This window comes from Pseudomonas sp. MYb118, from assembly GCF_040947875.1.
Lineage (GTDB): Bacteria > Pseudomonadota > Gammaproteobacteria > Pseudomonadales > Pseudomonadaceae > Aquipseudomonas.
In genome coordinates this window covers 2,732,921-2,846,787 of sequence record NZ_JBFRXN010000002.1, presented here as the reverse complement: position 1 = coordinate 2,846,787, position 113,867 = coordinate 2,732,921, and the positions used below count along the sequence as shown (strand labels likewise).

102 protein-coding genes, 1 tRNA gene and 5 pseudogenes (2 of these 108 running past the window's edge) are annotated in these 113,867 nt (G+C 60.6%); 45 read left to right on the top strand and 63 right to left on the bottom strand.

The window, feature by feature from the left end:
• The 5 genes from iscU to trmJ form a co-directional block, all read right to left on the bottom strand.
• Window positions 1–74: the beginning of a Fe-S cluster assembly scaffold IscU gene (gene iscU, locus ABVN20_RS18825; RefSeq protein WP_003443374.1), read on the bottom strand. The gene continues 313 nt to the left of window position 1, outside the view; only the first 74 of its 387 coding nucleotides appear in the window; the start codon lies at window positions 72–74; its stop codon lies beyond the left edge, outside the window.
• 82 nt (window positions 75–156) lie between these two features.
• The gene (locus ABVN20_RS18820; protein WP_368557199.1) at window positions 157–1,371 is read right to left on the bottom strand and encodes an IscS subfamily cysteine desulfurase; all 1,215 of its coding nucleotides are present in this window, start codon (window positions 1,369–1,371) and stop codon (window positions 157–159) included.
• Between the two features lie 51 nt (window positions 1,372–1,422).
• Window positions 1,423–1,914 (bottom strand): Fe-S cluster assembly transcriptional regulator IscR, encoded by a 492-nt coding sequence (iscR, locus tag ABVN20_RS18815; protein WP_192302621.1) that lies wholly within the window; start codon window positions 1,912–1,914, stop codon window positions 1,423–1,425.
• 299 nt (window positions 1,915–2,213) lie between these two features.
• Window positions 2,214–2,993 (bottom strand): serine O-acetyltransferase, encoded by a 780-nt coding sequence (cysE, locus tag ABVN20_RS18810; RefSeq protein WP_368557198.1) that lies wholly within the window; start codon window positions 2,991–2,993, stop codon window positions 2,214–2,216.
• Between the two features lie 3 nt (window positions 2,994–2,996).
• Window positions 2,997–3,767, bottom strand: coding sequence for a tRNA (cytosine(32)/uridine(32)-2'-O)-methyltransferase TrmJ (gene trmJ, locus ABVN20_RS18805; RefSeq protein ID WP_368557197.1), 771 nt, complete (start codon window positions 3,765–3,767; stop codon window positions 2,997–2,999).
• Between the two features lie 146 nt (window positions 3,768–3,913).
• Between trmJ and suhB the strand changes: the two genes are divergently transcribed.
• A complete protein-coding gene (gene suhB / locus ABVN20_RS18800; RefSeq protein ID WP_007941397.1) occupies window positions 3,914–4,732 on the top strand; it encodes an inositol-phosphate phosphatase in 819 nt (272 codons plus the stop codon).
• Between the two features lie 376 nt (window positions 4,733–5,108).
• Here the strand turns inward: suhB and ABVN20_RS18795 are convergent, their stop codons facing one another.
• The 6 genes from ABVN20_RS18795 to queA all read right to left on the bottom strand — a co-directional run bounded on the left by ABVN20_RS18795 (window position 5,109) and on the right by queA (window position 11,195).
• Window positions 5,109–5,657: a glycine zipper 2TM domain-containing protein gene (locus ABVN20_RS18795; protein ID WP_368557196.1), complete on the bottom strand. Its 549-nt coding sequence runs from the start codon at window positions 5,655–5,657 to the stop codon at window positions 5,109–5,111.
• A gap of 120 nt (window positions 5,658–5,777) precedes the next feature.
• Window positions 5,778–6,692, bottom strand: a complete 915-nt coding sequence (gene secF, locus ABVN20_RS18790; protein ID WP_368557195.1) for a protein translocase subunit SecF — start codon at window positions 6,690–6,692, stop codon at window positions 5,778–5,780.
• Between the two features lie 9 nt (window positions 6,693–6,701).
• Complete coding sequence (gene secD, locus ABVN20_RS18785) at window positions 6,702–8,570, bottom strand: protein translocase subunit SecD (RefSeq protein WP_368557194.1); 1,869 nt, start codon at window positions 8,568–8,570, stop codon at window positions 6,702–6,704.
• Window positions 8,571–8,633: 63 nt separating this feature from the next.
• Window positions 8,634–8,972, bottom strand: coding sequence for a preprotein translocase subunit YajC (gene yajC / locus ABVN20_RS18780; RefSeq protein WP_007916913.1), 339 nt, complete (start codon window positions 8,970–8,972; stop codon window positions 8,634–8,636).
• A gap of 43 nt (window positions 8,973–9,015) precedes the next feature.
• The gene (tgt, locus tag ABVN20_RS18775) at window positions 9,016–10,131 is read right to left on the bottom strand and encodes a tRNA guanosine(34) transglycosylase Tgt (protein ID WP_019651852.1); all 1,116 of its coding nucleotides are present in this window, start codon (window positions 10,129–10,131) and stop codon (window positions 9,016–9,018) included.
• 14 nt (window positions 10,132–10,145) lie between these two features.
• Window positions 10,146–11,195: a tRNA preQ1(34) S-adenosylmethionine ribosyltransferase-isomerase QueA gene (gene queA / locus ABVN20_RS18770; protein ID WP_368557193.1), complete on the bottom strand. Its 1,050-nt coding sequence runs from the start codon at window positions 11,193–11,195 to the stop codon at window positions 10,146–10,148.
• A 107-nt stretch (window positions 11,196–11,302) separates the two neighbouring features.
• On the opposite strand from queA, the gene ABVN20_RS18765 reads away from it, so the two are divergent.
• Window positions 11,303–11,387 (top strand) — tRNA-Leu (locus ABVN20_RS18765).
• Between the two features lie 1,033 nt (window positions 11,388–12,420).
• On the opposite strand, the gene ABVN20_RS18760 is transcribed toward ABVN20_RS18765, so the two are convergent.
• The 6 genes from ABVN20_RS18760 to ABVN20_RS18735 all read right to left on the bottom strand — a co-directional run bounded on the left by ABVN20_RS18760 (window position 12,421) and on the right by ABVN20_RS18735 (window position 18,507).
• Window positions 12,421–13,155: an FRG domain-containing protein gene (locus ABVN20_RS18760; RefSeq protein ID WP_368557192.1), complete on the bottom strand. Its 735-nt coding sequence runs from the start codon at window positions 13,153–13,155 to the stop codon at window positions 12,421–12,423.
• Window positions 13,156–13,232: 77 nt separating this feature from the next.
• A complete protein-coding gene (locus tag ABVN20_RS18755) occupies window positions 13,233–13,892 on the bottom strand; it encodes a DCL family protein (protein ID WP_368557191.1) in 660 nt (219 codons plus the stop codon).
• Window positions 13,893–14,027: 135 nt separating this feature from the next.
• Complete coding sequence (locus ABVN20_RS18750; protein WP_368557190.1) at window positions 14,028–16,193, bottom strand: DEAD/DEAH box helicase; 2,166 nt, start codon at window positions 16,191–16,193, stop codon at window positions 14,028–14,030.
• Entirely contained in the window at window positions 16,190–17,056 is an 867-nt protein-coding gene (locus ABVN20_RS18745; protein WP_368557189.1) for a DUF1837 domain-containing protein, read from the bottom strand. The genes ABVN20_RS18750 and ABVN20_RS18745 overlap by 4 nt, the downstream gene beginning before the upstream one ends.
• 480 nt (window positions 17,057–17,536) lie before the next feature.
• Window positions 17,537–17,959 (bottom strand): NUDIX domain-containing protein, encoded by a 423-nt coding sequence (locus ABVN20_RS18740; RefSeq protein WP_368557188.1) that lies wholly within the window; start codon window positions 17,957–17,959, stop codon window positions 17,537–17,539.
• A 128-nt stretch (window positions 17,960–18,087) separates the two neighbouring features.
• Complete coding sequence (locus tag ABVN20_RS18735; protein WP_368557187.1) at window positions 18,088–18,507, bottom strand: hypothetical protein; 420 nt, start codon at window positions 18,505–18,507, stop codon at window positions 18,088–18,090.
• 616 nt (window positions 18,508–19,123) lie between these two features.
• On the opposite strand from ABVN20_RS18735, the gene ABVN20_RS18730 reads away from it, so the two are divergent.
• Window positions 19,124–19,438: a DUF3077 domain-containing protein gene (locus ABVN20_RS18730; protein WP_368557186.1), complete on the top strand. Its 315-nt coding sequence runs from the start codon at window positions 19,124–19,126 to the stop codon at window positions 19,436–19,438.
• Window positions 19,439–19,605: 167 nt separating this feature from the next.
• Here ABVN20_RS18730 and ABVN20_RS18725 read toward each other — a convergent pair whose 3' ends face one another.
• The gene (locus ABVN20_RS18725; RefSeq protein WP_368557185.1) at window positions 19,606–20,952 is read right to left on the bottom strand and encodes an MFS transporter; all 1,347 of its coding nucleotides are present in this window, start codon (window positions 20,950–20,952) and stop codon (window positions 19,606–19,608) included.
• A 223-nt stretch (window positions 20,953–21,175) separates the two neighbouring features.
• Here ABVN20_RS18725 and ABVN20_RS18720 point away from each other — a divergent pair, with 223 nt between their 5' ends.
• From ABVN20_RS18720 to ABVN20_RS18700, 5 genes and pseudogenes are all read left to right on the top strand, one after another.
• On the top strand, window positions 21,176–21,505 hold the full coding sequence (locus ABVN20_RS18720) for a hypothetical protein (RefSeq protein ID WP_368557184.1): 330 nt from the start codon (window positions 21,176–21,178) through the stop codon (window positions 21,503–21,505).
• Between the two features lie 611 nt (window positions 21,506–22,116).
• Entirely contained in the window at window positions 22,117–22,593 is a 477-nt protein-coding gene (locus ABVN20_RS18715; RefSeq protein WP_368557183.1) for a formate dehydrogenase subunit gamma, read from the top strand.
• Entirely contained in the window at window positions 22,593–24,152 is a 1,560-nt protein-coding gene (locus ABVN20_RS18710; RefSeq protein WP_368557182.1) for a formate dehydrogenase beta subunit, read from the top strand. Before ABVN20_RS18715 ends, ABVN20_RS18710 begins: the two co-directional genes overlap by 1 nt.
• Window positions 24,149–27,036, top strand: a pseudogene (fdhF, locus tag ABVN20_RS18705) (formate dehydrogenase subunit alpha). The gene ABVN20_RS18710 and the pseudogene fdhF overlap by 4 nt, the downstream one beginning before the upstream one ends.
• A complete protein-coding gene (locus ABVN20_RS18700) occupies window positions 27,033–27,254 on the top strand; it encodes a formate dehydrogenase subunit delta (protein ID WP_368557181.1) in 222 nt (73 codons plus the stop codon). Before fdhF ends, ABVN20_RS18700 begins: the two are co-directional and overlap by 4 nt.
• Before the next feature lie 281 nt (window positions 27,255–27,535).
• Here ABVN20_RS18700 and ABVN20_RS18695 read toward each other — a convergent pair.
• From ABVN20_RS18695 to ABVN20_RS18685, 3 genes and pseudogenes are all read right to left on the bottom strand, one after another.
• A pseudogene (locus ABVN20_RS18695) lies at window positions 27,536–27,873 on the bottom strand (potassium channel family protein).
• Complete coding sequence (locus tag ABVN20_RS18690; RefSeq protein WP_368557180.1) at window positions 27,870–29,282, bottom strand: ATP-binding protein; 1,413 nt, start codon at window positions 29,280–29,282, stop codon at window positions 27,870–27,872. The pseudogene ABVN20_RS18695 and the gene ABVN20_RS18690 overlap by 4 nt, the downstream one beginning before the upstream one ends.
• Complete coding sequence (locus tag ABVN20_RS18685) at window positions 29,279–29,989, bottom strand: response regulator (protein WP_368557179.1); 711 nt, start codon at window positions 29,987–29,989, stop codon at window positions 29,279–29,281. Before ABVN20_RS18685 ends, ABVN20_RS18690 begins: the two co-directional genes overlap by 4 nt.
• A gap of 168 nt (window positions 29,990–30,157) precedes the next feature.
• Here ABVN20_RS18685 and ABVN20_RS18680 point away from each other — a divergent pair, with 168 nt between their 5' ends.
• The 5 genes and pseudogenes from ABVN20_RS18680 (at window position 30,158) to ABVN20_RS18660 (ending at window position 34,257) form a co-directional block, all read left to right on the top strand.
• The gene (locus tag ABVN20_RS18680; RefSeq protein WP_368557178.1) at window positions 30,158–30,967 is read left to right on the top strand and encodes a VacJ family lipoprotein; all 810 of its coding nucleotides are present in this window, start codon (window positions 30,158–30,160) and stop codon (window positions 30,965–30,967) included.
• Window positions 30,957–31,169 (top strand): annotated as a pseudogene (locus ABVN20_RS18675) (hypothetical protein); the annotation flags it as partial. The gene ABVN20_RS18680 and the pseudogene ABVN20_RS18675, both read left to right, overlap by 11 nt.
• Window positions 31,170–31,287: 118 nt before the next feature.
• On the top strand, window positions 31,288–33,207 hold the full coding sequence (locus tag ABVN20_RS18670) for an alkaline phosphatase D family protein (protein WP_368557177.1): 1,920 nt from the start codon (window positions 31,288–31,290) through the stop codon (window positions 33,205–33,207).
• Window positions 33,208–33,751: 544 nt separating this feature from the next.
• Window positions 33,752–34,006, top strand: coding sequence for a type II toxin-antitoxin system prevent-host-death family antitoxin (locus ABVN20_RS18665; protein ID WP_134096615.1), 255 nt, complete (start codon window positions 33,752–33,754; stop codon window positions 34,004–34,006).
• Window positions 34,003–34,257: a Txe/YoeB family addiction module toxin gene (locus ABVN20_RS18660; protein WP_368557176.1), complete on the top strand. Its 255-nt coding sequence runs from the start codon at window positions 34,003–34,005 to the stop codon at window positions 34,255–34,257. The genes ABVN20_RS18665 and ABVN20_RS18660 overlap by 4 nt, the downstream gene beginning before the upstream one ends.
• Window positions 34,258–34,260: 3 nt before the next feature.
• Here ABVN20_RS18660 and ABVN20_RS18655 read toward each other — a convergent pair whose 3' ends face one another.
• Window positions 34,261–35,436, bottom strand: a complete 1,176-nt coding sequence (locus ABVN20_RS18655; protein WP_368557175.1) for an aspartate aminotransferase family protein — start codon at window positions 35,434–35,436, stop codon at window positions 34,261–34,263.
• 102 nt (window positions 35,437–35,538) lie between these two features.
• Between ABVN20_RS18655 and ABVN20_RS18650 the strand changes: the two are divergent.
• Window positions 35,539–36,444 (top strand): annotated as a pseudogene (locus tag ABVN20_RS18650) (LysR family transcriptional regulator).
• A 64-nt stretch (window positions 36,445–36,508) separates the two neighbouring features.
• Window positions 36,509–37,522, top strand: coding sequence for a diguanylate cyclase (locus tag ABVN20_RS18645; RefSeq protein ID WP_368557174.1), 1,014 nt, complete (start codon window positions 36,509–36,511; stop codon window positions 37,520–37,522).
• 9 nt (window positions 37,523–37,531) lie between these two features.
• Here the strand turns inward: ABVN20_RS18645 and msrA are convergent, their stop codons facing one another.
• From msrA to msrB, 3 genes are read right to left on the bottom strand one after another with little or no spacing between them, the layout of a single operon-like run.
• On the bottom strand, window positions 37,532–38,239 hold the full coding sequence (gene msrA / locus ABVN20_RS18640; protein WP_368557173.1) for a peptide-methionine (S)-S-oxide reductase MsrA: 708 nt from the start codon (window positions 38,237–38,239) through the stop codon (window positions 37,532–37,534).
• 31 nt (window positions 38,240–38,270) lie between these two features.
• The gene (locus ABVN20_RS18635; protein ID WP_368557172.1) at window positions 38,271–40,046 is read right to left on the bottom strand and encodes a cytochrome c biogenesis protein DipZ; all 1,776 of its coding nucleotides are present in this window, start codon (window positions 40,044–40,046) and stop codon (window positions 38,271–38,273) included.
• 36 nt (window positions 40,047–40,082) lie between these two features.
• Window positions 40,083–40,595 carry a peptide-methionine (R)-S-oxide reductase MsrB gene (gene msrB, locus ABVN20_RS18630; RefSeq protein ID WP_368557171.1) on the bottom strand — a complete coding sequence of 171 codons (513 nt, stop codon included), beginning with the start codon at window positions 40,593–40,595 and terminating at the stop codon, window positions 40,083–40,085.
• A 151-nt stretch (window positions 40,596–40,746) separates the two neighbouring features.
• On the opposite strand from msrB, the gene ABVN20_RS18625 reads away from it, so the two are divergent.
• The 4 genes from ABVN20_RS18625 (at window position 40,747) to ABVN20_RS18610 (ending at window position 45,729) form a co-directional block, all read left to right on the top strand.
• A complete protein-coding gene (locus ABVN20_RS18625; RefSeq protein WP_368557170.1) occupies window positions 40,747–41,463 on the top strand; it encodes a response regulator transcription factor in 717 nt (238 codons plus the stop codon).
• Window positions 41,460–42,974 (top strand): ATP-binding protein, encoded by a 1,515-nt coding sequence (locus tag ABVN20_RS18620; RefSeq protein WP_368557169.1) that lies wholly within the window; start codon window positions 41,460–41,462, stop codon window positions 42,972–42,974. The genes ABVN20_RS18625 and ABVN20_RS18620 overlap by 4 nt, the downstream gene beginning before the upstream one ends.
• Window positions 42,975–43,383: 409 nt before the next feature.
• Complete coding sequence (locus ABVN20_RS18615) at window positions 43,384–44,088, top strand: hypothetical protein (protein ID WP_368557168.1); 705 nt, start codon at window positions 43,384–43,386, stop codon at window positions 44,086–44,088.
• 213 nt (window positions 44,089–44,301) lie between these two features.
• On the top strand, window positions 44,302–45,729 hold the full coding sequence (locus ABVN20_RS18610; protein WP_368557167.1) for a PLP-dependent aminotransferase family protein: 1,428 nt from the start codon (window positions 44,302–44,304) through the stop codon (window positions 45,727–45,729).
• Window positions 45,730–45,837: 108 nt separating this feature from the next.
• On the opposite strand, the gene ABVN20_RS18605 is transcribed toward ABVN20_RS18610, so the two are convergent.
• The 10 genes from ABVN20_RS18605 to ABVN20_RS18560 form a co-directional block, all read right to left on the bottom strand.
• Window positions 45,838–46,641 carry an N-acyl homoserine lactonase family protein gene (locus ABVN20_RS18605; protein WP_368557166.1) on the bottom strand — a complete coding sequence of 268 codons (804 nt, stop codon included), beginning with the start codon at window positions 46,639–46,641 and terminating at the stop codon, window positions 45,838–45,840.
• 13 nt (window positions 46,642–46,654) lie between these two features.
• Window positions 46,655–47,614 (bottom strand): diiron oxygenase, encoded by a 960-nt coding sequence (locus tag ABVN20_RS18600; RefSeq protein ID WP_368557165.1) that lies wholly within the window; start codon window positions 47,612–47,614, stop codon window positions 46,655–46,657.
• Between the two features lie 67 nt (window positions 47,615–47,681).
• Entirely contained in the window at window positions 47,682–48,440 is a 759-nt protein-coding gene (locus tag ABVN20_RS18595) for a TauD/TfdA family dioxygenase (protein ID WP_368557164.1), read from the bottom strand.
• A 21-nt stretch (window positions 48,441–48,461) separates the two neighbouring features.
• Window positions 48,462–49,334 (bottom strand): branched-chain amino acid aminotransferase, encoded by an 873-nt coding sequence (locus tag ABVN20_RS18590; protein ID WP_368557163.1) that lies wholly within the window; start codon window positions 49,332–49,334, stop codon window positions 48,462–48,464.
• A gap of 24 nt (window positions 49,335–49,358) precedes the next feature.
• Complete coding sequence (locus tag ABVN20_RS18585; protein WP_368557162.1) at window positions 49,359–50,699, bottom strand: KamA family radical SAM protein; 1,341 nt, start codon at window positions 50,697–50,699, stop codon at window positions 49,359–49,361.
• Window positions 50,700–50,731: 32 nt separating this feature from the next.
• Entirely contained in the window at window positions 50,732–51,379 is a 648-nt protein-coding gene (gene yfcF / locus ABVN20_RS18580) for a glutathione transferase (protein WP_368557161.1), read from the bottom strand.
• Window positions 51,380–51,568: 189 nt separating this feature from the next.
• Complete coding sequence (locus ABVN20_RS18575; protein WP_368557160.1) at window positions 51,569–52,036, bottom strand: cupin domain-containing protein; 468 nt, start codon at window positions 52,034–52,036, stop codon at window positions 51,569–51,571.
• An 82-nt stretch (window positions 52,037–52,118) separates the two neighbouring features.
• Window positions 52,119–52,613, bottom strand: coding sequence for a RidA family protein (locus ABVN20_RS18570; RefSeq protein ID WP_368557727.1), 495 nt, complete (start codon window positions 52,611–52,613; stop codon window positions 52,119–52,121).
• 55 nt (window positions 52,614–52,668) lie between these two features.
• On the bottom strand, window positions 52,669–53,949 hold the full coding sequence (locus ABVN20_RS18565; protein ID WP_368557159.1) for an acetyl-CoA carboxylase biotin carboxylase subunit family protein: 1,281 nt from the start codon (window positions 53,947–53,949) through the stop codon (window positions 52,669–52,671).
• A gap of 42 nt (window positions 53,950–53,991) precedes the next feature.
• Window positions 53,992–55,092 (bottom strand): hypothetical protein, encoded by a 1,101-nt coding sequence (locus tag ABVN20_RS18560; RefSeq protein ID WP_368557158.1) that lies wholly within the window; start codon window positions 55,090–55,092, stop codon window positions 53,992–53,994.
• 148 nt (window positions 55,093–55,240) lie between these two features.
• Between ABVN20_RS18560 and ABVN20_RS18555 the strand changes: the two genes are divergently transcribed.
• Entirely contained in the window at window positions 55,241–56,650 is a 1,410-nt protein-coding gene (locus tag ABVN20_RS18555) for a PLP-dependent aminotransferase family protein (RefSeq protein ID WP_368557157.1), read from the top strand.
• 75 nt (window positions 56,651–56,725) lie between these two features.
• On the opposite strand, the gene ABVN20_RS18550 is transcribed toward ABVN20_RS18555, so the two are convergent.
• The 14 genes from ABVN20_RS18550 to ABVN20_RS18485 form a co-directional block, all read right to left on the bottom strand.
• Entirely contained in the window at window positions 56,726–57,040 is a 315-nt protein-coding gene (locus tag ABVN20_RS18550; RefSeq protein WP_368557156.1) for a helix-turn-helix domain-containing protein, read from the bottom strand.
• Window positions 57,037–57,381 carry a toxin gene (locus ABVN20_RS18545; RefSeq protein ID WP_368557726.1) on the bottom strand — a complete coding sequence of 115 codons (345 nt, stop codon included), beginning with the start codon at window positions 57,379–57,381 and terminating at the stop codon, window positions 57,037–57,039. The genes ABVN20_RS18550 and ABVN20_RS18545 overlap by 4 nt, the downstream gene beginning before the upstream one ends.
• 221 nt (window positions 57,382–57,602) lie before the next feature.
• Window positions 57,603–58,490: a heme o synthase gene (cyoE, locus tag ABVN20_RS18540; RefSeq protein WP_368557155.1), complete on the bottom strand. Its 888-nt coding sequence runs from the start codon at window positions 58,488–58,490 to the stop codon at window positions 57,603–57,605.
• A gap of 11 nt (window positions 58,491–58,501) precedes the next feature.
• Window positions 58,502–58,843, bottom strand: a complete 342-nt coding sequence (gene cyoD, locus ABVN20_RS18535; RefSeq protein WP_368557154.1) for a cytochrome o ubiquinol oxidase subunit IV — start codon at window positions 58,841–58,843, stop codon at window positions 58,502–58,504.
• The gene (locus tag ABVN20_RS18530; RefSeq protein ID WP_368557153.1) at window positions 58,844–59,470 is read right to left on the bottom strand and encodes a cytochrome o ubiquinol oxidase subunit III; all 627 of its coding nucleotides are present in this window, start codon (window positions 59,468–59,470) and stop codon (window positions 58,844–58,846) included.
• A 3-nt stretch (window positions 59,471–59,473) separates the two neighbouring features.
• Window positions 59,474–61,504, bottom strand: a complete 2,031-nt coding sequence (cyoB, locus tag ABVN20_RS18525; protein ID WP_368557152.1) for a cytochrome o ubiquinol oxidase subunit I — start codon at window positions 61,502–61,504, stop codon at window positions 59,474–59,476.
• A 3-nt stretch (window positions 61,505–61,507) separates the two neighbouring features.
• Complete coding sequence (gene cyoA / locus ABVN20_RS18520; RefSeq protein WP_368557151.1) at window positions 61,508–62,440, bottom strand: ubiquinol oxidase subunit II; 933 nt, start codon at window positions 62,438–62,440, stop codon at window positions 61,508–61,510.
• Between the two features lie 815 nt (window positions 62,441–63,255).
• Window positions 63,256–63,765, bottom strand: coding sequence for a disulfide bond formation protein B (locus ABVN20_RS18515; RefSeq protein ID WP_368557150.1), 510 nt, complete (start codon window positions 63,763–63,765; stop codon window positions 63,256–63,258).
• Between the two features lie 270 nt (window positions 63,766–64,035).
• A complete protein-coding gene (locus ABVN20_RS18510) occupies window positions 64,036–64,812 on the bottom strand; it encodes an ABC transporter substrate-binding protein (RefSeq protein WP_368557149.1) in 777 nt (258 codons plus the stop codon).
• 371 nt (window positions 64,813–65,183) lie between these two features.
• Entirely contained in the window at window positions 65,184–65,636 is a 453-nt protein-coding gene (moaE, locus tag ABVN20_RS18505; protein ID WP_368557148.1) for a molybdopterin synthase catalytic subunit MoaE, read from the bottom strand.
• A gap of 3 nt (window positions 65,637–65,639) precedes the next feature.
• A complete protein-coding gene (moaD, locus tag ABVN20_RS18500) occupies window positions 65,640–65,882 on the bottom strand; it encodes a molybdopterin converting factor subunit 1 (RefSeq protein WP_368557147.1) in 243 nt (80 codons plus the stop codon).
• Window positions 65,879–66,352: a cyclic pyranopterin monophosphate synthase MoaC gene (gene moaC, locus ABVN20_RS18495; RefSeq protein WP_368557146.1), complete on the bottom strand. Its 474-nt coding sequence runs from the start codon at window positions 66,350–66,352 to the stop codon at window positions 65,879–65,881. The genes moaD and moaC overlap by 4 nt, the downstream gene beginning before the upstream one ends.
• 155 nt (window positions 66,353–66,507) lie before the next feature.
• Window positions 66,508–67,902 carry a PhoH family protein gene (locus tag ABVN20_RS18490; RefSeq protein ID WP_368557145.1) on the bottom strand — a complete coding sequence of 465 codons (1,395 nt, stop codon included), beginning with the start codon at window positions 67,900–67,902 and terminating at the stop codon, window positions 66,508–66,510.
• A 337-nt stretch (window positions 67,903–68,239) separates the two neighbouring features.
• On the bottom strand, window positions 68,240–69,364 hold the full coding sequence (locus ABVN20_RS18485) for a polysaccharide deacetylase family protein (protein WP_368557144.1): 1,125 nt from the start codon (window positions 69,362–69,364) through the stop codon (window positions 68,240–68,242).
• 278 nt (window positions 69,365–69,642) lie between these two features.
• Between ABVN20_RS18485 and yaaA the strand changes: the two genes are divergently transcribed.
• From yaaA to ABVN20_RS18405, 16 genes are all read left to right on the top strand, one after another.
• On the top strand, window positions 69,643–70,422 hold the full coding sequence (gene yaaA, locus ABVN20_RS18480; RefSeq protein ID WP_368557143.1) for a peroxide stress protein YaaA: 780 nt from the start codon (window positions 69,643–69,645) through the stop codon (window positions 70,420–70,422).
• An 813-nt stretch (window positions 70,423–71,235) separates the two neighbouring features.
• Window positions 71,236–72,552, top strand: a complete 1,317-nt coding sequence (locus ABVN20_RS18475) for a nucleotide sugar dehydrogenase (protein WP_368557142.1) — start codon at window positions 71,236–71,238, stop codon at window positions 72,550–72,552.
• 141 nt (window positions 72,553–72,693) lie between these two features.
• On the top strand, window positions 72,694–74,175 hold the full coding sequence (alg8, locus tag ABVN20_RS18470; RefSeq protein ID WP_368557141.1) for a mannuronan synthase: 1,482 nt from the start codon (window positions 72,694–72,696) through the stop codon (window positions 74,173–74,175).
• A gap of 35 nt (window positions 74,176–74,210) precedes the next feature.
• Complete coding sequence (locus ABVN20_RS18465; protein ID WP_368557140.1) at window positions 74,211–75,380, top strand: PilZ domain-containing protein; 1,170 nt, start codon at window positions 74,211–74,213, stop codon at window positions 75,378–75,380.
• 18 nt (window positions 75,381–75,398) lie between these two features.
• Window positions 75,399–76,916, top strand: a complete 1,518-nt coding sequence (gene algK / locus ABVN20_RS18460) for an alginate biosynthesis TPR repeat lipoprotein AlgK (protein WP_368557139.1) — start codon at window positions 75,399–75,401, stop codon at window positions 76,914–76,916.
• Window positions 76,913–78,400, top strand: coding sequence for an alginate export family protein (locus ABVN20_RS18455; RefSeq protein WP_368557138.1), 1,488 nt, complete (start codon window positions 76,913–76,915; stop codon window positions 78,398–78,400). The genes algK and ABVN20_RS18455 overlap by 4 nt, the downstream gene beginning before the upstream one ends.
• Window positions 78,401–78,426: 26 nt before the next feature.
• Complete coding sequence (gene algG / locus ABVN20_RS18450; RefSeq protein ID WP_368557137.1) at window positions 78,427–80,001, top strand: mannuronan 5-epimerase AlgG; 1,575 nt, start codon at window positions 78,427–78,429, stop codon at window positions 79,999–80,001.
• Window positions 80,002–80,011: 10 nt separating this feature from the next.
• Window positions 80,012–81,460 (top strand): alginate O-acetyltransferase, encoded by a 1,449-nt coding sequence (locus ABVN20_RS18445; protein ID WP_368557136.1) that lies wholly within the window; start codon window positions 80,012–80,014, stop codon window positions 81,458–81,460.
• An 8-nt stretch (window positions 81,461–81,468) separates the two neighbouring features.
• Complete coding sequence (locus tag ABVN20_RS18440) at window positions 81,469–82,590, top strand: mannuronate-specific alginate lyase (protein WP_368557135.1); 1,122 nt, start codon at window positions 81,469–81,471, stop codon at window positions 82,588–82,590.
• A gap of 205 nt (window positions 82,591–82,795) precedes the next feature.
• Window positions 82,796–84,361 carry an MBOAT family protein gene (locus ABVN20_RS18435; protein WP_368557134.1) on the top strand — a complete coding sequence of 522 codons (1,566 nt, stop codon included), beginning with the start codon at window positions 82,796–82,798 and terminating at the stop codon, window positions 84,359–84,361.
• A gap of 11 nt (window positions 84,362–84,372) precedes the next feature.
• Window positions 84,373–85,548 (top strand): alginate O-acetyltransferase, encoded by a 1,176-nt coding sequence (locus ABVN20_RS18430; RefSeq protein ID WP_368557133.1) that lies wholly within the window; start codon window positions 84,373–84,375, stop codon window positions 85,546–85,548.
• A gap of 15 nt (window positions 85,549–85,563) precedes the next feature.
• Complete coding sequence (locus ABVN20_RS18425) at window positions 85,564–86,232, top strand: alginate O-acetyltransferase AlgF (protein WP_368557132.1); 669 nt, start codon at window positions 85,564–85,566, stop codon at window positions 86,230–86,232.
• A 186-nt stretch (window positions 86,233–86,418) separates the two neighbouring features.
• Window positions 86,419–87,870 (top strand): mannose-1-phosphate guanylyltransferase/mannose-6-phosphate isomerase, encoded by a 1,452-nt coding sequence (locus tag ABVN20_RS18420; protein ID WP_368557131.1) that lies wholly within the window; start codon window positions 86,419–86,421, stop codon window positions 87,868–87,870.
• Between the two features lie 268 nt (window positions 87,871–88,138).
• Complete coding sequence (locus tag ABVN20_RS18415) at window positions 88,139–88,603, top strand: multidrug transporter (protein WP_368557130.1); 465 nt, start codon at window positions 88,139–88,141, stop codon at window positions 88,601–88,603.
• A gap of 31 nt (window positions 88,604–88,634) precedes the next feature.
• The gene (locus tag ABVN20_RS18410; protein ID WP_368557129.1) at window positions 88,635–89,459 is read left to right on the top strand and encodes an SDR family oxidoreductase; all 825 of its coding nucleotides are present in this window, start codon (window positions 88,635–88,637) and stop codon (window positions 89,457–89,459) included.
• Window positions 89,460–89,604: 145 nt separating this feature from the next.
• Window positions 89,605–89,994, top strand: coding sequence for a DUF4440 domain-containing protein (locus ABVN20_RS18405; RefSeq protein ID WP_368557128.1), 390 nt, complete (start codon window positions 89,605–89,607; stop codon window positions 89,992–89,994).
• Window positions 89,995–89,997: 3 nt separating this feature from the next.
• Here ABVN20_RS18405 and ABVN20_RS18400 read toward each other — a convergent pair whose 3' ends face one another.
• From ABVN20_RS18400 to ABVN20_RS18385, 4 genes are all read right to left on the bottom strand, one after another.
• Window positions 89,998–90,849: an efflux RND transporter periplasmic adaptor subunit gene (locus ABVN20_RS18400; protein ID WP_368557127.1), complete on the bottom strand. Its 852-nt coding sequence runs from the start codon at window positions 90,847–90,849 to the stop codon at window positions 89,998–90,000.
• A gap of 7 nt (window positions 90,850–90,856) precedes the next feature.
• Window positions 90,857–91,057 (bottom strand): DUF1656 domain-containing protein, encoded by a 201-nt coding sequence (locus ABVN20_RS18395; RefSeq protein ID WP_368557126.1) that lies wholly within the window; start codon window positions 91,055–91,057, stop codon window positions 90,857–90,859.
• Window positions 91,047–93,239 (bottom strand): FUSC family protein, encoded by a 2,193-nt coding sequence (locus tag ABVN20_RS18390; protein ID WP_368557125.1) that lies wholly within the window; start codon window positions 93,237–93,239, stop codon window positions 91,047–91,049. Before ABVN20_RS18390 ends, ABVN20_RS18395 begins: the two co-directional genes overlap by 11 nt.
• A 186-nt stretch (window positions 93,240–93,425) precedes the next feature.
• The gene (locus ABVN20_RS18385) at window positions 93,426–94,928 is read right to left on the bottom strand and encodes an efflux transporter outer membrane subunit (RefSeq protein ID WP_368557124.1); all 1,503 of its coding nucleotides are present in this window, start codon (window positions 94,926–94,928) and stop codon (window positions 93,426–93,428) included.
• Window positions 94,929–95,111: 183 nt separating this feature from the next.
• On the opposite strand from ABVN20_RS18385, the gene ABVN20_RS18380 reads away from it, so the two are divergent.
• From ABVN20_RS18380 to ABVN20_RS18370, 3 genes are all read left to right on the top strand, one after another.
• Window positions 95,112–96,080: a LysR family transcriptional regulator gene (locus tag ABVN20_RS18380; RefSeq protein ID WP_368557123.1), complete on the top strand. Its 969-nt coding sequence runs from the start codon at window positions 95,112–95,114 to the stop codon at window positions 96,078–96,080.
• A 359-nt stretch (window positions 96,081–96,439) separates the two neighbouring features.
• On the top strand, window positions 96,440–96,886 hold the full coding sequence (locus tag ABVN20_RS18375) for a hypothetical protein (RefSeq protein ID WP_368557122.1): 447 nt from the start codon (window positions 96,440–96,442) through the stop codon (window positions 96,884–96,886).
• A 108-nt stretch (window positions 96,887–96,994) separates the two neighbouring features.
• Window positions 96,995–97,981 carry a 2-hydroxyacid dehydrogenase gene (locus tag ABVN20_RS18370; protein WP_368557121.1) on the top strand — a complete coding sequence of 329 codons (987 nt, stop codon included), beginning with the start codon at window positions 96,995–96,997 and terminating at the stop codon, window positions 97,979–97,981.
• A 39-nt stretch (window positions 97,982–98,020) separates the two neighbouring features.
• Here the strand turns inward: ABVN20_RS18370 and ABVN20_RS18365 are convergent, their stop codons facing one another.
• Complete coding sequence (locus ABVN20_RS18365; RefSeq protein ID WP_368557120.1) at window positions 98,021–98,923, bottom strand: DMT family transporter; 903 nt, start codon at window positions 98,921–98,923, stop codon at window positions 98,021–98,023.
• 136 nt (window positions 98,924–99,059) lie between these two features.
• Between ABVN20_RS18365 and ABVN20_RS18360 the strand changes: the two genes are divergently transcribed.
• Window positions 99,060–99,935, top strand: coding sequence for a helix-turn-helix domain-containing protein (locus tag ABVN20_RS18360; protein ID WP_368557119.1), 876 nt, complete (start codon window positions 99,060–99,062; stop codon window positions 99,933–99,935).
• Window positions 99,936–99,981: 46 nt separating this feature from the next.
• On the opposite strand, the gene ABVN20_RS18355 is transcribed toward ABVN20_RS18360, so the two are convergent.
• The 6 genes from ABVN20_RS18355 to ABVN20_RS18330 all read right to left on the bottom strand — a co-directional run bounded on the left by ABVN20_RS18355 (window position 99,982) and on the right by ABVN20_RS18330 (window position 106,319).
• Entirely contained in the window at window positions 99,982–102,405 is a 2,424-nt protein-coding gene (locus tag ABVN20_RS18355) for a TonB-dependent siderophore receptor (RefSeq protein WP_368557118.1), read from the bottom strand.
• 154 nt (window positions 102,406–102,559) lie between these two features.
• On the bottom strand, window positions 102,560–103,546 hold the full coding sequence (locus ABVN20_RS18350; RefSeq protein WP_368557117.1) for a FecR domain-containing protein: 987 nt from the start codon (window positions 103,544–103,546) through the stop codon (window positions 102,560–102,562).
• Window positions 103,543–104,106, bottom strand: a complete 564-nt coding sequence (locus tag ABVN20_RS18345) for an RNA polymerase sigma factor (protein WP_368557116.1) — start codon at window positions 104,104–104,106, stop codon at window positions 103,543–103,545. The genes ABVN20_RS18350 and ABVN20_RS18345 overlap by 4 nt, the downstream gene beginning before the upstream one ends.
• A 6-nt stretch (window positions 104,107–104,112) precedes the next feature.
• The gene (locus ABVN20_RS18340) at window positions 104,113–104,436 is read right to left on the bottom strand and encodes a DUF3325 domain-containing protein (protein WP_368557115.1); all 324 of its coding nucleotides are present in this window, start codon (window positions 104,434–104,436) and stop codon (window positions 104,113–104,115) included.
• Window positions 104,437–106,017, bottom strand: coding sequence for a PepSY-associated TM helix domain-containing protein (locus ABVN20_RS18335; protein ID WP_368557114.1), 1,581 nt, complete (start codon window positions 106,015–106,017; stop codon window positions 104,437–104,439). It abuts the gene before it with no gap.
• Window positions 106,014–106,319: a DUF3649 domain-containing protein gene (locus ABVN20_RS18330; protein ID WP_368557113.1), complete on the bottom strand. Its 306-nt coding sequence runs from the start codon at window positions 106,317–106,319 to the stop codon at window positions 106,014–106,016. The genes ABVN20_RS18335 and ABVN20_RS18330 overlap by 4 nt, the downstream gene beginning before the upstream one ends.
• Window positions 106,320–106,507: 188 nt before the next feature.
• Here ABVN20_RS18330 and ABVN20_RS18325 point away from each other — a divergent pair, with 188 nt between their 5' ends.
• From ABVN20_RS18325 to fecA, 3 genes are all read left to right on the top strand, one after another.
• Entirely contained in the window at window positions 106,508–106,996 is a 489-nt protein-coding gene (locus ABVN20_RS18325; RefSeq protein WP_368557725.1) for a sigma-70 family RNA polymerase sigma factor, read from the top strand.
• Window positions 106,993–107,931, top strand: coding sequence for a FecR domain-containing protein (locus ABVN20_RS18320; protein ID WP_368557112.1), 939 nt, complete (start codon window positions 106,993–106,995; stop codon window positions 107,929–107,931). Before ABVN20_RS18325 ends, ABVN20_RS18320 begins: the two co-directional genes overlap by 4 nt.
• A 101-nt stretch (window positions 107,932–108,032) precedes the next feature.
• A complete protein-coding gene (gene fecA, locus ABVN20_RS18315; protein ID WP_368557111.1) occupies window positions 108,033–110,366 on the top strand; it encodes a TonB-dependent Fe(3+) dicitrate receptor FecA in 2,334 nt (777 codons plus the stop codon).
• A 76-nt stretch (window positions 110,367–110,442) separates the two neighbouring features.
• Here fecA and ABVN20_RS18310 read toward each other — a convergent pair whose 3' ends face one another.
• On the bottom strand, window positions 110,443–110,847 hold the full coding sequence (locus ABVN20_RS18310; RefSeq protein ID WP_368557110.1) for an HPF/RaiA family ribosome-associated protein: 405 nt from the start codon (window positions 110,845–110,847) through the stop codon (window positions 110,443–110,445).
• A gap of 507 nt (window positions 110,848–111,354) precedes the next feature.
• On the opposite strand from ABVN20_RS18310, the gene ABVN20_RS18305 reads away from it, so the two are divergent.
• Window positions 111,355–111,672 (top strand): DUF3509 domain-containing protein, encoded by a 318-nt coding sequence (locus ABVN20_RS18305; RefSeq protein WP_368557109.1) that lies wholly within the window; start codon window positions 111,355–111,357, stop codon window positions 111,670–111,672.
• On the opposite strand, the gene ABVN20_RS18300 is transcribed toward ABVN20_RS18305, so the two are convergent.
• Window positions 111,669–112,169 (bottom strand): phosphate-starvation-inducible protein PsiE, encoded by a 501-nt coding sequence (locus tag ABVN20_RS18300; protein WP_368557108.1) that lies wholly within the window; start codon window positions 112,167–112,169, stop codon window positions 111,669–111,671. The genes ABVN20_RS18305 and ABVN20_RS18300 overlap by 4 nt on opposite strands.
• Before the next feature lie 311 nt (window positions 112,170–112,480).
• On the opposite strand from ABVN20_RS18300, the pseudogene ABVN20_RS18295 reads away from it, so the two are divergent.
• Window positions 112,481–112,720 (top strand): annotated as a pseudogene (locus tag ABVN20_RS18295) (YebG family protein); the annotation flags it as partial.
• Between the two features lie 178 nt (window positions 112,721–112,898).
• Here ABVN20_RS18295 and ABVN20_RS18290 read toward each other — a convergent pair.
• Window positions 112,899–113,867, bottom strand: the 3' portion of a protein-coding gene (locus ABVN20_RS18290; protein ID WP_368557107.1) for a Glu/Leu/Phe/Val dehydrogenase dimerization domain-containing protein. 51 nt of this gene lie beyond the right edge of the window; only the last 969 of its 1,020 coding nucleotides appear in the window; its start codon lies off the right edge, out of view — the gene reads right to left on this strand; it ends in the stop codon at window positions 112,899–112,901.

The following is a 113,867-nucleotide window of genomic DNA, read 5'->3' as shown; positions in this document are numbered from 1 at the left end:
GGGTCTTCGGCGTCCATCTTGCCGACGTTACGCGGGTTTTCGTAGTGGTCGATGACCTTTTCGCTGTAAGCCATGATACTTATTCCTCACTCATCAGAGAGTCGCTCTTTGGGCCCCGCTACATCAGTCGCGGGGCTGGTTCGCGGCGACTTGAAATCAGTGTGCCGCCCACTCGATTTTCGAAATGTCGACACCGTCTTTATACATGTCCCACAGCGGCGACAGGGCGCGCAGCTTGGTAACAGCCTCGCAGACCTTCTGCGCGGCGTAGTCGATCTCTTCTTCGGTGGTGAAACGGCCGAAGGTGAAGCGGATCGAGCTGTGTGCCAGTTCGTCGTTGCGGCCCAGGGCACGCAGTACGTACGAAGGCTCCAGGGACGCCGAGGTGCAGGCCGAACCGGACGAAACCGCCAGATCTTTCAGCGCCATGATCAGCGACTCGCCTTCAACGTAGTTGAAGCTCAGGTTCAGGTTGTGCGGAACGCGCGAGGTCAGGCTGCCGTTGACGTACAGCTCTTCCAGGCCTTCGACCTGCTTGAAGAAACGGTCGCTCAGGGCCTTGATCCGTACGTTCTCGGCGGCCATGTCTTCCTTGGCCACACGGAATGCTTCACCCATGCCGACGATCTGGTGGGTCGCCAGGGTGCCCGAACGCATGCCGCGCTCGTGACCGCCGCCGTGCATGGTCGCTTCGATGCGCACGCGTGGCTTGCGGCTCACGTACAGCGCGCCGATGCCTTTAGGGCCGTAAGTCTTGTGCGCCGAGAACGACATCATGTCGACTTTCAGCTTCTGCAGGTCGATCTCGACCTTGCCGGTGGACTGAGCGGCGTCGACGTGGAACAGGATGCCCTTGGAACGGGTCAGCTCGCCGATGGCGGCGATGTCGTTGACGGTGCCGATCTCGTTGTTCACGTGCATGATCGAAACCAGGATGGTGTCGTCGCGCAGGGCGGCTTCGACCATGGCCGGGGTGATCAGGCCGTCTTCGCCTGGCTCGATGTAGGTGACTTCGAAGCCTTCACGCTCCAGTTGGCGCATGGTGTCCAGGACAGCCTTGTGCTCGATCTTGGAGGTGATCAGGTGCTTGCCCTTGGTGTGGTAGAAATGTGCCGCACCCTTGATTGCCAGGTTGTCGGACTCGGTGGCACCGGAGGTCCAGACGATTTCACGCGGGTCGGCGTTGACCAGGTCAGCCACCTGGCGACGGGCGTTTTCCACCGACTCTTCGGCTTTCCAGCCGAACACGTGGGAGCGGGACGCCGGGTTACCGAAGTTCCCGTCGACCAGCAGGCATTCACTCATCTTTTGCGCAACACGCGGATCAACCGGGGTGGTCGCGGAGTAATCAAGGTAAATCGGCAATTTCATGGACTGTCTCCTAAATCAGGCTGGCTGGCACGCCGTTAGCTCTAATGGCTGTCATTCGACGGCGGACGCTTCAATCTTGTCCAGGCGTGGCGCCTTGCTGTTGCAACGGCGTTGGTCCTGACGCATGGCTACTTCTTGTACCTCACGGCGAGTGACAAGATCAGCCAAGCTGATACCGCTCAGAAATTCGTGAATCTGCAGGCTCAGGTCGCACCACAGGTGGTGAGTCAGGCAGGTGTCGCCGGAATGGCAATCGCCCTGGCCCTGGCACTTGGTGGCATCTACCGATTCGTTGACCGCATCGATCACCTGGGCGACCTGGATGCCCTGCATATCGCGGGACAGTTGGTAGCCGCCGCCTGGACCGCGGACGCTGGAGACCAGATTGCTGCGGCGCAATTTGGCGAAAAGCTGTTCGAGGTAGGACAGGGAGATGCCTTGGCGCTCGGAGATATCGGCCAGGGACACGGGCCCGTGCTGCGCGTGCAACGCCAGGTCAAGCATGGCGGTCACGGCGTATCGGCCTTTTGTAGTCAGTCGCATGGACAATTACCACGGAGTTTCGGAATTGAGGCGAGTATGCGATTCCCGAGTATTTAAGTCAACTATAAGACCTAGTACTTTAGTCAGGTTTACCCGCAAAAGAGCGCGCGAATGATAGCAAAGGGTGGGGGTGTACGGCCAGTTATCCTTTTCCCGCCCCCTGCCCCGCCGGGCGCAAATGCCGGCTGACATCGAAACCTGTAGGAGCGAGCTTGCTCGCGATGAGGCCAGCACATCCACCATACTGGGTGCCTGACACACCGCATCGCGAGCAAGCTCGCTCCTACAGGACCAGGGTGTCAGCTTGCCTGGGTTTGGTCCTTGTCTTTTACGCAGGCGAAGTCTTCTTCGCGCAGTTCAGGCAGGTCTTTCGCACAATAGTTGCTGCCCAGCTCGGTCAGCGCGCCGCACATACCCTCCAGGCGCCCATCGACCGCTTGCAGGTGATCAAGCAGTTGGTTGATGGCACGCGCCACCGGGTCAGGCATGTCTTCGCCGCCGACGCCGTAGGCATCGAAGCCGATCTTCTCGGCCATGGCCTTGCGCTTGGCGTCCTGCGCTTCGTCGGGCTTGACGATGATCCGCCCCGGAATGCCGACCACGGTCGCCCCCGGCGGTACCGCCTTGGTCACCACGGCATTGGAGCCGACCTTGGCGCCGGCGCCCACGGTGAACGGACCCAGCACCTTGGCGCCCGCACCCACCACCACGCCGTCTTCCAGGGTCGGGTGACGCTTGCCCTTGTTCCAGCTGGTGCCGCCCAGGGTCACACCCTGGTAGATCGTCACGTCGTCGCCGATTTCGGCGGTTTCACCGATGACGATGCCCATGCCGTGGTCAATGAAGAAGCGCCGACCGACCTTGGCCCCCGGGTGAATCTCTATCCCGGTGAGGAAACGGCCGAAGTTCGACACCAGGCGCGCCAGCCATTTGAGGTCCGCACGCCAGAGGATCGCCGACAAACGGTGAATCCAGATGGCATGCATGCCCGGGTAGCAGGTCAGGACTTCAAAAGCGTTACGCGCCGCCGGGTCACGATGGAAAACACTCTGGATATCTTCACGCAAACGCTCGAACATCTTTCAATCCTTCCGCTTCAGAAGCTCGCCACGGGCCGCTTTTTGGGTTTCCGTGAGGATGCCACGCAATATATTCATTTCCGCCCGGCTGACCGAGCTGCGTCCGTACAACCGACGCAGGCGCGCCATCAAGTGCCGTGGTTTTTCAGGATCGAGGAACTCGATGGCCACCAGGGTCTGCTCCAGGTGCTCATAGAATCGTTCCAGCTCATCCATGGTCGCAAGCTCCGTGCTTTTGACCGATGCCACTTCTTCCTTTTCAACCTTGCTCGGCTGCCCTTGGGCAGCGAGAAAGGCCATGCGCACTTCATAGCTCAACACCTGCACCGCCGCCCCCAGGTTCAGCGAACTGAACTCGGGGTCGGATGGGATGTGCACGTGATAATGACATCGCTGCAGCTCTTCATTGGTCAGGCCGGAATCTTCACGACCGAAGACCAGGGCAATTTCTGCGCCCTGCCCGGCTTCCTCGACCACTTTCGTCCCGCACTCGCGAGGGTCAAGCAATGGCCAGGGGATGCGACGGTCGCGGGCGCTGGTGCCGAGCACCAGGTTGCAGCCGACCAGGGCATCTTCCAAGGTGGCGACGACTTGCGCTTTTTCAAGGATATCGTTGGCGCCGGAGGCACGGGCGTCGGCCTCGTGATGCGGGAACACCCGTGGATCAACCAGCACCAGCCGCGACAGGCCCATGTTTTTCATGGCTCGCGCAGTCCCGCCGATATTGCCTGGATGACTGGTATTGACCAGTACGACACGAATGTTTTGCAGCAAGGGAGGCGCTCTCGAACACAGAATGGGGGACCGGAATCTTACAGATCATCCTACCGTTAAGCCATGAAAGCGATTACCGACCTTCACCTGTAGAAAGTTTCTGATAGAATGCCCGGCTTTCTTTAACAACCTTAGGTGACACATCCATGCAGCCCATGCTGAATATCGCGCTGCGCGCCGCCCGCAGCGCCAGTGAACTGATCTTCCGCTCCATCGAGCGCCTGGATACCATCAAGGTCGACGAAAAAGACGCCAAGGACTACGTGTCCGAGGTGGATCGTGCCGCCGAACAGAAAATCATCGACGCCCTGCGCAAGGCGTACCCGAACCACTCGATCATGGGTGAAGAGACCGGCCTGCACGCTGGCACCGGGATCGAGGGTGAAGAATACCTGTGGATCATCGATCCACTGGACGGCACCACCAACTTCCTGCGCGGCATTCCTCATTTTGCTGTCAGCATCGCCTGCAAATACCGTGGTCGCCTGGAACACGCCGTGGTCCTGGATCCGGTTCGCCAGGAAGAATTCACCGCCAGCCGTGGCCGTGGCGCCCAACTGAACGGCCGTCGCCTGCGCGTCAGCGGCCGCACCAGCCTGGACGGCGCTCTGCTGGGCACCGGTTTCCCGTTCCGTGACGACCAGATGGACAACCTCGACAACTACCTGGGCATGTTCCGCGCCCTGGTAGGCCAGACCGCCGGCATCCGCCGCGCAGGTTCGGCGAGCCTGGACCTGGCCTACGTGGCCGCTGGCCGTTTCGACGCCTTCTGGGAGTCGGGCCTGTCCGAGTGGGACATGGCAGCAGGCGCCCTGCTGATTCAGGAAGCCGGCGGCCTGGTGAGCGACTTCACCGGCGGTCACGACTTCCTGGAAAAAGGCCACGTCGTTGCCGGCAACACCAAATGCTTCAAGGCCGTCCTGACCGCCATCCAGCCGCACCTGCCGGCTTCGCTGAAGCGCTAAGCGTTCGGCGACACAAAAAAGCACCCTTCGGGGTGCTTTTTTTATGCCCCCAAATCCCCACACCCCTCCCCTGTAGGAGCGAGCTTGCTCCGGGCGGCGTTCCGACGATAGCGGCCCAGACACCGCAGGGCACCAGATTCCCAGCGTCATCGTTGACGACCATCGCGAGCAAGCTCGCTCCTACAGGGACGGCGAAAACCTTGTGGGAGCGAGCCTGCTCGCGATAGCGGTGTATCAGCCAAAGCAGATGTTGAATGTTTTACCACATCGCGAGCAGGCTCGCTCCCACAAGGGCCAATGCCTGCAATATCCAAATCGCGGGCACAAAAAAAGGGGCACCCCAATGGAGTGCCCCTTTTTCATCCAACCCTGAGCCTTACTGCCCCGGCTGCGCCTGCGACAGGATCAGCTTGCCTTCCTTGTCCACAGGGATCTGGTTCCCCGGATCGCGATCCATGCGCACCTTGCCTTCCTTGCCGTCCAGCGAGTAACGCACGTCGTAACCCACGACCTTGTCGCTGATGTCATTCACAGTGTTACAGCGAGTCTGGGTGGTGGTGTAGGTGTCACGCTCCTGCATGCCCTCCTGCACCTTGTTACCGGCGTAGCCGCCACCGACCGCACCAGCCACGGTGGCGATCTTCTTGCCGGTGCCGCCGCCGATCTGGTTGCCCAAGAGGCCGCCAGCCAGGGCACCGACCACCGTACCGGCGATCTGGTGTTGATCTTTGACCGGCGCCTGCCGGGTGACCGTCACGTCCTTGCACACTTCACGTGGAGTCTTGATTTGTGTCTTGACCGGTTCAACGGCCAGTACTTGCGCAAACTCAGGGCCGCTTTTAACCAGGCTGTAGGTAGCAACAGCACCCCCGGCAGTGACACCGACAGCACCCAATACCGCACCAACCAGCAACGACTTGTTCACATGAACCTCCTGACCATCACATGCGGGACATGCCCGCGCTTCTCCCAGCCTTGGAGCACAAAAAAAGGCGCGAGTTCAACTCGCGCCTTTTTTGGACTACACCGCTGACGGAAATTTCAGTCAGGGACGGTCGTCAACTTCCTTCTCGCTGGTCGTCGGCGGAATCAGGTCTTCAGAGCTCAGATTCAGCCAGATCAGCACCACGTTGGCGATGTAGATCGACGAGTAGGTACCCGCCAATACACCCACCAGCAGCGCCAGGGAGAAGCCGTACAGGTTGTCGCCGCCGAAGAACAGCAGTGCAGCGATCGCCAGCAAGGTCGACACCGAAGTCGCGATGGTGCGCAGCAGGGTCTGCGTGGTCGAGATGTTGATGTTCTCGATCAGGCTGGCCTTGCGCAGTACGCGGAAGTTCTCACGAACCCGGTCGAATACCACGATGGTGTCGTTGAGCGAGTAACCGATGATCGCCAGTACCGCCGCCAGCACCGTCAGGTCGAAGGTGATCTGGAAGAACGACAGGATACCGATGGTCACGATCACGTCGTGGATCAGCGACACGATGGCGCCGACAGCGAATTTCCACTGAAAGCGGAACGCCAGGTAGATCAGGATGCCGCCCAGCGCCATCAGCATGCCGAGGCCACCCTGGTCACGCAGCTCTTCACCCACCTGCGGGCCCACGAACTCGACGCGCTTGACGGTTGCCGGGTTGTCGCCGCCAACCTTCTGCAGCGCTTCCGCTACCTGATGGCCCAGCTGCGGGTCTTCACCCGGCATGCGCACCAGCAAGTCGGTGGTCGCACCGAAGTTCTGCACCACGGCTTCGTGATAGCCGGACGAAACCAGCTGCTCACGCACCTTGGAAACATCGGCCGGACGCTCGTAGGTCAGCTCGATGAGCGTACCGCCGGTGAAGTCCAGGCCCCAGTTCATGCCCTTGTGCCAGCAACTGAACAACGCCAGCAGGGTGAGAAACACTGTGACGCCGAACGCAACGTTGCGGACGCCCATGAAGTTGATAGTACGTAACATGGCAGCCCCTTAAATCCACAACTTCTTGAAGTCACGACCGCCGAAGATCAAGTTGACCATCGCGCGGGTGACCATGATGGCCGTGAACATCGAAGTCAAAACCCCGAGGGACATGGTGACCGCGAAGCCCTTGACCGGCCCGGTACCCATGGCGAACAGGATCCCGCCCACCAGCAAGGTGGTCAGGTTGGCGTCGAGAATCGCCGTGAACGCACGGCTGAAACCTTCGTTGATTGCCCGCTGGATGGTCATGCCCGCCGCGATCTCTTCACGAATCCGCGAGAAGATCAGTACGTTGGCGTCGACCGCCATACCCATGGTCAAGACGATACCGGCGATACCTGGCAGGGTCAGCGTGGCACCCAGCAACGACATCAGGGCCAGCAGCAGCACCATGTTCACCGCCAGTGCGACGGTGGCGATGATGCCGAAGAAGCGGTAGATGGCGATGATGAACAGCGACACGAACAGCATGCCCCACAGGGACGCGTCGATACCCTTGGTGATGTTGTCGGCACCCAGGCTCGGGCCAATGGTGCGCTCTTCAGCGAAGTACATCGGCGCTGCCAGACCACCGGCACGCAGCAGCAGCGCCAGTTCGGACGATTCGCCCTGGCCGTTCAGGCCGGTGATACGGAACTGCGCACCCAGCGGCGACTGGATGGTCGCCAGGCTGATGATTTTCTTCTCTTCCTTGAAGCTCTGCACCGCGACGTCTTTTTCGACGCCATCGACCACTTGCTTGGTGTAAGTGGTGACCGGACGCTGCTCGATGAAGATCACCGCCATGCTGCGACCGACGTTGGAGCGGGTCGCGCGGCTCATCAGCTCGCCACCGTGGCCATCCAGGCGGATGTTCACTTCTGGTGTGCCGTGCTCACCGAAGCCAGCCTTGGCGTCAGTCACCTGGTCACCGGTGATGATCAGGCCACGCTCGATCTGCGCTGGCGGACGCTTGCCTTCACGGAATTCAAAGGTTTCGGAAGTGGCTTTCGAAGCACCCGGCTCTGCGGCCAGACGGAACTCCAGGTTGGCCGTCTTGCCGAGGATACGCTTGGCTTCTGCAGTGTCCTGCACGCCCGGCAGCTCAACCACGATGCGATTGGCACCCTGACGCTGGACGATCGGCTCGGCAACACCCAGCTCGTTGACGCGGTTACGCACCGTGGTCAAGTTCTGCTTGATGGAGTATTCGCGGATTTCCGCCAGCTTGGCCGGGGTCATCGCCAGACGCAGTACCGCCTGACCATTGAGGTCGGCCGGCACGATGTCGAAATCGGTAAAGCTCTTGCGAATCAGCGCACGGGCCTGTTCGCGGGAAGCTTCGTCAGCAAAGCCCAGCTGAATGGCACCATTGAGTTGCGGCAGGCTGCGATAACGCAGTTTCTCTTTACGCAACAGGCTCTTGACGTCGCCTTCGTAGACTTTCAGGCGCGCATCGAGGGCTTTGTCCATGTCCACTTCGAGCAGGAAGTGCACACCACCGGACAAGTCCAGACCCAGCTTCATCGGGTGCGCGCCCAGGCTGCGCAGCCATTGCGGGGTGGTTTGTGCCAGGTTCAGCGCGACGACGTAGTCATCACCCAACGCCTTGCGCACGACATCCTTGGCTGGCAACTGGTCTTCAGCCTTGACCAGGCGAATCAAGCCGCCCTTACCACCGGCTGTCAGCGAAGTCGCCTTGACCGCCATCCCGGATTCCTTGAGCGCAGCGCTCACGCGATCCAGGTCGCCCTGATTGACCTGCAACGCCGTGCTGGCGCCGCTGATCTGAATGGCCGGGTCATCAGGATAAAGATTGGGAGCGGAATAAATCAGACCGATCGCCAGCACCGCCAGGATCAGAATGTATTTCCACAGAGGGTATTTGTTCAGCATCACGCCGCCCGTTTAGAACGCGGGGCGCCTTGCGCGCCCCGTCGATTGAGTAGAAGTTGGAACTTAGATCGCTTTCAGCGTGCCCTTCGGCAGGGTGGCGGCGATTGCGCCTTTCTGGAACTTCATTTCCACGGTGTCGGAAACTTCCAGAACCACGAAATCGTCGGCCACTTTGGTGATCTTGCCGGCGATGCCGCCAGTGGTCACGACTTCGTCACCCTTTTGCAGGCTGCTCAGCAGGTTCTTCTGCTCTTTGGCGCGCTTGGCCTGTGGACGCCAGATCATCAGGTAGAAGATGACCAGGAAACCGACCAGGAAAATCCACTCAAAACCGCCACCCATTGGGCCGGCAGCAGCCGGTGCAGCAGCGTCAGCCATGGCATTCGAGATAAAAAAGCTCATTTAGCACTCCAGTTGCAAATGTTGAATCTTGGGGTCAGAAAACTCAGTCCAAAGGCGGAACGGGTAGCCCGCGTTTGGCGTAGAAGGCATCGACAAAGGCGGCCAATGTACCCTGTTGAATAGCCTCGCGCAAACCAGCCATAAGCACTTGATAATGGCGCAAGTTATGGATGGTATTGAGCATGCTCCCCAGCATTTCGCCGCACTTGTCCAGGTGATGCAGATAAGCGCGGGAGAAGTTCTGGCAGGTATAGCAATCGCAGGTCGGATCGAGCGGCGAATCATCATGGCGATGGAACGCGTTACGGATCTTCAGCACGCCAGTATCAATGAACAGATGCCCATTGCGGGCATTACGGGTTGGCATCACGCAATCGAACATGTCCACACCGCGGCGCACACCCTCAACCAGATCTTCCGGTTTGCCAACGCCCATAAGGTAACGAGGTTTGTCAGCGGGCATCTGCCCCGGCAGATAATCCAGCACCTTGATCATTTCATGCTTGGGCTCGCCCACCGACAGACCGCCGATGGCCAGGCCGTCGAAGCCGATCTTGTCGAGGCCTTCGAGCGAGCGCATGCGCAGGTCCTGGTGCATGCCACCCTGGACGATGCCGAACAGCGCCGCGGTGTTGTCGCCATGGGCGTTCTTCGAGCGCTGGGCCCAACGCAGCGACAATTCCATGGACACGCGAGCGACGTCTTCGTCGGCCGGGTACGGCGTGCATTCGTCAAAAATCATCACGATGTCGGAGCCCAGGTCGCGCTGGACCTGCATCGACTCTTCCGGGCCCATGAACACCTTGGCGCCGTCGACCGGGGAGGCGAAAGTCACGCCCTCCTCCTTGATCTTGCGCATGGCGCCCAGGCTGAACACCTGGAAACCACCGGAGTCGGTCAGAATCGGGCCTTTCCACTGCATGAAATCGTGCAGGTCGCCGTGTTTCTTGATCACTTCGGTGCCCGGACGCAGCCACAGGTGGAAGGTGTTGCCCAGGATGATCTCAGCGCCAGTGGCCACGATATCGCGCGGCAGCATGCCCTTGACCGTGCCGTAGGTGCCGACCGGCATGAAGGCCGGGGTCTCGACGGTGCCACGGGGGAAGGTCAGGCGACCACGACGCGCCTTGCCGTCGGTGGCCAGCAACTCAAACGACATACGACTTTGGCGACTCATTCTTTGTCCTCGGGGCCACGTGGTGCGGGGTTACGGGTGATAAACATCGCATCACCGTAGCTGAAAAAGCGGTATTGGTGCTCGACGGCGGCTTTATAGGCGGCCATCGCTTCCGGATAACCGGCAAACGCCGAAACCAGCATCAACAGCGTGGATTCGGGCAAATGGAAATTGGTCACCAGGGCATCGACCACATGAAACGGCCGGCCGGGGAAGATGAAGATGTCGGTGTCGCCACTGAACGGCTTGAGCACGCCATCGCGCGCGGCGCTTTCCAGGGAACGCACGCTGGTGGTCCCCACTGCCACCACCCGCCCGCCGCGAGCGCGACAGGCTGCCACGGCATCCACCACGTCCTGGCCGACTTCCAGCCATTCGGTGTGCATGTGATGGTCTTCGAGTTTCTCGACCCGCACCGGCTGAAACGTCCCCGCCCCCACGTGCAAGGTCACGAACGCCGTCTCGACGCCCTTGGCGGCAATCGCCTCCATCAGCGGCTGATCAAAATGCAGCCCTGCCGTCGGCGCCGCCACCGCGCCCAGGCGCTCGGCGTACACCGTCTGATAACGCTCGCGGTCCGAGCCTTCGTCCGGGCGGTCTATATAAGGAGGCAGCGGCATGTGCCCGACACGGTCGAGCAGCGGCAACACGTCTTCGGCGAACTCCAGCTCGAACAACGCATCATGCCGCGCCACCATCTCGGCTTCGCCACCGCCGTCGATGAGAATCTTCGAACCCGGCTTGGGCGACTTGCTGGAACGCACATGGGCCAGCACGCGATGCGAATCGAGCACCCGCTCCACCAGAATCTCCAGCTTGCCACCGGAAGCCTTCTGGCCAAACAGCCGCGCCGGAATCACCCGGGTATTGTTGAACACCATCAAATCGCCCGGGCGCAAATGCTCAAGCAAATCAGTGAATTGACGATGTGCCAGGGCACCGCTGACCCCGTCGAGGGTCAACAGCCGGCTGTTGCGACGCTCCGCCAGCGGATGGCGGGCAATCAGCGAATCGGGAAGCTCAAAAGTAAAGTCGGAAACACGCATGATGGGGTTCGTCTAGCAGGGCCGGGAAGTCTAGCGGAATTACGCAAAATTCTCCATGTACCTGATTGACCAGCGGTATTCACCTCTCTATACTTCGCCGCCATTGAGCCCTGATGGCGGAATTGGTAGACGCGGCGGATTCAAAATCCGTTTTCGAAAGGAGTGGGAGTTCGAGTCTCCCTCGGGGCACCATATAGCAGTAGACGAAAGCCGTTACCGGGCTTTCGGAATGAAGAAACCGGCCTTTTGAGCCGGTTTTTTTGTGTCTGGAAATCGGCTTTTACCTGGGGTTTACGCCGTTTCATCAATCTCCATGCGCGCCAGCAACCAGTCCTGGTAGTCCGCTACGCTGTTGGTCGACACTCCGCCATTCGTAGCATTGATGGTTTTGCCATAGAGGCGCCCGATTCCCATCAAGTGCTTTAGGCCGTTCAATATGTGCGAAGCATTGCTCTTGTTGAGGGACTGCACATCCGGCAATTCGACAGCGTTGTTCTGGCCATCGAACGTCGCCCTGCGCAGGTTAGTTTGAAAACTTTGTGTCTGCTTCTAAACCGAGCTCAGTATCAAAAGAAAGCTTAATCGACCTTTGCTTGGGTTTCCAACATAGTGTTGCCGACTTCAAACCGGGTGGCGGTTGCCGTGCCATTTTGCAGAGACCTTTTGAGCTCGTTGATATCGTTTGGCGAGGTAAGTTGCTTACGATAACTTTGCCGTTGCTATGTGGGTGTTGAGCGGTTAGGTAAAAGGTCGGCCAATCGACTGGCGCACTTGATTGCTGAAGTACTGGAATATGGAGAGGCGGTTAGAGTCATGGATTCGCCGCCAGAGTCAAGACTTCACTGAAAGCTGAATACACCCACTTCCGCACTTAGAAAACAAGAGGATAAATTCGAGAAATAACACACCTAAATTACGACCGTGAATTATTATCCCAGGTTACATTTCTCGCATCGACTTTTTCTAATTACTCCGCTAAACAAAATAAGTTCCCCACCACCATGAAACAGGGGATGGCGATTAGAAATGCACCAACCTATTCGGAATTAAAGGCTAAAGAAATAAATAACGAGATCAGGCCTACACCGAATGCACGCCGTGCGAATTTATATCGACCTAAAGTTTCTTTAATTCTGAACACTGGTAAGCGGCATACTCCCTGCCACGGCCATTACACGGAATCCTTTATCATCAACAACTTGACAGCCCTACAAAAGCCCAGCAACTAACTCTGTCGCTCTAAAAACATGCTCTGCAAATAACCCGCCACCCCATCAAGATCAGGATAAATAGATGCCTGATGTACACCAAACAACCTCAATTCTCGCCGTATCTCCTCCCGCGCAGCACAAGGGATTCTATACTTCCGAACTGCGCGACTTTTAAGCCTTTCATTAAGTGGCTCATGAGGATCGGGCTGTATCGTGAACAGACCAGACTGAGCCCTAATTCTATGCGTAACATGAGGTGGTTTAAAGACGCCAACATATTTATGCGCTAGCGGATTCCGAACAATACTTGTATCTATAAATGCAGATTTTATTGTAAGGAAATAGAATGCTGCATCGCCTTGATATGCCGAAATCGTCACCTGCTCTCTCTTGAGATCCACGTTGCCCATTGGCTCCGCAACTGCAAAATAAAGCGCCACTAATGGATTAGTTGACCAATCTAATAACCGCGTAGGTAAGCCGTGATGCTGGGCTAACGCGAGCCACTCCCACTCGCTCGATGGTATAGATTCCACCAAGCCAATAGCTTGATTTTTGAACCGATCAAAAATTGTCTTTTCGTCATAGTAGGCCAGCGGCAGCAGCGACCGTCCAACCCTCCCCACTTTAGGGATCAATGAATAATAATCACGCCCTTCCCCGCGAAAAAAATACCTTTCATCAGGCGTTATCCCTCGAACAATTGCGCGAAAATCATCAAAAGAATTTATTTCGCCTGAAAATCTCAACTTACACTCCTTCCGTGCGCACACGACAACACAAGCTTAATTTAACAATCTAGCACACTGAATGCACAGACCAATTTCTAAGCAAAAACTGGAATTTCGTAACGTTTAAAAACTTGAAGTTTTGCCACAGACGAGTGGTAACTAACAAAATTATCGGCCATGACAGGATCTACAAAGATGGTCGAGTACTGCATATCACCCGATTTAGAAAGAAGAGACTCTGACATCACAATCCTGTTAATCTCAATAAAATTTTCAACAATATCTCTGAACCTAGGATCAGTATGCCGATAGTCAGAAGTAGTAAAGGTCGTTGACACTCCAGTTTTAAAACAAGGAATTTCGCCTCCCGCCGATTCAAATGCAAGTTTCTTTTGAGCAGAAACGGTACTCGCGATAGATCTCTGACAAGCTTCATAGAAACGCGCCTTCAAACTAGGCGCAGAGGCTCTGACACAAGCTTTGTAGGAAAAATCCGTCTTGGAACCGTCAACTCTATGCACGTGAAAACAGCTAGATGGGTGATCCGCTGAGCGATCGCGATAAATCCCAAGGGCTCCGCATCCAATTTTTGATTCAGATTCAGGGTGCCTCTGAAGGAGCTCGTAGACATACTCCTCATCTGTACTTTCTAAGTATTCTCCATCTTCATATCGGTCAAGAATTGCCTTAAAAAACACATCCGCGTCACCCTGCTTTTTAAAAGAAATACTTGGCAACACAACCGGCTTAGACACTCCCATCTCTCACCTCAAAAATCCAGAAATTAAGAATAAAAAACTTCAAATGAAAGCACTGAAAATTTATGTCTAACCATTATAAATCCCACACCCAGACAACCAAAATTTTACCCTTCAGAAATCATAAGCCCATCATATTCTATTTTTTACCGATCTAATGTTTGACCCAATGCCCTCTTGAAAATCCTCAATGACACGCTTTTCAAAAACCCCGTCAGCGTAACCGCCCAATTCTCTATCCTTCAATGTATTTACTACAAACTCAAGACCATCATCTTTTGAAAACACACGACCATTCATAAGTTTTTCAGATATTTCTGTCGGAAGCCCGTACTCCTCAAGTGTAGAAAACGAACTAGGTTGAAATAAGTGCTCAATTAATGCAGCGAACGCAGTGTAATTCGCCCCTTTAAGACCTCGCTTATTCAAGACAACATTTAAAACCTCATTCAAGGCAATCAGATACTTCGGATAGTTGAAAGATGCCCAACCACGAAGGAAGGCAAGAACATTCTCTACAGCATCATCAGGTGAAGTACCAAATTTGATCTGGCTGTTTATCATTTCTTTTCGAAACCGAGGAACACTTCTAAGAGCGTACAGCCTCCAGACATACATAGTCATCATTGAAGATGAGCGCATTGAGCTCTGCCGAGCAACACTACCCCCACCCAGTTGCTTCCATATAATTTCTGAGGTAGCCTTTATATCATCATATTGAGGCCTACTCGACCAGACCAACTTTTGTAACTCTCTAACATCTAAACCATACAAAAAATTTGCCGTTTCCAGCAAATACTCAGGCTCCACACCTGACAACTTTCTTAAAATAGCCAGCGGCAGCAAATCCTGCTTAGTGAATAATTCAAGTTTACTAAGCAACCCAGCCGGAACGATCTCACCCGGAATATTAATCAGTATGCTACCCGGAGTAGTATTCGTCGGATTAAATGACGGTATATCTACAAATGGCAAATCTTCCTCAGGAGGAGAATCGAAACAATAAACACTTCCTACAAAGTGCTTAAACATCCGTCCCGAGCGCCCTTTGATATTATTGAAGGTAAAAAAATCTAAAGGTTTTCTATTCAGAACCCCGTCATAAACCACGACATTTTTCGCAGCCGTATTTACTCCCTCAATCAATGTAGAAGTACAGAGAAGCATCTTCAACTTCCCCTCTTCAAAAGCCCTGATCATAAATCGACCCAACGATCTTGGAAGCCTACCATGATGTATCCCTATCCCATGCTGCAATGCAACCGAAACCAACCATTCATCATGATAGTGTTGTGACGTCCATTTCGCAGCTTCAAGCAACTCTTCATCTTCAGAAACTCCCACAGTCCTAATTTGCAAGTACTTACTTAATAATTTTCTAGTACTTGCAGGAGACTGACAATAAACTAAAGTCTGCCCAGTCAGACGGTCTAAAAGCGCCGCGAATGCCTCCTCTCTATAAGGTTCCTTGCTTATGACATTCAGTTCCACTGCAACAGTCTGAAAATCTTCAACACAAAATGTACATCTCAACCGTTCTTTAACGACTTCAGGTATAGATCTAATCGAAGGGCCGAGCATATAAAACTGAGCGCCAGTTTTAACGAGTTTTAACAGTGCCTGGTTGAGGAGTGTCGCTCTATCACCCTCGCCAGAAATCGACAATTTGTAAAATTCGTCAATTGCAAAAAAATCAACACTAGGTATTTGCGCCTCAATGGCCAAATAACGTTCCTGAGTCAAAACAAAAATATTTCGCTCGCCTACGGCTTGGTTTCCCGTAGTGATAATATTGTATCGACCACCGAACCTTGACATTCGACGGCGAGTCTCCTCAACTAAGGCCAATGTAGGTAAAATCAATACAATATTTGAAAAGTCTTTCTCGGATATAACTACGTCGATGAGCAAACTTTTCCCAAACGACGTAGGAGCGCTTAGAATAATTGATTCACCACCTATAAGCCGCCTTAGAATTCTACTCTGCGAACTGTGAAGTACATACTTTTCCATCTCCCTTTCTGCTCGGTTACTTGCATGAATAATAGCGCTACGCAATGATAACCCCTCAAGATCTGAGGCATAGGGATACAGTCCGACCTGCATGGCTAATTCATCGACAATATTCTGATATTCAATCTCCAACAACTCTCGCTTTTCAAGTGCTCTGATTACAAACTCACGCCCCAGTTCCAAATCTCTAGAGCAAACCGTGGATATCACTGAAAGCATTTTGAACGGCTTATTTACCCATTCATCCTCTCTCAACTCTTTCCGCATAGCTTGATTATCCATCATATCTGCAATGCCTTTAGACGTTTATCTAGAGCCGAAACCAGTTCTTTCTTTTCTTTTAATGGAATGAGAATCACATGAACAGTGATCGGTAAAGCCGTGGAGAACCTCGCTAGGTATTGCTCATTTAGCTTACTTCGCATAGAGGTATAAGCTTCAGCTACTTCATTCTGGATGTTTTTCTCATACTCCTTGTCAGCCCCACCTTCGCTCACAACTTTGCTATCATAAGTTAAGAGAACCGGGATACAAGCCCGCTCAAACACCTTATCCAGAGACGTATTTTCATGCAGTAGCTCTTTAAGTTCAGTTGCCTCAGGCCACTGGGGGTCTATCTTATTCCTAATTAAAATAAATTCAGATTTAAGATAGTCCGTCTCTAAATGCTCTATTATTTCCTTGGAAACATCATATATTGCCTTAGAAACAGTATTATAGAACTTAGTCTCCCCTACCCAGAGCTCCAAACCACTTTCTTTTTTTACAACATGAACAGCATCAAAGCCCTTGACAGTTTCATTCACTGAGCTTTTGTAATAAATTTTATTAATTGCCGGCAAAGTCTGATAAACCTGTCGTATTGCTATATGCAGCAAAACTTCACCAAACTCACCACGAGAACCATACTTTGCCGTATCATAAACTATTTTTGCTGCTCTTTTTATCAATCGCAACGCGTTATGATGACCTATTTCATTTATTTCAGAGTAGCTCAGCGCAAACTCGGGCAGCCACTCAATCACATGATCGGCGAATTGGTCACTTCTCCACTCCCCTCTTTCAAACCCCGCACAAAGTGCAAGATCATCGCCAACATCAGCTGAACGATGAAAAACAATGCTCAAAAAATTATCGGGGTGCTTCATGGCAACACACTCCTCCTTGAAACTTCACCTTAATCTAAATTTTATATGCCTAGAGATTGAAAAACCTAAATTATAGTTTTCCGTTCGAGTTATAAGCATTCCCGAGAATTCGTTACGCGTACTATTTTCGACAATTTCAATATCTAGAAGTACGTCAATACAGGCTAAGAGGGGGTAAGCACGCATGCCGTCTTCCTTCACGAAATGCAAATGGAACTCATAGATCAACACCGATAAAAGCGCTCCACCATGAAGCTACTATTTTGCCATCTCGCCGTCCACTACACATCATCATCCTTTAGTATGATTTCGACTTATGGGCGCATGACGCTGAAAATTTTGAGGTTTTTTATGTGGTTACCTTCGGCGCGGGATGTTAGACGGAGTCGCAGCCTCACGTCCTAGCTCTAGGCTTTTGCAATGAACAAATCGGCCAGTTGGGCCGGCTTTTTGCGTCCGATTTTTTATTCAGTTTTCCATTCAATCTCGATGAAAATCATCAGCAATGGAAGACCTGAGAAAACTCAAAGCATCCTTGAAAACCTGATGCCATTTTTCAGTAGGCTCACTCATCAGTGGATGCCAAAAAAACCTGAATTCATGGCCTCCATCATCGTTGGCAAAATGCACCCAAGTATCGGGAAGGTCTAGGGCAACATGGCATTCATGAAATGCCCACGTGTGCCCCGTTTCCATGGCACGCCACTCACCCAAATTTCTCAATACCTCGGATTGAATCCCAGCTTCTTCCATGAGCTCTCGCACGGCAGCCATGTCGGTTGACTCACCGGGCCCCACACTGCCTTTGACCAGTTGCAGGCCGGCTAACGGGTGCTCAAACGCCAGGACTTCCAGAGTTTCACGAGAACGCAGAATCACAGGACAGGCTATATCTGCCGCCATGTCGTCACACCTTTTCCTGTTTGAATTGACCCAAGGCCAGTCCGGGCGCTTAGTGAAAGCGAACTGACAACGAAACTGAAGGCTCGAAAGCGTCCGTTTACTTTGATGATTGGCTTCTGCCTCGGGGCTTACGCCGTTTCATCCACCCCCATACGAGCCAACAACCAGTCTTTATAGTCCGCTACGTCGTTAGTCGACAGACCGCCATTCGTAGCGTTGACGGTTTTGCCATCCAAACGCCCGATGTCCATCAGGTGTTTTAGGCCACTCAGTATGTGCGACGCATCGCTCTTGCTGAGGGACTGCACATCCGGGAATTCGACGGAATTGTTCTGGTCATCGAACGTTGCCCAGCTTGGATTCGCCTGATGGTGTTTTATCAGCTGTTTTAAATCTATCTCGTCCTGGACGAATCGCTGATCGAGCTTTGCCTGGATTTCCGGGGTCGCGTTGTCGAGCACGAATCGGGCGGTCTTTACTGTGCCGTTTTCCAGTGACTTTCTGAACTCTTTGACGTAGTCCAGCATGGGGAGGTTGCTTCCGATCATTTTGCCGCTCCTTTGTGGTTAATGAGCGGTTGAGCAAAAGGCAGGCCAATTGGTTTGAGCGCTGTTTTGCGGGGTGTTTGCTGATTAGCTGGGGGGTTAGGTGCAGCGATTTGCCGGCAGAGGCAAAGTGTTGCCACCTGACAGAGGTTTGTTTCAATGGTTTTCGTGATATACACCCGCATGCCTACAGAAGTGCTGTTGTGCCTTGATTCCTCTGAGTTTTTCCGGCGAAGGGCTGATTTATCACCCGTAATGCTGACGGTTGCGGGAAAGCCTTCCGGGCGATAACCTCCTTACGTCGCTGCCAATTCAGCGGCCGGGCTTGGTAACCCGAGGTAAATCACTGCGCAACAGTGCTCTGCGTTCGCAGGCGCTTTTTTTCGCCTGCGATCTGCGTTATGGCGGCTGTGCGTGGGACGTCTTCGGACGTGCCGGTTTCCTTGATTTCCCGGTTTACCAACCTGCGCACAGCTGCCACCCATTCGCTTGGTAACGAATTGTGGCGGCTCTTGAAATTAAGGAGCTTCACTATGTGCAGTACAAATCCGTCTGTAATCTGGCTCTCCCGTCCACGTTCCACCCTCCCCCACCACCCCTGCATCTGCGGAGGTGTCCAATGACCGAGCAACCCGAACTCAAAACCATCGGTTTGACCCCGGCCATTTACTCTACCGGTTCTGACGATCCGCTGTTCCATGTCACTCGCGGTGTGCCGCTCGTGGATGCGTTGAGCATGGCCTCTGATTTTCTGTTTCTCGCCAAGGCGCTGAGCAAGGATGCGGCTTATGCGCGGGATTTGGATTATCACGCCTGGGCTGCGCATTACCTGACGTCGATGAGTAAGGCGTTGGTGGATGATGCGGTGAAGGTGTTGGAGTGGGATCGGGGGGCTGCGGCTAAGCGGGCGGCTGAGACAGAGGCTGCGGGTTAAGGCTGGTGTTGGGCTGTGGGGGTGGGTTTGGTTGGTGACGGTGGCATGTCTGGGTATTGGCGTTATCGTTGAAGACCATCGCCAGCAAGCTCGCTCCTACAGGGAGAGGGGGTAACAGAGAAACCGGCTTGTTGGCCGGTTTTTCTGGGTTTGGCTTTTTCTATTTTTTACGCGTTTCTCGCCGGCGCACCTAAGACCGCGCCCTTCTCTTCCGTCGCCACCTCGTGCAGGGAAATTCGCGACGTCTCCGGCAACGCCAATCCACCAGCCAGTGCCAACAACGAAATCGCAATGAGGTAGAACGCCGGTGACAGGTTGCTGCCGGTGGTGGTGATCAGCCAGGTGGCGACCAATGGCGCGGTGCCGCCGAAGATTGTGTAGGCCATGTTGTAGGTGATCGCCGAGGCGGTGTAGCGGGTGCGGGTCGGGAAGACTTCCGACAGCAGGGCGGCCGTGACCACGCCGCACAGGACGGCGCCGATCGCCAGCAGCATCACGCCGACGATGGAGGCGACGAACGAGCCGGAGCTGGCCATCAGGAACGACGGATACACGACCACAATCAGCAGGATGCAGGCGGTGGCCACGGTTTTTCGCCGGCCAACCCGGTCTGAATATAGCCCGGCCAGTGGGCAGATTGCCGCGGCGAACAGCAAGGCGATCAGCGACACCAGCAACGCGGTGGCGCGGCTCAGGCCGCCGGCGACTTGCCGGTAGGTGGCGAAGTAGGTGGTGAACATGTAGAACGACAGCGCCGTGAGCGACACGAACGCGCCCAGGTAGCAAATGGCGGCGCCGTGGTTGCGCAGGGTTTCCTTGAGCGGGGAATGTGCCACGGCGTGTTCTTCGGTCACGGCCTGGAAGGCAGGCGTCTCATCGAGCTTCCAGCGCAGGTAGAGGCCTACCAGCCCCAGCGGCGCGGCGATCAGGAACGGCAGGCGCCAGCCCCAACTGCCCATGGCTTCCGCCGACAGCGATGCCTCCAGTGCATAGGCCACCACCGCCGCCGCGGCGAAGGCGGAAAACGTCGACACCGGAATGAAGCTGCCGTACCAGGCGCGTTTGTCGCTCGGCGCGTGCTCCATTAAATAAGCACAGGCCCCCGCGTACTCGCCCCCGGCGGAAAAACCCTGGGCGCAACGGATCAGTGATAGCAGGATCGGCGCCATGACCCCAATCGCGGCGTAGGTGGGCAGCAGGCCGATCAGCGTCGTCGCGCCGGCCATCAACAGGATCGTCATCGCCAGGGTGCGCTTGCGACCGATCTTGTCACCCAACATGCCGAAGAACAGCCCGCCCAAGGGCCGAAAGGCAAACGCCACGGCGAACACGGCAAACGTCTTGAGCAAGGCGGCACTGGCGTCGCCACTGGGAAAAAACTGCTGGGCGATGGTCGTGGCCAGGAAGCCATAGACTGCGAAGTCGAACCACTCGACGAAATTGCCGATCCCGGCGGCCACGATCACCCTTCTCAACGTCTGCGGGCTGACCTGCTCTGTCGTTACGCTCGTCATGCTGCACCTCGCCAATTCGTCCATTAGCGACCGATTATCGGGGTAGCCATGGGCGCGGTTCGGCTCAGATATGTCGTCGACGTAGTCAGTAGCGACCTGTTATGGGCGAGAAAGGCCGGTTTTGGGGTTTTCAGTGGTTGTGGATAACCCAGTGCCGGGTTTTATCCACAGCGGTACAATCGCGCGCCCAAACCTCGCTGGACCATTTCACAAGGATTCGCCCATGGAATCGCAGCTGGAAACCGTCGCCCTCTTCTCCCTGAAACTGGCTTATGAGTCGGAAGACCAGAGCCCGATTTTGCGGGATGATTTGGTGATGGGGGATTACCAGCGGGATGTGTTTGAGCTGTTGGTGAAGCGTGGGGATGTGGCGGGGATTCAGGTGAAGGTGGGGGAATGTGTGGGGTTGGCGATGGCGGCTGTGGGTGGGGTGGAGAAGCCTTTGGGGCGGGAGTTGCAGCGGTTGGCTACGGAGTTTGCCGATGGCAAAACCATGGAACACCTGGGTGCGCCGCTAGTTGCTCTTAAGGCTTATCTGAAAGACATCGTGTGAAAATCGCTGGTGTGTGGACGGGCCTGAGTAGGTCGGTTGCGCGTTGGTGATCGGTGGAGAGTCTGGATTGCCGCGTTATCGTTGACGGTTTATCGCGAGTAAGCTCGCTCCTACAGAGGGCGGTCGTGCGGGGTGTCTGGTTTTCAGCGTGATCGTTGAAGTCCATCGCGAGCAGGCTCGCTCCCACGGAGGGTGCGAGCTAATTTGTTTCAAGACTTTTTGACGGATGCGTCTGCACCGTAAATTTGCGGGCCCTTCTGAGCCTGTTTTGCCCCTCTAGCCCTTGCTATACATCCCTCATCGACAAGCCCTGTGGGCATTGGATCGGTGGGGGAACGCCCTGGGCTACTCTCATCTAGACTCAATGGATAGTCGTAGACAGAACTGAACACGTCGCTTTGGTGCAGGTAAACCCATGGCGCCGTGGCAATCTGCCTTTTATGCCCTTTGGAGGCGCGGCGAAGACCGTGTCGGGCACAACAAGATGCCCTTTAGGGTGCCCTGGCCGACGGCCTGAAGATGCCGCGAATCGTGACGTGGCGAGTGCCGCAGCCGACACTTTCGGACAACCGACAACCCGCTGGTATGTCCGTGACCGTGAGGATTGCTGTATGCCTGATGAGAGTTTGCACCTGTCCGTGGTCAACAGCCTGCTGGAGCGCCATGCGGGCTCTGCGGGTGCGCTGTTGCCGATCCTGCATGATATCCAGGAGCGCATCGGGTACATCCCGGATGCCGCTGTCCCCGAAATTGCCCACGCGCTGAACCAGAGCCAGGCCGAGGTGCGCGGGGTGATCAGTTTCTACCATGATTTTCGCACCGCACCGCCGGCGCGGCACATTCTGCGTTTGTGCCGTGCCGAGTCGTGCCAGAGCCGCGGCGCCGAGCAGTTGGCGGCGCAGTTGCGCGAACGCCTGCAACTGGACGATCACGGCAGCAGCGCCGATGGTCGGATCAGTTTGCGCCCGGTGTATTGCCTGGGCGCCTGTGCCTGTTCGCCGGCCCTGGAGCTGGATGGCCGGGTGCATGCGCGGCTCAGTGCGCAGCGGCTGGATGCGCTGCTGGATAGCTGCCGGGAGGACGCGTGATGCCCACTCTCTATTTGCCGGCCGACTCACTGGCCCGCGCCGTGGGTGCCGATGAGGTGTCGACGGCGCTGATCACCCAGGCCACCGAACGCAATCTGCCGCTGGAACTGCAACGCACCAGCTCCCGGGGTTTGTACTGGCTGGAGCCACTGCTGGAAGTAGACAGCCCGCAAGGTCGGCTCGGCTTCGGGCCGTTGACCGCCGACGATGTGCCGTCGGTGCTCGATGCCCTGCAAAACCCTTCTTCCAGCCATCCGCTGGCCCTGGGGCTGGTGGAGGAGTTGCCTTACCTGAAGACGCAACAGCGTTTGCTGTTCGCCCGCGCCGGCATTACCCGGCCGTTGTCGCTGGACGATTACCGATCCCACGGCGGTTTCGAAGGCCTGAAAAGGTCCGTCGAGCTGGGCGGTGAGCAAACCGCGACGGCGGTGTTCGATTCCGGGCTGCGTGGTCGCGGTGGCGCGGCGTTTCCGGCGGGGATCAAGTGGCGCACGGTGCGCAGCACCCAGGCCGAGCAGAAGTACATCGTGTGCAACGCCGACGAAGGCGACTCCGGCACCTTTGCCGACCGCATGCTGATGGAAGGCGACCCGTTCCTGCTGATCGAAGGCATGGCGATTGCCGGCCTCTGCGTCGGCGCGACCTATGGCTACATTTATGTGCGTTCGGAATACCCGGATGCGATAGCGGTGTTGCGTCAGGCCATCAACCTGGCGCGGGCTGCCGGTTACCTGGGCGCGAATGTCGCTGGCAGCGGGCAGACCTTCGATATGGAAGTGCGTGTCGGCGCCGGCGCCTACATCTGCGGCGAGGAAACCGCGCTGCTGGACTCCCTCGAGGGCAAGCGCGGCTACGTGCGCGCCAAGCCGCCGATTCCGGCACTCAAGGGCCTGTTCGGCCTGCCGACCCTGGTGCACAACGTGCTGACGCTGGCGTCGGTGCCGCTGATCCTGGCCAAGGGTGCGCCGTTCTATCGCGATTACGGCATGGGCCGTTCGCTGGGCACCATGCCGTTCCAACTGGCGGGCAACATTCGCCATGGCGGCCTGGTGGAACGCGCCTTTGGCCTGACCCTGCGCGAGCTGGTGGAAGACTACGGCGGTGGCACCGCCAGTGGCCGGCCGCTGAAGGCCGCGCAGGTCGGTGGCCCGCTGGGCGCCTGGGTGCCGCCGGGGCAATTCGATACGCCGCTGGACTATGAAGCGTTCGCCGCCATGGGCGCGATGCTCGGCCACGGTGGCGTGGTGGTGGCGGACGACAGCCTCGACATGGCGCATATGGCGCGCTTCGCCTTGCAGTTCTGCGCCGAGGAATCCTGCGGCAAGTGCACGCCCTGCCGGATCGGCTCGACCCGTGGTGTCGAGGTCATCGACCGCCTGCTGGCGGCCAAGGACCAGAGCGGTCGCGATGAGCAGGCGATCATCCTCAAGGACCTGTGCGACACCCTGCAATACGGTTCCCTGTGCGCATTGGGCGGCATGACTTCCTATCCGGTGGCCAGCGCCCTCAAGTATTTCCCTGCCGACTTCGGTCTGCAAACCTCGGAGGCCGAGCAATGATCACTCTCTTCGACCCGAAAACCGATATCGACCTGGGCACGCCCGCCCGTGATAGCCAGGTGCAAATCACCCTGAACATCGACGGCCGCAGCATCAGCGTGCCCGAAGGCACCTCGGTGATGCGCGCCGCCGCGCTGATGGGCACCACCATTCCAAAACTCTGCGCCACGGACAGCCTGGAAGCCTTCGGCTCCTGCCGCATGTGCCTGGTGGAGATCGACGGCATGCGCGGTTACCCGGCGTCGTGCACCACGCCGGTCACCGAAGGCATGACCGTGCACACCCAGACGCCCAAGCTGGCCACGCTGCGCCGCAACGTCATGGAGCTGTACATCTCCGATCACCCGCTCGATTGCCTGACCTGCTCGGCCAACGGCAACTGCGAGCTGCAAACCGTCGCCGGCCAGGTGGGCCTGCGCGAGGTGCGTTACGGCTACGAAGGTGAGAACCACCTGGCCGACGTGAAAGATACGTCCAACCCGTATTTCGACTACGACCCGAGCAAGTGCATCGTCTGCAACCGCTGCGTGCGCGCCTGCGAGGAAACCCAGGGCACCTTTGCCCTGACCGTTACCGGGCGCGGTTTCGACTCGCGGATCTCGGCGGCCGGTGGCGAAGACTTCCTCGATTCCGAATGCGTGTCCTGCGGCGCCTGCGTGCAGGCCTGCCCGACCGCCACGCTGATGGAAAAAAGCGTGGTGAAAATGGGCCAGCCGGAACGCGCGGTGATCACCACCTGTGCCTATTGCGGCGTGGGCTGCTCGTTCCGCGCCGAAATGAAGGGCGATCAACTGGTGCGCATGGTCCCGGACAAGAACGGCCAGGCCAACCACGGCCACTCCTGCGTCAAGGGCCGTTTTGCCTGGGGTTACGCCACCCACCCCGATCGCATCACCAAGCCGATGATCCGCAAGCACATCAGCGATCCATGGCAGGAAGTCAGCTGGGATGAGGCGGTGACCTACGCCGCCAGCGAATTCCGTCGTTTGCAGCAAAAGTACGGCCGCGATTCCATCGGCGGCATCACTTCCAGCCGCTGCACCAACGAAGAAACCTACCTGGTGCAGAAGCTGGTGCGCGCCGCGTTCGGCAACAACAACGTCGACACCTGCGCGCGGGTCTGCCACTCGCCCACCGGTTATGGCTTGAAACAAACCCTGGGCGAGTCCGCCGGTACCCAGAGCTTCGATTCGGTGATGAAGGCCGACGTGGTGCTGGTGATGGGCGCCAACCCGAGCGATGCGCACCCGGTGTTCGGCTCGCAGCTCAAGCGGCGCCTGCGTGAAGGCGCCAGGCTGATCGTCATCGACCCACGACGCATCGACCTGGTGGACTCGGTGCACGCCCGCGCCGAGCTGCACCTGGCGCTGCGCCCCGGCACCAACGTCGCCATGCTCAATGCCCTGGCACATACGATCCTCACCGAAGGCCTGCAAGACCAGGCGTTCATCGACGCCCGTTGCGAGGCCAGCGATTTTGCCCGTTGGAGTGAATTCGTCAGCCGTGCGGAAAACTCGCCGGAAGTGCTCGGTCCGATCTGCGGTGTGCCGGCGGCCGACATCCGCGCGGCGGCCCGGCTGTATGCCACCGGCGGCAACGCGGCGATCTACTACGGCCTGGGCGTGACCGAACACAGCCAGGGCAGCACCTCGGTGATGGGCATCGCCAACCTCGCCATGGCCACCGGCAACATCGGCCGCGAAGGCGTGGGCGTGAACCCATTGCGCGGGCAGAACAACGTGCAGGGCTCCTGCGACATGGGCTCCTTCCCCCATGAGCTGCCCGGTTACCGACACATCTCCAACGTCGGCGTGCGTACCCAGTTCGAGCAGGCGTGGAACGTCACCCTGCAACCCGAGCCGGGGCTGCGTATTCCCAACATGTTCGAGTCTGCACTGGCCGGCAGTTTCAAGGGCCTTTATTGCCAGGGCGAGGACATCGCCCAGAGCGACCCGAACACCCAACACGTAACGGCGGCCCTGTCGGCGATGGAGTGCGTGGTGGTGCAGGACATTTTCCTCAACGAGACCGCCAAGTTCGCCCATGTGTTTTTGCCGGGCAGTTCGTTCCTGGAAAAGGACGGCACCTTCACCAACGCCGAGCGGCGTATCTCGCGGGTGCGCAAGGTCATGGAACCGCTGGGCGGAAAGGCCGACTGGGAAGGCACCGTGGCCCTGGCGCATGCGCTGGGTTACCCGATGAACTACAAGCATCCATCGGAAATCATGGATGAAATTGCCAGTCTTACGCCGACCTTCACCAACGTCAGCTACGCCGAACTGGACCGCCACGGCAGCCTGCAATGGCCGTGCAACGAAGCGGCACCGGACGGCACGCCGACCATGCACATCGAGGAGTTTGTGCGCGGCAAGGGGCGCTTCATGCTCACCGGCTATGTGCCCACCGAAGAGAAGGTCAACAGTCGTTATCCGCTGCTGCTGACCACCGGGCGCATCCTGCGCCAGTACAACGTGGGCGCGCAGACCCGGCGCACCGACAACGTGGCCTGGCACGACGAAGACCGCCTGGAAATCCACCCGACCGACGCCGAGAGCCGTGGCATCGACGAAGGCGACTGGTCGTCGCGCATCGGCAGCCGCGCCGGGCAAACCGTGCTGCGCGCGCGGGTGCGACCGAGCGAGTGGCGCCGGGCGTGGTGTACACCACGTTCCACTTCCCGGAATCGGGCGCCAACGTGATCACCACCGACAACTCCGACTGAGCCACCAACTGCCCGGAATACAAGGTCACGGCGGTGGAAGTCAGCCGCGTCTACCACCCTTCCGAGTGGCAGAAACGCTACCAGGCGTTCAGCGACGAACAACAACGACTGCTCAAGGAACGCCGTCAGGCACGGGGCGATAAAGTGGAGGCGCGCCGATGAGCACCAGCAACCTGATCAAGATGGCCAACCAGATCGCCCAGTACTTCGCCAACGAGCCGGACCAGCAACAGGCGGTGCTCAGTGTGAGAAATCACCTGCAGATGTTCTGGACGCCCGGCATGCGCAAGGAGTTGCTGGCCTGGCAGACCGAGCACCAGGGTGCAGAGCTGCACCCGCTGGTGCAGACGGCAGTGAGTGGGGCGGGTTGGGAGGCTTAGGGTTCGCCGAACTCAGTGAGCCCCCCTACCACTGTGGGAGCGAGCCTGCTCGCGATTGCAGTCTACCAGTCACTTATGGGGTGCCTGACAGATTGCTATCGCGGGCAAGCCCGCTCCCACAATGTTTGCGGCGTTTGCTCAACCTCATGAATATCGTAATCCCCTGTAGGAGCGAGCTTGCTCGCGATTACCGTCTTCCAGTCACTATTGCAGTGTCTGAGAGATTGCTATCGCGAGCAGGCTCGCTCCCACAGAATTCTCGGCAAGTGATTCAGGACTACTTATCCCCCACCCGTCACCCGCACCGCCGTCTCGATCGCCCTGACACTGATCGCCGCAAATATCGCCGTCAGCAGCACGCCATTGAACCCCAGCAGAATCGCCAGCACCCGCGACAGCGGCAGCTTGGGCACCAGTTCGCCGTAGCCGATGGTCAGGCCGGTCACAAAGCCGAAGTAGATCCCGTCGAACGGCGCCCAGCCTTCCAGTAGGCGATGATCAAACCCACCGAGATAATCACCACCAGCATGGTCGAGAAGATCGGCCAGGCCAGTCGCAGGTAAAAGCCGACCGCCTTGTAGAACTCTCGACGAATGTGCGACGTGTGGGCATGCGTCATGTGCGGGCTCTCCTGGGGTTTGGCACCCCATCAAGCTTGGCACAGGATTGGAAAATCGAACGCCGGGGCTCGCGATGCACCGGCAACACCACCCGCGCCTGCAACCCGCCCTTGTAGCGATTGCGCAAGGTCAGCTCACCGCCGTGCTCCAGCACGATCGCCCGCGCCGCCGACAGGCCCAGGCCTACCCCGCCGGTGCTTTTGTTACGCGAACCTTCCAGGCGGAAAAACGGCGTGAACACCTGTTCAAGGCTCTCCTGCGCAATCCCCGGCCCGCGATCCAGCACCTTGATCCGCACTTCCCCGGCATCGGCCACCAGCTTCATTTCAGGCTCCACGCCGTACTTGATCGCGTTGTCCAGCAGATTGGTCATCACCCGCTTGAGCCCCAGCGGCCGGCCGAAATACACCAGGCGCTGCGGGCCATCGAAGGCGATCTCGATGCCCTGGTCGCGGTAATCGTCCGTGAGCGTGTGCAGCAATTCGGCCAGATCGAACTGGGTCGCCGGCTCCAGCCGAGCATCATCGCGGAAGAACTCCAGCGCCGAGTTGATCATGGCCTGCATTTCATCGACATCGCGAAACAGCCGCTGTTGTTGCTCGGCGTCTTCGATGAACTCACCGCGCAGGCGCATGCGCGTCAGCGGTGCGCGCAGGTCGTGGGAAATGGCGGCGAGCATCTGCGTGCGGTCGCGGATGAAGTGTTGCAACTGCGCCTGCATGGCGTTGAACGCGAGGATGGCCTGGCGGATTTCCTGGGGGCCCAGCGGCTCGATGGGCGGCGCGCGGAAGTCCACGCCAAACCGCCGGGCGCCTTCGGTGAACTGTTGCAAGGGCCTGGCCAGGCGCCGGGTGGCGATCAGCGCGACCAGGGCCGTAGAGATCAGCACCAGCAGGATGACGATCAGGGTGCGCGGCGTTTCATCCAGGCCCCAACTGCGCGAGGGCGCGGAAAAAGTCAGCCATGAGCCATCGGCCAGTTCGATCACCAGCACATAACGCGCATCCGCCGAGCCCTCGGGCCACTCGCTGGGTTCATAAGCCTCGATACGCCGATTGGTGGCGTGCAGCAACGGTAGGAGGATTCTGGAACCCTCTTCGGAAATGGCATCGTCCACCTCCGGTAACCGGAGATCGTGCCGGTCGGCGTGCCAGCTGACCTCGAAGCCGTTTTCCGTCACCGTGCGCGCCAACTGCGGCCGCAGCGCTACCGGCGATGCATCAATCAGCCGGGTGATGGTCGCGGCGTTTTCCAGGATGCCGACCTCGGTCAATGGCGGGCGCGCCCAGACCCCGGCCAGTTGGATAAACAGGCCGTTGAGCGCCAGGGAAATCAGCATGGCCAGGATGATGGTCAGTGCGACCCAGCGTGCCACCGTGTCGCGGCGAAATCGCTTGAGCCAGTTCATCGCCGCGACACGCTGGGGGTGAACAGGTAGCCGCCGTTGCGCACCGTGCGAATCATCGCCGGGCGCTTGGTGTCGGACTCCAGCTTGCGCCGCAGGCGGCTGACCTGCACGTCGATGCTGCGATCGAAGGCGTCGTGGCTGTGGCCCCGCGCCAGGTCCAGCAATTGCTCGCGAGTGAGGATCCGTTGCGGGTGCTCGACGAACACCAGCAACAGGTCGAACTCGCCGGCCGACAGCGGGATCATCACGTTGTCCGGCGAGCGCAGTTCACGGCGGGTGACGTCCAGGTGCCAGTCGGCAAAGTCGATCAGCGGCCGCGGCCGTTCTTCGGCCAGCGGGCGACGGTCATCGACGCGGCGCAACACCGCGCGCACTCGGGCCAGCAGCTCGCGGGCATCGAAGGGTTTGGTCAGGTAATCGTCGGCGCCCAGTTCCAGGCCGACCACGCGGTCGCTGAGTTCGCCCATGGCGGTCAGCATGATCACCGGTATGGCGTGGCGGATGCGTAGTTGCTGGCAGAGGATCAGCCCGCTGTCGCCCGGCAGCATCACATCGAGGATGATCAGGTCCGGCGCCTGGCGCTCGATCGCCGCCCACATCGACGCGCCGTCGGTGGCGACTTCGACGCGGTAGCCGTGCTGGACGAAGAATTTTTTAAGCAGGTCGAGGACTTCAACGTCGTCATCGACAATCAACAGGCTGTTCACCAAGGATCACTTTCACGGCGCGAATAGAGCCGTCATTCAAAACCATTCGCGGCGGCGCGTCATTTATTTCAATCGTGCAACAAAACGACAGCGACGCAATAAACCGGACATCTTTGCGCAAGGCTCTGGGCCCAGCATCTCGGCGAATTTCCCACGAGACTCGCCCCTATGTCGCGTTATACCTGTGCCCCCTGGATGGCCCGCAACACCTCCATTGCCGTGATCGCCGTGGGGCTGGCCGGTTGCAGCAGCCAGTCACCCGCGCCCACCACGGACGCGCCGGCGGCCGACGTGCGTTGCGCCGATGCGAACTATTCGGTGTATGACCCGGCCGAACCGGTCAACCGCGGGATCTTCGCCTTCAACCGCGTGGTGGACGACTACGCCTTGGCGCCCGTAGCCCGTGGTTACCGTCACCTGCCGGATTTTTTCCAAACGGGTGTACATAACTTCGTCAACAACTTCGGCGAGCCCAAGGTGTTCATCAACGACCTCTTGCAGGGTAATGCGCGGCGCTCGGCCAACACCCTGGGGCGTTTCGTGATCAACACCACGGTGGGCGTGGTCGGCCTGATCGACGTGTCCGGCAAGCTGGGTATCGCCCGCCACCAGGCCGACTTCGGCCAGACCTTCGGTGTGTGGGGCATCGGCAACGGGCCGATCGTCGAGCTACCGTTGCTCGGCACCTCCAACAGCCGCGACGCCGCCGGGCGGGTGCTGAGTTTTGTCGTCGATCCGTTCGGCGACAACAGCGACACCGTGGACACTCTGTCGACCGTCAACACCGTGGGCGACATCGTCGATGGCCGCGCCGAAGCCCTGCCGCTCACCGACAGCCTGCAAAAACTGCCGGACTACTACAGCGCGTTGCGCAACGTGGTGGCCGAGCATCGCGCCGGTTTCGTGCTGGACGGCAAACAGGGTTCGCCAGAGGCGTCCAAGGCACAATGCACGGGAGCATCGAGCGATGGTTTTTGAACTGCTGCAACAACGCACTCAACGCGACAATGAAGCATCGCTGCATTGCCGGGAAATCACCCTGCGTTTCTCCCCAGACTGCCAGCAACTGGTGCTCAGCCGCTACAGCGAACATTACGGCCCGGCGCTGGTGCGCTGGATCGAGCGCAGTCATACGGTGTCGGTCAGCGAGCTGTTCCGCTGGCTGGTGGCCAATGGCGAAACGGCGATCCGTCGCGAAGAAACCCAGGCCAATCCTGCTGTTACAGCAAAGCCCTACCTGGCTCATCCACGCTCTGCGTTATCATCGGCCACCCGAGCGCCAAGAGTCTTGAACCCGGATGTCTGTATCTCTGCCATTACCTGACGACTGCCCACCCCTGCCAGCGGTTCTCGCCGGGCCCATGCTGCGCCGGCTGGAGCCTGCGCGGCTGGTGATGTGGCTTGTAGGAAGTCGGCCGTTGTCGCTGACGCTGCGGCTACAGGGCGTTGGCGATATTGCCCTGGATGCCGGGCAATGCACGGTGGTCGCGGTGGGGCGCCATGCCCACGTGCATTTGATTGATGTGCCGCTGGACAACGCCCTGCCCTGCGACACGCTGATCGAGTACGACCTGCTGATCGACGGCGCCGGCATCGCCGAATGGGCGCCGCATCTGTTGTACGGCGAGGCGACAAGCGCGAATTTTGTCCTGCGCTCGCGCGTCGATCAGTTGCTGCATGGTTCCTGCCGCAAGCCGCACCATCCGACCGTGGATGGTCTGCTCTGCGTGGACGGTTTGCTGGCGACGGCACATGAACCGACGCAACGCCCGGCGCTGCTGATGATGAGTGGCGACCAGGTGTATGCCGACGACGTGGCCGGGCCGATGCTGCGGGCCATTCATGCCTTGATCGAGCGACTCGGCCTGTTCGGCGAGCACCTCGACGGCGCGGTGGTCAGTGACAGCGCCAGGCTTTACGAGCACCCGGCCAGCTATTACCACCGTGCAGATTTGTTACCGGCGCTGCGCAGCAACGAAACCCTGCGCGAGCGATTTTTCGGTGGTACACGTAAGCCGATTTTCACCAGCAGCAGTGCCGACAACCATCTGGTGACGTTCGCCGAGGTCATGGCCATGTACCTGCTGGTCTGGTCGCCGACACCCTGGACGCTGATCGCGCCGAAACCGCCGAAACTGATCCCTGAACGCCGCGAGCGTTATGCCCTGGAGCAGACGCGCATCGACGCGTTCAAGGCCGGTCTGGGCGGTGTCGCCCGGGCCTTCGCCCATGTGCCGTGCCTGATGATCTTCGACGATCACGACATCACCGATGACTGGAACCTGTCTGCGCAATGGGAGGAAACGGCCTACGGCCATCCGTTCTCCAAGCGCATCATCGGCAACGCGCTGATTGCCTACATGCTGTGCCAGGGCTGGGGTAACAACCCGGATGCCTTCACTGCCTTGCTGGAGAAGGCCGACGGCTTCAGTGCCACCGGCGAGGATGGCTACCTCGACAGCCCGGTGCAAGACGCCTTGATCGACGAGTTGCTCAAGTTCCAGCACTGGCATTACGTGCTGCCCACCACCCCGGCCCTGGTGGTGCTCGACACCCGCACGCGGCGCTGGCGCAGCGAGATGACACTCAAGCAACCCTCCGGCCTGCTGGACTGGGAAGCCTTGTGTGAGCTGCAACAGGAACTGCTCGATCACCCGTCGGCGATCATCGTTTCGCCGGCGCCGATCTTCGGTGTGAAGCTGATCGAGACCGTGCAGCGGGTGTTCAGCTGGCTGGGTTACCCGCTGCTGGTGGATGCGGAAAACTGGATGGCCCATCGCGGCGCAGCGCAGGTGATCCTGAACATTTTCCGACACTCGCGCACGCCCGGTAACTACGTGGTGCTGTCCGGCGACGTGCATTATTCCTTCGTCTACGAAGTGTTTATCCGCCACCGCAAGGGCGGCCCGAGGATCTGGCAGATCACCAGCAGCGGCATCAAGAACGAATTCCCGCCCGCCTTGCTGGAATGGTTCGACCGCCTCAACCGCTGGCTCTACAGCCCGCGGTCACCGCTGAACTGGCTGACCAAACGCCGGCGTATGCGCATCGTGCCGCACGTCCCGGAACACGCCGAAGCCGGCGAACGCCTGTGGAACTCGGCGGGCATCGGCCAGGTGTTCTTCAACGAACAGGGGCAACCGCAGGAGATCTACCAGCACAACGCCAACGGCACGCCGAAAACCCGGATGATCCCCCCAAACCCCGAGGACCTGTAGGAGCGAGCTTGCTCGCGATGGCGGCAGAACATCCAACATCGAAGTCGGCTGACCTGGCCCCATCGCGAGCATGCTCGCTCCTACAGTGTTTTACGTCGACCATGGGATTTGTGAAACACCGCCAAACCTTTGTGGGAGCGGGCTTGCTCGCGAAAGCGGCAGAACATTCAACATCCAAGTCGGCTGACCTGGCCCCATCGCGAGCAAGCTCGCTCCTACAGGGTTCTGCGTCGACCATGGGATCTGCAAACAACCACCAACCCCTTGTGGGAGCGAGCCTGCTCGCGATAACGGCAGAACATCCAAAATCGAAGTTGACCGACCTGGCCCCATCGCGAGCAGGCTCGCTCCCACAGTTATCCCTGTTGTTTGCTTGATCACGCTCAGATCCGGACTACATCAGTCACAGAAACGTCTCGAATCGGCTTGAGCAATACTTCAAGGTGAACGCAGATACGTCATCTGCGAAACACCACTGGTAGGTATCGCCTTGTCAACCTGTACTCATTTCTGTACGTTCTTTGCATCAAGCGAGGACGACAACATGCAAACCATTAACTACACCACTGCACGCGCGCACCTTGCCGAAACCATGGATCGGGTAAACGAAGACCGAGCGCCATTGCTGGTGACGCGCCAGAAAGGCGAGCCGGTCGTGATGATGTCCCTGGCGGAATACAACGCCCTTGAAGAGACAGCGTATCTCCTGCGCTCACCGGCCAACGCTGAGCGTCTGATCAAGTCGATCGGCAACCTGCGAGCAGGGAAAACCAAAACCAGACAACTTATCGAAGAATGAATATCGAATTCACTCCTGAAGGTTGGGAAGACTATTTGTGGTTCCAACAAAACGATAAGGCGGGGTTAAAGCGCATCAATCTGTTGATCAAATCCATTCAACGCGAACCGTTCGATGGCCTCGGAAAGCCAGAACCGCTCAAACACAACTTGAGCGGTTTCTGGTCACGTCGGATTACGGCAGAGCACCGATTGGTCTACGCCGTCGAAGGCGGTGAAATCTGCATCCTCATGTGCAGATACCATTACTGACCTTCAACCCTCCCGCACCACCCGCCCCACCCCTCTGACAATCATCTCCACCTCACGCTCATCAATCGTCAGCGGCGGCAGCAGGCGGATGGTCTTGCCGCGGGTCACGTTGATCAGCAGGCCGTGGTCCCGGGCGGCGATCAGGGCCAGGTCGCGGATGGGTTGCTTGAGTTCGATGCCAATCATCAGGCCGCGACCGCGAATCGCCAGGACGTTGGCCGCGTCGGCCAGTTCAATGCGCAATTTTTCCAGCAGGCGTTCGCCCTGCACCTTGGCGTTTTCCCGCAGACCTTGTTCTTCGATGATGTCCAGCACGGTGCAACCCACCCGGCAGGCCAGCGGGTTGCCGCCGAAGGTGCTGCCGTGGCTGCCGGGGGTGAACAGCTCGGCGGCCCGCCCCCGGGCCAGGCAGGCGCCGATGGGGACGCCGTTGCCGAGGCCCTTGGCCAGGGTCATTACGTCCGGGACGATGCCTTCATGTTGAAAAGCGAACCACTGGCCGGTACGGCCGATGCCGGTCTGGATTTCGTCGAGCATCAGTAGCCAGCCGTGCCGGTTGCAGCGCTCACGCAGGCCCTGGAGATAACCGGGCGGTGCCGGCTGTACGCCGCTTTCGCCCTGGATCGGCTCCATCAGGATCGCCGCAATGCGTGGCCCCTCGGCCTTTTGCACGTTATCCAGCGCCTTGAGGTCGCCGAACGGCACTTTGATGAAATCCCCCGGCAATGTGTTGTAACCCAGCCGCACCGCCGGGCCGTCGCTGGCCGACAGGGTGCCGAGCGTACGGCCATGGAAGGCGTTCTCCATGACCACCACCAACGGCTGCTCAATACCTTTGTGCCAGCCATGCAGGCGCGCCAGTTTCAGCGCGGTCTCGTTGGCTTCGGCACCGGAATTGTTGAAGAACGCACGCTCCATGCCCGCCAACTGCGTCAGTTTCTGCGCCAACTGCTGCTGCCAGTCGATGCTGTAGAGGTTGGAGGTGTGCAACAACAAGCCGGCCTGCTCGCTGATGGCGGAAACGATTTTCGGGTGGGAGTGCCCGACATTGGTCACCGCCACGCCCGCCACTGCGTCCAGGTACTCTCGACCCGCCTGATCCCACAAGCGTGTGCCCAGCCCTTTGCTGAAGCTCAAGGCCAGTGGTTGGTACGTGCTCATCAGGCAGGTGGCGGTCATGACATCAGGCTCCATCAAGGTCGGTGTTTTTGCCAGTATGGTTAGCCACCTGAACTGGATAAACTCTGTAAAACTTCATTCATTTAAAAGCTGGGCTTGATAATGGATCTGTTCCAGGCAATGACCGTTTACGTCAAAGTGGTGGAAACCGGCAGCATGACCGCCGCCGCCTTTCAGTGTGAAATGTCCACCACCATGGTCGGCAACCACCTGCGCGCGCTGGAGCAACGCCTCGGTGTGCGCCTGCTCAACCGTACGACACGGCGCCAACGGCTGACGGAATTTGGCACCGCGTACTATCAGCGTTGCCTGGAAGTCCTGGGGTTGGTGGCCGACTCCGAGCGCCTGGCCGAGCAGGCGCTGGACGAGCCCAGCGGCACCCTGCGCATTACCGCGCCGCTGACATTCGGTACGGAAAAACTGGCGCCGGCCCTCAGCGAGTTCACCCTGCTCTGCCCACGGGTCAAGCTCGATGTGGTGCTGACCAATCGCCGCCCGGACCTGTTGGAAAACGGTTTCGATGTGGCGTTTCGCCCTGGGCTACACGGAACAGACCAACCTGATCGCCCGCCCATTGATCGACTACCCGCTGACCATGTGCGCCTCACCGTGCTATCTGGCACGGCGTGGCAATCCGCAAACCCCGCAAGAGCTGCAACAGCATGACTGCCTGTCCTTCGCCTACCCGGCCGGCGACGACTGGCACTCGGTGGAAAAACAATGGCGCCTGAGCGGCCCCGATGGCGAGGTGGCCGTCGCGGTCAACGGGCCGATGCTGATCAACAGTTCCGCCGGCCTGCATCAGGCTGCGCGCACCGGCATGGGCATCGTGATGCTGCCCGACGCCCTGGTGGAACAGGACCTGCTGGACGGCAAGCTGGTGGCGCTGATGCCCGACTTCTGCCACCCAGCCGGCCCATGAGCCTGATGTACGCGCAAGATCGTTACCGATTGCCGAAATTACGCAGTTTCGTCGACTTCGCCATGGGGATGTGGGGCAAGCACTAGCCGGCTGAATACGCCATCGACTACTCTGCGGGCACGCGGATCACTTTCGTCAGGGGGAACGTTGATGGATGGGGCGTCGGAAATTGAATCGCTGAAGTTCAATCTGTCGGATTTGAACGAAGACATGCTGCACACCATCATGGAGTTGGTGAGCGACGGCATCTGGGACTGGAACGCCAATACCGGCTTTGTCTACCGCAACCCCGGCTGGTACGAGATGCTCGGTTACGCGCCACATTCCCTGGAAAACACCGTGCTGACCTGGGAAAGCGTGATGCACCCTGACGACTACTCGCGGGTGATGGCGCTGTTCGACGCCTATCTGGAACAACGCTCGGACGGTTACCAAGCCGAGTACCGTTGCCGCACCAAGGACGGCAGCTATATCTGGATCGAAGACCGCGGCTACGTGATTGCGCGCAATGACGATGGTTCGGTTGCACGCATGGTTGGCGCGCATCGCAGCATCGAAGACAAAAAGCGTCTGGTCGAAGCCCTGGAGCGACGCAACGAATCCCTCGAAGCCATCGTCGAAGCGCGCACCCAGGAACTGTCACGCGTCAACGAGCAGTTGCAGGCCCAGCTTGAGGAAAACCGCAAGCTGGCGCAAACCGATGAACTGACCGCCACCGCCAACCGCCACTTGCTGAGCACCGCGCTGCCCCAGGAATGTGAGCGCGCCCAACGCTTCCGCCAGCCGCTGTCGCTGATCGCCATGGACATCGACGACTTCAAGCCGATCAACGACCACTACGGCCACGCCCTCGGTGATGCGGCGCTGGTGCGGGTGGTCGAAAAGGTCAAACAATGCGTGCGCGAAGGCGACCTGCTGGTGCGCTGGGGTGGGGACGAATTCATCATGATCCTGCCGAACACGACCCTGGCCGATGCCAGGGCCCTTGCCGAAACCATTCGTCATAATCTGGCCGACCTGCCCCCGGTGGGCGACTTCCAGCTGACCCTCAGCTTTGGCGTGGTCCAGCGCTTCGACGAAGAGCAGCAGACCGGCCTGCTGGCCAGGGCCGATCAGGCCCTGTATCGCTCCAAGGTGGCCGGCAAGAATGTCATTTCCGGTTGAACTCTCCCGTCAGAGCCCCGCCTTCACCAGCACCGGTTTTTCCTGATAGTGCTGTGGATACAGCTGCTTCAACTGCGCCACCTTCGGTAGATCGTTGATCACGATGTAGGGATAGGTCGGGTGCTCGGTCAGAAAATCCTGGTGTTCCTCTTCCGCCGGATAAAAACCGTTGTAGCTTTCCAGCCGGGTGACGATCGGTTGCTCGAAGGATTTCGCCGCACTCAGTTGCGCGATATAGGCCTCGCTGACACGCTGTTGCTCGCTGCCCTGCACGAAGATCGCCGAGCGGTATTGCGTGCCATGGTCCGGTCCCTGGCGGTTGAGTTCGGTCGGGTTATGCGCCACGGAAAAGTAGATTTGCAGCAGGGTGCCGTAGCTCACTTGCGTGGGATCGAAGGTGACCTGGACTGACTCCGCATGGCCGGTATCGCCCTCGCTGACCCGCTCGTATTGCGCGGTGCTGGCCGCCCCGCCGGCATAACCGGACACCGCGCTTTTCACGCCTTTCACATGCTGAAATACGCCTTGCACACCCCAGAAGCAGCCACCGGCGAAAACCGCCGTTTCGCTGTGGGCCTGGGTGTTTTCATCGAGGGCCGGTGGCGGCAGCAACACGCCCTCTTCCGCCCCGCCCAGGGAGAAGGCCGAACATTGCCCGATGACGCCAGCAGCGGCCAGGCCCAACAGGGTACGGCGCCAGGTGAACAGAGTTTTCATGGGTAGCACTCCTGAAAAATTGAAGGGGCTGTCAACCGAAGGTGAAGGCGTAAGCCGATGCACCGGGGTCGAGAAACTCGATACTGAACGTGCGGTCCTGCACGCTGCCGTTCTGGCGCACCAGTTGATACAGGCGCTGCTCGGTCACGGTGCCGCTGCCGTCGGGTGCCACGTCCATGCCATGGTCGTTTTCCGGGGCCTTGCCATCAATCAGCACCTTGAAGCGCACCGGTTTGCCGTCCGCCCCTGGGCCCAGCACCAGGTGCAGGTCACGCGCATGGAAGCGGTAGACGATGCGACTGGCCGGCCCACTGGCCGTGGCCTGCTCGGCACCGACCCGCCACTGGCCGCCCAGGCTCCACTCATTGAGCGCCAGTTTGGTCGGTGCCTGATAGGTCGAGACCTTGTCCGGGACCATGCCCACAGGCGGTACGAAATTTTCCGCGCGGTCGTAGCCGACATAGGTCTCGGGCGACTGCACTTCCTGGTTGTCCGGGGCCATTTGCACACCGTCGGCCTTGGCGCTGATCAGCCCGTTCGACACGTTGCTGGCACCGGCCTCGCGCAGCAGTTGCTGGATGACCTGCTCCGATTCGGCGTACTCGCCTTCGCCGAAGTGGTGGTAGCGAATGCGCCCCTGGGCATCGGCAAAATAGTGCGCCGGCCAGTATTCGTTGTTGAAGGCGCGCCAGATGCTGAAATCGTTATCGATGGCCACCGGGTACTGGATACCCAGGTCCTTCATGGCCTTGGTGACGTTGTCGACGTTGCGCTCGAAGGCGAACTCGGGCGCATGCACGCCGATCACCACCAGCCCCTGGTCGCGGTACTTTTCGGCCCAGGCCTTCACGTAAGGCAGCGAGCGCAGGCAGTTGATGCAGGAGTAGGTCCAGAAGTCCACCAGCACCACCTTGCCCTTGAGCGCCTGGGCATCCAGTGGCGGCGAGTTGAGCCACTGCACCGCACCGTCCAGCGACGGCAGGTTGCCTTCGACCGGCAAAGTGCTGGCGCCGGTGTCCGCCGCCTTCATCGCGCCAGCGGCTGAGGTTTTTTGCGCCATCATCGCCGAGCTGTTACGCGGTGATTTGCCCGCCAGACGCTCTACCAGTGCCTGTTCGATGCCACCCGTCGATGCAGTGGAGACCCGCGCCAGCAGGCCGGTGTCGAGCCCCAGGGCGATGGCCGCCACACCGGCCAGAATCGCCGCACCGAGCCCGCGACGCAGCCATTCGCCGGCACCGATCGAGCGTTTCATCGCGGCGAATACCTTGCCACCCAGCAGCAATGCCACGGCGAGCGAGGTCGCCGCACCGGCGGCATAAGCCAGCAACAGCAAGGTGGTGGCGACGCTCGCGCCCTGCAAGGCAGCCCCCGTCAGCAGCAGGCCCAGAATCGGCCCGGCGCACGGCGCCCACAACAGGCCGGTGGCCACACCGATCAGAAACGACGCACCGGGACGCGGCTGCGCATCAGCCCCGGCAGCCTCGGACAAACGGCTCCCGGCTGCCACCAGTGGTCGGGTCAGCCGTTCGGCCAGTTGCGGCAGCAACAGCGTCAGGCCGAACAGCGCCACGAACACCAGCGCCAGCCAGCGCCCGTACTGGTTGAGCTGCACCACCCAGCCCCCGCCCACCGCCGCCAGGGTGGCGACGAAGGCGAAGGTCAGGGCCATGCCTGCCAACAGCGGCAAGCCACTCTTGACGAACGGCTGGCCGGTGCGGGCGAAGACGAAGGGCAGGACCGGCAGGATGCACGGGCTGACGATGGTCAGCACACCACCGAGATAAGCGAGAACCAGAAGCCACATGGTGTTTACCTGAAAAGTGAAGTCAAAGGCCTTGGGTCAGACCGGTTGGAAGGTCATCGCCAGGCCATTCATGCAGTAACGCAGGCCGGTGGGTTTCGGCCCGTCATCGAAGACGTGCCCCAAATGCCCACCGCAACGCCGGCAGTGCACCTCCTCGCGCAACATGCCGAAGGTGCGGTCCTGGCGAGTGGCAACGGCCTTGTCCAGCGGCGCCCAGAAACTCGGCCAGCCGGTGTGGCTTTCGAACTTGGTCGCCGAGGAGAACAGCGCCAGCTCACAACCGGCACAGGCGAAGGTGCCCTCGCGATGCTCGTCGTTGAGGGCACTGCTGTAGGCCCGTTCGGTGCCCTCTTCGCGCAGGATCTCGTACTGCTCGGCACTGAGTTTCGAGCGCCATTCGCTGTCGCTGTGGGTCACCTCGAACACCTCCTCGGCATTGGCCTCGCTGAGCAGTGCGCTGGTCGTGGCAAATTTTGGCAATACACCCGCCACCACCGCTGCAACCCCCAGCCCACCGCCCGCGAGAAGAAAATGTCGTCGTGAAAACATGGCCGCCTCCAACAATCCAAAGTGCCTTTCGTGGAACACAGCCTAGGCTTGGGTTGATCGCCAAATCCTCACGAGAAGTTAAATAATTCGTGATAACTCTGGCGTTGGAAAACCCGCACAATGTGCCCATTGCGTCGAAGGATTGAACTGGATGGAACAGACCAAACGCGTTCTCGTGGTCGAGGACGACCTGCATATCGCCGACCTTATCTGCCTGCACCTGCGTGACGAGCAATTCGAGGTGGTGCACTGCGCCGATGGCAACGAAGGTATGCGACTGCTGCAGCAAGGAAGCTGGGACGCATTGATTCTCGATTTGATGCTGCCGGGAGTCGACGGCCTGGAAATCTGCCGGCGCGCCCGCGCCATGGCGCGCTACACACCGATCATCATCACCAGCGCACGCTCCAGCGAAGTGCACCGGATTCTCGGGCTGGAGCTCGGCGCCGACGACTACCTGGCCAAACCCTTTTCCATGCTCGAGCTGGTGGCCCGGGTCAAGGCCCTGCTGCGCCGGGTCGAGGCCATGGCGCGCAACCTGAAGATGGACGCCGGCAGCCTGATCCTGGATGGGCTCGGCATCGACCCGATCACCCGCGAAGTCACCCTCGACGGGCGGCGCCTGGACCTCACGCCCCGGGAGTTCGACCTGCTGTTTTTCTTCGCCCGCCAACCCGGCAAGGTGTTCTCGCGCATGGACCTGCTCAATGCCGTGTGGGGCTACAGCCACGAAGGCTACGAACACACGGTCAACACCCACATCAACCGCCTGCGCGCCAAGATCGAGGCCGACCCGGCAGACCCGGTGCGCATCCTCACGGTATGGGGGCGCGGCTACAAATTCGCCGCACCGGAGGAACAGCCATGAGGCTGACCCTGACGCAGCGTCTGTCGCTGGTGTTCGCCGCTCTGTTGCTGGTGTGCTGCGGCACGTCGGCGTGGATGCAGGTGCGCTCCAACCAGATGCACGAGCAGGAAGTGGTGCAGGGCCTATCGCGCGACCTGGCCCAGCACATCGCCCGTGACACCGTGCTGATGGACACCCAGGGCCTGATGCCCAATGCCGTGCGCGATCTGTTCAGCAAGCTGATGCTGGTCAACCCGAGTGTCGAGGTGTACCTGCTCGACACCGAGGGCAAGATTGTCGGCAGTGCGGCCCCTGAAGGGCGGATTCACCGTGACCGTGTCGACCTCGCGCCGGTCCAGCGCCTGCTCAGGGGCGATGCCCTGCCGATCCTCGGTGACGACCCGCGCAGCCTCGACGCCCACAAGGTGTTCAGCGCGGCGCCGCTGAAGGTCAATGGCCAGCCTGCCGGTTACCTGTACGTGGTGCTGCTGGGCGAAGACCACGACCGCCTGGCCCAACGCGGTGCAACCAGTGCGGCGCTCGATACCGCATTGCTGTCCATCGCCCTGGTGGCGCTGCTTTGCCTGATTGCCGGTCTCACCGCGTTTGCATTGATCACCCGGCCCTTGCGGCGCCTGACCGAGACAGTCAGCCAATTCGACATCGACGGCGTCCCGACGGCGCCCGTGGTGGCTCCGGCGGAAAAAATCGCCAGCCATGACGAAATCGCCATCCTCGATGCGACGTTTCGGCAGATGCAGGCGCGGCTCAGCGACCAATGGCGTTCGTTGACTCGCCAGGATCAGGAGCGTCGCGAGCTGGTGGCGAACATTTCCCATGACTTGCGCACGCCGCTGGCGTCGATGCACGGTTACCTGGAGACCCTGTCGCTCAAGGACGCAACGTTATCGGCCGACGAGCGGCGGCGTTATCTGGGCATCGCCCTGGATCAGAGTCGCAAGGTGGGTGGACTGGCACAGTCGCTGCTGGAACTGGTGCGCCTGGAGCATGGTTTTGTGCAGCCGGTGCTGGAGCGTTTCTCCCTGACCGACCTGGTGCAGGATATTTTCCAGAAGTTCGAGCTCACCGCCGAGGCGCGCCAGGTCGAACTCAAGGCCAGCTTCGCCCCCAGCGTGGCGGCAGCCTGCGCGGACCTGGGCTTGATCGAACGGGTGCTGACCAACCTGTTCGACAACGCCCTGCGCCATACGCCGCCAGGAGGGGAAATCGAGCTGAGCCTGCGGCCACAGGGGGCGTTCGTCGAAGTGACCGTCAGCGATACCGGCCCCGGCATCGCCCCGCAATTGCGCGAAGGCCTGTTCCTGCGCCCGTTCAACATCGGCGGCGCACGCCGCGATGGCGGGCTGGGGCTGCGGATCGTGCACCGGATCCTGCAATTGCATGGCCGGGATATCCAGTTGGTCGAGCTGCCAGGGCGCGGCGCGACCTTTCGCTTCAGCCTGCCGGTGGATCAACAGACTGCGGAACAGTGGGCGGTGCGCTCGATGAACCTCAATTCGCCGCAACTATAAGACCCTGTCGCTCCTGCTGGCTCGCGTTATCGTTCACGACCATCGCGAGCAGGCTCGCTCCCACAGGAAACGCGATCCACTGTAGGAGCGAGCTTGCTCGCGATGGACTCAAGTACACCGCGGGGTGTCAGGTTTCCAGCGTTATCGTTGACGACCATCGCGAGCGTGCTCGCTCCTACAGGAGAACGCGATCCACTGTAGGAGCGAGCTTGCTCGCGATGGACTTGAGGCCACCGCGGGGTGTCAGGTTTTCCGCGTTATCGTTGACGACCATCGCGACGGTTCGACGTTTCGACAAGCTCGCTCCTACAGGGTGACAACCCCGCCTCTGTCCAATAGGCTAGTCGGCCGGAAAAAGCCCCCGCGCTTTCTCGTCTCTATTCAAGCTGAAAAAAGTAGTGAAATTTCAATGTCCGATTCCAATACCGCTGAATCCGTAGTCACCCTGTCGTCCAAAGCGGAATACGAAAACTCCATCAATCTTTCACAACATGTGTCCCAGGCCAAAACCATCAGCGAGATGGTGCTGGACGCTTTCCAGTCCACCCGGGAAAGCGAGCAGATCCGCGAGCTGCGTGCCGCGATCCGCCAGGCGCATGACCGCTTTGATGACGATACCGCCTACGAACTGATGGGCCAGCTCAAGCAGCTCAAGGACGCCGAAGCCGCCGACACCGCGGCGCTGGAAGACCTGAGCAGCCGGTTCCCGATCAGTCGCATCCTGTCCAGCTTCAAGGACGACCCGGCCTTCCAGGAAATCGTCTACGGCCTGGCGCTGAAAGTGCTGAACCAGACCCATCAGGCCATCAGCAATCCTGGCGGTGGCAAGGGCAAGGCCGCCCGCGCCAAGAAAGAAGCCGAAGTGTTCACCATCAGCAAGGATGGCGTGAGCGTCACCCTGCCGCTGCGCACGCCGCGTTCGCGCCTGAGCGTTGACCGTGAAGCGCTGGAGTTCCTGGGTTTTGCCTTCGTTGGCGAAGGCGATGAAGCGGAGCTGGAAAGCGAGACCTTCCTGGACAATGCCGGTACCGAACAGGCGGTCAATCGCAAGAACATCATCACCGCGCTTCAACAGCAGACAGCCTTCGACGGCTACAGCATCGCCGCGCAATAACAACCCCGCGACACCGTCGCTACCGGCCTGAAAGCCCCGCCCTAGAGCGGGGCTTTTTATTGCCCGCGATTCCTGCCAAAGCCCGATTAATCTCACAGTATCGACACATGTTTAAACACTTCCCTTCACCCCTGAGCACCACGGGTCCGCCTGCGGGGAACATCGACTTTCTTTCCAGCCCAAGACTTCAGTGGTGCAATTGCTGAGGTCATCATGCACACGCTTCCCCTGTACCGTCAGTTGGCCAACCACTACCTCGACGCGATCCGCAGCGGTACCTTGAAAACCGGTGAACGTTTCCCCTCGATCAGGCTGATGATGGAGAAACACGCGGTCAGCCTGTCCACCGCCGTGCAGGTTTGTCGCGAGCTCGAGGACTGCGGCGTCCTTGAAGCCCGACCGCGCTCCGGCAACTACATTCGCCTGCCCGACACTGCGCCCAAACCGGTTCCCCTCACTCCCCCGCCCTTCGACACCAGCGTCTACCTCGGCCTTCACCCTCCCATTTCCTCGGTACTCACGGCCGGACAACGCGCGGCGATCCGGGTCAACCTGGCCAGTGCCTACTGCGCACCGTCGCTCTACCCGTTGAAGACCCTGCAAGATCACATGGCCAAGGCTTTGCGCCGGGACGCGCATTTGCTCGATGCCGAAGGCTCGACAAACGGCTGCCTGGCGTTGCGCAACCTGCTGGCTCGCCGGGCACTGGCGGCCAAGACGCAACTGCCGGCAGAAAAAATCGTCATCACCCACGGCGCCACCGAAGCCCTGACGCTGGCGCTGCGTGCGGTCACTCAACCGGGCGACACCGTGGCCGTGGAATCCCCGACCTTCTACGGGCTCCTGCAGATTCTCGAAAGCCTGCACCTGCGTACCCGGGAAGTGCCGGCGACGGCCCAGGCCGGCATCAACCTGCTGGCCCTCGAGCAACTGCTGCAAGGCCCGGAAGCCATCCAGGCGCTGATCGTCATGCCCAACCTGCAAAATCCGCTGGGCAGCATCATGCCGGATGCCAACAAGGCCCGACTGGTGCAACTGTGCGCCGAACACGGCACGGTGCTGATCGAAGACGACACCTATGGGGATCTGGTGGACATCGAACAGCCGCTGTCCACGCTCAAACATTGGGACCTCAGCGACAACGTGATCCATTGCGCATCGCTGAACAAAACCCTGGCACCGGGCATACGCCTGGGCTGGATCAGTGCTGGGAAATGGCACGAGCGCGTGGCGATGCTCAAACATGCCCAGTCCAGGGGCTGCGAAGTGATGTCGCAAATGGCGGTGAGCGAGTTCATGAAAACCCCGTCCTACGAACGTTACCTGCGCCGTTTGAGGAAAACCCTGACACACCAACGCCAGCAGATGAGTGAGTCGATCACCCGCTACTTCCCGGTGGGTACCAGCGTCAGCGAGCCTCGGGGCGGGACGTTGTTGTGGGTGGAACTGCCGCCCCATTGTTCGTCGATACGGTTGTTCCATGAGGCGCTGCAGGTGGGCATCCAGATTTCGCCTGGGGATATCTTTTCCAACAGCCCGCGCTTCAATCATTTTGTGCGGATCGGCTGCGGGATGCCGTATTCGCCGAAGATTGATGAGGCGCTGGCGAGGTTGGGGGGGTTGCTTAAGGCGCAGGTCTAACACCTTACCCTGTAGGAGCGAGCTTGCTCGCGATGCGGTGTGTCAGATACAAATGCGTCGGCTGACACTCCGCATCGCGAGCAAGCTCGCTCCTACAGCGGTTGGGAGCTACGACGCAGGGGGTTGGTGCAGGCAGATAATGTGCGGATCATCGTTCCAATGCGGGAAACGCTCGGCGATCAGCGGGTCGTGGCCGGGGATGACGTGGTCCGGGCCGTCGGCGAGTTCATTGATCAGGCTGAAGGCTTCCAGCGTCTGCGCCAGGTCATCGAGGATCGGGAACGGGCTGCGCTCGCGGATGTTGGCCCACAGGTGCGCAGCATCCGAGGCCAGGACGATCCACCCGCGCGCCGTGTGGACCCGCACCACCTGGCTGCCCGGTGTATGGCCGCCCACCGGGTGCAAGGTCACGCCCGGCGCCACTTCGACCGCGCCGCCGTGCAAACGCAGGCGCCCTTCGAACAGCGGTGGCAGCGCCGACATCACGTCCTCGACCTCGTAGGTTTTGTTCACCGTGCGATGGGCCATTTTCGGGCCGGTGCAGAAGCGCAGTTCGGCTTCCTGCAAATGCACCGTGGCACGGGGGAACAAGCCCAGGTTGCCGGCATGGTCCCAGTGCAGATGGGTGAGGATCAGGTTCTCGACCCGTGCGGGATCAACGTCCAGCTGGCGCAGGGATTGTTCCGGCAAGCAGTACATCTGGCGGTTGCGCCGGTCGGCTGTGGCCGGTTGAAAACAGGTGTCGACCACGATGACCTGCTGCTCGTGGCGAATCACCCAGAAGTAATAATCCAGCGGCATCGACGCGTTCGGATCGCCGCAACAGGCGTCGTAGAGAAAGTTCTCCCGCGCCGTGCGCTGGGCATTGGCGCCCACACGGATGGCAAATACTTCGTACGCAGGAACGGACATGTTCATCTCCTGATCAGGCCACGGCAGCCGGTTTGAGGGTCGGGCGGAAGTCGAAGTCGATCTGCTCGCTGATGCCCAGGTCTTCGGCCAGTCGATGCAAGCCGCTGTAGTCGCGCATGATCGTCGCGTTGCGGTTGCTCTCGCGGGTGTCGGCAATGATCACCGCTGCGTCCTCGACCCCGAGCTGGGTCAGAATGGCTTCCCACATCGAGTAGTCCTGGGCCACGAATGCGCTCAGCGCTACCGACAAGGTCTGTGTGAAAAACGCCCGGCGCTCCGGCGACATGCCGGCGTACATCACTTTCGCCACCTCCGCGAGCACCTTGCTGTGGGCATATTCATCACGGTTGTGCAGTTCGGCGACCCGACGGTTCTGTGGCTGGATGGTCTGGTCGTCGGCCAGCAGGTCCAGGTAGGCATTGACGCTGATCTCGGCCACCACCGCGAAGGTGATCGCCGCCAGGTCACGCTGCCACTGTTGCGCCAGGGTTTCCTGCAAGGCGATCAGGCGCAGGTAGGTGACGGAGGGCGGTAGGTCCAGGTCCTGATCGAGGGCGCGATCTTCGCGGGTGCGCTCGATGGCACGCAGGTGCATCAACGTGTGGTAGTGCTCGTCGATCAGCGTCTGCTGCATCGCCTCGCGAAAATGCCAGTGGTCCTTGCCCAGGTACTGGTTGGCAATGACGCTCAGGGCCGGGTTCACCACATGTTCTTCGGCGGTCACCGTGCGCAGGTTGTAGCCGATCCAGCCCCAGGTCACGACGCTGCTTTTCAGCTCGGCGTCCAGGGCCTGGAATTTCGGGTGATGGAAAAACGGCACCATGCACTCCGGGTAATCCGGGCGTGCCGGGTCGAATGTTTCGTTGACCTGGGCCTTGTCCGGCGAGCACACCGTAGCCCGTTTAGTCCAGGCCTGGTTGAGGCGTACCACCAGTTGATGATCGACCTTGGCGATCTCGATTGCTGTTTGCATGACGCGATACCTGTAGGACGCGTACCCGCCGAGGGGTACGCGCAAGGGAAAAGGAAAGACGAATGAATCAGGCCAGCCAGTAGCGGGTCAGGTTGCGTCCGGGATCGGTGTAGCGGCTGCGGGCGTGGATCATTCGCCAGTTATCCCAGATCAACAGGCAGCCGTCGGGGATCAACACCGGCGTGTTGTGCTCGACGAACCAGGCTTCGCCCAGGGTGGCGAAGCGGGCCAGCGGCGAGTTGCTGTTGGCCACCTTCGATTGCTGCAGGTCCGCCTCGGAAGGGTTCACATCACCGTAGTGAAACTGGTTGTAGCTGAAGCGGAAAATATCCCCGTCTTCCGTAGGCGTGAGGATGTATTCCTTGACCCGCGTCTGTGCCGCCTCCCCGGGCTTGGCGGTGGCCACGAACTCCACGGGGTTTTCCTCGAGCCATTCGCGCAAGTCAGGTTCGGTGCGTCCCAGATGAGCGAGGAACTCGATACCGTCCACCAGCCCGGTATGCCCGCCACCGCAGGTGGCCTGTTGATGACAATGCAAGGCCAGGTAACGCGGCGGCGGCCCGTAGACCGGCGCTTCGGTGTGTGGGCCAATGCCGTTCATGCTCTGGGAATAGGGCAAGGCTTCGTAGCCCGGCTTGCGGGTGATGGGGTAAGCGGTTTGCCCGTTGAACTGCGGAATGATTCGGCCGAAGGCCTGCAAAGTGCCGACGACGTCGTAGGCAAATTCGCCGGCGGTCAGCACCGTCCAGCCACGCGAGGCCAATTCCTCATGGCGATGGCCGAGCGAAACGTAAGGAGTAGACGCAACAATCCCTTGATCTGACATGGTGGTGTTCCTGGTGGTTTATCAGGCGTTAACGGTTTGGGTGTAAGCGGCAATGAAGTCGCGGCAGGCGTTACCCGGTCGATAGCCGTGCTGGTCGATGCTCTGCACGGGGGTGATTTCGGCGGCGGTGCCGGTCAGAAAACACTCCTCGAAATCGCCAAGCTCGGTGGGCAGGATCGTGCGTTCGACCACTTGGTAATCCAGTGCCTGGGCCAGTTCGATGACGGTCTGGCGGGTGATGCCATCGAGAAAGCAATCGGGCGTGGGCGTATACAGCGTGCGGCCGTTGGCGAAGAACACGTTGGCGCTGGTGGCCTCGGCGACATGGCCGCGCCAGTCGAGCATCAGCGCATCGTGATAGCCGTGATTTTCCGCGTCGTGCTTGCTCAGCGTGGCGATCTGGTAATGCCCTGAGGCCTTGGCCTGGAACGGGCTGGTGTCCGGTGGCGGGCGCCGCCATGCGGCCGTTTTCAGGCGAATGCCGGCCATGCGCGCCGCCGGGTCGAAGTAGCTCGGCCATTGCCAGCAGGCGATCGCCACATGCACGCGGTTGAAGCGCGCCGAGGTGGAGATCATCTCACTGCCACGCCACGCCACCGGTCGCAGGTAACCGTCGACCACGTTGTTGCGTTGCAGCAGTTCGCGGCTGGCCGCCTCCAGCTCGGCCCGCTCGAAGGGAATGACGAAATCCATCAGTTGCGCCGAGCGATACAGCCGCTCGCTGTGTTCGCGCAACTTGAACACCTTGCCGCCGTAGACCCGCTCCCCCTCGTACACGGTGCTGGCGTAATGCAGACCGTGGGTCAGCACGTGCAGCCGGGCCTGGGACCACTCGACGAACTCGCCGTCGAGCCAGATGAAACCTTGCCGCTGATCGAAGCCGATACTGCTCATGTCCTTATCTCCAGATGAATCGTCCTACGCCGTTTCGAGCAGGACCGGTATCAATTCAGGCGCGTTCGCCGGCGGCAGTTGAAAGAAGAACGACGCTTCGCCAAATGCCGGCCGCAGCTGATCGAACCAGGTGGCATGCGGGTCGAAGCGCGCATAGAAGGTGCGCAACACCCATTGCGGATCACGGGCCTGGAGGAACTGCAGGACGAAGACCTTTTCCCCGGCGACCACCTCGATGCCGTTGATCAGCACCTTGCCGTAGAACGTGCTCATCGACGGCCCGCGCACCGTGCGCGCCAACCCGGACACGCTGCGATAAGCCGCCTGGAAGATCTCGAAAGCCCGCGCCAGCGGCATCGCGAAGTAGTGACTCGGCCCGGTGTCGCGCTCGACGAACAGGTAATACGGAACCGCCCCGAGCCGCACGCCCTCGGTCCACAGCGCCGCCCAGTCGGCGGGATCTTCGTTGATGTGGCGGATCACCGGCGCCTGTATGCGCAGGGTCGCGCCGGTCGAGCGAATGCGTTCGATGGCCTGGCGAGCGACGGCCTGGCGGATCTCCACCGGGTGGTTGTAGTGGCCCATGATCGACAGGTGCTTGCCGGCCGCGACAATCCGCTCGAACAGCTCCAGCAACTGCGGCGCATCCTTGTCGCTGACAAATCGTTGCGGCCAGTACGCCACCGATTTGGTGCCGATACGGATGCTCTTGAGGTGTGGTAGCGCCAGCAGCGGCTCGATGTACCCCGCCAAGGAACGGGTGTTCATGATCATCGGATCGCCGCCGGTGATCAGCACGTCGGTGACCTCGGTGTGCACCCGCAGGTAATTCACCAGTTCCTGGGATTCCCGAGCGTTGAACTTGAGTTCTTCCTCACCGATGAACTGCGCCCAGCGGAAACAGAAAGTGCAGTAGGCGTGACACGTCTGACCGGCACCGGGGAAAAACAGCACGGTCTCTCGGTACTTGTGCTGCAAGCCTGGCAGCACTTTTCCGTCGAGGATGGCGGCGTTGTGCGTCAGCTGCCCGGCCGGGTGCGGGTTCATGCGCAGCCAGATCGCCTCGATGCGCCGCTTGATGGCGACGGCATCATCCGAGTCGATCAACTGCTTGAGCGACGCGTACTCCTCTTCCAGCAACATGTCCTTGTGCGGGAAGGTCAGGCGAAAAATCGGGTCGTTCGGGATGTTGTCCCAGTCGATCAGGTGGCCCAGCACGTATTCATTGGTGCGAAACGGCATGACCCGCGCCACCACGTTCATGGCCTCCTGCAACGCGGGTGTCAGTTTCTGCCAGTACGGCGTGTCGCGAATGGTGCGTGAGTTGTAGGGTTTGTAACGTTCCTGCTCCGACAGTCCTTGCATGGCAGCGCTCCTGGTGTAAAAGCCTCACGGAATCAAGGTGCAATGGCGGGCGCGATGCGCTCCAGGTCCATCCACGCCCGGACACTGTCGCGATCCCACTGCCCACGCACGTACTTCACCAGGCGCTCAGGCACCGGATCGCCATTGGCCACCAGGCGGTTGAGCATGATTGCCAGGTCGGTGTCGGCGATGCTCCAGTCGCCGAACAGGTTTTCGGCGCCCTCCTCGAGCAGGTGCTCGGCAACGAAGAACAACCTGGCCACCGCAGCCTGGGCTTCGTCGGACAGCGCCGTGTTCTTTTTGCCGAAGTAGATGAGGTCCGCCGGGCGCTCTTTACGAATCACCAGCAGATCACTGCGCAACCAGGCCTGGAGTTGACGGGCGCGGGCGCGTTGCTGGATGCCCAGGGGGAACAGATGCGGATGCCCCGGCGCTAGGTCTTCCAGGTATTCGGCGATGGCCGAAGATTCCGACAGGGCAAAACCTTCATGGACCAGCGTGGGAATTTTGCAAGTCAGCGAAACATCGCGATATGCACTTTGATAATTTTCACGCGCTTTCAAATCCAGTGTGACAAGTTTAAAAGAAAGTTGCTTTTCCTTTAACGCCACAAATGCCGACATGGCAAAAGCACTGACAAAGTCAGCACCGACATACAATTCAATCCTGGTACTTTCCATAGAACGCTCCCTTGCATCAACACAATAATCCGTTGCATTAGAAGCGATCGTATTTAGATGATTAAACGCTGAACAGATACAGAAATTATCTGTTTATACGGATACAGAAAACTGCCACCGGAAACAAAAAGGGAGTCGGCACAATGCGGACTCCCTGGGGGGGCGGGGGTAACGTCGGGTGGGGTGAAATCAGGCGATGGCGTCGGCTGGACCGGCGAGTTGGGCGATCTGCGGCATGTTGCTCATGTTGAGCATGGCCAGCGGCTCTGTGGCGCTGGTGTTGATGAAACCGTGTCGCGTCCAGGCCGGCACCAGCAGCACGTCACCGGGGCTGACGCTGACTTCATCGGCCTCGCCCAAGGTCAAGGCGCCTGTGCCGGACTGGATGATGAACAGATGCCACCAGCAATGGGCATGGCCATTGAGCGTCGTACCGGGCTTCAACCACTGCATCGACACCGCCATGCCGGGCGTCAGCTTGCAGCCTTCGACAGTGTTGTCACGAGCCAGCGAGACGATATCGACCTCGCTGGCATCGAGACTGTGGCGCAGGTCCGACAGCTCGTTGTGCTTCCATACTTGAGCATTGGCCGGTGGATTGCCCAGGCTCTGACGAAAATCCTTATATGAAAAATACCCGCCCTTGAAGTTATTCATCTGTAAACACCGACCTGTCGTCCAATCAAGTAACAAAACATTAGACAAACAATGGTTCAGTGTAAAGCCAGATAAATAACTCTTATAAGACCGAAGGCCGCAGCGCCACAATCATGTCAACTTCGACGGCCGCATTTTTTGGCAACTGATATACACCGACCGTGGTGCGGGTATGTTTTCCGGCATCGCCCAGTACATGACTGAAGACGTCCGAGGCGCCGTTGGCGACTTCACTGAGGTCAACAAAGTCTGCGGTGCACTTCACGTAGACCGTGATGCGGATCAGCGATTTGATCTTGTCCAGCGAGCCGATGGCATCGACGATCAGCGCCAGGCCGCGCATGGCACTGATACTGGCTGCGGCCTGGGCGTCCGCCATGTCGAGCTCCAGCCCCACCCGGCCCGGATACTGGATCCTGCCGTTGGTGCGCGGCACCAGGCCGCTGATGTACAGCTCATCGTGATGCCTGACCAGCGGCGCGTAGTGCCCGCCAACGGTGTTCTCACCGTAAATGTCGTAGTCGAGCTCCTTTGCCAGGGCAATGAAGCGTTCATCGCAAGACATCTTTTTCTGCACAATCATTTAACCCGATCCCCTTGACCCACAAACCTTGAAAAACGTTCTCAATGGCTCAGCCCACGGCTCTCGCCGGTGCTGCCAGAGCGGTGACTTCGACACGGGACTCGATGGCCTCGGCGAGGCGCAGCAAGTTGTCGCTGAGTGCCGTGTAGTGTTCGTTGAACAGCACGATGTGGCCGATGAACGAGGTGTTGTCCTTGACCAGCGCCGTGACCGAATCACTGAGGCGTTTGCTGTACACCGCCTCGACCAGTTCGATGTTCAGCTCCCGGGCCAGCGCTTCGATGTCCGGCACCGCGCGCAATAAACCACCCGACGGCGCCCGCAGCAGGCGGATGCCGCAGTAACCCCGCGCCACCGGATCGTGGGGCTCGACCGACCCCTCCACGGCCCATCTGACCCAGCGCTCCCAGGGGTCGAAATCGACGAAGGCCAGCCGCGCCAGGTCCCAGATGTGCATGCCACCGGGGCGCATGTTGGTTTCCACCGCCGAGGTCAGGCCGTCGCTGCGCAGGAAGACCTCGTTGTGATAGGCGCCGTTGTCCAGTGACACCAGCCCGGCCATATGCTGGCCGGCAGACGCCAGTCGTGCCTGAACGTCAGCGGCCAGCGGTGCTGGCACCACTTGCTGGATTTCGGCGCGATAAGCGCCCTCGGTGGTGGTTTTCTCGGTCACCCAGGTGCTGCCGGCGACGTAGTCCCAACTGTATTCGCGGGCGTTCTGGATCAACTCCTCGAGTACGATGCCGCCCTCGCGGTACGGCTTGAGCGCCTGCCAGGCCTCATCGCATTCGGACGGATGGTGGATGACCCGGCAACCGCGGCTCGCCCCTTCGCAGGCCGGTTTGATGAAGGCCCTTCCGCCCAGTTCGACCACCCGCTGACGCAGTTCGCCAAGGCTCTCGATCCGCGCGGAGAACACCGGGCGATAGTCCGGCGGCGCACTGTCGGCGCTGGCTTCCAGTTTGCGAAAAATCTGTTTATCCAGGCCCGCTCGCGCTTGGCCCGGGCTGATCCCTGGCAGGCCGAAGTGTGTCGCCAGCGCGGCACCCAGCAACACGCCACGGTCGGAAAACGGCAACACGCCGATCAGTTTCCACTGATCGACACTGAGGCAGCCGGCCACCAGATCGACAGAGTCGGCAATGTCCTCCACGGCCATCGACGCCGTGCAGACGTGGTCCGCCACCTGGTCGTCATCGACCTGGATCTGTTCGACCACCAGGATCAGCCGGGCGTTATAGAGTGCCTTGCAAAGGTCGCGCAGCTTGCGGATATCGTGCACCCGGTTGCCGTTGTACCCGACCACTACTACGCATGACGTCGTACTCATGAAACCTCCGACCTGTGGAGTGAAAAACGCAGACGCGCTGAATCAGTCATGCAGCGATGCAACGGTTTTACGGTTGAACCAGTACCACGCCAGGATGCCCGCGGCGCCGATGGCGGCCAGCAACAGGGCGTTGTACGGCATCGGCACCACCCGCATGATCAGCACGGTCAGCCCGGCGCCCACGCCCAGGGAAACTTCCTTGATGAACATGTTGTTCTGCTTGACGGAGAAGTAGTCGAGGTAACTGAACGCGCACTCGGCGAGGGACAGCAGCGCGACCCAGATCAGCGCGCCGACCAGCGTCTGCACGTGGAATGCGGCGGGCGAGGAAAGCACGGCAAAACCGCCGGCGATGATGCCGATTACGGCAAGCACCTTGAAGCGCCCGGTGCGCTCGATCAGTTTCATCATCGGCACCTGGGCGAAGACCACCACCGCGCTGTTGAGGATCAGCATCAAACCGTACCAGGACGGCAGCTCGCCGGTCTCACGCAGGATCGCCTGGGGCAGGATCGAAAACACACCGAACAGCTTGATGCCCATGATGACGCCGGCGATCACCCACGGCAGTTTGTTGCGCCAGCCGCTGCCGTCAACGGTGACCGCAGCGGCGGTCACCGGCTGGGTGGTGAAGGTCGCCCCCGCGGCGATCGGCAGGCACAGCAGGACGAACGCCGCCGCACCCAGGAAAAACATGCTGGGAGTCAGCAGCGGCGAAAGCAGAATCAGGCCGGCCAGCAGGCTGCCCATGTTCATGGCGACGCGGTTGTAGGCAGCCCCTTCCTTGGTCTGCGCCGCTTCGCTCTTGATCAGGTAACCGGCAATCGCGATGCCGTAGGCGAACAAGGCAGCGGCGAACATCACCACGCCCTGGTTGCTGGTCACGGCCAGCAGCACCAGCCCGAGGGCGGCGCACGACAAGGTAACGCTCAGGGAGCGACGCCCCAGCACCAGCAAGGTCAACGGCAGGAGCAACAGCAAGGCCCGGTACCCCAGGGCGAGGATGCTGTTGGTGGCGGTGTCCAGCCACACGTTGGCCTTGCCCAGCACCGCGAACAGCGACACGGCGGTGATAATCCGGATCAGGAACAGGCGGACGTTGATCACCGGCTTGGCGACGGCGGCCGTTGTTTGCACACTCATGCAACACCTCTGGAACCAGCGATTGCACAGGCGACGAACGCCGACAATCTGGGTAGTCTGTGAGGTGATGGTAGAGAGAGCCGTTTGTTTTCATCAGAGTAAGTTCGTATAGAATCGAACGAACTTTACTGCCAAAAGGACCAGTAAAATGCAGGTGCAGCGCGCGGTGATCGCCGCCTTCGAGTTCCAGCCGGGGGTGCCGCTGGTCCAGCAGATCGTCGATCAATTGACGGTAGCCATCAGCCAGGGCGGGCTGCCTCACGGCTCGCGACTGCCGCCGATTCGCGAACTCTCCGAGCTGATGAACGTCGGCAAATCCACGGTGGTAGATGCGCTGGATCGCTTGCGGGCCAAGGGCCTGGTGGTGTCGCGCCAGGGTTCAGGGCATTACGTGCACCGCTCCACACTGACGATCAAGCCTGATGCCGGCCCGGACCTGCAACCCCAGGACACCTTGAGCGTGGTGCGCCGCGCGGTGCTGCAGGACACCGGCGCCCTGCGTCCCGGCGCAGGCTTCCTGCCGTCTTCCTGGTTGCCCGCCGAAGAACTGCTCAAGGCGGTGCGCGGCACCCTGCGCGCCGCTTCGCTGCAAATGGGCGAATACGGTGTCGCCGCCGGTTACCTGCCCTTGCGCGAGGCATTGCGGGTCAAACTGGCGGCGATCGGCATCGAAGTGCCGGTGGACCAGATCGTCACCACGGCCAACACCGTGCAGGCCATCGACATGCTCATGCGCCTGCTGGTCAAGCCCGGCGACACGGTGCTGCTCGATGACCCGTGCTACATCACCATGCACACCAATCTGGCGTTGCACGGTGCCCGCGTCATCACCATCCCCCGCGGCGCCGACGGCATGGACATGGAGGCCTTCGAGCATCTGGTGAACAGCCAGCGCCCCGTGCTGTACATGACCAATAACGTCCTGCATAACCCGACCGGACACTCGTTCTCCCCGGCCCAGGTGTATCGCCTGCTGGAGTTGAGCCATCGCTATGGCTTCCATATCGTCGAAGACGATTTGTATTGCGACCTGCAACAGCGCATGACCCCGCGCCTGGCGGCGGGCGGGCTGGACAATGTCACTTACATCTCCGGCTTCTCCAAGACCCTGACCGCCAACAGCCGCGTCAGCTATGCCGTGCTGTCACCCCAACTGGCGGCGCGCATGGTCACCCTGAAAATGGCCTGCGGCGGCATGACCTCGGAGCTGGCAGAACAGATCGTCTGCACCATGCTCAGCGATGGCAGCTACGCCAAGCACACCCGACGCACCGTGGACCGGCTCTACGAATCGAGCAGCCGCGTGTCCGGCTGGCTGATCGAGGCCGGTTGCTCGGTGTCATCGCTCCCCCACGAAGGCTTGTACATCTGGACACGCCTGCCGGAGGGGCTGCATGCCGAAACGCTGGCGAGAAAAGGCATGGACATCGACCTGGTGCTGGCACCCGGCACCCTACTGAGCAAGGCCCCGCAGGCGAGCCAGTTCATGCGCTTCAATGTGGCGCACAGTGATAATTTCCAGGTGCGGGAGCGGTTTTTTCGGTTGCTTGCCAGTTGACCTGAATGTTCTTGATCACGGCATAAAGCCCCGCGTTTCTCGATGAAAGCGGGGCTTTCAAGGCGTATTACTTGTTCAAACCACTGCCAGTCGATCAACCATATCCGGGAATTTCTCCACCAGCCTGATCAACAGAGCGGCCTGGGCATTGGGTTTCGATTTTTCCTGCTCCCAGTTTCTCAGCGTACCGGGACTGGTTCTGATTCGTCTGGCAAAAACTGCCTGGGACATATGAAGCCTCTCCCGCAGCGCAACTATCTCCTGCGCCCCGACCTCGGGAGCAGGGATGTCTTCGATGCAGGTATTGCGCAACGTAATCTTGCCTTCGCGTTGAGCTGCCATCTCATCAACGCCCTGCATCAGCTCTGCAAACAGGTCGCGCTTTTTCATGGGGTACCTCGATTTTTCAACTCTGTCTCTATGGCTTTCTTGAGTGCCTTCTCTTGATCGGCAGTCAAGTTCTCAACCTCATCCTTGTCATAAATTGCAAACATCCAGAACTGACCATCATTCATAAGCCAATAATAGATAACCCGCAAGCCACCTCGCTTGCCCTTGCTTCTGCGCTCATCGGCCCACCTAAGCTTGCGAAAACCGCCCGTACGGGGCATGACAACACCTGACTCAGGGTTCTGCAGCATGTGTGTTTGCAGCGCACGATACTCGTCATCAGTCAGATAATTGCCAACTGAAGCCGTGAATGATGAGGTCTCGAAGAATAGGGTTCGCATGCACAAACTATAAGCAAATCGCTTATAGATAGACAAGTGACGATCCGTACATCTGACGAACTGCCCCTCACTGCTACGCGAAGCAATCATCGCGAGCAGGCTCGCTCCCACAGAGGCTTTGCGTCGTGCAAAACAGTTCGGGCATTCCCCCAAGGAACACCCAACAAAAAACCCCGCACCTTCTCTCGAAGGGCGGGGTTTTTCTTTGCCGCTGCCTGCGCTTAGTGCGCGTACGTCAGCAGCAATTCGGTCGGCACTTTGAAGTCCACGGACATCATCACGCTCAACGCGGTAATGGTGAAGATCGAGAACACGAACAGCTTGCGTGCCCAGACCGTGTCATCCACTGCCTTGTAGCCGGTCCAGGCCATGTACAGCCAGTACATGCCCATGGCGGCGGCGACGGCGAGGTAGCTCATGCCGGCGTAGCCGCTGAAGGTCAGCATCAAGGTCGCCACGAGGAAGGCCAGGATGTAGATCAGGATGTGCTTCTTGGCCACTTGAATCCCGCGCTTCACTGGCAGCACCGGAATCGAGGCGGCCAGATAATCGTTGAAGCGGAAGATCGCGATGGCATAGGAATGCGGCATCTGCCACAGGCTGAACATCACCAGCAGGGTCAGCGCGGCCATGTCGAAGGTGTTGCTCACCGCAACGTAGCCGATTACCGGTGGCATCGCCCCCGACAGGCTGCCCACCAGCGTGCCGTGAACCGACTTGCGCTTGAGGTACAGGCTGTAGAAGCCGACGTAGATGATGAAGCCGATCACGGCGAACAACGCCGCCAGTGGATTGGCCACGGTGTACAGCAACGCAACGCCGGCGACACCCAGGACGGTCGCATAGACCAGCGCCAGTTTCAGGGAGATCAGGCCCTGGACCAACGCCCGGTTCTTGGTGCGTTCCATCTTCAGGTCGATGTCGCGGTCGATGCAGTTGTTGAACACGCAACCGGAAGCGACGACCAGGGACGTACCGATCATGGCGGCCAGGAACACGGCCAGATCGATATGCCCCTTGGAGGCCAGGAAAAATCCGCCTGCCACTGAAAGCACGTTACCGAAAATGATCCCCGGTTTGGTGATTTGGATAAAGTGCTTCAAGGACATCCGGACTTACCTCACTTCGCCATCATGAACGTGTGGATGCTGAACATGATCCACAGCGACAGGCCAACCAGCAGGACAATCACGATCGCGGCAAAAACAAACGCGATCACGTTGTTACGCTGCGCCTGCGAACGGTCCAGGTGCAGGAAGTACACCAGGTGCACCAGCACCTGGATCACGGCGAACGCCAGGACGATCATCAGGGTGATCGACTTCGGCAGTGTCGGGTACATCACCAGACCAAATGGAATCAGGGTCAGGATCACCGACAGGATGAAGCCAATGGCGTAGGACTTGACGCTGCCGTGACCGGCTTCGTCGTGGCCATTGTGGGAATGAGCTGGGTTAGCCATTTACATAGTCCCCATCAGGTAAACAACGGTGAATACGCAGATCCAGACCACGTCCAGGAAGTGCCAGAACAGGCTCAGGCAGCTCAGACGGGTCTTGTTGGTCGCCGTCAGGCCGTTTTTCTGCACCTGATACATCATGATCGCCATCCAGATCAGACCGCTGGTCACGTGCAGACCGTGGGTGCCGACCAGGGTGAAGAACCCGGACAGGAAGCCGGAACGGCTAGGGCCGTAGCCTTCGGAGATCAGCAGGTGGAACTCGTTGATCTCCATGCCGATGAAGCCCAGGCCGAACAGGAAGGTCATGCCCAACCAGCCCAGCACCTGCTTCTTGTTGCCACGGAAGAACGCCAGCATGGCGAAGCCGTAGGTGATCGAACTGAACAGCAGCAGAGCGGTTTCGCCCAGTACGTATGGCAGTTCGAAGATGTCGTGGCCCGACGGGCCACCCGCTACGTTGTTAACCAGTACCGCGTACACCGCGAAGATCGACGCAAACAGAATGCAGTCGGTCATCAGGTAGAGCCAGAAACCGAATACGGTCATCTCGCCCGAGTCGTGGTGATGGTCATCGTGCCCATGTTCATCGACATGGGTGTGTCCAGCATTGGTCACTAAGTTCGACATGGTTTAAGCCTGTTCCAACGAGGTTTCAACACGGGTGGCGGTGGCCGGGATTTTCCCTGCCGCAACCAGACGCTTGTGCTGCTCGGCTTCGATGCGCTCGATCACGTCGACCGGCACCATATAGCCTTGATCATCACGGGCCGCGTGGATCGCGAAATAGATCACGGTGCCAGCCAGACTGGCGATCGCCAGCCACCAGATGTGCCAGATCATCGCGAAACCGAACACGGTCAGCAGAGCGCCCATGACCACACCGGTAGCGGTGTTGTTTGGCATGTGGATCGGCGAGTACTTGGCCGGAGCCTGGTACGCAGTACCGTTTTCCTTGGCTTCGGTGAACGGATCGACCACGTCGGCTTTTGGCAGTACGGCGAAGTTGTAGAACGGTGGTGGCGACGAAGTCGACCATTCCAGGGTATGGGCATTCCACGGGTCACCGTGTTCGCACATGTTCTCTGGCTTGTTGCGGTCACGCACACTCACGTAGAGCTGGATCAGCTGGCAGGCGATGCCCACGGCGATCAGGATCGCACCGAACATGGCCACGTACAGGTACGGCACCCACTCAGGGTTGGTGGTGGCGTTCAGACGACGGGTCATGCCCATGAAGCCCAGGACATAGAGCGGCATGAACGCGACGAAGAAGCCGGTGATCCAGAACCAGAACGCTGCCTTGCCCCAGCCTTCGTGCAGCTTGAAGCCGAACGCTTTCGGGAAGTAGAAGGCGAAACCGGCGATGTAGCCGAATACCGCGCCGCCGATGATCACGTTGTGGAAGTGCGCGATCACGAACAGGCTGTTGTGCAGAACGAAGTCGGCACCCGGAATGGCCAGCAGTACGCCGGTCATGCCGCCGATGGCGAATGTCACCATGAAGCCCAGGGTCCACATCACCTGGCTGGTGAAGCGCAGACGGCCCTGATAGATGGTGAACAGCCAGTTGAACAGTTTCACACCCGTCGGGATGGAAATCAGCATCGTCGCCAGGCCGAAGAAGGCGTTGACGCTGGCACCCGAACCCATGGTGAAGAAGTGGTGCAGCCAGACCATGAAGCCCAGGATCGAGATCGCGCCCGAAGCGTAGATCATCGAGTGGTGGCCGAACAGTTTCTTGCCGGTGAACGTCGAGATCACTTCGGAGAAGATACCGAACGCCGGCAGGATCAGGATGTACACCTCAGGGTGGCCCCACGCCCAGAACAGGTTGACGTACATCATCGGATTGCCACCAAGTTCGTTGGTGAAAATGTGGAAATCCATGTAACGGTCAAGCGTCAGCAGTGCCAGGGTAGCGGTCAGGATCGGGAACGAAGCCACGATCAGGACGTTGGCCCAGGTGCAGGTCCAGGTGAAGATCGGCATGTCCATCAGTTTCATGCCAGGGGTACGCATTTTCAGCACGGTGGCCAGGAAGTTGACCCCCGTCAGCGTTGTCCCCAGGCCCGATAGCTGTAGCGCCCAGATGTAGTAGTCCATGCCCACGCCCGGACTGTATTGCAGGCCCGACAGCGGCGGATAGGCAACCCAGCCGGTCTTGGCGAATTCGCCAACGCCCAGGGACAGGTTGATCAGCACCACGCCGGAAACCAGCAGCCAGAAGCTCAGGGAGTTCAGGAACGGGTAGGCAACGTCACGCGCGCCGATCTGCAGCGGCACTGCAAGGTTCATCAGGCCGGTGAAGAATGGCATCGCCATGAAGATGATCATGATCACACCGTGAGCGGTGAAGATCTGGTCATAGTGTTCAGGTGGCAGGTAGCCAGGCGAACCCTCGGTGGCCATGGCCAGTTGGGTACGCATCATGATGGCGTCGGCAAAACCGCGCAGCAGCATGACCATGGCGACGATGATGTACATCACGCCGATTTTCTTGTGGTCGACCGAAGTCAGCCACTCGGTCCACAGGTAGGTCCACTTCTTGAAGTAGGTGATTGCAGCGAACAGCGCCACACCACCGAGCGCGATCATGGCGATGGTCACCATTACGATCGGCTCGTGGAACGGGACCGCTTCCCAACTTAATTTACCAAACATCGTTTACTCCTCTGCCCCGGCAGCTGGATGCGAGTTGTCCATGGCGGCCACTTCTTTCTCTTTCTTCTCGTGGTTCAGTTTCGGACCTGGTTTCATGCCTTCGTACTTGTCGACGATGATCTGGAACAGGTTCGGCGTGACCGAGGAGTAGAGCTCGACCGGGTTGTTCTGGCTCTGCTTGGCCAAGGCTGCGTATTCAGCTTGTTCAAGCTTTTTAGGTGCCTTTTTGACTTCGCTGACCCAGGCGTCGAACTCTTCCTGGGTAGTGGCGGTTGCCTTGAATTTCATGCCGGTGAAACCAGCACCGCTGTAGTTGGCGGAGATGCCTTCCATTTCAGCGTTACGGTCGGCGATCAGGTGCAGCTTGGTCTGCATGCCCGCCATCGCGTAGATCTGGCCGCCCAGGCCCGGGATGAAGAACGAGTTCATCACCGCGTCGGAGGTCACCTTGAAGTTGATCGGGGTGTGCGCCGGGAACACGATCTTGTTAACGGTCGCGATGCCTTGTTCCGGGTAGATGAACAGCCACTTCCAGTCCAGCGCGACCACTTCGATGGTCACAGGCTTGACGTCGGAGTCCAGCGGACGATAAGGGTCCAGCTCGTGGGTCGACTTATAGGTGATGTAACCCAGGGCGATGATGATAAGAATCGGAACAGTCCAGACCGCGATCTCGATCTTGGTGGAGTGGTTCCATTTCGGCGTGTAGGTCGCGTTGGTGTTGGACGCGCGGTACTTCCAGGCGAACAGGAAGGTCATGACGATGACCGGCACCACGACCAACAGCATCAGCAGCGTCGCGGTGATGATCAGGTTTCGCTGTTCCAGGCCAACCTGGCCCGTTGGATTGAGCAAGGTCATGTTGCAGCCTCCCAGCAACAACGTGCCGAGCAGCGGCACTAGGCCTAGTAATCTGGGGTACCTGTTTTTACTCATCTCACGACCTCTAAAGCGCAATGCAGTTGGGTTTTGATCGCCAACACTTCACCCTGCCAAGGGTTGGCATTTTTTCTTGGATTGAATAAGGGCTGGCCCGTCGCGCGTCAGACGCCGTTCGACAAATCCTGGGCTAGCGGTGAGTTCTTATTCGAATACGTGGTCAAAGGCCTTGTTACAGACCAATTCCATTTGGTGCGGATAGTTGGAAGGCACCGACACCAGGGGACTCGTACGAAGCCATCAGGCCTCTCGATGTCCTATTTCAGCCCGCTCACCGGAGTGAAATCGAGCAGTGCCGGGAATTCAGTGCGGGCGATTGTAGATATATGACGACCCATAAACCATGTCTCATCCCGAAATAATTTATCTCGCTACCGACAACAATTCGTGAAGCTTTTTGCAAAAGTGCGCCATGTTATCGAAATTGATTCTCAACAAAAACACCAAAAAATGTAGGTCTATGGTGCGCAGTTCAGACAGTATCCAGGGTGTCGCACACGGTCATGATCATGCCCAAGCCCCTGTATGACGGGGGCTCTGGCCATTCGCCATAACCTGTTAAAACTGCCTGTTCCGTGAACGCACGAGCGAAATCCCATGGCACCGCACACCCGCATTTTTCTTGCCGGGACGGGTGTAAATACGGCGCTCCGAAATGCCCTGCGACACGCGCGCTGTGACAACATGTCGCACATGCGCAGCCCCCGTTCTTGACGTTCATCAAGGACTTCCCGGACATCCCCTGAAATGCAAAACGCCCCGGCCCCCTCATCGAGGGCCGGGGCGTTTTTTACGCGGATGCTGCGATCGGCTCAGCGCAGCGCCTTGCGATTGCGCGAGGTGAGCAGCGGTACCAGCACCACCACCAGCACGAAGGACAGCAGCGCCCACTGCGCCAGCGACAGGCCGAGGACCGGCGGGTACGGCGTCGAGCAGAAGCCGTCGACCTGGAAGCCCAGCGGGAAGATCTTCGCCAGCGGCAGGTCGTCGACAATCGGTTGCAACACGTCGACACCGCAGCTGACCGCCGGGTAGAACTGCGTGTACACGTGATGCCCGGCCACGGCGACGCCGGCCAGGGCACAGATCACCACCAGGGTCTCGAAAACCGTGATACTGCGACGCGTGCGCATCGCCGCGCCGATAAACGCGAAGATCGCGATCAGCAGCAAAGCATAGCGCTGCAGGATGCACAGCGGGCACGGCGCCTCGCCCAGGACGATCTGCATGTACAACGCACCACCGATCAGCGCCAGGCAGATAATGCCCAGCAGCACCAGATAGCGCCGTTCACGGCCCAACCGCATCGTTTCCTCGCTCATTGCGTTTCCCTTCCAGATATCGAATGACCGCCAGTCTACACGCTGCCCCAGGCCTTGGAGAGCCCGGGACGTGTGCAATGGATGTCGGGAATAAACGATAAGTCTGTTAAGAAAGCATTAACCCGAGGTTACCTTGCGCCCCATTCTTCTGTGGGAGCGGGCTTGCTCGCGATGGACTCAAGACCAGCGCGGGGCGTCAGGTAGCCAGCGTCATCGTTGACGACCATCGCGAGCAGGCTCGCTCCCACAGGGGCTGGTGAAGAAGGCTCATCAGTCGCCGTAGATATCGGACTTGAAGTACTTCTCCGAAATCTTCTGGTACTCACCACTGGCCCGGATGCCGTCGATGGCGCTGTTCAACTGGCTGACCAGCTCGCTGTTGCCCTTGCGCACGGCAATCCCGGCGCCCTCGCCCACGTATTTGGGGTCCTTGAGTTCAGGGCCGACGAAGGCGTAGCCCTTGCCGCGCGGCATCGACAGGAAGTCGTTGAGCGGGATGGTGTCAGCAAAAATCGCATCCAGCCGCCCGGCCGCCAGGTCCATGTAGATCTCTTCGTTGTTGCCATAACGCTTGACGGTGATGCCCATGGGTTCGAACACCTCGGTGGCGTAACGGTCGGTGGTGGTGGCGCGCTGCACACCGACGGTCTTGCCCTTGAGGCTGGCGTACTGGTCATCCACCACCGCGCCTTCCTTCATGACCAGGCGCGAGGAGGTGAAATAGTACTTGTGCGTGAAGTCCACCGACTTCTTGCGATCCTCGTTGATGGTCATGGACGACAGTGCCATGTCGATTTTCTTCACTTTAAGGGAAGGAATCAGACCGTCGAACTCACCTTCGACCCACACGCACTTGACCTGCATCTGCGCGCACAGCGCATTGCCGATGTCGTAGTCGAACCCGACGATTTCGCCCTTGTCGGTTTTCGAGGCGAACGGCGGGTAAGCCGCTTCGATGCCGATGCGCAGGGTTTTCTCGGCGGCGAACAGCGAACTGGACGCCAACAGGCCCAGGGCCAGAGCGGTGATGAGGGGGAATTTCTTCATGTTCGTTCTCTCGCGGGTTGTTGTTGGTTTGGCAAGACAGAAGAAAAAAGCAGGTGCACGGAAAGCCTTTTTTGTACTTATAAATCCATACTGGACTTTTATGTACATGCCGTCAATTGGGGGCGCGGGGGATGGTGGGGCCGGTGGTCGGGTGGCGGCCTGGAGAAATTGTGGTGTGGTCGATGGCCTCATCGCGGGCGAGCCCGCTCCTACAGGGGGTACGCATGGCGTTAATTGGGTGCAGGGTCGGGTAATGAGGGTGTTGCAGAGGTACATCTCGCGAGCAGGCTCGCTCCCACAATGTTCGGTGTACACCGTTCACCTGTGGGAGCGAGCCTGCTCGCGATAGGTTTTTACAGGCGCCGCAGAAACTACTGCTTCCAGCGATCCGCCGCCGAATGATCGCTGTCGCGCCCTTCGACCCAACGCGGCCCGTCGCTGGTGTTTTCCTTTTTCCAGAACGGTGCGCGGGTCTTGAGGTAGTCCATGACGAAGTTGCAGGCGTCGAAGGCGGCCTGGCGGTGGGCGCTGGCGGCGCCGACGAAGACGATCGGCTCGCCCGGTTCCAGGGCGCCGATGCGGTGCAGCACTTCCAGTTTGAGCAGCGGCCAGCGCTGCTCGGCCTCGGCGGCGATCTTGCCGAGTGCCTTTTCGGTCATGCCCGGATAGTGTTCCAGGAACATCCCGGCCACATCGAGGCCGTCGTTGAAGTCACGCACATAACCGACAAAACTGACCACCGCGCCGACGCCGACATTGGCGGCGTGCATGGCGTTGACTTCGGCACCCGGATCGAACGCCGTGGACTGCACGCGAATCGCCATGCCTCAGCCCCCGGTCACGGTCGGAAAGAACGCCACTTCATCGCCGTCGCTCACCGGCTCGTCGAGTTGGCACAGGTCTTCGTTGCGCGCGCACATCAGGTTCTGCTCGCTGAGCACGTCGGCACCGTCACGCTGGGCCAGCAACGCACGCACATCGTCGACCGTGGCGAAGGCCCCTTCGACCTTCACCGAATCGACACCCAGGGCTTCCCGGTAGCGCGCAAAAAACTTCACAGTGACTTTCATGGCTGGTCCGCCTGGTAATGGCCGCTCTTGCCGCCGAGTTTCTCCAGCAGACGCACGCTTTCGATGGTCATGCCACGATCCACGGCCTTGCACATGTCATAAATGGTGAGTGCCGCCACGCTGGCAGCGGTCAGCGCTTCCATCTCTACGCCGGTCTGCCCCGACAGTTTGCAGGTCGCGCGCACATGCACGCGGTCTTCGCCTTCGGCGCTCAGCTCGACTTTCACGCCGGTCAGCATCAACGGATGGCACAGCGGAATCAGATCGCTGGTTTTCTTCGCCGCCTGAATGCCGGCGATGCGCGCCACGGCGAACACGTCGCCCTTGGGATGGCCGCCGTTGACGATCATTTGCAGGGTCGCCGGCAGCATGCGCACCCGCGCCTCGGCCGTGGCCTCACGGAAGGTCACGGACTTTTCGGTAACGTCCACCATGTGGGCGCGACCTTGGGAATCGAGATGAGTCAGCACAGGTTCACTCCTGATCAGGAGCCCCGATTGTAAACCCGCCGGTCAATTTTCCGCACACCTGATTGCAGGTTCAGACCAGGTGCCTGGTTAAAATTTGATCTGGATCAAGCACAAAAAAGCCGGGCGACCCTGCGGCCACCCGGCTTTGCTTGAGGTTACAGATGCGATTCGGCGTATTCGGCCAGGATCGAACGTGGCACCCCTTGCAGGGTGATGTGAACGCCGTTCGGGAAATCCTTGAAGCGCTCGGTCAGGTAGGTCAGCCCGGAGCTGGTCGCGGACAGGTAAGGGGTGTCGATCTGTGCCAGGTTGCCCAGGCACACCACTTTGGAACCGGCACCGGCACGGGTGATGATGGTTTTCATCTGGTGCGGGGTGAGGTTCTGGCATTCGTCGATCAGGATCAGGCTCTGCTGGAAGCTGCGCCCGCGGATGTAGTTGAGGGATTTGAACTGCAACGGCACTTTGCTGAGGATGTAGTCGACGCTGCCATGGGTGCTTTCGTCATCCATGTGCAAGGCTTCGAGGTTGTCGGTAATGGCGCCGAGCCACGGCTCCATCTTTTCCGCTTCGGTGCCGGGCAGGAAACCGATTTCCTGGTCCAGGCCCTGCACGCTGCGGGTGGCGATGATGCGGCGATAGCGCTTGCTGACCATGGTCTGCTCGATGGCCGCCGCCAGGGCCAGGATGGTTTTACCGGAACCGGCGGCGCCGGACAGGTTGACCAGGTGGATGTCCGGATCGAGCAAGGCGAACAGCGCCAGGCTCTGGTAGATGTCACGCGGCTTGAGGCCCCAGGCTTCCTGGTGCAGCAGCGGTTCCTGGTGCAGGTCGAGGATCAGCAGCTGGTCGTTCTCGATCTCCTTGATCCAGCCGACGAAACCCTGTTCGTCGATGATGAACTCGTTGATGTGCACCGCCGGCAGGTTGTCGATCAGTTTCACCTGGTGCCAGGTACGGCCATGGCCCTGGCGGGTTTCGACCTTGCTCACCAGGTCCCAGAACGACCCTTTCATCTCGTGATAGCCGTTGGGCAGCAACGAAACGTCGTCCACCAGTTGGTCGGTGCTGTAGTCCTCGGACGCGATCCCACAAGCGCGAGCCTTGAGGCGCATGTTGATGTCTTTGGTCACCAGCACGACGGGCAGCTTGGGCTGACGCGCATGCAGGTCGACCAATTGGTTGATGATGATGTTGTCGTTGAGGTGCTCGGGCAGAATGATGTTCGGCTCTTCACGCTTGCTCATCAGGATTGACAGCAAGCCTTTGGGGCCACTCTTGCCGCGCTGGATCGGCACACCCAGTTCCACGTCTTCCGGGCTGGCTTCGCCCAGGGTCTTATCGATCAGGCGGATCGCCTGGCGACATTCGGCCGCGACGCTGTGATGCCCGCTCTTGAGCTTGTCCAGCTCCTCAAGCACGGTCATCGGGATCGCGACGTGGTGTTCTTCGAAGTTCAGCAGGGCATTGGGATCGTGAATCAGTACGTTGGTATCGAGTACATAGAGGATTGGCTGGTTGGAGGAAGAACTACGTCCGTGGTCATCCATACTCGGTCACCTTATGTGGGAGCCATTCGACGCAATGCCTTGACGGCGCTGCGCCTCGAAGGGACTGCCGAACTCACCTGCAAGGGATCAAGTGAACTGCACACAAGCTGGGTCTTGGAAGACGCCACCTGTGTCGCAGGTTTCGGCGGTCTGTCTTCGTAATACTCCAAAACACATGACAGAAAAAAGCACTTTGACGCTTTTTTGAAGTTTATTTTTCAGAGTGACGAATAGCCCTTGGCGTGCAGGCAATGTGCCGTTAAAGTCGGAAGTCCGCCTGCATCGAATTTCCTCGCAAAATCGCCCCAAACCCAATGTTTACGGGCGTTCTCCAGATTCAGCGAAACGCATCCTGACAGTCTTCCCAACCGATCCCGCTGGGCGCCGTTTGCGTGATCAGCCAGGGCAGCGCCGTTTTTACGCCGTCCTGCTTGACGTTGAAGTTGATCACCCCGTGTCGCCACAGCAGCATCAGGGTCAGCACCCGCTGGGCGCTCTGACTGGCCTTGAGTTTGCCGGCGCCATCCTGGGCGTCGATATCCCACAGCGCCACCTGCAAGCCCTGGGCGCTGAAGAAGCCGGCGGCGTCCGAACGGCGCTGGCCATCGGGTGGACGGAACAGCGGCACATAGTTTTCGGGCAACTTGCTTTTCACCAGTTCGGCGCTGCGCCGCACCGAGTCCTGCCAGTCCTGCCAGTGGCTGTGGGACCGGAACTCCCAGCCTTGCACGCCGATGCATTGCGTGGAATAGGTGGCCTGCAGGCTGCTGACCGAACGGTCGCCCAGGCGCGCCTGAATGTCTTTGCCGAGCACGAAGAATGTACCGGTCAGGTTGCTCCTGCGCAGGTAATCGGCGACCCAGTCGGTGTTGTCCGGCGCGGCGTTGGCGCCGCTGTCGAAGGTCAACAGGAACAGACGGTCGTGCATCGCCTCGCCATTGCGTTCGTAGTCGCCGAAACGATCGACTTCGCTGCTGGTCTGCGGGAACAGCGCGGCCTTGCGCAGTTGTTCGTCGAGGTACTGCGCGTGGAACAGCCGGCTCGGCTCGGCCCACTTGATGTAGTAGCTGTCTTCGCTGATCTGGAACTTCTGCGCCTGCTCGCGCAGGGTGGCCATGTCCTCGACCAGGAAACAGAAAGAAGCGTCCTGGTCGCAGCTCTTCTGCGCATGGTTGTAGTTGTCCAGCAGACGCTGCCAGTAACGCTCGCGCAGGCGGTTGACCGCCTCCATATTAATGGTGCGCAGTCCCAGGCGCTGGGCCAGGCTGGCCTCGTCCAGGGATTCGCTGGCCCACAGCACCCGCGCGAACATGAGGATTTCCGCGCGCGAGGCGACGTCGAACAGCGTCGGATTGCTGAGCTGCTCGGGCCAGGTGCTGCGATCGAGCGTCGCGACATCGCCCGGCGCCGCCACCGCACCGAAACTCAACAACCAGGCGAAAACTACCAAACCGATACGCAATGGGATGTCTCCATAACAAAACCCGCGCGGCACTATAGCTGATAGTGCCCTTATTGCCGCAGCACAGACGAACTCCCCTGTAGGAGCGAGCTTGCTCGCGATGGCATTGGGGCAGCCTCCATTGGTGTGTCTGACACACCGCCATCGCGAGCAAGCTCGCTCCTACAGGGATCTGATTGACTCAGGGATTGTGGCCGATCATCACCTATCACCTCGATAGCTGGAGTCATCCCCCACAACCCCCTAGAATCGCCCCCACGATTAAAGGAGACGATTTCATGCTGATGGTGATTTCCCCCGCCAAGACCCTCGATTACGAAACACCGCCGGCGACCCAGCGCTTTACCCAGCCGCAGTACCTCGACCATTCCCAGGAGCTGATTCTGCAATTGCGCGAAATGACGCCGGCGCAGATCAGCGAGTTGATGCACGTTTCCGACAAGATCGGCGGCCTCAACGCCGCGCGATTCGGCAGCTGGACCCCAGCATTCACCCCGGAAAACGCCAAGCAGGCCCTGCTGGCCTTCAAGGGTGATGTGTATACCGGCCTGAACGCCCAGACCTTCAGCGAAGCCGATTTCGACTACGCCCAGCAACACCTGCGCATGCTCTCGGGCCTGTATGGCCTGCTGCGCCCACTGGACCTGATGCAGCCGTATCGCCTGGAAATGGGCACCAAGCTGGCCAATGCCCGTGGCAAGGACCTGTACGCCTTCTGGGGCACACGGATCAGCGAATGGCTGAACGAAGCCCTGGCCGACCAGGGTGACGATGTGCTGCTGAACCTGGCCTCCAACGAGTATTTCTCGGCGGTCAAACGCAACGCCTTGAACGCACGCATCATCAACACCGAGTTCAAGGACCTGAAGAACGGTCAGTACAAGATCATCAGCTTCTACGCGAAAAAGGCCCGAGGCATGATGAGCCGCTTCGTTATAGAAGAGCGCATCAACGATCCGGCGCACCTCAAGCAATTCGATGTCCAGGGCTATCGCTACAGCGCCGAACAGTCAAAACCGGACAGTCTGGTGTTCCTTCGCGATCACGCCGAAGAATAACGCACCAACCTGGCGCACGACCGCGAAATCCCCGTCGTGCGCCCTCTTCTCCTCCTCGCGAAATCCTTCCCGCCGCTCGTCAGCATTTTGACGACAAAAAACCGTCTGTCGGCTTTTTAACTTTAGTTTCACTCGACTCAGGGCATTTTTTTCAGTAGTGGCACTGAAAATAATTCTCAGTAGTGGCACAAAAATATCTCACGCATTTATGGCCCCGTGTAACAAGGACGAGACAGCAAGTGCCATCAATTTGAAAGTAGTGCCATCTTTTTCAATATTTCAAGAAATTTCAGAATTCGCGATGGGTGGGTCGGAACTTCATCCAAATGCATAGCTCATACCACCGGTAGCGATTATCTCTGGATATGTACGAGATAACTTACGTAGAGACGCGACGTGAATGGTGAAACTGTCACATCAACTTCGCCACAGTAATAACGGATCTGCGCAAGACCTGCAGCAAAGGAGATAAGGCATCACTGCCATCACCTATATGGCCAAGACTGCGCCCCAGTAAACGTGCTCTCCCGAGCACCACAACCCTTGATTCACGGGCCTTGCGCCTGGTATCGAGTGTTGACGAGTTTTGCCCGAATAACCTCGAACACGAGGACTCGGCTACATAACGGGGCAAGTCATAACAACAAGGCCTAGTTGCGCACACCTTGAGTGCACTTATTTAGACACTCGGAACTTATATGCCTGCACACGGCACTGCGACGCCTGTCAGCCGCACTTCCGAGTGCACTAGTACCGCTGAACACCATTAACTCCGGCCATGTAATGGCTAGATTAAACACAGAGGAAAATGCGATGCGCATCAGCATATTTGGTTTGGGTTACGTCGGTGCAGTCTGTGCCGGTTGCCTGTCTGCTCGGGGCCATGACGTGGTTGGCGTCGATGTCGCCAAGGACAAGATCGACATGATCAACGCCGGTAAATCGCCGATCGTTGAACCTGGTCTTGGGGAACTGCTGGCTAAGGGCATCGAAACCGGCCGTCTGCGCGGTACGACCAACTTCGCCGAGGCGATTCGCGATACCGACCTGTCGATGATCTGCGTCGGCACGCCGAGCAAGAAGAACGGCGACCTGGAACTGAACTACATCGAAGCGGTATGCCGCGAAATCGGTTTTGTCCTGCGTGAAAAATCCACCCGTCACACCATCGTCGTGCGCAGCACCGTGCTGCCGGGCACCGTCGCAAACGTTGTCATCCCGATCCTCGAAGATTGCTCGGGCAAGAAAGCCGGCGTCGATTTCGGCGTGGCCGTAAACCCTGAGTTCCTGCGTGAAAGCACCGCGATTGCCGACTACGATCTGCCACCGATGACCGTCATCGGCGAGTTCGACAAGGCGTCGGGCGACGTCCTGCAATCGCTGTACGAAGAACTCGACGCGCCGATCATCCGCAAGGACATCGCCGTCGCCGAGATGATCAAGTACACCTGCAACGTCTGGCACGCCGCCAAGGTGACCTTCGCCAACGAGATCGGCAACATCGCCAAGGCCGTCGGCGTCGATGGTCGCGAAGTGATGGACGTGGTCTGCCAGGACAAGACCCTGAACCTGTCCCAGTACTACATGCGCCCAGGCTTCGCCTTCGGCGGCTCCTGCCTGCCCAAGGACGTGCGCGCCCTGACTTACCGCGCCGGTTCCCTGGACGTGGAAGCACCGCTGCTGAACTCGCTGATGCGCAGCAACGAGGCCCAGGTACAGAACGCCTTCGACATCGTCTCCAGCCATGACAAACGCAAAGTCGCCCTGCTGGGCCTGAGCTTCAAGGCCGGCACCGATGACCTGCGCGAAAGCCCGCTGGTGGAGCTGGCCGAAATGCTGATCGGCAAGGGCTTCGACCTGAAGATCTACGACAGCAACGTCGAATACGCCCGCGTCCACGGCGCGAACAAGGACTACATCGAGTCGAAGATCCCTCACGTTTCGTCCCTGCTCAACGCTGACTTCGACGATGTCATCAACAACTCCGACGTGATCATCCTCGGTAACCGTGACGAGAAATTCCGCGCCCTGGTGCAGGAAGTCCCGCACGGCAAGCAGGTGATCGACCTGGTCGGCTTCATGTCCAAAGCCACCAGCGCCAACGGTCGCGCCGAAGGGATCTGCTGGTAAAGCAACCTTCCCTGTAGGAGCGAGCTTGCTCGCGATGGTCGCCAACGATGACGCTGGCAACCTGACACCCAGCGGTGTTCTCAGGTTCATCGCGAGCAAGCTCGCTCCTACAGGTTCCACGGATCGAGACGGATGCAAACTATGCACAGGCTAAAGCACGGCCTACTTCAGGCCGCCGGTTGGCTGTTCTACTTGAGTCTCCTGATGGGTATCGCCACGGCGTTGCCCACGTCCACGTTCGACTCCGAGTCGAAGGACTTCATTTTCCTGATCGGTATCGTCGGTATCTGGCGCTACTCGATGGGCGCCACGCACTTTGTGCGCGGCATGCTGTTTCTGTACGTGGTCTACCCGCATCTGCGGCGCAAAGTGCGCAAGCTGGGCAAGGCGGCGGACCCGTCCCATGTGTTCCTGATGGTCACCAGCTTCCGCATCGACGCGCTGACCACCGCCCAGGTCTACAGCTCGGTGATCCGCGAGGCCATCGACTGCGGCCTGCCGACCACCGTGGTCTGCTCGATCGTCGAAATGTCCGATGAACTGCTGGTGAAAAGCCTGTGGAACCGGATGAACCCGCCAGAGCGGGTCAAACTCGACTTCGTGCGTATTCCCGGCACCGGCAAGCGCGACGGCCTGGCCTACGGTTTCCGCGCCATCTCCCGCCACCTGCCGGATGACCGTGCCGTGGTCGCGGTGATCGACGGCGACACCGTGCTCGCCGAAGGCGTGGTGCTCAAGACCGTGCCGTGGTTCCAGATGTTCGGCAACGTCGGCGGCCTGACCACCAACGAATTCTGCGAAGTGCGCGGCGGCTACATCATGAGCGAGTGGCACAAGCTGCGCTTCGCCCAGCGTCACATCAACATGTGCTCCATGGCCCTGTCCAAGCGCGTACTGACCATGACCGGACGGATGTCGGTGTTCCGCGCCTCCGTGGTCACCAACCCGGATTTCATCGCCGACGTGGAAAGCGACTCGCTGCAACACTGGCGCCTGGGCCGCTTCAAGTTCCTGACCGGTGATGACAAGTCGAGCTGGTTCAGCCTGATGCGCCTGGGCTACGACACCTTTTACGTGCCGGACGCGGCGATCCACACCGTGGAACACCCGCCGGAGAAGAGCTTCATCAAGGCCAGCCGCAAGCTGATGTTCCGCTGGTACGGCAACAACCTGCGGCAGAACTCCCGCGCCCTGGGCCTGGGGATGAAACGCCTCGGCGCGTTCACCTCGCTGGTGCTGTTCGATCAGCGCGTGTCGATGTGGACGTCCCTGCTGGGCCTGACCGTGGCGCTGCTCGCCAGCTTCAAGTACGGCACCGCGTTCATCCTGGTGTACCTGCTGTGGATCGGCATCACCCGCCTGATCCTGACCCTGTTGCTGTCCTGTTCCGGTCACCGGATCGGCCCGGCTTACCCGGCGATTCTCTATTACAACCAGATCGTTGGCGCGCTGGTGAAGATCTACGTGTTCTTCCGCCTCGACCAACAGTCCTGGACTCGCCAACCCACTTCTCTGTCCCGTGATCTCGCCAGCTTTCAACGTTGGTTCAACACCTGGTCGTCTCGGACCATGACCTTCTCTGCCGGCAGCATCTTTGTCGCCGTGCTGCTGATGATGGTCTGACCGAACTCGCCTGAATTAACTAGGAAACCGCCCATATGAATACCGCCGTCAACGCCAACGTAGTGCATGAATCCGAAGCCCAGCGCCAGCACGCCCGAGTGAAAATCCCGGCCAAGCTGCGCTTCTTCGGTCCGGACCGGACCCCGGTTGAAGCCCGGGTCATCGACCTCTCCGCTGGCGGCCTGGCATTCAACGCCGGTCAACTGCCGCTGAAGATCGGCGACGTGCACAAGGCACGCCTGCAGTTCGTCATCGACAACCTCGGCCTGGCCATGGACGTGGAGCTGCAAGTGCGCTCCTTCGACCGCCAGACCGGTCGCGCCGGCTGCCAGTTCCAGAACCTGGAACCGCAGGACATCTCGACCCTGCGCCACCTGATCACTTCGCACCTGGCCGGCGACATCGTCAGCATCGGCGAGGTGCTGGCGACCCTGCAGCGCGACAACTTCACCAAGGCCCGCAAGCAAAAGGACGGCGGCAGCGGCATGACCGCATTCGGTCGCCTGCGCGCCGTGACCTTCAGCCTGGCGGTGTTCGTCGTTGGCCTGGCGGCGTTCGGTTTCATTTTCAAATCGGTGTACGGCATGTACTTCGTCAGCCATGCCCAGGCCGGCCTCGTCGCCGTACCCGGCATGAACATCACCATGCCCCGTGACGGCACCGTACAGAGCCTGGTCAAGGCCGACGGCGTCGCCGCCAAGGGCGCGCCACTGGCGACCTTCAGCACCAGCATGCTCGACGTACTCAAGGGCCACCTGGACGAAGACCAGTTGCAACCGGCCAAGGTCGAGGAACTGTTCGGCAAGCAAATGACCGGCACCCTGACCTCGCCGTGCGACTGCACCGTGTCCCAGCAACTGGTCGCCGACGGCCAGTACGCCAGCAAGGGCGACGTGATCTTCCAACTGGTGCCGCGTAACAGCGAAGCCAATGTCGAAGCGCGCTTCTCCTATCGCCAGTTCGGCGACGTGCGCCCAGGCACCACCGTCAGCTTCCAGATCGCCGGCGAAGACGAAACCCGCACCGGCAAGATCGTCAGCAGCACCAGCCTGAAAAGCGCCGACCTGTCGTCCGACATCCGCGTGCTGATCCAGCCTGACGAGCCACTGGACAGCAAATTCGCCGGTCGCCCGGTGGAAGTGAACAGCGACCGTGGCCCGAACGTGAACTGGCTGATCAACAAAGCCATGGCCGCTGGCCTGTAAGCGGAGGACGTGACCGTGATGACGCCCAAACTCTTCAGTACACCGCAGCCCCTGTGGGAGCGAGCCCGCTCGCGATGGGATCAACGCGGTCTGTCTGATGCACCACAGTGTCCGCATCGCGACGGTTCGACGCCTCGACAGGCTCGCTCCCACAGTGGATATGCGTTGTGCGTCCTGGCACTGGCAGTCAGCCTCACCGGCTGCGCCGGCCTGCCCGACCAGCGTCTGGCCAACGAAGCGCTCAAGCGCGGTGACACCGCGCTGGCGCAGCAGAACTACAAGGCCCTGGCCGATCTGGGCTACAGCGAGGCGCAAGTGGGCCTGGCCGACATCCAGGTCGACAGCCGCGACCCGGCGCAGATCAAGCAGGCGGAGGCGACCTATCGCGCCGCCGCCGACGTGTCGCCGCGCGCCCAGGCTCGCCTGGGTCGCCTGCTGGTGGCCAAGCCGGGCTCCACCGAAGCCGAACAGCACGAGGCCGAAACCCTGCTGAAAAAAGCCTCGGCCAATGGCGAAGGCAACACGCTGATCCCGCTGGCAATGCTGTACCTGCAATACCCGCACAGTTTCCCCAACATCAACGCCCAGCAGCAGATCAGCCAATGGCGCGCCGAAGGCAAGCCGGAGGCGGGTCTGGCCCAGGTGCTGCTCTATCGCACCCAGGGCACTTACGACCAGCACCTGGACGAAGTGGCAAGCATCTGCAAGGCCGCGTTGAACACCACCGACATTTGCTACGTCGAGCTGGCCACGGTCTACCAGAAACAGGGCAAGACCGACGAGCAAGCCGCACTGATCAAGCAGATGCAGGCCGCCCATACCCGCGGCACCGTATCCGCGCAGCGCGTGGACAGCGTGGCGCGGGTGCTCGGCGATTCGAGCCTGGGCAAGACCGACGAGAAAACCGCGCAATCGCTGCTCGAAGACATCGCCCCCGGCTACCCCGCTTCCTGGGTCAGCCTGGCGCAGTTGCTCTACGACTTCCCGGAACTGGGCGACGTCGACACGATGATGAAGTACCTGGACAACGGCCGCGCCGCCGACCAGCCGCGCGCCGAACTGTTGCTCGGCAAGCTCTACTACGAAGGCAAATGGGTGCCGGCTGACGCCAAGCTCGCCGAGGCGCACTTCCAGAAAGCCGTGGGCAAGGAAGTGGCCGCCGATTACTACCTGGGCCAGATCTACCGTCGTGGTTACCTGGGCAAGGTCTATTCGCAAAAAGCCCTGGATCACTTGTTGACCGCTGCGCGCAACGGCCAGAACAGCGCCGACTTCGCCATCGCCCAACTGTTTTCCCAAGGCAAGGGCACCAAGCCCAACCCGCTTAACGCCTATGTCTTCAGCCAATTGGCCAAGGTCCAGAACACCCCGCAAGCCAACGAGCTTGCCCAAACACTCGAAGCCCAACTGCCGCCTGCCCAGCTCGCCGAGGCCCAACGCCTGTTGAAACAAGAACAGGCCGTTCGTGGCGCCTTGAGCCAGAACACGCTGGAACTGCATGCCCTGCAAGAAGAAGACGGCGAGGAAACGTTATGAAGTTGAATCCATTCGTGAAGGCCGGTATTGGCCTGACCTGCGCCCTGCTGTGGTCGTGCCCGACGCTCGCGGCACTGACCGAGGCGAAGAATTTCGGCCTGGAAGTGAAGATCACCGGCCAGTCCGAAGACGACCGTGACCTGGGCACGGCCAGCGGCGGCGACGTCAATGGCGTCGGCCTCGACCTGCGCCCCTGGGTGTATGGCGAGAGCGGTGCGTGGAGTGCCTACGCCATGGGTCAGGCGGTGACGTCCACCGACATCATCGAAACCGACACCTTGCAGCAGTCCGATGAGGAAGCGACGCAGACCACCCAGAACAGCGACCGCAAGACCAAGAAGAACTACCTGGCCATGCGTGAGTTCTGGGTCGGCTACAGCGGCCTCACGCCCTACCCCGGCGAGATCCTCAAGTTCGGTCGCCAGCGCCTGCGCAACGACGACGGCCAGTGGCGCGACACCAACATCGAAGCCCTGAACTGGACCTTCGACACCACCCTGCTGCGCGCCAACGCCGGTGTTGCCGAACGCTTCAGCGAATACCGCACCGACCTCAAGGAGCTGTCGCCCCAGGACAAGGATCGCCTGCACGTTTACGCCGATGCGGCGTACCAGTGGACGCCGGGTAACTGGGTCGGCATTCGCGGGCACCACACCCACGACGACGGCAAGCTCGACTACCCGGAACCGGGCGTGGCCGGCGACTCGCTGGACAAGAAACAGAACGGCGACATCAGCTGGCTCGGCCTGACCGCCGACAGCGACGCCTACAACTACCGCAACACCAACACCCTCAATTACTGGGGCAGCATCACCGGCATGAGCGGCGACACCGACACCGTCAACCCGCTCAACGCCGACGGCACGGCGCCTGCGCAAGCCAAGCGCAATGAAGACGTCGACGGCTGGGCCACCGACCTGGGTGTGCGCCTGCGCCTCGACCCGCAATGGCAGGTCGGTGCGGCGTACGCTCGCGCCAGCGCCGATTACCAACAGAACGGCCTGGAAAGCAACCGCTCGAACTACACCGGTACACGCTCGCGGGTGCACCGTTTCGGCGAGGCCTACCGTGGCGAAATGAACAACATGCAGACCGCGACCCTGTTCGGTTCGTGGATGCTCAACGACCAATACGACGCCAGCCTGATCTATCACAAGTTCTGGCGTGTCGACGGCAACAAGCCGGTGGGCAGCAACGGTATCAATGCTGTCGAGAACAACATCGACGACGCCACCGGCGCGATCCTGTCGAGCACCTCGCTGCCGCTGGAAGACGGCAACAAGGACCTCGGCCAGGAGATGGACCTGGTCGTCACCAAGTACTTCAAGCAGGGCCTGCTGCCAGCGGCGCTGAGCCAGTCGATCGACGAACCGTCGGCCCTGGTGCGCTTCCGTGGCGGCGTGTTCAAGCCGGGCGACGCCTACGGCAAGGAAGTCGACTCGTACATGCACCGCGCGTTCATCGACGTGATCTGGCGCTTCTGATGCGAACCGCTAAAGGAGTTCCCGACATGCACAGTCCGAACAGAGGCGCCTTGACCTTGCTGGCCGGTGCGATGCTGCTGGCCAGTGCGGCCGCCTTCGCCAATGTCGAGCCGGCAACCAAGCCTGTGACCACGGCCAAGGAATTGCAGCAAGCCAAGACCTACACCGTCGCCAGCGCGCCCACCGCGCCGCTGGAGCTGAAAAAACCGGTGCCACCGGACATCAGCGGCTACACCGCCGAAGCCATCGAGAAGAAAATCGTGCGCAGCAAGGCCGGCAAGGTCAGCGTGCGCCGCATGATGCAGGAAGACGCGCTGAAGGACTTCATCGGCGGCGACAACAAGATGGCCGAGTGGGTGGTGCGCCAGCACGGCATTCCCCAGGCGATTTTCGTCGACGACGGTTACATGAGCCTTCAGGACCTGGCGAAGAAGCTGCCCAAGCAGTACCTCAACGAGACCTCGCCGGGGGTTTTCCTGGCGAAGCTGCCGATTGTGGTGGGCAAGCACGGCATCCTCGAGATCGACAAGCGGACCCAGGAATTGCGCCTGTCCCAGGAGGCCGGCTCGTTCCTGGTCAACGACGGCAAGCTGTTCGTGCGTGACACCAAGGTCACCGGCTGGCGAGAAAAGGACAACGGCCCGGCGACCTTCAAGTCGCCCAAGGAATTCCGCCCGTTCCTGCTGGCCTGGGGTGGCACCGAGACGTACATCGCCAACAGCAACATGGCCAGTTTCGGCTACGCCAACAGTAAGTCCTACGGCGTGAGTATTTCCCAGTACACGCCGAACATGGCCAAGGTGCTCAAGCGCCCTGAACCGACCGGCTGGATCGTCGGCTCCGAGTTCTCGGACATGTGGTACGGCTTCTACTGCTACGAAACCAGCAACTTCGTGGTCAAGGGCAACACCTACAAGGACAACATTGTCTACGGCATCGACCCGCACGACCGTTCGCACGGGCTGATCATCGCCGACAACACCGTCTACGGGACCAAGAAAAAGCACGGGATCATCATTTCCCGTGAGGTCAACGACAGCTTCATCTTCAACAACCGCAGCTTCGACAACAAGTTGTCGGGCCTGGTGATCGACCGGAACAGCGTCAACAACCTGATCGCCTACAACGAGATCTACAAGAACCACACCGACGGCATCACGCTGTACGAAAGTGGTGACAACCTGATCTACGGCAACAAGGTGATCAGCAACCGGCGCCACGGCATCCGCATTCGTAACAGCGTGAACATCCGCCTCTACGAAAACCTGTCCCTGGCCAACGGCCTGACCGGCGTCTACGGCCACATCAAGGACCTGACCGACACCGACCGCGACATCAAGCTCGACCCGTTCGACGCCCAGGTATCGCTGATCATCGTCGGCGGCGAGCTGGCCGGTAACGGGAGCGGCCCGCTGTCCATCGACTCGCCCTTGAGCGTCGAGCTGTATCGCGTGTCGATGCTCGCGCCGACCAAATCCAGCGGCATCAGCTTCAACGGGATCCTGGGTGAACGCCAGGATGAAATTCTCGACCTGATGGTGCGCCAGCAGAAAGCCGTGCTGATCGACCCTGTCGAAAGCCAGATCGAAATGCAGGACTGAGGATAATTTTATGCACCCACACTTGATCAAATTACTCAGCCTGTCGGCCCTGACCGCCGGTATTCTCGCGGCCAGCGCCGGGGCGCGTGCGGACGAAGTCCAGGCGCCGACCTTCGAGGCCGAGCCGTGCTGCAACCTGTGCCCCGAAGCCCACGACGCGAAAAACTACACCACCCGCTACCAGCAGAACTTCACCACGCTGGTGCAGGCCCAGGGTGACTGGCTGTTCCGTACCCAGGAAGACCTGCGCACCGAGTTCGACACCACCCCGGCCGGCTACAAGCGCATGCAGCAGTTGCACGATGCGTTCAAGAGCAAGGGCGTGGAACTGGTGGTGGTCTACCAGCCGACCCGTGGCCTGGTGAACCGCAACAAGCTCAACCCCGAAGACAAGGCCAGATTCGATTTCGACAAGGCCCTGAAAAACTACAAGACCATGCTCGGCCGCTTCGCCGCCATGGGCTACGTGGTGCCGGACCTGTCGCCGCTGACCAACGAATCGCTGCCCGAAACCCTGCCCGCCCACGACTTCTACTTCCGTGGCGACCAGCACTGGACCCCTTACGGCGCCCAGCGCACGGCAAAGATCGTCGCCGAGAAGGTCAAGCAGATCCCGGCGTTCGCCGACATCCCGAAACGTGAATTCGAAAGCCACAAGTCGGGCCGCATGGGCAAGACCGGAACATTGCACAACATGGCCGGTCAACTCTGTGGCACCAGCTACGCGATCCAGTACATGGATCAATTCACCACCGAGCCCAAGGGCGAAGCGGGCGATGGCGACCTGTTCGGCGATTCCGGCAACCCGCAGATCACCTTGGTCGGTACCTCCCACAGCGGCAAGAACTACAACTTCGCCGGGTTCCTCGAAGAGTCCATCGGCGCCGACATTCTCAACGTGGCGTTCCCCGGCGGCGGCCTGGAAGGTTCGATGCTGCAGTACCTGGGCAGCGAAGAGTTCCAGAAGAACCCGCCGAAGATTCTCATCTGGGAATTCTCGCCGCTCTATCGCCTCGACCAGGAAACCATCTACCGCCAGATGATGGCGCTGCTGGATAACGGTTGCGAAGGCAAGGATGCGCAGATGTCGAGCAGCACCACGCTCAAGCCCGGCAAGAACGAACTGATGGTCAACAGCAAAAACCTGAACCTGCAAAACAGCAGCCACCAGGTCGATATCCGCTTCGCCGATACCTCGGTGAAAACCCTGCAAGCCACCCTCTGGTACATGAACGGACGCCACGAGGACATCAAGATCGAAAAACCGGAAACCTCCGACACCGACGGTCGTTTCGCCTTCGAATTGCGCACGGACGAAGACTGGGCTTCGCAGAACCTGCTGGCCGTCGAAGTCCAGGGGCCGGAAGCCGGCACCGCGCCACAGAAGGTCGAAGCGAAAATCTGCAAACGCAACGTATTCCCGAGCGCCGAGCAACGTACCGCTCAGATCGGGCAATGAGGTCTGCCATGCACAACCGAACGTTGAAACAGTTACTCGCGCCGTCCCTGCTGACGCTGGCCATGTTCGCCGGCGCCACCCAGGCCGCCGCGCCGCTGCGCCCGCCCCAGGGTTACTTCGCGCCGATCGAGAAAGTCAAAACAGGCGACAACGCTGAAAGCTGCGACGCCGTACCGACGCCTTACACCGGCTCGCTGCAATTTCGCAGCAAGTACGAAGGCTCGGACAAGGCCCGCTCGACACTGAACGTGCAATCGGAAAAAGCCTTCCGCGACAGCACTGCCGACATCACCAAGATCGAGCGCGGCACCAGCAAGCGGGTCATGCAGTTCATGCGCGACGGTCGCCCCGAGCAACTGGAGTGCACGCTGAACTGGCTGACCGCCTGGGCCAAGGCCGATGCGCTGATGTCCAAGGACTTCAACCACACCGGCAAGTCCATGCGCAAATGGGCGCTGGGCAGCATGGCTTCTTCCTACCTGCGCCTGAAGTTCTCCGACTCGCATCCGCTGGCCAACCATCAGCAGGAATCGCAGTTGATCGAGGCCTGGTTCAACAAGATGGCCGACCAGGTGGTCAGCGACTGGGACAACCTGCCGCTGGAAAAAACCAACAACCACTCGTACTGGGCCGCCTGGTCGGTGATGGCCACTTCGGTCGCCACCAACCGCCGCGACCTGTTCGACTGGGCCGTGAAGGAATACAAGGTCGGCGTCAATCAGGTCGACGCCCAGGGCTTCTTGCCCAACGAGCTCAAGCGCAATCAACGCGCCCTCGCCTACCACAACTACGCCCTGCCGCCACTGGCGATGATCGCCAGTTTCGCCCAGGTCAACGGCGTGGACCTGCGCCAGGAAAACAACGGCGCACTCAAGCGCCTGGGTGACCGGGTGCTGGCCGGGGTGAAAGCCCCCGAGCAGTTCGAAGAGAAAAACGGCAAGGAACAGGACATGACCGACCTGAAGAAGGACATGAAATTCGCCTGGCTCGAACCGTTCTGCTCGCTCTACACCTGCACCCCGGATGTGCTTTCGAAGAAACACGGCATGCAGCCGTTCAAGACCTTCCGCCTGGGGGGTGACCTGACCAAGGTGTATGACCCGGCGAATGACAAGGGCAAGGGATCTTGATTCGTCTTCTGTAGGAGCGAGCTTGCTCGCGATTGCGGCCCGACATTCATCATAAGTGTCGACTGATACACCGCTATCGCCAGCAAGCTGGCTCCTACAGGGGCCAGTGTCAGGGTTGAGTTTTGTGAGTTACCCCCCGGTTTTTCATGGGGGGTTTGGGGGGGCCGTTGGCCCTTGACTGTTGGTTAAACACGGAGAGACCGGGATGGTATTTTCATCCAACGTGTTTCTGTTCTTGTTCCTGCCGATCTTCCTCGGCATGTACTACTTGAGCGGAATACGCTATCGCAACCTGCTGCTGCTGATCGCCAGCTATGTGTTCTATGCCTGGTGGCGCGTGGACTTTTTGGCGCTGTTCGCCGCCGTCACGCTGTGGAACTACTGGATTGGCCTGAAAGTCGGCGCCGCCGGTGTGCGCACCAAACCGGCCCAACGCTGGCTGCTGCTGGGTGTGGCCGTCGACCTGTGCATCCTCGGCTACTTCAAGTACGCCAACTTCGGCGTCGACAGCATCAACGCGCTGATGACCTCGGTCGGCCTGTCGCCGTTCATCCTGACCCACGTGCTGTTGCCGATCGGTATCTCGTTCTACATCTTCGAGTCCATCAGCTACATCATCGACGTCTACCGTGGCGACACCCCGGCGACCCGCAACCTGATCGACTTCGCGGCGTTCGTGGCGATCTTCCCGCACCTGATCGCCGGTCCCGTGCTGCGTTTTCGCGACCTCGCCGACCAGTTCAACAACCGCACCCACACCCTCGACAAGTTCTCCGAGGGCTGCACGCGGTTCATGCAGGGTTTCATCAAGAAAGTCTTCATCGCCGACACCCTGGCGGTGGTCGCCGACCACTGCTTCGCCCTGCAGAACCCGACCACGGGCGATGCCTGGCTGGGTGCGCTGGCCTACACCGCGCAACTGTACTTCGACTTCTCCGGCTACAGCGACATGGCCATCGGCCTGGGCTTGATGATGGGCTTCCGCTTCATGGAGAACTTCAAGCAGCCGTACATCAGCCAGTCGATCACCGAGTTCTGGCGGCGCTGGCACATCAGCCTGTCCACCTGGCTGCGCGACTACCTGTACATCACCCTGGGCGGTAACCGCAAAGGCACGCTGATGACCTATCGCAACCTGTTCCTGACCATGCTGCTCGGTGGTCTGTGGCACGGCGCGAACATCACCTACATCGTCTGGGGCGCGTGGCACGGCATGTGGCTGGCCATCGAGAAGGCCCTGGGCCTGAACACCTCGCCACGCAGCCTCAACCCGATCCGCTGGGCGCTGACCTTCCTGCTGGTGGTGATGGGCTGGGTGATCTTCCGCGCCGAAAACCTGCACGTGGCCGGTCGCATGTACGGCGCCATGTTCAGCTTTGGCGAGTGGTCACTGTCGGAACTCAACCAGGCCAACCTCACCGGCCTGCAAGTGGCGACCCTGGTGGTGGCTTACGCGACCCTGGCGTTCTTCGGTCTGCGTGACCTGTACAGCAACCAGCCGCCAGCGAAGGCCAAACCGGCCGTCAATGTCGAGGCCGACGGCCCGGCTACGGCGACCCCGGGAATGATCAAGGCCGTACCGGGCGACAACCCGGCCAGCATCCACCAGCCGGGCTACACGGTGGGCACTGAAGCCAGCGTGCAACCGGCCTACTGGACCGCCGACTGGTCGCGCTACGTGATGCGTGCACTGGTGCTGCTGCTGTTCATCGCCTCGATTCTCAAACTCTCGGCGCAAAGCTTCTCGCCGTTCCTTTACTTCCAGTTCTGAGGGATCTGACCATGACCCGCTCATTACGCATTTTCTACATCGCCCTGTTCATGGTGACCTTGATGGTCCTGGGCCTGTGGTCGGTGCGCAGCTTCTTCGGTTTCAGCACCAACGCCGACGCGACGGTGCTCAATGGCCGCTGGGCCAAGGCCGTCGAAACTCACTACGACGACGAGTTCCCGATCAAGCGCCTGGGCACCAACCTCTGGGCAGCGCTGGATTTCAAGCTGTTCAACGAAGGTCGTCCGGGCGTGGTGCTCGGCCGCGACCAGTGGTTGTACAGCGATGAAGAGTTCAACCCGATCGTCAACGAAGAACTGAACCTGCAAGGCAACTACGCGCTGGTCGAAGGCGTGCGCCAGGAGCTGAAAAACAAAGGCGTGAAACTGGTCATGGCGATCGTGCCGGCCAAGACCCGCCTGTATCCGGAACACCTGGGTGAAGTGAAGCCTTCGAGCATCCACGCCAACCTGTACGAGGACTTCCACGCCCGTGTCGCCGCCGACAAGATCCTCGCCCCGGACCTGCTGATCCCGTTGCAGAAAGGCAAGCTGGACGGCCAGCAAGTGTTCCTGCGTACCGACACCCACTGGACCCCGGAAGGCGCGCAGATTGCCGCCGAGACCCTGGCCAGGACCATCGCAGAAAAAACCCCGCTGAGAGGCGAGCCCCAGCGTTTTGTCACCGAGCCTGCACAGACCGTGATCCACAAGGGTGACCTGCGCCTGTTCCTGCCGCTGGACCCGTTGTTCGAAAACATGATGCCGGCCACCGAGCCCCTGCAAAAACGCAACACCGTGGCCGCAGGCGGCCAGGCCAGCGGCGACGACGCCCTGTTCGCCAATACCGAAGTACCGGTGACCCTGATCGGCACCAGCTACAGCGCCAACCCCAACTGGAACTTCGTCGGGGCACTCAAGCAGGCACTGAACAGCGACGTGGTCAATTACGCCGAAGACGGCCATGGCCCGATCCTGCCGATGCTCAGCTATCTCAAGAGCGACGCTTTCAAGAACAGCCCGCCCCAGGTGCTGATCTGGGAGTTTCCTGAACGTTATCTGCCCGTCAACAACGAAATCGGCGACGCCGACCCGCAGTGGGTCGCAGCGCTCAAAGAAGCCGGCGCTCGCCAGCAAAACGTAGCTGTAAACACTAAATCCGAGACGCCCGATCGGGCGCAAAACTGAAAGAGAGGTATTCCCATGACTTTCACTACTACTCCGCGTCGTCTCGCCGCTGACTCCTTGAAGGCAGTCGCTTTGGCCGCGACCTTCAGCGTGCTGTCGATGAATGCCTTCGCCGCCGGCGACTCGGCACTCTACGGTCCGACCGCACCCAAAGGCTCGACCTTCGTGCGGGTCTACAACGCCAGCAACGCCGAAGTCAGCGCGACCGTCGGCAGCACCAACCTGAGCGACGTAGCGCCACTGGCCAGCACTGACTTCAGCTTCATGCCGGGCGGTGACTACAGCGCCAAGGTCGGCAGCCAGTCCCTGCCGGTGAAACTGGCCGGCGACCATTATTACACGCTGGTCAACAACGCCAGCGGCGCGCCACAACTGATCGAAGAGCCGCCGTTCAAGAACAAGCAGAAGTCCCTGGTTCGCGTACAGAACCTCAGCGACAAGGCCCTGACCCTGAAAACCGCCGATGGCAAGACCGAAGTGGTGCCGTCCGTGGCCGCCAAGGGCCGTGGCGAGCGTGAAATCAACCCGGTGAAAGTCAGCCTGGCGCTGTACGATGGTGCAACGAAAGTCGGCGATGTGAAGCCAGTGGCGCTGGAGCGCGGTGAAGCTGCCGTTCTGTACGTCACCGGCAATGGCAGCAGCCTGTCGCCAGTGTGGGTCAAGCGCCCGGTGTCGACGCGCTGATCAATTTTTCCGACTGACACCGCCCTGTAGGAGCGAGCTTGCTCGCGATGAGGCCCTTGAGACCGCCATCGCTGGCAAGCCAGCTCCTACAGGAACCTCGGAGTCAGGTCGGGTATGAAACAAAAACAAGAGTGAAACGACACAACGTTCGTGCTCTGACCCATTCGATTTTCAAGGAGTAACAACATGATTCCGGTGATCTTGTCAGGTGGTAGCGGCTCACGTCTTTGGCCGCTTTCCCGTAAGCAGTTCCCTAAACAGTTCCTGGCCCTGACCGGCGAACACACCCTGTTCCAGCAAACCCTGGAGCGCCTGGTGTTCGAAGGCATGGACACCCCGATCGTGGTCTGCAACAAGGACCACCGGTTCATCGTCAACGAGCAGCTCGCCGCTCGTAAACTGGATACCCAGCGCATCCTCATGGAACCGTTCGGCCGCAACACCGCGCCAGCGGTCGCCCTGACCGCGATGATGCTGGTCAACGAAGGCCGTGACGAGTTGATGCTGGTGCTGCCGGCCGACCACGTGCTGGAAGACCAGAAAGCCCTGCAACGTGCCCTGGCCCTGGCCACCGTCGCGGCTGAGAACGGCGAAATGGTGCTGTTCGGCGTGCCGGCCACCAAACCGGAAACCGGCTACGGCTACATCAAGTCGGCCAACGATTCGCTGCTGCCCGAAGGCGTCAGCCGCGTCTCTCACTTCGTGGAAAAACCGGACGTCAAACGCGCCACCGAGTACGTCCAGTCCGGCGGCTACTTCTGGAACAGCGGCATGTTCCTGTTCCGCGCCAGCCGTTTCCTCGAAGAACTGAAAAAACACGATCCGGACATCTACGACAACTGCCTGCTGACCCTCGAGCGCAGCGAACAGGACGTCGATACCGTGATGATCGACGAAGCCACCTTCGCCTGCTGCCCGGACAACTCCATCGACTACTCGGTGATGGAAAAAACCCAGCGCGCCTGCGTCGTGCCGCTGACCGCCGGCTGGAGCGATGTCGGTTGCTGGTCGTCGCTGTGGGAAGTGAACGAGAAAGACGCCGACGGCAACGTCACCAAGGGCGACGTGGTGGTGCAGGACAGCAAGAACTGCATGATCCACGGCAACGGCAAACTGGTGTCGGTGATCGGCCTGGAAAACATCGTGGTGGTCGAAACCAAGGACGCCATGATGATTGCGCACAAGGACAAGGTCCAGGGCGTGAAACAGATGGTCAACACCCTCAACGAGCAGGGCCGCAGCGAAACCCAGAACCACTGCGAAGTGTACCGTCCGTGGGGTTCCTATGACTCGGTGGACATGGGCGGCCGCTTCCAGGTCAAGCACATCTCGGTCAAGCCGGGTGCCTGCCTGTCCCTGCAAATGCACCACCACCGCGCCGAACACTGGATCGTGGTCAGCGGCACCGCCGAAGTGACCTGCGACGAAAACGTGTTCCTGCTCACCGAAAACCAGTCGACCTACATCCCGATCGCGTCGGTGCACCGCCTGCGCAACCCGGGCAAGATCCCGCTGGAAATCATCGAGGTGCAATCGGGCAGCTACCTGGGCGAAGACGATATCGAGCGTTTTGAAGATATCTACGGCCGGTCCACCCCGATCGAACGCGGCGTGTCGGTAAAAACCATCGCGCAGTAAGCATCTGGCAGTTTGAAGCCCCCTTCCAGCCCACTGCGTCCCCTATCCGCAGTGGGTTGGGTGGGGGCTTTTTTCTTTGGATCTTTGTTGACTGTACTGGCCTCTTCGCGGGCAAGCCCGCTCCCACAGGGTTCGGTGTGCACGGGCAAAATGTGGGAGCGGGCTCGCCCGCGAAGAGGCCGCCACAGGCCTCGCAAAATCCAAGCCCATCGCCAACCGCCCCCGCGCTTAGGTAGGATGCTCTCCTCTGCTCATGAGGTTGCACGACATGTTCATCGGCGTCCTGCTGGTCATCACCTGGTTGATTCTGCTGGTGCGTTACCCGGCCAAGGCCCTGCCCGTTTCGGTGGCCGCGGTGATTGGCCTGGGCCTGGTGGCGACCTGGGTGATCTGGATGGACAACCGCGAGGTCAAGCAGCTGGCGCGCCTGGAGTTGCGTATCACCTACGCGCCGGATCAGTGCCCGGCGGATCGTCCGCTGCAATTGACCATGAACAACGGCAATGACGTGCCGCTCACCGAATTGCGTTGGCGCGTTGCCGCCTATGCGCCGGGCGACACGGTCAACCTGGCCGACAACCAGTACACGGCGCCACGCTACCGGGGCCCCGGCGAGTTGCAGGCCGGGGCGAACTGGGAAGACTGCCTGCCGATGCCGCCGCTGCGCCCTGGCTATCGCCCGCAAACCCTGGAGTTTCGCGCCGAGCATTTGCAGGGCAGTTTCTCCGACTGACTTTTCCTTCTTCTTGCACAAGGACCGCGCCATGCCTGTTGCGTTGATTACCGGTTGTTCCAGCGGCATTGGCCGCGCCCTGGCCGATGTGTTCAAGGCCGCAGGCTTCAAGGTCTGGGCGACCGCGCGCAAGCCCGATGATGTGGCGGCGCTGATGACGGCGGGGTTTAACGCCGTGCAACTGGACGTCAACGACGGTCAGGCGCTCGAGCAATTGGCCGAGCAGATCAACCAGCAGCACGGCGGCCTCGACCTGCTGATCAACAACGCCGGCTACGGCGCCATGGGGCCGTTGCTGGACGGCGGCGTGGCGGCCATGCAGCGCCAGTTCGAAACCAACGTGTTCGCCATCGTCGGCGTGACCCGCGCGTTTTTTCCGGTGCTGCGCCGGGCCAAGGGCATGGTGGTGAACATCGGCAGTGTCTCGGGGGTGCTGGTCACACCGTTCGCCGGCGCCTATTGCGCCTCCAAGGCGGCGGTGCATGCCTTGAGCGATGCCCTGCGCATGGAACTGGCGCCGTTCGGCGTGCGGGTGATGGAAGTGCAACCGGGGGCGATCGCGTCGAGTTTCGCCAAGAATGCCGGGCAGGAGGCCGAGCAGTTGATCAGCGAGCAATCGCCGTGGTTCGCCTTGCGCGAAGGCATCCGTGCCCGGGCCAAGGCCTCCCAGGACAAACCGACCCCGGCCAGCGAGTTCGCCGCCGGGGTGCTCAAGGCGGTGCAGCAGGGCAAGCCACCACGGCTGGTGCGCCTGGGCAACGGCAGCCGGGCGTTGCCGTTGATGGCAGGGCTCTTGCCCAAGGGGTTGCTGGAGTCGGCGTTGATGAAGCGGTTTGGGTTGCGGGGGCAGCTTTGAGACCGAGTTGACGCCATCGCGAGCAAGCTCGCTCCTACAGGGAGGTGGTTTGCCCACAAAATATGTAAACACCACTGAACCTTGTGGGAGCGGGCTTGCCCGCGATGGCGGCGGTACAGACACCAAAGAATCTCAGGAATACAGCATGACCGACTACACCGACTACTTCGAAGAGGTGATCCAGGCCCACGTGCTCATCGAGCAATGGCTGGCCGAGGAACGCGACGCTGCCGAACTCGAGCGTCTGCTCAGCCGTTTCTCACCGCAGTTTTCCATGGTCTCGCCATTGGGCCGGCAACTGGATTTTGCCGCGCTGAACGAGTTGTTCCTGCTGGCCGGCGGCAAGAAGCTCGGTTTTCGCATCGAGCTGAGCGAGTTGTGTGGCATTGCCCTGCACGATGGCGGCGCGACCGTCAGTTACCGCGAGCAGCAGACCGATGCCACCGGCCTGCATTCCGATCGCCGCTCGACGGTGGTGTTCGAGCGGGTGCAGGGCCGGATTCTCTGGCGGCACCTGCACGAGACGTTCTGTTAAGGCTTATTCGTTGACGATCACCGTGCAGGTAATCCCCGCCGCCAGCAGCACACCCTCGGGCACTTCATCAATGTGAATGCGCACCGGCACCCGCTGCGCCAGCCGCACCCAGTTGAACGTCGGGTTGACGTCGGCGATCAGCTCGCGGCTTTCCGGGTTGTCGCGGTCGTAGATCCCGCGGGAAATGCTCTCCACGTGGCCCTTGAGCACTTCGCCACTCATCAGTTGCATGTCGGCCTTGTCGCCAACGCGCACGTGCGGCAGCTTGGTTTCCTCGAAGAAGCCGTAGACCCAGAACGAGTTCATGTCGACCACGGCCATTTTCGCTTCGCCGATGCGCGCGTAGTCACCGCGATGGACGTTGAGGTTGGTCACGTAGCCGTCCACCGCCGCCCGCACTTCGGTGCGCTTGAGGTTGAGTTCGGCCGCTTCCAGTTGTGCCTGCGCATGCTGGTAATCGGCCAGGGCCGAGTCGGCGATGTTGCTGGCGTCGTCGCGGTTTTCCCGGGAGATCACCAGGTTGTCCAGGTCGGCGCGGCGATGGGCGTTGACCTTGCGCATTTCCCAGGTGGCCTTGCGTGACGCCACCAGCGACTGCGCCTGCTTGACCGCCAGGCGGTAATGCTCGGGGTCGATGCGCATCAGCAGGTCGCCCTTCTTCACCAGCTGGTTGTCGCGCACCGGCACGTCGACCACCTCACCGGTGACGTCGGCCGCGACGTTGATGATGTCGGCGCGCACCCGGCCATCACGGGTCCAGGGCGTGTTCATGTAGTGCTCCCACAGGGTCCGCCCGACCCACAGCGCGAGGGCCAGTACCAGCAGGGTGGCGAGCAGGCTGAAAAGCTTTTTCATCGGGACCTCAACGGTAGACAGTCAGCGCCAGCGCGCCGAACAGACAGGTAAATAGACTCAGGCGCAACAGCGCCGGGTGCCAGAAGAAGCGGTACAGGTCGAACCCGGACAGGAAGCGGTCCAGCGCCCAGGCCACGACCGCGGCGATCAGAAACATCAGCGTCATGGTCGGCATGTACACGCCGTGGAAAGCGATTTCACGAGGCATGGGCAAGTCCTTGCGGTGAGGTTTTCACGTAGGCGGCGAGCGGCGATTGCGGGTCGAGCAGGGAACTGCGGATGAAGTGCAGGTAGCTCTTGACCCGGCGCAGGGCCGAGGTGTCGAAGTGCGGGGCGAAGGGTTCGTCGGTGGCTTGCACGCGACTGATGGCGTGGTCCACCGCGACCAGGCCGCGTTCCAGGTTGCTCGCGCTCGGTTGCAGGAACAGCCGCACCAGCGAACGGCCCATCACCCGGATCGCCTGGCGCCATGGCTGCGACTCGGCATAGGCCGGGTGCACCGGCAGGATCGCCTGCTCCTTGCGCAACTCGATGATCGCGTGGCCGACCTCCAGCACCACGAACATCCAGCGCAGCAACTCGCGCTGCACCTGCGGCTGGCCGGCGGCAAAACCGTAGGCCTGGTGCAGCAGGTCGCGGGTGCGGCTTTCAAAACTCGACGCCAGGCCCTTGAGCTTTCCGCTGATGGCATACACCACTTGCTCACGCAGGTCTTGCTCCAGGCGCCGCCACAACCAGCGGCTGTTGGGCGGCATGATGATCGCCCCGGCGGCGGCACAGACCAGCATGCCGAGGACCATGGCGATGTAGTCGTTGATGAAGGTGTAGGGGTTATAGATGGTCAGGTTGTCGGGCACCGAGCCGGTGCTGAAAAAAATCAGCAGGCCCAGGCCCACGCCGACATATTGCGGGCGCGAGGTCAGGAACGAACCGAGCACGATCACCGGCGCCAACATCACGCACAGCAGGGGAAAACCGTCGATCCACGGGAAGATGAAAAACATCTCGACGAAACCGATCAATGCCCCGAGGAAGGTGCCGCAGGCCATCTGGAACGCCATGCGTTTGGGGTTCGGCGTAGCGGCGGACAAACCCACCGTGGCCGCGGCGATCAGGGTCATGGTCGCCCCGCTCGGCCAGGCCGTCGCCACCCAGTAACTGCCCAGCACCACCAGGATGAACGCCGCGCGAATGCCCGACGCCGCCGAGGCCATCCAGTTGGTCTGCGGGGTGAACGGCTCGTCCCACTGCTCGCGCTCATGGCGGTGATCGGCCAGGGAGGCGTGGGTCTGTGCATAACCGTGCAGGTCGTCGACAAAGCGATAAAGCAATTCGTAGGCGGTGTGGAAATCCAGCAGGTCGGCATCGCTCGGGTCGCGTTCCTGGAAGGTCGCCCGCAGGCTGCGCACCCGCGCCGGCAACGCTTCCTTGTAGGTGGCCATGGCCAGCACCAGGCGCGCCGCATCCGGGCTGGTCAAGGCGCGACCACTGAAGCCGTCGAGTACTTCGGCGAGGTCCTGCAAACCGGGCTTGATCGCCGCCACCACGTGATCCGCGGCGCTGGCGCGCAGGCGTTCGAGCAACTGGTGCAAGGCGTTGAAGCGTGTGGTCAGGCCCATGAATTCGCTGTTCAGGCGGCTCAGCCGACCATTGCGCCGGCGCATGTGCGGGTCTTCGAACACAGTGACGCTGCGCAGCCCTTCCAGGCCCACCGCCTCAGCACTGAAACGCACGTTGCCCGCTTCGAATGCCTCGCGCTGGCTGCGACCGCGCAAGCCATCGGTGACGAACAGGGCGAACACGCCAAAGCGCTGGTACAAGGCGTTGCGCATCGCCGCGCTGGCGGTCTGCGGCAGGATCGCGGCGCTGACCACGGTGGCGCAGAGAATCCCCAGGGAAATTTCCAGCACGCGCCACACGGCGGCCATGAACGCGCCGTCCGGATGCGCCAGGGCCGGCAGGCCAACCATCGCCGCGGTGTAACCGGCCAGGACGAAACCATAGGCGCGGAAGTTGCGATAACGCGCCGCGCCCGCCGTGCAGATGCCGACCCAGATCGCCAGCGAGCCGAGAAACAACTCGGTGTTCTGCGCGAACAGGGCGATCAGCGCCACCATCACCGCCGACCCCGCCAGGGTGCCAAGGAAACGATAGAAACTCTTGGCGAACACCTGGCCGCTCTGGGGCTGCATGACGATGAACACGGTGATCATCGCCGTGCGCGGCTGCGGCAGTTCCAGGCGCATCGCCAGCCACAGGGTGAGGAACGCAGCCAGCAACACCTTGAAGATGTAGACCCAGGTCACGCCATCACTGCGCGCCCAGTCGAAGAAACCGCGACGCCAGTCGAGGGAGTAGAGCCAGCGCAGCGGTGCGGGCAAGGGAGTCATGGTTTTTCTGCTCAAGGAAATTTCAAATAAACCTGAAACCTGCGGAGGTTCACTGTGGGAGCGAGCCTGCTCGCGATAGCGGTCTGTCAGTCACGGCACATGTCGCCTGAGACATCGCCATCGCGAGCAGGCTCGCTCCCACAGGGGGGCAGTCCCATAAAGGGCCGGTTCCACAGGGGTCCGTGTTCAATTGCGCAGCAGCACCGGCGTCTTCGGCGCTGCCGTCCTGTCAGGCGCCGGCACATCGTCACCAGCCCCCAGCCCGCCACCCAGCGCCGTCACCAGTTCGGCATGGGCGCTGAGCCGTGCCGCCTGGACCTGTTGCTGCACCTGCTGCTGCTTGAACAGCAGGGTCTGGGCGTTGAGCACGTTGAGGTAGTCGGTGAGCCCGCGCTGGTAGGCGATCATCGCGATGTCGTAGGTCTTCTGCGCAGTGGCCACCGACTCGGCGGCGAAGGCCTGCTGCTTGTCCATCGACTCGCGGCGGATCAACTGGTCAGAGATGTTCTTCAGCGCATTGACCAGCGTCTGGTTGTAGCGGGCAATCGCGATGTCGTAGCCGGCCGAGGCTTCACCCAGCTCGGCCCGCAGGCGGCCGCCGTCGAAGATCGGCAGGGAGATCGCCGGGCCGACGCTGTAGTTGAGTTTTTTACCGGTCAGGAACTCCAGCGCGCCGCCGCCAGTGGCCATGAAGCCCAGGCTGCCAACCAGATCGACATTGGGGTAGAAACCGGCATGCGCGACTTCAATGCCACGCGCCTGCGCCGCCACTTGCCAGCGACTGGCAACCACATCCGGGCGCTGGCCGAGCAACTGCGCCGGCAACGACGAGGGCAGTTTCAGTGGTGCACCCAGTGCCAGTGTCGGCCGTTGCAACTGCGCGCCCTCGCCCGGGCCCTTGCCGGCCAGCGCTGCCAGTTGATTGCGGCTCAGGGCGATTTCTTCATCGAGTGCGTCGAGCTGGCGATGGGTTTCCGGCAGTGGCGTCTCGGCCTGACTGACTTCGAAATGCGTGCCGATACCGCCGTCGAGGCGCTTTTGCGCCAGGTCGAGAATCTGTTGCTGCTGTTTCAGCGTCGCCGCGACGATGTCGCGCTGCGCGTAATGCAGCGACAGTTCGATGTAGGTGCGCACGATGTTGTTCTGCAATTCGAGCTGGGCCTGGCGGCCTTCGGCCACGCTCATGTGCGCCAGGTCGACAGCACGCTCGGTGTTGTTGCTTTCGCGGCCCCACAGGTCCAGGGCGTAGCTGAAGCCCAGCGCGGCGTTGTTGTCCCAGGTGGTGCTGTTGGCCAGCTCGCCTGGGCCATAGAACTGGTCGGTGGGCCAGTTATGGCGTTTGAGGGTCGACTCGCCATTGATCTGCAGCGACTCGGCCGATTCGGCGATCCCCGCCATGGCCTTGGTCTGACGCACTCGCGCCGCCGCCATGGCCAGGGTCGGACTGCCTTGCAGCGCGAGTTCGATCCAGTGGTTCAGTTGCGGGTCGCCATAGGCTTGCCACCATTGCACCCTGGGCCAGTTGGCGTCTTGCGCGGCGCTCTGGATCGCTTCGTCGGTGGCCAGCGTATTGGCCTGCAGTGCCTTGCCTTGCGGGGCAATGCCTCCGGTTCCGATGCAGCCGCTGATTGCCAGGGTTAAAGCCAGAACATTGAGCGCTTGAAACGCTCCTTTGATGCGACGCGGCACTGCTGCAATTTCCTGAAATAGGGAGAGGCACAAAGACCGGCGCAATTCTATGGGTGGGCCCGAACGGCGATAAGCTGGGATTCTTGTGAATCTTTATTACCGTTCGCGCGATAATCCCTAAGTCGGGGGTCTCAGACCCTGAAACTTCGTGTCACAATTTGCCATCGCACCCGAGAGCACTCCATGGACACCCTGCAAAACATGCGCGCCTTCAGCTACGTGGCCGAAGCGGGCAGCTTCACCGCCGCCGCCGTGCAACTGGACACCACCACGGCCAACGTCTCGCGCGCGGTTTCCAACCTGGAAGCCCACCTGCAAACCCGCCTGCTCAACCGCACCACCCGGCGTATCGCCCTGACCGAGGCCGGCAAGCGCTACCTGTTGCGCTGCGAGCAGATCCTGGCGTACGTCGAGGAAGCCGAAGCCGAGGCCAGCGACGCCCACTCGCGCCCGGCCGGGCAGCTCAAGGTGCACACCATGACCGGTATCGGTCAGCATTTCGTGATCGACGCCATCGCCCGCTACCGCAAGACTCACCCCGACGTGACCTTCGACCTGACCCTGGCCAACCGTGTGCCGGACCTGCTGGACGAGGGCTACGACGTGTCCATCGTCCTGGCCAGCGAGTTGCCGGACTCGGGGTTCGTCTCCCAGCGCCTGGGCATTACCTACAGCATCGTTTGCGCGTCGCCGGCCTATGTGAAGGCCAACGGCTGCGCGCAAAAGCCCAGCGACCTGCTGAATCACGCGTGCCTGCGCCTGGTCAGCCCGGTGATCCCCCTGGAAAAGTGGACCTTCGACGGCCCGGAAGGCCAGGAGATGGTCACCATCAACAGCTCGCCATTTCTGGTGAACTCCGCCGATGCGATGAAAACCGCGATCATCAGTGGCATGGGCGTGGGCGTGTTGCCGGTGTATGCCGCGATTGAAGGCCTGCGCAACGGCTCGCTGGTGCGGATGATGCCCAACTACCGCTCACAGGAACTGAACCTGTACGCGATTTACCCGTCGCGCCAGTACCTGGATGCGAAGATCAAGACCTGGGTCGAATACCTGCGCGGCTCCCTGCCGGAAATCCTCGCGGCGCACCAGGCGGAACTGGCGGCGTACGAATTGAGCGGCAGCCTGAGCGGTGCGCGGCTGGCGACCTGAAACCACCTGCGTCCTTCTTTCGTTCATCGCGAGCAAGCTCGCTCCTACAAAAGCCAGAAATTGTCACCGATTCTGTAGGAGCGAGCATGCTCGCGATGGTCTTCAACGATGACGTTGGCGGCCTGACACACCGCGGTGTTTTTTCGTCCATCGCGAGCTTGCTCGCTCCTACAGAGGGTGGCGTTGGTGGCCTGACAGCCTGTGGGGTTCTTTCTTGCATCGCGAGCAAGCTCGCTCCTACAGGGGGTGGCGATGTTGGTGTCGCAATGTGCTTTAACATATCTGTCAGTTCTGACAGTGGTTTGGTTTGATGATCCATGACATGTTGATCCCTCACCAAACAGCGAAGGATTCGCATAATGAAGAAAGAAACACAGGAAGCACCATCCGCAAAAGGTACTTGGAAGCTGTCAATTCCGGGATACAGGGAGGATCAAACCACTTGTCAGATCTACAACTTCTACACTAACGGCGACGTCGTGTTCATCGAAGCTGGCGAGCCAGAAGGCGGACGCGCGCTGCTCAGAATCCGGATGAGATTCCCCGCCAACATTGCGAACAAAATGTACTTTTACGGAGAGGACGGCACGCCTGCACCACCGCTGCTGTCAGTCCTGCGCGGCAGCACCTCCATGTCCTACATTTCCAAAAGCCGCGAGGGGCACATCACTTTCGAGGATTTCAATTACGCGAATGGAACCCTGCGAGCGAAAGCCAATTTCTCATTCATTGACCACGAACACCCGGAGAAAAAGGTGTACCAGGCCATCATGGAAGTCGATGCTGAAGGCATGATCGAGAAGTAAGCGTACAGATTCCCGCAGACAGGCCGGTTCAAGCGCAATGACTGGCCTGTTTGCACAGAAGAATGTTAGCGTGCTTGGCATTCTCCATGCCCGACGAGCACCCTTCCAATGACCTCTCCAAGCAAAAAGACCGTCCTCGCCTTCAGCCGCGTCTCGCCTGAAATGATCGAAGTGCTCCAGCAGGATTTCGATGTCATCGTGCCGAACCCCAAGACCGGCGATATCAATGCGCAGTTCAATGAAGCCCTGCCCCATGCCCATGGCCTGATTGGCGTGGGTCGCAAGCTCGGACGGGAGCAACTGGAGAGCGCGGGCAAGCTGGAGGTGGTGTCCAGTGTTTCGGTCGGCTACGACAACTATGACCTCGCCTACTTCAATGAACGCGGGATCATGCTCACCAACACCCCTGACGTACTCACCGAAAGCACCGCCGACCTGGCCTTCGCCCTGCTGATGAGCAGCGCCCGCCGGGTGGCCGAGCTGGACGCCTGGACCAAGGCCGGCCAGTGGCAAGCTTCGGTCGGTGCGCCGCTGTTCGGCTGCGATGTGCATGGCAAGACCCTGGGCATCGTTGGCATGGGTAACATCGGTGCAGCGGTTGCCCGTCGCGGCCGGCTCGGCTTCAACATGCCGATCCTCTACAGCGGCAACAGCCGCAAGACTGCCCTGGAACAGGAACTCGGCGCGCAATTCCGCAGCCTCGACGAGCTGCTGGCCGAAGCCGATTTCGTCTGCCTGGTGGTGCCACTCAGCGAGAAGACTAAACATCTGATCAGCCGTCGCGAACTGGCGCTGATGAAGTCCAGCGCCATCCTGATCAATATCGCCCGTGGCCCGGTGGTGGACGAGCCGGCGCTGATCGAAGCCCTGCAGAACAACCAGATCCGTGGCGCCGGCCTGGATGTGTACGAAAAAGAGCCGCTGGCCGAGTCGCCGCTGTTCCAGCTGAAGAACGCCGTGACCCTGCCGCACATTGGCTCAGCCACCTTTGAAACCCGCGAGGCCATGGCCAACCGTGCCCTGGCCAACCTGCGCAGTGCCCTGCTGGGTGAACGACCGCAGGACCTGGTCAACCCTCAAGTCTGGAAAGGCTGATCCTCTGCGCTGCGGATCGAGGATTCGATCCGCAGCGGTTCACGCCAGTTTGCCATTGCCCTGCGCCATCGGCGCCCTGGGCTTGCGGAACACCAGCACGTTGCCCAGCATCACCAGTGCCAGCCCGGCCAGCGCCGGCGCGGTCCATTGGTAACCTTCGACCACCGCCGACACATTGAGCGCCACCACTGGAAACAGCACGGTGCAATAAGCCGCGCGTTCCGGGCCCATGCGCCCGACCAGCGTCAGGTAGGCGGTGAAGCCGATCACTGATCCCGGGATCACCAGGTACAGCAACGAGCCGATGTAGCGTGCGTTCCATTCCATATCGAAGGGGATGCCCTTGACCAGGCACCACACCGCCAGCATCGCCGCACCATAGGCCATGCCCCAGGCGTTGGTGGTCAAGGGTTTCAGGCCGGCCTTCTGTTGCAGGCTCGACAGCATGTTGCCCGCCGAAAAACACAACGTGCCAAGCAGCGCGAGCCCAAGGCCAAGCAAGGTTTGCGGGCTGGCGGTGTGGCCCACCAGTTCAGGCCAGAACAGCAGGCCCAGGCCCAGCAAACCCAGGGCACCGCCCAACAGCACGTTGCGAGCGATTTTCTGCTTGAAGAACACCCGCGCGTTCAATGCATTCCACAGCGTGGCCGTGGAAAACACCACGGCCACCAGGCCGCTGGGGATCCATTGGCTGGCGGTCAGGAAGCACATGAAATTGAGGCAGAACAGGCACAGGCCTTGCGCCAGGCAGATCAGGTGCCCGCGGCGGTTCATCACCTGCAACTTGCGGCTGAGCAGCAACAGCGCGAACAGCACCAGCGCGGCGAGACCAAAGCGATAGACGATCGACACCGGGATGGCCACCACGCCCAATTGCCATTTCAGGGCGATCCAGGTGGTGCCCCAGATCAACACGGTCAGCAGGTACAGCGAAAGGTTCATGACAGACACTCCTCAAGAGATGTCCAGTGTCCTGCGCCAGCGCCCTGCGCACTTGCACAATCTTGCGCTTTTGTCGGCCGACGGGCTGGCAGGCCAGCGTCGACGGAGTAGGATGCAAGGCGTTGGAGAATCAAACATGCCCGCACTGGAATCACTGCAAGTCTTTCAAGCCCTCAACCGCTCGCCCAATGCTCTTCTGGAGCACAGCGCCGAGCTCGGTGACGGCATGGCTGCAGCCTTGTGGAGCAACCACCACGATGCCCAGGACTACGAGGCGCCGAGCCACCACACGCTGTCCTGCTACATCGCCGGCGGCACCGGCACCTTTCGCCGCGACCAGCCCGGCACCAAGGGCGGCCCGGACAAGCTGTGCATCCTGCCCGCCGACCACCAGTCGGGCTGGGTGATCAACGGCGACATTCGCCTGGCCCACCTGTATTTCAGCCCGGAACAATTTGCCCTCGGCTGCGTCACCCTGCTGGATCGCGAGCCACGGGAACTGCAACTGCGCGAAGGCACCTTCCTCGACGACCCGCAGCAGGCCCGACGCTTCCGGCAGATGCTCACGCTCAACTGGGATGAGCCCGGCGAGCGCCTGCTCACCAGCAGCCTGGCCCACGAAATGCTCAGCCATGCCTTGCTGGGTCAGGTGGGTCTGCGCGAAGGCTTGCGACTCAAGGGTGGACTGGCGGCGCATCAACGCCGGCACCTGGTGGAGTTCATCGACAGCCAGTTGGCCGAAGCCATCAGCCTGGGGCAATTGGCCGGGTTGTGCGCGTTGTCGGAATATCACTTTGCGCGGATGTTCCGCGAGAGCTTCGGCCTGCCACCGCACCAGTACCTGCTGGCACGGCGCATGAGCCGGGCGCAGCATTTGTTGCGCAGCACCTCGCAGCCGTTGGGGGAGATTGCACTGGCGTGTGGGTTTGCCAGTGCCAGTCACTTCACCAACCGGTTTCGCCAGGTGCTGGGGGGGACGCCTGGGGAGTATCGGCAGGCGTTTTTGCGCTAGCCTCTGGGGCCCTATCGCGGGCAAGCCCGCTCCCACAGGCGGTCGATCAGAACTCCAGGGTACTGGACAGCGACACCTGCCGCGAATCCCCCATCGACACGAAGAACCGGCTCGCCGCCGAGGTGTAGTAGGTGTGGTCGAACAGGTTTTTCACGTTGAGCTGAAACTTGACCTTCTGCCCCTCGACCTTGGTGTCGTAGGTGGCGAACGCATCGGCCACGGTGTAGCTCGGCAGGTCGAAGTCGTTCACGGCGTTACCCGCCCGCTCGCCGACATAACGCGCGCCGGCGCCGACCCGCAGCTGGTCGCCGCCGATGATGGTGCCGAAGTCGTAGACCGCCGACAGCGAGCCGGAATTCTTCGCCACGTTCTGCAATTGCTTGCCTTTGTAGGTCGGGTCCTCGGTGACTTCGGCGTCGGTGTAGGCGTAGCTGCCGATCACACTCCAGCGGTCGCTGAGCTGGCCGGACAGATCCACTTCCAGGCCACGGGAACGCACTTCGCCGGCGGCACTGTAGAGGGTGACGGGACCTTCGGCGTTGGCCACCAGTACGTTGCGTTTCTTGATGTCGAACAGCGCGACGTTACCCGTCACACGGCCCGGCATGTCGAGCCTGGCACCGATCTCCCAGGACTTGGCTTCTTCCGGTGCCACGCTGCCGTCGAGCACGGTGCTGCTGCCGCTCAACGGGGCGATGGTCGAGTTGGGCTTGAACGATTCGGTGTAGCTGCCGTAGAACGACAACTCGTCGGTGTAGCGATACACCAGGCCGGCGCGGGGCACCCACTTCTGGCCGTTGCTGTCGGTGTTGGCCTTGAACGGCACGCCCTTGCCGGCGTACTGGTCGTACTCCTGGAAGCGTGCGCCAGCGACCAGAATCCACTGATCAGTGAGGTGGATCGAGTCCTGCAAAAACACCGAGTCGCTGCGCAGTTCGTCGGTCTGCGCGCTGTCGGCCGGGCTGACCGTGGTGCCTGGAACTTCGCGTCCGTAGACCGGGTTCAGGTAGCTGAAGGTGGTCAGACTCTTCTGGCGGATCAAGTCTTCGCGATAGATCTTGCGGTATTCGTCATCAATGCCGAAGACCAGGTCATGTTGCATGCCCAGCACATTGACCTTGCCTTCCAGGCTCGCGGTGGTGAAGCGGTCGGTGCTGATCGCGTTCTGGGTGCCGTCCATGCTGCGGGTCAGCGTGCCCTTGTCGGTGTTGATGGCGGTGACGCGCACTTGGCTGGCGTCGTAGGTTTCACGGTTCCAGCTGTAGCCGAAGTGGGCCGTCCAGTCTTCGTTGAGCTGGTGATCAGCTTCGAAATGATAGAGGTCCGAACGCCCCTCCATGTTGTTGAACGGCTCGTCGAGACGCCGGTCGCGCGGGATGTCCAACGGGTGGTTGGTGCGTGGGTCGATCAGCGTGCCGCGGTCGAACGGGGTCAGAAATTCGCGGTGCTCGTAGGCGAACAACAGCTTGGTGTTCTCGCCGAACCACGCCAGCGAAGGCGCCACCAGCGTCTCGCGATGGGTGCCGAAGTTGCGCCAGTAATCTTCGTCTTCGTGGTCCAGCACCATGCGATAGGCCAGCCCGGAATCACCGAGGGCGCCGGTGCTGTCCAGGCCGCCGCCACTGCCGTTCTTGCCGTCGCCGTAGGTCGAGCCGCGCAGGGTCAGGGCGTTGTACTGCTCAAGCTCGGGTTTCTTGCTGACCATGTTGACCACCCCGCCCGGGTCCTGGATGCCATACAGCAGGGACGCCGGGCCCTTGAGCACTTCGACCCGGTCGACGGTGGCGTTGAGGCCACGGCCCTGCACGATGGGCATGCCGTCACGCATGATCGAACCGTTGCGGTTGTCGCCGAAGCCGCGGGTCATCACCGAGTCCTGGGTGCTGGCCAGCGTGTTGCCCTGGGTGATGCCACTGACGTTGGCCAGCGCATCGTCGAGGTTGCGCGGGGCCTGGTCGCGAATCACCTGGGCCGGGATCACGTTGACGGTCTGCGGGATTTCCTGCAAAGACGCCGAGGAACGCATCACCGAACTGGTGTCGGGTGGCTGGTAGCTGGTGGACTGATCCATCACCGAGGTAATGGTGGTGGCGCCCAGGCTCAAGGCGCCGGCGGTCGGCACGGGTTCCAGCGCCAGGGTGTGGGCGTCGGTGCGGCGGAAGGTGAAATTCGAACCGCTGAGCAAACGCTGGAGTGCCTGCTCGGCGCTCATCTGCCCGCTGACCGCGGGGGCGGTGATGCCGTAGGGCGCTTCGTCGGTGTAGACCACGCTGATGCCGGTGATCCGGCTGAAGTCGCTCAAGGCCTGGGGCAGCGGTTTGGCGGCCATGGCGAAGCTGAACTGCGCCTGCTGTTGCGCCGTGCCGGCCTCGGCGGCCACCGCCACGCCCAGCGGCAGCAACGCCGAAATACCCAGCGCCGAAGCGCCCAACCACTGTTTGACCGAACCCGATTTTGCCCTGGACTTCATTGCTCAATGACCTGTGTAGAACCGCAACGGATGCGAATGACTCGCAGTTTCAGTCAGTACACGGATGGCGTTCGGGTTTACCTCACCTGTTTTTGAAAATATTTTTGAGTGGGGTGGTGAATGTCAGTGCCTGCTCGCGATGAGGCCAGATGCCTCAGCGCAAAATAACCAGACTCCCCACCCGCGTCTGCTCAAACCCCATTACCCCCTGCAACGACGCCAACACCGCCTGCGGGTCCTTGCTCGGGAAACTGCCACTGACCCGCCGCCCGGCCAGTTCATCGTTGAGCAGCACAATCCGGCCCGGGTAGTAACGCTTGAGGTCGTCGACCACCTCGGCCAACGTCGCCTTGTAGTAATTGAGCCAGCCCTGGCGCCACGCCAACTGCGCTTCGCTGTCCACGGCGTGCATTTTTTCCGCGATGCCGTTGCCGTACGCCACTTGCTGGCCGGCCGTGAGGACTTGCTGATCGGCGTGCCCGTGCGCCGTCACACCCACGCGTCCGGACAACACCGTCACCTGGGCGCCATGGGCTTGCAAACGCACTTCGAACTGCGTGCCCAACACCCGCGCCTGGCCTTTTTCCGCGTCCACCACAAAGGGCTCGCCGGTGTGGGTCACGTTGAAAAATCCGGCACCACGCCGCAGCCGTACATGGCGCTCGCCATTGCTGAAGTCCACCGCAATGGCGCTGTCCGCATCCAGGGTCACTCGGGATTGGTCGGCCAGGGTTACGGTGCGGATCTCACCCGGCGCCGAAACATAATCCGCGCCCAGGTCATCGACCCAGCGCAACGGCTGCCAGCCTGCTCCGACGCCAATCATCAACACCAGACAGGCCGCCATCGCCAATGCGCCGAACCCGCGCCGAAGGTGGCGCCGGCGTGGCGGGTTCATGGCATTGAGATAACCCTGCAGGGCCAACGCGTCTTCATCGGCGAGCCGGCGCGCCGGTCCTTCGCTCAGCTCCCACAGCACCTGCGCCTGGGCGTAGGCCTCGGCGTGGGCCGGGTCCGCTTGCAGCCAATGACTGAACGTGACCTGGTCGCCGCTGGTGGGCTGGTCATGCAACAGGCTCAGCCAGGCCAGGGCGGCCTGCTCCTGGGCGGGCGTCGGGATGACGCGGTCTGGCTGGTTCACTGGGCTTTCCCTGGCATACGCGGTTCATGGTCCCGCAGGCTGGCCTTGCAGGCTTCGAGGGCGCGCATCATATGTTTTTCCACGGCGCTTTGGGACAGGCCCATGGCCCTGGCGATCTCGGCGTACTTGCGCCCATGGATGCGATTGAGCAGGAAAATCTGCCGCGTACGCTCGGGCAAGGCACGCAACGCCGCTTCTACGTGGCGCAGATCATTGCCGGCCTCCAGCGCCGCCTGCGGTTCGCTGCCGTGGCTGTCCGGCTCGTCCGGCTGCCAGCCTTCGTTGACCCGCACCCGCGCACCTTCGCTGCGCAGGTGATCAATGGCGATGTTGCCGGCGCAACGCAGCAGGTAGGTGCTGAGTTCTTCGACCTGCACCAGGGGGCGGCGCCAGAACCGCAGGAACAGGTCCTGCACCAGGTCCGCCGCCGTCGCCCGACAGCCCACGCGACGATTCACCAGCGCTTCCATTTGCGAGCGCTGGGACAAAAACACCTTGAGGAAATGTGCACGGGCACCGACGGGTTCGTCGTCGTGGGCGTCCGGTGGAATGCTGATCATCGCGCCCTACTGCGTCAGAGCGACAACGGGGCTGGCGAGCAGGCTCAAGCCGGCCAGCGACAACACCAGCCGCGGGCGATACGGCAACAGCAGCACCAGCAGCGCCGCACTGAGCATCAGCATTGCACACCATTGCACCAGGCCCAGCCCCCATTCGGTCACCGCCACGGCCGGCCACAATGACAGGGCCAGCAACAACCAGCCCCCAAGCCTCAGGCCCTGGCGGCGACGCGGCGAGGCCTTGCGCCCCAACAGCTCGACGTGATGCCGATCCATCGCCAGACACAGCGCCGTGAAGCCGGCGTAACAAAGCAGCAGAGCCAGCAGCATTCAGTTCGTCTCCTGCTCAAGGGTGATGGCCTGCGTGCGGTTTCGGGAGACTCGCTCGACCTGCCCGCTGCGCTGCATTTTCCAGGCGGCCCAGGCAAAGAAGCCACCCGTGGCCAGGCAGGTCAGATCGAAGCCGGCCATGGCCCAGTCGCCCTGCCCCAGGGAGACGCCCAGGTGATAAGGCGTGGTCAGGGCATTGAGCAGCGGCACCGCGCCAAACAGCAGCGCTGCCAGCGTCAACTGCTCGACCCAGGCCTGGCGGCCGCGCCGGACCATGGCATGCAGCACACTCAACCCCCAGACGATGAAGAAACTGTTCACCTCCCAATCCGCGCGCCCGGCCAGGCCCAGCGGCAACAGGCGATTGGCGCAGAAGAAGGTTGCCACGGCGAGCATCAACCCGGACATGCTGGCAATGTTCAGCACTTGCACCAGGCGCAACTCGAACGGCATCGCCGCACTGTTGGCATGCTTGAGCTGACGCTTGCCCAGCCAGATCACCAGCCCCGTGCCGATCATCGCCGTGCCGGCCAGGCCGAAGATGAAGTACAGCCAGCGCAGCGTCGGGCCGGCAAAATGCCCCATGTGCAAACCGTAGAAACTGCCGGCAATCGCCCTGGGTATCGACGCCTGCGGCGTGCTGCCGAGCAGTTGCCCGCTCACGCCGTCGAAGGTCACCGCGCTGCCGAAGTCATGAACCACTCGATCGGAACCGTCACGCGACAACACCACCGAGGCGTTCGCATCCCCCGGATTGTTGACCGTGAGACGCCCGACCCGCCCGCCGCCCCACTGCTCGCGAGCCTTCTCCAACAGCGGTGCCAGCGGCGCCAGCGCAACCGGATTGCCTGACAGCTGTGGCGTGGTGGACGCGGGAAAGACCTCGTCATAGAACCCCCGCACATCGCCCTTGTAGGAAGCGAGGATGCTGGCCGGCATGACCATGGCCATGAAGATCACCAGGCTGCTGTAGGTGATCATCAAGTGAAACGGCAACACCAGCACCGCCAGCGCGTTATGGCCATCGAGCCAGGAACGCTGCCCCTTGCGCGGACGGAAAGTGAAGAAGTCCTTGAAAATTTTCTTGTGGGTGATGATGCCGCTGATCAACGCGACGAACATCACCATCGCCGCCAGGGTCGACAGCCAGCGACCCCACGGATACGGCATTTGCAGCTGGAAGTGGAAGCGGTAGAAGAATTCGCCACCGGTGGTTTCCCGGCCCTGCACCTCGGCACCGGTCTGCGGGTCGAGGTGTCTTTCCGTGAGTTGGCCGCGCTCGCCACGCTTGGCCGGAGCCTGCTGCCAGCGCACCGACAGGCCCGGCTCGCGGGCACTGGGTAGCTCGATCAGCCAACGCGAGGCGCCCGCCGCGTGTTGCTCCAGATAATGTTGCGCCACGCTCAGGCTGGCTTCGGAGGACACCGCACGGGCCGGGATCTCCGGCTGCATCCAGTGGCTGGTCTCATCCTTGAAATAGGCCAGCGTGCCGGTCAGGAAAATCGCGAACAGCAACCAGCCGAAGGTCAGGCCGGCCCAGGTGTGCAGCCAGGCCATCGCCTGGCGAAAACCCTCTTTCATGTGCGCTCCATCCAATAAGCCAACCCCACCACCGCTGCCAGTATCAGGCTCGGCACGGCCAGCCCGAGCCACGCCCGCAGCGCCGTGCGGCAGGCGAAACACCAGATCACCGCACCCAGGTAGGCCAGGAACGAGGTCATCATGCCGGTGACCACGGCATCGACGCGGGCCATGGGCACCCACAGGCTCAGGCTGACGCTGGCCAGCGCGGCGACGATGTAACCACCCAGCACGGCCGCCAGCACCCGCGAGGTGACGGCCAGCCGGTAGGAAACGGGGAGCGAACGGGTTTTGCCTTTCATGGGAAGTGCTCAGAAACTCAATTCACCACATCCCACATGGGGATTGTGTGATGTCTGGTGGGCCAGCAAGCCTGCAATATTAATGATAAATATTCTCATACGCAAAATATTGCCTGTTCAATATTCGCCCCTTTACAATGCGAACAATTCTTGTTCTCTACAGCATCCGAATGCCCTCGGAGTTCCCGTTGCAGCCAGACAACACCGTCGAAGTCCTTTATCACGCCCATCACAACTGGCTCACCGGTTGGTTGCGGCGCAAGCTCGGCTGCCCTGACAGCGCCGCCGACCTGGCCCAGGACACCTTCATGCGCGTGCTGACCGCGCGGGAAATGCCCCAGATCATCGAACCGCGCGCCTTCCTCACCACCCTGGCCAAGCGCGTGCTGTTCAACCATTACCGTCGCCAGGACCTGGAGCGCGCGTACCTGGATGCCCTGGCGCAGATGCCGGAAGACGTCGCGCCGTCGGAGGAAGAACGGGCGATCATCCTGCAGACGCTGATGGAGCTGGACCAGTTGCTCGACGGCCTGCCCCGCCTGGTCAAACGAGCCTTCCTGCTGGCGCAGGTCGACGGGCTGACTTATCCACAGATCGCCAGCGAGCTGGGAATCTCTGTCGCCACGGTCAAGCGCCACCTGAACAAGGCAGCCATGCGCTGCTATTTCGCCCTATGAATCGCGCAACGGATTTTTCCCCGCAGGTCGCCGAGCAGGCGGTGCACTGGCTGATGAAAATGCAGCAGGGTCCGCTGAGCCCACGCCAGCAACTGGCCTGGCAGCACTGGCTGGACGGGCACAGCGAACATCAACGGGCGTGGGAACACATCCAGCGGGTCAACCAGCGTCTGCGTGGCCTGTCCTCGCCGCTGGCCCACGCCGCGCTGAACGCACCGACGTCCAACAGCCGTCGTCAGGCGCTGAAGCTGTTGCTGATCCTCGGTGCCGGCAGCGCCGTGGCTTGGGGCATGCGCGAGCAGAATCTGCTGCCGCCGCTGCTGGCCGACTACCGCAGCCCGATCGGCCAGCGCCGCAAGATCGCCCTCGCCGACGGCAGCCAGTTGCAGCTCAACACCGCCAGCTCCGCCGACGTGCACATCGAAGGTGCGCAACGGCTGATCCGTTTGCTGGAAGGCGAAATGCTCCTGACCACCACCAAGGCCTTCCAGGTGCGCACCGCCCAAGGCCTGCTGACGACCGCCGGGGCGCGCCTGAACGTGCGGCAGTTTGCCGACCGCACGCAGGTGGCCGTGTTCGAAGGTTCGGTGCAGTTGACCCCGGACGGTGGCGTGCCGCTCACCTTGGCCGGCGCCCGCCAACTGAGTTTTCGCGCGGGTGAAACCGGCAAGCCGCAACCGCTGGACGCCAACAGTGGCGCCTGGGCCGACGGCATGCTGGTGGCCGCGCACATGCGCCTGGCCGACTTCCTCGACGAGCTTGGGCGCTATCGTCGCGGCCAGCTCAAGTGCGATGCCAAGGTCGCCGACCTGCTGATCTCCGGCACCTACCCGCTGGACGACAGCGAGCGGATTCTCGATCTGCTGGAGATCAGCCTGCCGGTGAAAGTCCGGCGCTTTACCCGCTACTGGGTGACCGTCGAGGCCCGCGCCTGAAAACGAATTTTCATCGTTGAAAAATAAATGAGCCGTTTTTCAAATCTGGCGTGACAGAGAAGGAAAGCCACTTTGATTTCACCTTCTCTGGACCGTCCCCTATGCACCCCATCCGCATCACTCCACTGGCCCGTACCCTGCGTCAACTACTCCTGGGCGCCAGCCTGAGCTTCGGCACGCTGCCGCTGGCCCTGGCAGGCGACGCCAAGGCGTACCACATCGCTCCGTCCTCGCTGGAGAACGCTCTCAACCAGTTCGGCCGCGAAGCCGGGGTGATGATTTCGTTTGGCTCGCAAGTCACCAGTGGCGTGCAAAGCCGTGGGCTGGAAGGCAGCTACACCCCCGCGCAGGGCCTGGACGCCTTGCTCGAAGGCACCGGCCTGCAAGCCCGTGCCGAGGGCGACAACGCGTTCAGCCTGCAACCGGTGGGCGATGCGCCGCTGGAGCTGGACTCGTCGAAAATCGTCGGCGACTGGCTGGGTGATGCCGCACAGGTCAATGTGTTCGAACACCCGGGGGCGCGGGACGTAATCCGCCGTGAAGAATTCGAGCGCCAGGGCGCCACCCAGGCGCGGGACGTGCTCAATCGCATCCCCGGCGTCAACGCCCCGGAAAACAACGGCACCGGCAGCCATGACATGGCGCTGAACTTCGGCATTCGCGGTCTCAACCCGCGCCTGGCCTCGCGCTCTACCGTGCTGATGGATGGCATCCCGGTGCCCTTCGCGCCTTACGGCCAACCGCAGTTGTCGTTCGCCCCGATCAGCATGGGCAACATGGACGCGGTGGATGTGGTGCGTGGCGGCGGCGCGGTGCGCTACGGCCCGCAGAACGTCGGTGGCGTGGTCAACTTCGTGACCCGGGCAATCCCCGATGAGCCGACGGTCAAGGGAGGCTTCCAGACCGAGACCAGCCCGTCTTCCAGCCACGACGGCTTCAAGACCAGCGGCAACCTGCTGGCGGGTGGCACCGCCGACAATGGCCTGGGCGGCGCCTTGCTGTATTCCGGTACGCGCGGTGGCGACTGGCGCGAGCACAGCGACACGCAAATCGACGACCTGATCCTCAAGGGCAAATACCAGCTCGACGATGCCAACAGTTTCAACGCCATGGCCCAGTATTATGAGGGCAAGGCCGACATGCCCGGTGGCCTGAGCGTCGCCGATTACGATGCCGACCCGTACCAGTCGACCCGCCCGAAAGACCAGTTCTGGGGCCGTCGCACGATGTTCAACTTCGGCTATCGCTACCAGCAGGATCGCCGCGAATTCACCGCCAACACCTTCTTCACCAAGACCCTGCGCAGCGGCTACCTGGACCAGGGCACCTTCCTCTCGCTGTCGCCGCGCGAGTACTGGGTGCGTGGCCTGGAAACCCGTTTCGCCCAGGGTTTCGACCTGGGCCCGACCAGCCATGAAGTCGGCATCGGCTACCGCTACATCAACGAGGCGGGCCACGAACTGCGCTACCGCACGCCGATTGCCAGCAACCAGTACCCGACCACCGACAGCCGCAACGACCGCGACACCCGCGGCGGCACCGAAGCCAACGCGGTGTTCCTCGACGACCGCATCGACATCGGCAAGTGGACGATCACGCCGGGCATCCGCTACGAAATGATCGACTCGCAGCAGACCAACAACCTGACGAACCAGAAGTACAAGGGCGACTACAACACCGCATTGCCGGCGTTGAATGTGCTGTATCACCTGACCGACAGCTGGAACCTGTACGCCAACACCGAAGGCTCGTTCGGCAGCGTGCAGTACAGCCAGATGCCCAACCGCGTGACCAGCGGCGAAGTGAAACCGGAAAAGGCGCGCACCTGGGAACTGGGCACCCGCTACGACAACGGCGCACTGCGTGCGGAAATCGGCGCGTTCCTGATTAACTTCGACAACCAGTATGAAAGCAACCAGACCAACGACTCGGTGATCGCCCGTGGCGAAACCCGCCACCAGGGCATCGAAACCAGCGTCAACTACGCGCTGGACGACCTGAGCCCGGCGCTGGCCGGCTTCGATGTCTACGCCACGTATGCCTATGTCGATGCAACCATCCGTGAAGACGGGCCGAACAAGGGCAACCGCGTGCCGTTCTCGTCCAAACACAAGGGCACGCTGGGGGTGGGCTACACAGAAGGCGCGTGGAAGCTGAACTTCGACAGCAGCTACCAGAGCGACCAGTTCGCCGACAACGCCAACACCCGCGCCGAAAGCGCCGATGGCAGCACGGGCAAGGTCCCCGGCTACATGCTGTTCAGCGGCCGCGCCGCCTATGTCTTCGGGCCGCAGTTGTCGGACCTGAACGTGGCGGTCGGGGTGAAGAACATCTTCAACCACCAATACTTCACCCGCTCGTTCGACGATAACAACAAGGGCAAATACGTCGGTGAGCCACGGACGGTTTACGTGCAGACGTCCGTGGCGTTCTGATCGACTTTCGCCTGGCACAAACAGAAACGGGCCTGCAGATGCAGGCCCGTTTTCGTGAGTGTTGAGAAAATCTGAATCAGCCGTTTTGTGCAGCCTGTTCGTTTTCGAGGAATTCGTCTTCGAGCAGCGCATCGGCCCTTCGGTCGATTGGCACCACGGTAGCGCGAGGCTTGCCGCGCAATTTGCCGAACAGATGCTCAAGGGCGTGTTCGAGTTTTTCCGCCGCACCGTCGATCGCTTGCTCCAGGGTGTCGGCTTTATGAGTGACGGACACTGGTTGATGGCCTTTTGGCCGCGCCTCCAGTTGGCAGCGCATATCGTGGGGACCGGGCTTGTCGCCGTTCTCGTCCCGCAGGTGGACCTCGACGCGGGTCAGGTCCTCTTCATAACGTTCGAGCGTGCTCTCAATGGTAGTACGTACCCACTCCTCCAGTCGGATGCTGCTTTGAATATGGTTATCGCTGTTGACTTGGATTTGCATAGTTCATCCCTTATTTCAGCTAGCTCGCGAGAGGCCGCTCGGCTGGCCCTTGGGCGTCATCACCGTGACCTCTTGCTTACACAATCGGTCTGCGCGCAGAACATTTCAACCCCTAAAAAAAGATAATTTTTCAGTAGCAAAAAAAGCCGGACAACGGGCAAAAGCGCTGGTAAGGTCGGGAGTTGGGTCGCTTCACTTACTTGTCATAATTGCTCACATTCGCTGCCCTGCCAGCGCTCATCGAACTCACCTCCTGCCCCGAATCGGGCGTTCACTTCGCGCATCGAATGCCTATGAATCGAGGTAGGCGATGAGTGGTCGAGCCTTGCGTTTGTCCCTTTAGTCCGCGTCGTCCTGGCGTTCATCGCGAGCAGGCTCGCTCCCACAGGGAGTATCAAGGCCGAAGGGCGGCATGGGGCTTGCAGAGTATCCGATGGTCCGGAGTTGCGAACCAACTTGCTCATGACCGGTCAACAACTGCACGTTCAATTCAGGCGGTGACGCATCATGGACAACCCATTTCAATTGATTACCGATGCATTCGCGCCGGACTACCAGATCAACCTGAGCATTCAGGGGCTGGACGGCAGCATCATGCTGACCCTGTCCAACAATGGGCGCATCGTCGCCAAGAGGATGATCAGCAGCGATCAGCGCAATGACCCCAAACGCCTCAAGCGCCTGGTGCAGAGCATTCAGTTCGGCATTGCCATCGAACAGGGCCACAGCGCCCTGACCATCCTTGAAGCCATGACCGACAGTGACAGTCGCAGCCTGCCGCCACCGCCCGCCAAAGGGCAGCAACGGCCAGCCATGCGCTTTTAGAGTTCGCCTTTTTCCACTTCCGGGTGTTCGCCTGAACCCGCACCGACCTTGCGTTGCGGGTGCTCGATCTTCACCGAAGGGAATTGCGACGAGGCGTAGCGCACCACCAGAATCGCGAACGCCAGCAGCAGAATGCCGCCACACAGGTAGATGATCCCCAGGTCCGGCGGGTTGTGATGTGACACGTTGGAAATCAGCAAGCGGGTCAGCGCCGTGATGGCCACATAGATCAGGAAGCGCACGGGCATGTGGTTGGTCTTGAAATAAATCCCGACCATGGCCCCCAATTCCAGGTAGATGAACAGCAACAGAATGTCGTCGATCTTGATGTGCCCTTTTTCGAGCATCCCCAGGAACTCCATCACCGCGGCCCACGCGGTCACCGCACCAATGGCGAACAGCGCCAGGTAGTGAAAGCTCTCGACGAACAGGTTGCCCAGGGACTCGGCCAGTTCATGCACGTTCTGCCGCAGTTTTTCGGCCCAGTTGATTTTCACGATGTTTCTTTCCTTAGCTCGATGGGAGCGGATGATGCGGGTTGGACGTGACGGTTGTTCTGCATGCAGAAAAAAGGCCAGGAACGCCCGCCACATGATGGCGAGCGCCCCGTGAACGCGCGCCGTGGCGTTTGGTCGCACCCATCCTGGTGGCTGACAAATCGAGATTTGGGGCTACATTGAAAAGCCACTGCATTAAAAGGCCACTACTCTGGGGCTATCCAAAACGCAGGGATTGGCTTATGCTTTTCGCTGTATATAGATACAGTAGTCGAAACAGACAACTATCGTGAAGGCATGTGAGGTGGTGAATGGCCGTCGAAGTGGTATACCGCAGCAGCCGAGATCTGGAGCGCTTGTTCATGGATAAAGCCGAAGCTGACCGTCATGACAAAATGCTCGAGCTGGCCGAGTTGCTGGCTGAAGTGTTGCAAAAAGCCGTTCCGTCCCTGAACGAGCAACAGGTGGACGAAGTCGGGATCTACATGGCGAAGAACCGCGAGGTGTTTGCCAAGGCGTTCAAAAGCCAGCCGGACGCCCTCTCCGAGCTGATCCATGCGCCGGTCGAAGTGATTGAAGAACCGGTAACGGTCGCTGAAGAAGCTGAAGCACCCGCGCCAGCCAAGCCGGCCAAAGCCGCGAAAGCACCCAAGTAAGCGACGCGCGAATTGAAAAGGCCCTGAGTCGAATGATTCAGGGCCTTTTTCATGCAGGCGTCACAGGCTGGATTCAGCGGTACAGGACCTTCTCCGCCAACTCGTCCGCCACCCGTGCCGGCGAGCGTTTTTCCGCCTGGGCGTGGGCGAAGACCTCGGTCAGCCGCGAGCTGATTTTCGACAGGTGTGCGGTGATCGTCGCCAGCTCTTCGCCGCGGTGTTTGAGCGACACATAGATCAACCCGCCGGAGTTGATCACGTAATCCGGCGCATAGAGGATGCCCCGCCGTTCCAGTTGGTCGGCCACCTCCAGATGGGTCAGTTGATTGTTCGCCGAGCCGGCCACCGCCGAGCAGCGCAATTGCGAGACGCTGTGGCTGTTGAGCACGCCGCCGAGGCCGCACGGCGCCAGGATGTCACACGGCGTACTGAGCAACGCATCATTGGCAATCGGGTGGGCGTTGAGTTGTTCCATGGCCAGTTGCACCTTGCCGTGGTCGATGTCGCTGACCAGCAGTTCGGCACCGACCGCGTGCAGTTGCTCGGCCAGCGCGTAACCGACATTGCCCAGGCCCTGGATCGCCACGCGCAAGCCTTCGAGATTATCGCTACCCAGGCGGGCCATGGCCGTGGCGCGGATGCCGGTGAACACGCCCATCGCCGCATGAGGTGCCGGATCGCCCGCCGAGGTGGTGCTGGTGACATGCTGGGTCTGCTGGGCGATGCAATCCATGTCCGCCACCGAGGTGCCGCTGTCGATGGCGGTGATGTAGCGACCATCGAGCTGGTTGATGCAACGGCCGAAGGCTTCGAACAATGCGCCGCGGTTCTCCACGTGGGCGGGGCGGACGATCACCGCCACACCGCCACCCTGGGCCAGGCCCGCCAGCGCGGCTTTGTAACTCATGCCCTGGGCCAGACGAATGGCATCCGCGACCGCAGAATCGTCGCTGGGATAGGCAAGGTAACGACAACCGCCCAGGGCAGGCCCCAGACGGCTGTTATGAATGGCAATGACCGCCTTCAACCCGGTCGCCGGGTC

What these genes read in the sequence shown, in the direction of transcription:
- ABVN20_RS18445 (WP_368557136.1), top strand. Translation starts at nt 80,012, where the DNA reads ATGCACCCACACTTGATCAAATTACTCAGCCTGTCGGCCCTGACCGCC.
- ABVN20_RS18670 (WP_368557177.1), top strand. Translation starts at nt 31,288, where the DNA reads ATGTCTGTATCTCTGCCATTACCTGACGACTGCCCACCCCTGCCAGCG.
- secF (WP_368557195.1), bottom strand. Translation starts at nt 6,692, where the DNA reads ATGTTACGTACTATCAACTTCATGGGCGTCCGCAACGTTGCGTTCGGC.
- ABVN20_RS18720 (WP_368557184.1), top strand. Translation starts at nt 21,176, where the DNA reads ATGGAATCGCAGCTGGAAACCGTCGCCCTCTTCTCCCTGAAACTGGCT.
- yajC (WP_007916913.1), bottom strand. Translation starts at nt 8,972, where the DNA reads ATGAGCTTTTTTATCTCGAATGCCATGGCTGACGCTGCTGCACCGGCT.
- alg8 (WP_368557141.1), top strand. Translation starts at nt 72,694, where the DNA reads ATGCACAGGCTAAAGCACGGCCTACTTCAGGCCGCCGGTTGGCTGTTC.
- ABVN20_RS18410 (WP_368557129.1), top strand. Translation starts at nt 88,635, where the DNA reads ATGCCTGTTGCGTTGATTACCGGTTGTTCCAGCGGCATTGGCCGCGCC.
- tgt (WP_019651852.1), bottom strand. Translation starts at nt 10,131, where the DNA reads ATGTCGTTTGAGTTGCTGGCCACCGACGGCAAGGCGCGTCGTGGTCGC.
- ABVN20_RS18320 (WP_368557112.1), top strand. Translation starts at nt 106,993, where the DNA reads ATGAATCGCGCAACGGATTTTTCCCCGCAGGTCGCCGAGCAGGCGGTG.
- ABVN20_RS18355 (WP_368557118.1), bottom strand. Translation starts at nt 102,405, where the DNA reads ATGAAGTCCAGGGCAAAATCGGGTTCGGTCAAACAGTGGTTGGGCGCT.
- ABVN20_RS18380 (WP_368557123.1), top strand. Translation starts at nt 95,112, where the DNA reads ATGGACACCCTGCAAAACATGCGCGCCTTCAGCTACGTGGCCGAAGCG.
- ABVN20_RS18655 (WP_368557175.1), bottom strand. Translation starts at nt 35,436, where the DNA reads ATGACCGCCACCTGCCTGATGAGCACGTACCAACCACTGGCCTTGAGC.
- ABVN20_RS18375 (WP_368557122.1), top strand. Translation starts at nt 96,440, where the DNA reads ATGAAGAAAGAAACACAGGAAGCACCATCCGCAAAAGGTACTTGGAAG.
- ABVN20_RS18335 (WP_368557114.1), bottom strand. Translation starts at nt 106,017, where the DNA reads ATGAAAGAGGGTTTTCGCCAGGCGATGGCCTGGCTGCACACCTGGGCC.
- yfcF (WP_368557161.1), bottom strand. Translation starts at nt 51,379, where the DNA reads ATGGAAAGTACCAGGATTGAATTGTATGTCGGTGCTGACTTTGTCAGT.
- ABVN20_RS18425 (WP_368557132.1), top strand. Translation starts at nt 85,564, where the DNA reads ATGACTTTCACTACTACTCCGCGTCGTCTCGCCGCTGACTCCTTGAAG.
- cysE (WP_368557198.1), bottom strand. Translation starts at nt 2,993, where the DNA reads ATGTTCGAGCGTTTGCGTGAAGATATCCAGAGTGTTTTCCATCGTGAC.
- yaaA (WP_368557143.1), top strand. Translation starts at nt 69,643, where the DNA reads ATGCTGATGGTGATTTCCCCCGCCAAGACCCTCGATTACGAAACACCG.
- ABVN20_RS18430 (WP_368557133.1), top strand. Translation starts at nt 84,373, where the DNA reads ATGACCCGCTCATTACGCATTTTCTACATCGCCCTGTTCATGGTGACC.
- ABVN20_RS18595 (WP_368557164.1), bottom strand. Translation starts at nt 48,440, where the DNA reads ATGTCAGATCAAGGGATTGTTGCGTCTACTCCTTACGTTTCGCTCGGC.
- fecA (WP_368557111.1), top strand. Translation starts at nt 108,033, where the DNA reads ATGCACCCCATCCGCATCACTCCACTGGCCCGTACCCTGCGTCAACTA.
- ABVN20_RS18330 (WP_368557113.1), bottom strand. Translation starts at nt 106,319, where the DNA reads ATGAAAGGCAAAACCCGTTCGCTCCCCGTTTCCTACCGGCTGGCCGTC.
- ABVN20_RS18340 (WP_368557115.1), bottom strand. Translation starts at nt 104,436, where the DNA reads ATGCTGCTGGCTCTGCTGCTTTGTTACGCCGGCTTCACGGCGCTGTGT.
- ABVN20_RS18710 (WP_368557182.1), top strand. Translation starts at nt 22,593, where the DNA reads ATGCCCACTCTCTATTTGCCGGCCGACTCACTGGCCCGCGCCGTGGGT.
- ABVN20_RS18620 (WP_368557169.1), top strand. Translation starts at nt 41,460, where the DNA reads ATGAGGCTGACCCTGACGCAGCGTCTGTCGCTGGTGTTCGCCGCTCTG.
- moaE (WP_368557148.1), bottom strand. Translation starts at nt 65,636, where the DNA reads ATGGCGATTCGCGTGCAGTCCACGGCGTTCGATCCGGGTGCCGAAGTC.
- ABVN20_RS18455 (WP_368557138.1), top strand. Translation starts at nt 76,913, where the DNA reads ATGAAGTTGAATCCATTCGTGAAGGCCGGTATTGGCCTGACCTGCGCC.
- ABVN20_RS18615 (WP_368557168.1), top strand. Translation starts at nt 43,384, where the DNA reads ATGTCCGATTCCAATACCGCTGAATCCGTAGTCACCCTGTCGTCCAAA.
- algG (WP_368557137.1), top strand. Translation starts at nt 78,427, where the DNA reads ATGCACAGTCCGAACAGAGGCGCCTTGACCTTGCTGGCCGGTGCGATG.
- ABVN20_RS18590 (WP_368557163.1), bottom strand. Translation starts at nt 49,334, where the DNA reads ATGAGCAGTATCGGCTTCGATCAGCGGCAAGGTTTCATCTGGCTCGAC.
- ABVN20_RS18465 (WP_368557140.1), top strand. Translation starts at nt 74,211, where the DNA reads ATGAATACCGCCGTCAACGCCAACGTAGTGCATGAATCCGAAGCCCAG.
- ABVN20_RS18305 (WP_368557109.1), top strand. Translation starts at nt 111,355, where the DNA reads ATGGACAACCCATTTCAATTGATTACCGATGCATTCGCGCCGGACTAC.
- ABVN20_RS18820 (WP_368557199.1), bottom strand. Translation starts at nt 1,371, where the DNA reads ATGAAATTGCCGATTTACCTTGATTACTCCGCGACCACCCCGGTTGAT.
- ABVN20_RS18365 (WP_368557120.1), bottom strand. Translation starts at nt 98,923, where the DNA reads ATGAACCTTTCGCTGTACCTGCTGACCGTGTTGATCTGGGGCACCACC.
- ABVN20_RS18530 (WP_368557153.1), bottom strand. Translation starts at nt 59,470, where the DNA reads ATGTCGAACTTAGTGACCAATGCTGGACACACCCATGTCGATGAACAT.
- algK (WP_368557139.1), top strand. Translation starts at nt 75,399, where the DNA reads ATGACGCCCAAACTCTTCAGTACACCGCAGCCCCTGTGGGAGCGAGCC.
- ABVN20_RS18565 (WP_368557159.1), bottom strand. Translation starts at nt 53,949, where the DNA reads ATGAGTACGACGTCATGCGTAGTAGTGGTCGGGTACAACGGCAACCGG.
- ABVN20_RS18740 (WP_368557188.1), bottom strand. Translation starts at nt 17,959, where the DNA reads ATGGCGGCAGATATAGCCTGTCCTGTGATTCTGCGTTCTCGTGAAACT.
- cyoE (WP_368557155.1), bottom strand. Translation starts at nt 58,490, where the DNA reads ATGTCCTTGAAGCACTTTATCCAAATCACCAAACCGGGGATCATTTTC.
- ABVN20_RS18545 (WP_368557726.1), bottom strand. Translation starts at nt 57,381, where the DNA reads ATGCGAACCCTATTCTTCGAGACCTCATCATTCACGGCTTCAGTTGGC.
- ABVN20_RS18345 (WP_368557116.1), bottom strand. Translation starts at nt 104,106, where the DNA reads ATGATCAGCATTCCACCGGACGCCCACGACGACGAACCCGTCGGTGCC.
- ABVN20_RS18605 (WP_368557166.1), bottom strand. Translation starts at nt 46,641, where the DNA reads ATGTCCGTTCCTGCGTACGAAGTATTTGCCATCCGTGTGGGCGCCAAT.
- cyoB (WP_368557152.1), bottom strand. Translation starts at nt 61,504, where the DNA reads ATGTTTGGTAAATTAAGTTGGGAAGCGGTCCCGTTCCACGAGCCGATC.
- ABVN20_RS18585 (WP_368557162.1), bottom strand. Translation starts at nt 50,699, where the DNA reads ATGCAAGGACTGTCGGAGCAGGAACGTTACAAACCCTACAACTCACGC.
- msrB (WP_368557171.1), bottom strand. Translation starts at nt 40,595, where the DNA reads ATGTTTTCACGACGACATTTTCTTCTCGCGGGCGGTGGGCTGGGGGTT.
- ABVN20_RS18370 (WP_368557121.1), top strand. Translation starts at nt 96,995, where the DNA reads ATGACCTCTCCAAGCAAAAAGACCGTCCTCGCCTTCAGCCGCGTCTCG.
- ABVN20_RS18745 (WP_368557189.1), bottom strand. Translation starts at nt 17,056, where the DNA reads ATGAAGCACCCCGATAATTTTTTGAGCATTGTTTTTCATCGTTCAGCT.
- ABVN20_RS18665 (WP_134096615.1), top strand. Translation starts at nt 33,752, where the DNA reads ATGCAAACCATTAACTACACCACTGCACGCGCGCACCTTGCCGAAACC.
- ABVN20_RS18405 (WP_368557128.1), top strand. Translation starts at nt 89,605, where the DNA reads ATGACCGACTACACCGACTACTTCGAAGAGGTGATCCAGGCCCACGTG.
- ABVN20_RS18510 (WP_368557149.1), bottom strand. Translation starts at nt 64,812, where the DNA reads ATGAAGAAATTCCCCCTCATCACCGCTCTGGCCCTGGGCCTGTTGGCG.
- ABVN20_RS18390 (WP_368557125.1), bottom strand. Translation starts at nt 93,239, where the DNA reads ATGACTCCCTTGCCCGCACCGCTGCGCTGGCTCTACTCCCTCGACTGG.
- suhB (WP_007941397.1), top strand. Translation starts at nt 3,914, where the DNA reads ATGCAGCCCATGCTGAATATCGCGCTGCGCGCCGCCCGCAGCGCCAGT.
- moaD (WP_368557147.1), bottom strand. Translation starts at nt 65,882, where the DNA reads ATGAAAGTCACTGTGAAGTTTTTTGCGCGCTACCGGGAAGCCCTGGGT.
- ABVN20_RS18420 (WP_368557131.1), top strand. Translation starts at nt 86,419, where the DNA reads ATGATTCCGGTGATCTTGTCAGGTGGTAGCGGCTCACGTCTTTGGCCG.
- ABVN20_RS18660 (WP_368557176.1), top strand. Translation starts at nt 34,003, where the DNA reads ATGAATATCGAATTCACTCCTGAAGGTTGGGAAGACTATTTGTGGTTC.
- ABVN20_RS18600 (WP_368557165.1), bottom strand. Translation starts at nt 47,614, where the DNA reads ATGCAAACAGCAATCGAGATCGCCAAGGTCGATCATCAACTGGTGGTA.
- ABVN20_RS18750 (WP_368557190.1), bottom strand. Translation starts at nt 16,193, where the DNA reads ATGATGGATAATCAAGCTATGCGGAAAGAGTTGAGAGAGGATGAATGG.
- ABVN20_RS18490 (WP_368557145.1), bottom strand. Translation starts at nt 67,902, where the DNA reads ATGGATGACCACGGACGTAGTTCTTCCTCCAACCAGCCAATCCTCTAT.
- ABVN20_RS18610 (WP_368557167.1), top strand. Translation starts at nt 44,302, where the DNA reads ATGCACACGCTTCCCCTGTACCGTCAGTTGGCCAACCACTACCTCGAC.
- ABVN20_RS18435 (WP_368557134.1), top strand. Translation starts at nt 82,796, where the DNA reads ATGGTATTTTCATCCAACGTGTTTCTGTTCTTGTTCCTGCCGATCTTC.
- ABVN20_RS18680 (WP_368557178.1), top strand. Translation starts at nt 30,158, where the DNA reads ATGTCGCGTTATACCTGTGCCCCCTGGATGGCCCGCAACACCTCCATT.
- ABVN20_RS18700 (WP_368557181.1), top strand. Translation starts at nt 27,033, where the DNA reads ATGAGCACCAGCAACCTGATCAAGATGGCCAACCAGATCGCCCAGTAC.
- ABVN20_RS18550 (WP_368557156.1), bottom strand. Translation starts at nt 57,040, where the DNA reads ATGAAAAAGCGCGACCTGTTTGCAGAGCTGATGCAGGGCGTTGATGAG.
- ABVN20_RS18625 (WP_368557170.1), top strand. Translation starts at nt 40,747, where the DNA reads ATGGAACAGACCAAACGCGTTCTCGTGGTCGAGGACGACCTGCATATC.
- ABVN20_RS18735 (WP_368557187.1), bottom strand. Translation starts at nt 18,507, where the DNA reads ATGATCGGAAGCAACCTCCCCATGCTGGACTACGTCAAAGAGTTCAGA.
- ABVN20_RS18440 (WP_368557135.1), top strand. Translation starts at nt 81,469, where the DNA reads ATGCACAACCGAACGTTGAAACAGTTACTCGCGCCGTCCCTGCTGACG.
- ABVN20_RS18730 (WP_368557186.1), top strand. Translation starts at nt 19,124, where the DNA reads ATGACCGAGCAACCCGAACTCAAAACCATCGGTTTGACCCCGGCCATT.
- ABVN20_RS18555 (WP_368557157.1), top strand. Translation starts at nt 55,241, where the DNA reads ATGCAGGTGCAGCGCGCGGTGATCGCCGCCTTCGAGTTCCAGCCGGGG.
- ABVN20_RS18690 (WP_368557180.1), bottom strand. Translation starts at nt 29,282, where the DNA reads ATGAACTGGCTCAAGCGATTTCGCCGCGACACGGTGGCACGCTGGGTC.
- ABVN20_RS18575 (WP_368557160.1), bottom strand. Translation starts at nt 52,036, where the DNA reads ATGAATAACTTCAAGGGCGGGTATTTTTCATATAAGGATTTTCGTCAG.
- ABVN20_RS18400 (WP_368557127.1), bottom strand. Translation starts at nt 90,849, where the DNA reads ATGAAAAAGCTTTTCAGCCTGCTCGCCACCCTGCTGGTACTGGCCCTC.
- ABVN20_RS18715 (WP_368557183.1), top strand. Translation starts at nt 22,117, where the DNA reads ATGCCTGATGAGAGTTTGCACCTGTCCGTGGTCAACAGCCTGCTGGAG.
- ABVN20_RS18310 (WP_368557110.1), bottom strand. Translation starts at nt 110,847, where the DNA reads ATGCAAATCCAAGTCAACAGCGATAACCATATTCAAAGCAGCATCCGA.
- msrA (WP_368557173.1), bottom strand. Translation starts at nt 38,239, where the DNA reads ATGAAAACTCTGTTCACCTGGCGCCGTACCCTGTTGGGCCTGGCCGCT.
- cyoA (WP_368557151.1), bottom strand. Translation starts at nt 62,440, where the DNA reads ATGAGTAAAAACAGGTACCCCAGATTACTAGGCCTAGTGCCGCTGCTC.
- ABVN20_RS18360 (WP_368557119.1), top strand. Translation starts at nt 99,060, where the DNA reads ATGCCCGCACTGGAATCACTGCAAGTCTTTCAAGCCCTCAACCGCTCG.
- ABVN20_RS18395 (WP_368557126.1), bottom strand. Translation starts at nt 91,057, where the DNA reads ATGCCTCGTGAAATCGCTTTCCACGGCGTGTACATGCCGACCATGACG.
- iscR (WP_192302621.1), bottom strand. Translation starts at nt 1,914, where the DNA reads ATGCGACTGACTACAAAAGGCCGATACGCCGTGACCGCCATGCTTGAC.
- ABVN20_RS18645 (WP_368557174.1), top strand. Translation starts at nt 36,509, where the DNA reads ATGGATGGGGCGTCGGAAATTGAATCGCTGAAGTTCAATCTGTCGGAT.
- queA (WP_368557193.1), bottom strand. Translation starts at nt 11,195, where the DNA reads ATGCGTGTTTCCGACTTTACTTTTGAGCTTCCCGATTCGCTGATTGCC.
- cyoD (WP_368557154.1), bottom strand. Translation starts at nt 58,843, where the DNA reads ATGGCTAACCCAGCTCATTCCCACAATGGCCACGACGAAGCCGGTCAC.
- ABVN20_RS18635 (WP_368557172.1), bottom strand. Translation starts at nt 40,046, where the DNA reads ATGTGGCTTCTGGTTCTCGCTTATCTCGGTGGTGTGCTGACCATCGTC.
- secD (WP_368557194.1), bottom strand. Translation starts at nt 8,570, where the DNA reads ATGCTGAACAAATACCCTCTGTGGAAATACATTCTGATCCTGGCGGTG.
- ABVN20_RS18515 (WP_368557150.1), bottom strand. Translation starts at nt 63,765, where the DNA reads ATGAGCGAGGAAACGATGCGGTTGGGCCGTGAACGGCGCTATCTGGTG.
- ABVN20_RS18475 (WP_368557142.1), top strand. Translation starts at nt 71,236, where the DNA reads ATGCGCATCAGCATATTTGGTTTGGGTTACGTCGGTGCAGTCTGTGCC.
- ABVN20_RS18415 (WP_368557130.1), top strand. Translation starts at nt 88,139, where the DNA reads ATGTTCATCGGCGTCCTGCTGGTCATCACCTGGTTGATTCTGCTGGTG.
- ABVN20_RS18725 (WP_368557185.1), bottom strand. Translation starts at nt 20,952, where the DNA reads ATGACGAGCGTAACGACAGAGCAGGTCAGCCCGCAGACGTTGAGAAGG.
- ABVN20_RS18560 (WP_368557158.1), bottom strand. Translation starts at nt 55,092, where the DNA reads ATGAGTGTGCAAACAACGGCCGCCGTCGCCAAGCCGGTGATCAACGTC.